Annotated in this window: 113 protein-coding genes and 11 pseudogenes (2 of these 124 cut by a window edge); 92 read left to right on the forward strand and 32 right to left on the reverse strand. The window is 67.3% G+C overall.

The genetic code is table 11. From position 1 onward, the window contains the following. Positions 1-1418, forward strand: partial view of an AMP-binding protein gene (locus BN4346_RS34565; RefSeq protein WP_078058608.1) — the 3' portion only. 241 nt of this gene lie to the left of the window's left edge; 1418 of the gene's 1659 nt are visible here — the last part of the coding sequence; the start codon falls outside the window, past its left edge; the stop codon is at positions 1416-1418. 25 nt (positions 1419-1443) lie between these two features. Then, the gene (locus BN4346_RS34570) at positions 1444-1950 is read left to right on the forward strand and encodes a MarR family winged helix-turn-helix transcriptional regulator (RefSeq protein WP_067971825.1); all 507 of its coding nucleotides are present in this window, start codon (positions 1444-1446) and stop codon (positions 1948-1950) included. A gap of 234 nt (positions 1951-2184) precedes the next feature. Here the strand turns inward: BN4346_RS34570 and BN4346_RS47695 are convergent, their stop codons facing one another. The 3 genes from BN4346_RS47695 to BN4346_RS48995 form a co-directional block, all read right to left on the reverse strand. Then, a complete protein-coding gene (locus tag BN4346_RS47695) occupies positions 2185-2352 on the reverse strand; it encodes a hypothetical protein (protein WP_154677589.1) in 168 nt (55 codons plus the stop codon). Positions 2353-2381: 29 nt separating this feature from the next. Further along, positions 2382-2774 (reverse strand): PIN domain-containing protein, encoded by a 393-nt coding sequence (locus BN4346_RS34580; RefSeq protein ID WP_167666219.1) that lies wholly within the window; start codon positions 2772-2774, stop codon positions 2382-2384. 118 nt (positions 2775-2892) lie between these two features. Beyond that, positions 2893-3018, reverse strand: coding sequence for an AbrB/MazE/SpoVT family DNA-binding domain-containing protein (locus BN4346_RS48995; RefSeq protein ID WP_235653625.1), 126 nt, complete (start codon positions 3016-3018; stop codon positions 2893-2895). Between the two features lie 443 nt (positions 3019-3461). Between BN4346_RS48995 and BN4346_RS34590 the strand changes: the two genes are divergently transcribed. The 13 genes and pseudogenes from BN4346_RS34590 to BN4346_RS34650 all read left to right on the forward strand — a co-directional run bounded on the left by BN4346_RS34590 (position 3462) and on the right by BN4346_RS34650 (position 11783). Further along, positions 3462-3713: a hypothetical protein gene (locus BN4346_RS34590; RefSeq protein ID WP_067971831.1), complete on the forward strand. Its 252-nt coding sequence runs from the start codon at positions 3462-3464 to the stop codon at positions 3711-3713. A 56-nt stretch (positions 3714-3769) separates the two neighbouring features. Next, positions 3770-4201: pseudogene (locus BN4346_RS34595) on the forward strand (helix-turn-helix transcriptional regulator); the annotation flags it as partial. A 185-nt stretch (positions 4202-4386) separates the two neighbouring features. Then, positions 4387-4755 (forward strand): YraN family protein, encoded by a 369-nt coding sequence (locus tag BN4346_RS34600; RefSeq protein ID WP_067971835.1) that lies wholly within the window; start codon positions 4387-4389, stop codon positions 4753-4755. 1 nt (position 4756) lies between these two features. Further along, complete coding sequence (locus BN4346_RS34605) at positions 4757-6268, forward strand: YifB family Mg chelatase-like AAA ATPase (RefSeq protein ID WP_067971838.1); 1512 nt, start codon at positions 4757-4759, stop codon at positions 6266-6268. Beyond that, positions 6265-7092, forward strand: a pseudogene (locus tag BN4346_RS34610) (DNA-processing protein DprA); the annotation flags it as partial. The gene BN4346_RS34605 and the pseudogene BN4346_RS34610, both read left to right, overlap by 4 nt. Continuing rightward, positions 6999-7631 (forward strand): annotated as a pseudogene (locus BN4346_RS34615) (alpha-hydroxy-acid oxidizing protein); the annotation flags it as partial. The pseudogenes BN4346_RS34610 and BN4346_RS34615, both read left to right, overlap by 94 nt. Before the next feature lie 32 nt (positions 7632-7663). Beyond that, complete coding sequence (locus tag BN4346_RS34620; RefSeq protein ID WP_067971840.1) at positions 7664-8563, forward strand: tyrosine recombinase XerC; 900 nt, start codon at positions 7664-7666, stop codon at positions 8561-8563. An 80-nt stretch (positions 8564-8643) separates the two neighbouring features. Beyond that, complete coding sequence (locus BN4346_RS34625; protein WP_235653739.1) at positions 8644-8928, forward strand: alpha/beta fold hydrolase; 285 nt, start codon at positions 8644-8646, stop codon at positions 8926-8928. Then, positions 8919-9290: pseudogene (locus tag BN4346_RS34630) on the forward strand (DprA-like winged helix domain-containing protein); the annotation flags it as partial. The gene BN4346_RS34625 and the pseudogene BN4346_RS34630, both read left to right, overlap by 10 nt. Then, entirely contained in the window at positions 9290-9778 is a 489-nt protein-coding gene (locus tag BN4346_RS34635) for a hypothetical protein (protein WP_154677590.1), read from the forward strand. The pseudogene BN4346_RS34630 and the gene BN4346_RS34635, both read left to right, overlap by 1 nt. A gap of 150 nt (positions 9779-9928) precedes the next feature. Further along, on the forward strand, positions 9929-10786 hold the full coding sequence (locus BN4346_RS34640) for a siderophore-interacting protein (RefSeq protein WP_067971844.1): 858 nt from the start codon (positions 9929-9931) through the stop codon (positions 10784-10786). 5 nt (positions 10787-10791) lie between these two features. Continuing rightward, positions 10792-11277: pseudogene (locus BN4346_RS34645) on the forward strand (alpha-hydroxy-acid oxidizing protein); the annotation flags it as partial. 32 nt (positions 11278-11309) lie between these two features. Beyond that, positions 11310-11783, forward strand: a complete 474-nt coding sequence (locus BN4346_RS34650; RefSeq protein ID WP_067971847.1) for an alpha/beta fold hydrolase — start codon at positions 11310-11312, stop codon at positions 11781-11783. On the opposite strand, the gene BN4346_RS34655 is transcribed toward BN4346_RS34650, so the two are convergent. Next, positions 11780-12379: a Uma2 family endonuclease gene (locus BN4346_RS34655; protein ID WP_067971850.1), complete on the reverse strand. Its 600-nt coding sequence runs from the start codon at positions 12377-12379 to the stop codon at positions 11780-11782. The genes BN4346_RS34650 and BN4346_RS34655 overlap by 4 nt on opposite strands. 78 nt (positions 12380-12457) lie before the next feature. After that, a pseudogene (locus BN4346_RS34660) lies at positions 12458-12913 on the reverse strand (M23 family metallopeptidase); the annotation flags it as partial. A gap of 314 nt (positions 12914-13227) precedes the next feature. Here BN4346_RS34660 and rpsB point away from each other — a divergent pair. From rpsB to BN4346_RS34675, 3 genes are all read left to right on the forward strand, one after another. Then, on the forward strand, positions 13228-14064 hold the full coding sequence (rpsB, locus tag BN4346_RS34665) for a 30S ribosomal protein S2 (protein ID WP_067971855.1): 837 nt from the start codon (positions 13228-13230) through the stop codon (positions 14062-14064). 15 nt (positions 14065-14079) lie between these two features. Further along, on the forward strand, positions 14080-14907 hold the full coding sequence (gene tsf / locus BN4346_RS34670; protein WP_067971860.1) for a translation elongation factor Ts: 828 nt from the start codon (positions 14080-14082) through the stop codon (positions 14905-14907). Positions 14908-15014: 107 nt separating this feature from the next. Then, positions 15015-16430 carry an amidase gene (locus BN4346_RS34675; RefSeq protein WP_067971863.1) on the forward strand — a complete coding sequence of 472 codons (1416 nt, stop codon included), beginning with the start codon at positions 15015-15017 and terminating at the stop codon, positions 16428-16430. A 3-nt stretch (positions 16431-16433) separates the two neighbouring features. On the opposite strand, the gene BN4346_RS34680 is transcribed toward BN4346_RS34675, so the two are convergent. From BN4346_RS34680 to BN4346_RS34715, 8 genes are read right to left on the reverse strand one after another with little or no spacing between them, the layout of a single operon-like run. Continuing rightward, entirely contained in the window at positions 16434-16853 is a 420-nt protein-coding gene (locus BN4346_RS34680) for a MarR family winged helix-turn-helix transcriptional regulator (protein ID WP_067971867.1), read from the reverse strand. 39 nt (positions 16854-16892) lie between these two features. Further along, positions 16893-18371 (reverse strand): hydrogenase large subunit, encoded by a 1479-nt coding sequence (locus tag BN4346_RS34685; RefSeq protein ID WP_067971870.1) that lies wholly within the window; start codon positions 18369-18371, stop codon positions 16893-16895. Further along, positions 18371-19837 carry a proton-conducting transporter transmembrane domain-containing protein gene (locus tag BN4346_RS34690; protein WP_067971873.1) on the reverse strand — a complete coding sequence of 489 codons (1467 nt, stop codon included), beginning with the start codon at positions 19835-19837 and terminating at the stop codon, positions 18371-18373. Before BN4346_RS34690 ends, BN4346_RS34685 begins: the two co-directional genes overlap by 1 nt. Further along, positions 19837-20493 carry a hypothetical protein gene (locus BN4346_RS34695; RefSeq protein ID WP_067971876.1) on the reverse strand — a complete coding sequence of 219 codons (657 nt, stop codon included), beginning with the start codon at positions 20491-20493 and terminating at the stop codon, positions 19837-19839. Before BN4346_RS34695 ends, BN4346_RS34690 begins: the two co-directional genes overlap by 1 nt. After that, positions 20490-21443, reverse strand: coding sequence for a respiratory chain complex I subunit 1 family protein (locus BN4346_RS34700; protein WP_096867681.1), 954 nt, complete (start codon positions 21441-21443; stop codon positions 20490-20492). The genes BN4346_RS34695 and BN4346_RS34700 overlap by 4 nt, the downstream gene beginning before the upstream one ends. A gap of 5 nt (positions 21444-21448) precedes the next feature. After that, positions 21449-23449: a proton-conducting transporter transmembrane domain-containing protein gene (locus tag BN4346_RS34705; RefSeq protein ID WP_067971882.1), complete on the reverse strand. Its 2001-nt coding sequence runs from the start codon at positions 23447-23449 to the stop codon at positions 21449-21451. Beyond that, the gene (locus BN4346_RS34710; protein ID WP_067971885.1) at positions 23392-23871 is read right to left on the reverse strand and encodes an NADH-quinone oxidoreductase subunit B family protein; all 480 of its coding nucleotides are present in this window, start codon (positions 23869-23871) and stop codon (positions 23392-23394) included. The genes BN4346_RS34705 and BN4346_RS34710 overlap by 58 nt, the downstream gene beginning before the upstream one ends. Further along, positions 23868-24197, reverse strand: coding sequence for an ArsR/SmtB family transcription factor (locus BN4346_RS34715; RefSeq protein WP_096867683.1), 330 nt, complete (start codon positions 24195-24197; stop codon positions 23868-23870). Before BN4346_RS34715 ends, BN4346_RS34710 begins: the two co-directional genes overlap by 4 nt. Positions 24198-24374: 177 nt before the next feature. On the opposite strand from BN4346_RS34715, the gene pyrH reads away from it, so the two are divergent. The 4 genes from pyrH (at position 24375) to rlmN (ending at position 27754) form a co-directional block, all read left to right on the forward strand. Continuing rightward, entirely contained in the window at positions 24375-25124 is a 750-nt protein-coding gene (pyrH, locus tag BN4346_RS34720; RefSeq protein WP_067971891.1) for a UMP kinase, read from the forward strand. Positions 25125-25187: 63 nt separating this feature from the next. Continuing rightward, the gene (gene frr / locus BN4346_RS34725) at positions 25188-25745 is read left to right on the forward strand and encodes a ribosome recycling factor (protein ID WP_067971894.1); all 558 of its coding nucleotides are present in this window, start codon (positions 25188-25190) and stop codon (positions 25743-25745) included. Positions 25746-25768: 23 nt separating this feature from the next. Then, positions 25769-26635: a phosphatidate cytidylyltransferase gene (locus BN4346_RS34730; RefSeq protein WP_067971896.1), complete on the forward strand. Its 867-nt coding sequence runs from the start codon at positions 25769-25771 to the stop codon at positions 26633-26635. Positions 26636-26659: 24 nt separating this feature from the next. Further along, complete coding sequence (gene rlmN, locus BN4346_RS34735) at positions 26660-27754, forward strand: 23S rRNA (adenine(2503)-C(2))-methyltransferase RlmN (RefSeq protein WP_067971899.1); 1095 nt, start codon at positions 26660-26662, stop codon at positions 27752-27754. A gap of 82 nt (positions 27755-27836) precedes the next feature. On the opposite strand, the gene BN4346_RS34740 is transcribed toward rlmN, so the two are convergent. Further along, positions 27837-28091, reverse strand: coding sequence for a DUF2631 domain-containing protein (locus BN4346_RS34740; RefSeq protein WP_067971902.1), 255 nt, complete (start codon positions 28089-28091; stop codon positions 27837-27839). Between the two features lie 163 nt (positions 28092-28254). Between BN4346_RS34740 and BN4346_RS34745 the strand changes: the two genes are divergently transcribed. The 15 genes from BN4346_RS34745 to BN4346_RS34815 all read left to right on the forward strand — a co-directional run bounded on the left by BN4346_RS34745 (position 28255) and on the right by BN4346_RS34815 (position 44153). After that, positions 28255-29091: a helix-turn-helix domain-containing protein gene (locus tag BN4346_RS34745; protein WP_067972438.1), complete on the forward strand. Its 837-nt coding sequence runs from the start codon at positions 28255-28257 to the stop codon at positions 29089-29091. Continuing rightward, entirely contained in the window at positions 29045-29440 is a 396-nt protein-coding gene (locus BN4346_RS34750; protein WP_067971905.1) for a VOC family protein, read from the forward strand. Before BN4346_RS34745 ends, BN4346_RS34750 begins: the two co-directional genes overlap by 47 nt. Positions 29441-29444: 4 nt before the next feature. Further along, positions 29445-30617, forward strand: coding sequence for a 1-deoxy-D-xylulose-5-phosphate reductoisomerase (dxr, locus tag BN4346_RS34755; protein WP_067971910.1), 1173 nt, complete (start codon positions 29445-29447; stop codon positions 30615-30617). Then, positions 30614-31831, forward strand: a complete 1218-nt coding sequence (locus BN4346_RS34760; protein WP_067971912.1) for a M50 family metallopeptidase — start codon at positions 30614-30616, stop codon at positions 31829-31831. The genes dxr and BN4346_RS34760 overlap by 4 nt, the downstream gene beginning before the upstream one ends. 13 nt (positions 31832-31844) lie before the next feature. Next, the gene (ispG, locus tag BN4346_RS34765; protein WP_067971915.1) at positions 31845-32996 is read left to right on the forward strand and encodes a flavodoxin-dependent (E)-4-hydroxy-3-methylbut-2-enyl-diphosphate synthase; all 1152 of its coding nucleotides are present in this window, start codon (positions 31845-31847) and stop codon (positions 32994-32996) included. Between the two features lie 55 nt (positions 32997-33051). Further along, a complete protein-coding gene (locus BN4346_RS34770; RefSeq protein WP_067971917.1) occupies positions 33052-33903 on the forward strand; it encodes a GNAT family N-acetyltransferase in 852 nt (283 codons plus the stop codon). Positions 33904-34098: 195 nt separating this feature from the next. Next, positions 34099-35919, forward strand: coding sequence for a penicillin-binding transpeptidase domain-containing protein (locus BN4346_RS34775; RefSeq protein WP_067971920.1), 1821 nt, complete (start codon positions 34099-34101; stop codon positions 35917-35919). 19 nt (positions 35920-35938) lie between these two features. Next, positions 35939-36523, forward strand: coding sequence for a DUF1707 SHOCT-like domain-containing protein (locus BN4346_RS34780; RefSeq protein WP_067971923.1), 585 nt, complete (start codon positions 35939-35941; stop codon positions 36521-36523). A 32-nt stretch (positions 36524-36555) separates the two neighbouring features. Further along, complete coding sequence (gene map / locus BN4346_RS34785) at positions 36556-37377, forward strand: type I methionyl aminopeptidase (protein ID WP_327344366.1); 822 nt, start codon at positions 36556-36558, stop codon at positions 37375-37377. 81 nt (positions 37378-37458) lie between these two features. After that, positions 37459-38022 (forward strand): alpha/beta fold hydrolase, encoded by a 564-nt coding sequence (locus BN4346_RS34790; protein ID WP_067971926.1) that lies wholly within the window; start codon positions 37459-37461, stop codon positions 38020-38022. 92 nt (positions 38023-38114) lie between these two features. Beyond that, positions 38115-39857 (forward strand): AMP-binding protein, encoded by a 1743-nt coding sequence (locus BN4346_RS34795; protein WP_067971928.1) that lies wholly within the window; start codon positions 38115-38117, stop codon positions 39855-39857. A 64-nt stretch (positions 39858-39921) separates the two neighbouring features. Continuing rightward, positions 39922-41286: a glutamine synthetase family protein gene (locus BN4346_RS34800; RefSeq protein ID WP_067971931.1), complete on the forward strand. Its 1365-nt coding sequence runs from the start codon at positions 39922-39924 to the stop codon at positions 41284-41286. Beyond that, the gene (locus tag BN4346_RS34805) at positions 41252-42019 is read left to right on the forward strand and encodes a gamma-glutamyl-gamma-aminobutyrate hydrolase family protein (RefSeq protein WP_067971934.1); all 768 of its coding nucleotides are present in this window, start codon (positions 41252-41254) and stop codon (positions 42017-42019) included. The genes BN4346_RS34800 and BN4346_RS34805 overlap by 35 nt, the downstream gene beginning before the upstream one ends. Next, positions 42016-43380 (forward strand): aldehyde dehydrogenase family protein, encoded by a 1365-nt coding sequence (locus BN4346_RS34810; protein ID WP_067971938.1) that lies wholly within the window; start codon positions 42016-42018, stop codon positions 43378-43380. Before BN4346_RS34805 ends, BN4346_RS34810 begins: the two co-directional genes overlap by 4 nt. Then, entirely contained in the window at positions 43377-44153 is a 777-nt protein-coding gene (locus tag BN4346_RS34815) for a 3-oxoacyl-ACP reductase (protein ID WP_067971940.1), read from the forward strand. Before BN4346_RS34810 ends, BN4346_RS34815 begins: the two co-directional genes overlap by 4 nt. Positions 44154-44263: 110 nt before the next feature. On the opposite strand, the gene BN4346_RS34820 is transcribed toward BN4346_RS34815, so the two are convergent. Further along, positions 44264-44992 (reverse strand): class I SAM-dependent methyltransferase, encoded by a 729-nt coding sequence (locus BN4346_RS34820; RefSeq protein WP_096867517.1) that lies wholly within the window; start codon positions 44990-44992, stop codon positions 44264-44266. Positions 44993-45047: 55 nt separating this feature from the next. Here BN4346_RS34820 and BN4346_RS34825 point away from each other — a divergent pair, with 55 nt between their 5' ends. Further along, a complete protein-coding gene (locus BN4346_RS34825) occupies positions 45048-45671 on the forward strand; it encodes a TetR/AcrR family transcriptional regulator C-terminal domain-containing protein (RefSeq protein ID WP_067971944.1) in 624 nt (207 codons plus the stop codon). Here the strand turns inward: BN4346_RS34825 and BN4346_RS34830 are convergent. After that, positions 45668-46168: a MarR family winged helix-turn-helix transcriptional regulator gene (locus BN4346_RS34830; RefSeq protein WP_067972447.1), complete on the reverse strand. Its 501-nt coding sequence runs from the start codon at positions 46166-46168 to the stop codon at positions 45668-45670. The two genes, BN4346_RS34825 and BN4346_RS34830, sit on opposite strands and share 4 nt — an antisense overlap. Positions 46169-46235: 67 nt before the next feature. On the opposite strand from BN4346_RS34830, the gene BN4346_RS34835 reads away from it, so the two are divergent. Continuing rightward, the gene (locus tag BN4346_RS34835; RefSeq protein WP_067971947.1) at positions 46236-47210 is read left to right on the forward strand and encodes a quinone oxidoreductase family protein; all 975 of its coding nucleotides are present in this window, start codon (positions 46236-46238) and stop codon (positions 47208-47210) included. A gap of 10 nt (positions 47211-47220) precedes the next feature. Here the strand turns inward: BN4346_RS34835 and BN4346_RS34840 are convergent, their stop codons facing one another. Both BN4346_RS34840 and mtr read right to left on the reverse strand, forming a co-directional pair. After that, the gene (locus BN4346_RS34840; RefSeq protein WP_067971950.1) at positions 47221-49017 is read right to left on the reverse strand and encodes an acyl-CoA dehydrogenase; all 1797 of its coding nucleotides are present in this window, start codon (positions 49015-49017) and stop codon (positions 47221-47223) included. Between the two features lie 11 nt (positions 49018-49028). Next, positions 49029-50408 (reverse strand): mycothione reductase, encoded by a 1380-nt coding sequence (gene mtr / locus BN4346_RS34845; RefSeq protein WP_067971953.1) that lies wholly within the window; start codon positions 50406-50408, stop codon positions 49029-49031. 63 nt (positions 50409-50471) lie between these two features. Between mtr and mqo the strand changes: the two genes are divergently transcribed. The 4 genes from mqo (at position 50472) to BN4346_RS34865 (ending at position 56636) form a co-directional block, all read left to right on the forward strand. Then, positions 50472-51917, forward strand: coding sequence for a malate dehydrogenase (quinone) (mqo, locus tag BN4346_RS34850; RefSeq protein WP_067971956.1), 1446 nt, complete (start codon positions 50472-50474; stop codon positions 51915-51917). Positions 51918-51935: 18 nt separating this feature from the next. Continuing rightward, positions 51936-53141 (forward strand): uroporphyrinogen-III C-methyltransferase, encoded by a 1206-nt coding sequence (cobA, locus tag BN4346_RS34855; RefSeq protein WP_067971959.1) that lies wholly within the window; start codon positions 51936-51938, stop codon positions 53139-53141. A 33-nt stretch (positions 53142-53174) separates the two neighbouring features. Next, complete coding sequence (locus BN4346_RS34860; RefSeq protein WP_067971964.1) at positions 53175-54755, forward strand: MFS transporter; 1581 nt, start codon at positions 53175-53177, stop codon at positions 54753-54755. 126 nt (positions 54756-54881) lie between these two features. Then, positions 54882-56636: a proline--tRNA ligase gene (locus BN4346_RS34865; RefSeq protein WP_067971967.1), complete on the forward strand. Its 1755-nt coding sequence runs from the start codon at positions 54882-54884 to the stop codon at positions 56634-56636. A gap of 1 nt (position 56637) precedes the next feature. Here BN4346_RS34865 and BN4346_RS34870 read toward each other — a convergent pair whose 3' ends face one another. Both BN4346_RS34870 and BN4346_RS34875 read right to left on the reverse strand, forming a co-directional pair. Beyond that, positions 56638-57096 (reverse strand): ferritin-like domain-containing protein, encoded by a 459-nt coding sequence (locus BN4346_RS34870; protein WP_067971969.1) that lies wholly within the window; start codon positions 57094-57096, stop codon positions 56638-56640. After that, a complete protein-coding gene (locus BN4346_RS34875; protein WP_096867687.1) occupies positions 57093-57548 on the reverse strand; it encodes a hypothetical protein in 456 nt (151 codons plus the stop codon). Before BN4346_RS34875 ends, BN4346_RS34870 begins: the two co-directional genes overlap by 4 nt. Before the next feature lie 247 nt (positions 57549-57795). Between BN4346_RS34875 and rimP the strand changes: the two genes are divergently transcribed. The 9 genes and pseudogenes from rimP to BN4346_RS34920 all read left to right on the forward strand — a co-directional run bounded on the left by rimP (position 57796) and on the right by BN4346_RS34920 (position 66186). Beyond that, entirely contained in the window at positions 57796-58329 is a 534-nt protein-coding gene (gene rimP / locus BN4346_RS34880; protein ID WP_067971974.1) for a ribosome maturation factor RimP, read from the forward strand. After that, on the forward strand, positions 58326-59369 hold the full coding sequence (gene nusA, locus BN4346_RS34885; protein WP_067971978.1) for a transcription termination factor NusA: 1044 nt from the start codon (positions 58326-58328) through the stop codon (positions 59367-59369). Before rimP ends, nusA begins: the two co-directional genes overlap by 4 nt. A 182-nt stretch (positions 59370-59551) precedes the next feature. Then, positions 59552-59842 (forward strand): YlxR family protein, encoded by a 291-nt coding sequence (locus BN4346_RS34890; RefSeq protein ID WP_327344375.1) that lies wholly within the window; start codon positions 59552-59554, stop codon positions 59840-59842. 66 nt (positions 59843-59908) lie between these two features. Continuing rightward, positions 59909-62430 (forward strand): annotated as a pseudogene (infB, locus tag BN4346_RS34895) (translation initiation factor IF-2). 2 nt (positions 62431-62432) lie between these two features. Beyond that, complete coding sequence (rbfA, locus tag BN4346_RS34900; RefSeq protein WP_067971989.1) at positions 62433-62912, forward strand: 30S ribosome-binding factor RbfA; 480 nt, start codon at positions 62433-62435, stop codon at positions 62910-62912. After that, on the forward strand, positions 62893-63885 hold the full coding sequence (locus BN4346_RS34905) for a DHH family phosphoesterase (protein WP_407695078.1): 993 nt from the start codon (positions 62893-62895) through the stop codon (positions 63883-63885). The genes rbfA and BN4346_RS34905 overlap by 20 nt, the downstream gene beginning before the upstream one ends. Continuing rightward, positions 63878-65194 carry an MATE family efflux transporter gene (locus tag BN4346_RS34910; protein WP_067971996.1) on the forward strand — a complete coding sequence of 439 codons (1317 nt, stop codon included), beginning with the start codon at positions 63878-63880 and terminating at the stop codon, positions 65192-65194. The genes BN4346_RS34905 and BN4346_RS34910 overlap by 8 nt, the downstream gene beginning before the upstream one ends. Positions 65195-65205: 11 nt before the next feature. After that, a complete protein-coding gene (locus BN4346_RS34915) occupies positions 65206-65766 on the forward strand; it encodes a sugar O-acetyltransferase (RefSeq protein WP_096867689.1) in 561 nt (186 codons plus the stop codon). 24 nt (positions 65767-65790) lie between these two features. Next, on the forward strand, positions 65791-66186 hold the full coding sequence (locus BN4346_RS34920; protein WP_067972001.1) for a hypothetical protein: 396 nt from the start codon (positions 65791-65793) through the stop codon (positions 66184-66186). Positions 66187-66245: 59 nt separating this feature from the next. Here BN4346_RS34920 and BN4346_RS34925 read toward each other — a convergent pair whose 3' ends face one another. After that, a complete protein-coding gene (locus tag BN4346_RS34925) occupies positions 66246-67001 on the reverse strand; it encodes an enoyl-CoA hydratase (RefSeq protein WP_067972004.1) in 756 nt (251 codons plus the stop codon). A gap of 32 nt (positions 67002-67033) precedes the next feature. Between BN4346_RS34925 and BN4346_RS34930 the strand changes: the two genes are divergently transcribed. Then, positions 67034-67585: a DUF1802 family protein gene (locus BN4346_RS34930; RefSeq protein ID WP_067972008.1), complete on the forward strand. Its 552-nt coding sequence runs from the start codon at positions 67034-67036 to the stop codon at positions 67583-67585. Between the two features lie 24 nt (positions 67586-67609). On the opposite strand, the gene BN4346_RS34935 is transcribed toward BN4346_RS34930, so the two are convergent. After that, on the reverse strand, positions 67610-67918 hold the full coding sequence (locus BN4346_RS34935) for a hypothetical protein (RefSeq protein WP_067972010.1): 309 nt from the start codon (positions 67916-67918) through the stop codon (positions 67610-67612). Positions 67919-68690: 772 nt separating this feature from the next. Here BN4346_RS34935 and BN4346_RS34945 point away from each other — a divergent pair. After that, on the forward strand, positions 68691-69485 hold the full coding sequence (locus BN4346_RS34945; RefSeq protein ID WP_235653626.1) for a DUF5642 family protein: 795 nt from the start codon (positions 68691-68693) through the stop codon (positions 69483-69485). Here BN4346_RS34945 and BN4346_RS34950 read toward each other — a convergent pair. Beyond that, positions 69432-71081, reverse strand: a complete 1650-nt coding sequence (locus BN4346_RS34950) for a CocE/NonD family hydrolase (RefSeq protein WP_067972016.1) — start codon at positions 71079-71081, stop codon at positions 69432-69434. The genes BN4346_RS34945 and BN4346_RS34950 overlap by 54 nt on opposite strands. 5 nt (positions 71082-71086) lie before the next feature. Beyond that, the gene (locus tag BN4346_RS34955) at positions 71087-71671 is read right to left on the reverse strand and encodes a DUF3558 domain-containing protein (RefSeq protein WP_067972019.1); all 585 of its coding nucleotides are present in this window, start codon (positions 71669-71671) and stop codon (positions 71087-71089) included. Positions 71672-71786: 115 nt separating this feature from the next. Here BN4346_RS34955 and BN4346_RS34960 point away from each other — a divergent pair, with 115 nt between their 5' ends. The 4 genes from BN4346_RS34960 to BN4346_RS34975 all read left to right on the forward strand — a co-directional run bounded on the left by BN4346_RS34960 (position 71787) and on the right by BN4346_RS34975 (position 75030). Beyond that, positions 71787-72752, forward strand: a complete 966-nt coding sequence (locus tag BN4346_RS34960) for a metallophosphoesterase family protein (RefSeq protein ID WP_067972022.1) — start codon at positions 71787-71789, stop codon at positions 72750-72752. Beyond that, the gene (pptT, locus tag BN4346_RS34965) at positions 72749-73408 is read left to right on the forward strand and encodes a 4'-phosphopantetheinyl transferase PptT (RefSeq protein ID WP_067972025.1); all 660 of its coding nucleotides are present in this window, start codon (positions 72749-72751) and stop codon (positions 73406-73408) included. Before BN4346_RS34960 ends, pptT begins: the two co-directional genes overlap by 4 nt. Next, positions 73405-74295, forward strand: coding sequence for a tRNA pseudouridine(55) synthase TruB (truB, locus tag BN4346_RS34970; RefSeq protein WP_067972028.1), 891 nt, complete (start codon positions 73405-73407; stop codon positions 74293-74295). The genes pptT and truB overlap by 4 nt, the downstream gene beginning before the upstream one ends. 90 nt (positions 74296-74385) lie before the next feature. Next, positions 74386-75030: a TetR/AcrR family transcriptional regulator gene (locus BN4346_RS34975; RefSeq protein WP_067972031.1), complete on the forward strand. Its 645-nt coding sequence runs from the start codon at positions 74386-74388 to the stop codon at positions 75028-75030. A gap of 31 nt (positions 75031-75061) precedes the next feature. On the opposite strand, the gene BN4346_RS34980 is transcribed toward BN4346_RS34975, so the two are convergent. Next, positions 75062-76573, reverse strand: a complete 1512-nt coding sequence (locus BN4346_RS34980) for a PE-PPE domain-containing protein (RefSeq protein ID WP_067972032.1) — start codon at positions 76571-76573, stop codon at positions 75062-75064. Positions 76574-76702: 129 nt separating this feature from the next. Between BN4346_RS34980 and BN4346_RS34985 the strand changes: the two genes are divergently transcribed. The 10 genes and pseudogenes from BN4346_RS34985 to BN4346_RS49915 form a co-directional block, all read left to right on the forward strand. Then, a complete protein-coding gene (locus tag BN4346_RS34985) occupies positions 76703-77908 on the forward strand; it encodes a lipid-transfer protein (RefSeq protein WP_067972035.1) in 1206 nt (401 codons plus the stop codon). 27 nt (positions 77909-77935) lie between these two features. Continuing rightward, positions 77936-78376 carry a type II toxin-antitoxin system Rv0910 family toxin gene (locus BN4346_RS34990; protein WP_067972039.1) on the forward strand — a complete coding sequence of 147 codons (441 nt, stop codon included), beginning with the start codon at positions 77936-77938 and terminating at the stop codon, positions 78374-78376. 1 nt (position 78377) lies between these two features. Further along, complete coding sequence (locus tag BN4346_RS34995; RefSeq protein ID WP_067972041.1) at positions 78378-79244, forward strand: MaoC/PaaZ C-terminal domain-containing protein; 867 nt, start codon at positions 78378-78380, stop codon at positions 79242-79244. Positions 79245-79262: 18 nt separating this feature from the next. Further along, complete coding sequence (locus BN4346_RS35000) at positions 79263-80129, forward strand: SDR family oxidoreductase (RefSeq protein WP_067972045.1); 867 nt, start codon at positions 79263-79265, stop codon at positions 80127-80129. Then, positions 80126-81379 carry an acyl-CoA dehydrogenase family protein gene (locus BN4346_RS35005; RefSeq protein WP_067972048.1) on the forward strand — a complete coding sequence of 418 codons (1254 nt, stop codon included), beginning with the start codon at positions 80126-80128 and terminating at the stop codon, positions 81377-81379. Before BN4346_RS35000 ends, BN4346_RS35005 begins: the two co-directional genes overlap by 4 nt. Positions 81380-81493: 114 nt before the next feature. Further along, complete coding sequence (locus tag BN4346_RS35010) at positions 81494-82345, forward strand: alpha/beta hydrolase (RefSeq protein ID WP_235653627.1); 852 nt, start codon at positions 81494-81496, stop codon at positions 82343-82345. Positions 82346-82352: 7 nt separating this feature from the next. Continuing rightward, a complete protein-coding gene (locus BN4346_RS35015; protein ID WP_067972055.1) occupies positions 82353-83963 on the forward strand; it encodes an acyl-CoA synthetase in 1611 nt (536 codons plus the stop codon). Beyond that, a pseudogene (locus BN4346_RS49905) lies at positions 83957-84034 on the forward strand (hypothetical protein); the annotation flags it as partial. The gene BN4346_RS35015 and the pseudogene BN4346_RS49905, both read left to right, overlap by 7 nt. Positions 84035-84140: 106 nt before the next feature. Then, positions 84141-84188 (forward strand): annotated as a pseudogene (locus BN4346_RS49910) (hypothetical protein); the annotation flags it as partial. 88 nt (positions 84189-84276) lie between these two features. Beyond that, positions 84277-84802, forward strand: a pseudogene (locus tag BN4346_RS49915) (CoA transferase); the annotation flags it as partial. A gap of 92 nt (positions 84803-84894) precedes the next feature. On the opposite strand, the gene BN4346_RS49010 reads toward BN4346_RS49915, so the two are convergent. Beyond that, positions 84895-85794 carry an SDR family NAD(P)-dependent oxidoreductase gene (locus BN4346_RS49010; protein ID WP_067972057.1) on the reverse strand — a complete coding sequence of 300 codons (900 nt, stop codon included), beginning with the start codon at positions 85792-85794 and terminating at the stop codon, positions 84895-84897. Positions 85795-85866: 72 nt separating this feature from the next. Between BN4346_RS49010 and BN4346_RS35035 the strand changes: the two genes are divergently transcribed. The 6 genes and pseudogenes from BN4346_RS35035 to BN4346_RS35060 all read left to right on the forward strand — a co-directional run bounded on the left by BN4346_RS35035 (position 85867) and on the right by BN4346_RS35060 (position 92512). Beyond that, positions 85867-86889 (forward strand): AraC family transcriptional regulator, encoded by a 1023-nt coding sequence (locus BN4346_RS35035; RefSeq protein WP_067972060.1) that lies wholly within the window; start codon positions 85867-85869, stop codon positions 86887-86889. Between the two features lie 84 nt (positions 86890-86973). Then, a complete protein-coding gene (locus tag BN4346_RS35040) occupies positions 86974-87831 on the forward strand; it encodes a short-chain dehydrogenase/reductase (protein WP_067972062.1) in 858 nt (285 codons plus the stop codon). Then, positions 87828-89317 (forward strand): annotated as a pseudogene (locus BN4346_RS35045) (flavin-containing monooxygenase). The gene BN4346_RS35040 and the pseudogene BN4346_RS35045 overlap by 4 nt, the downstream one beginning before the upstream one ends. Further along, positions 89317-90237 (forward strand): alpha/beta hydrolase, encoded by a 921-nt coding sequence (locus tag BN4346_RS35050; RefSeq protein ID WP_067972066.1) that lies wholly within the window; start codon positions 89317-89319, stop codon positions 90235-90237. The pseudogene BN4346_RS35045 and the gene BN4346_RS35050 overlap by 1 nt, the downstream one beginning before the upstream one ends. After that, positions 90234-91082 carry an SDR family oxidoreductase gene (locus BN4346_RS35055; protein ID WP_067972070.1) on the forward strand — a complete coding sequence of 283 codons (849 nt, stop codon included), beginning with the start codon at positions 90234-90236 and terminating at the stop codon, positions 91080-91082. The genes BN4346_RS35050 and BN4346_RS35055 overlap by 4 nt, the downstream gene beginning before the upstream one ends. Before the next feature lie 80 nt (positions 91083-91162). Further along, positions 91163-92512: a cytochrome P450 gene (locus tag BN4346_RS35060; protein ID WP_067972073.1), complete on the forward strand. Its 1350-nt coding sequence runs from the start codon at positions 91163-91165 to the stop codon at positions 92510-92512. On the opposite strand, the gene BN4346_RS35065 is transcribed toward BN4346_RS35060, so the two are convergent. After that, positions 92484-92915 carry a type II toxin-antitoxin system Rv0910 family toxin gene (locus BN4346_RS35065; RefSeq protein ID WP_067972076.1) on the reverse strand — a complete coding sequence of 144 codons (432 nt, stop codon included), beginning with the start codon at positions 92913-92915 and terminating at the stop codon, positions 92484-92486. The genes BN4346_RS35060 and BN4346_RS35065 overlap by 29 nt on opposite strands. Positions 92916-92949: 34 nt before the next feature. On the opposite strand from BN4346_RS35065, the gene BN4346_RS35070 reads away from it, so the two are divergent. Together BN4346_RS35070 and BN4346_RS35075 are read left to right on the forward strand one after the other, a co-directional pair. Continuing rightward, complete coding sequence (locus BN4346_RS35070; RefSeq protein WP_067972079.1) at positions 92950-93993, forward strand: AraC family transcriptional regulator; 1044 nt, start codon at positions 92950-92952, stop codon at positions 93991-93993. Between the two features lie 76 nt (positions 93994-94069). Further along, on the forward strand, positions 94070-94960 hold the full coding sequence (locus tag BN4346_RS35075; RefSeq protein ID WP_067972453.1) for a metal-dependent hydrolase: 891 nt from the start codon (positions 94070-94072) through the stop codon (positions 94958-94960). Between the two features lie 3 nt (positions 94961-94963). Here BN4346_RS35075 and mntR read toward each other — a convergent pair whose 3' ends face one another. Continuing rightward, entirely contained in the window at positions 94964-95662 is a 699-nt protein-coding gene (mntR, locus tag BN4346_RS35080; protein WP_067972083.1) for a manganese-binding transcriptional regulator MntR, read from the reverse strand. A 24-nt stretch (positions 95663-95686) separates the two neighbouring features. Here mntR and BN4346_RS35085 point away from each other — a divergent pair, with 24 nt between their 5' ends. From BN4346_RS35085 to BN4346_RS35140, 12 genes are all read left to right on the forward strand, one after another. Continuing rightward, a complete protein-coding gene (locus BN4346_RS35085; RefSeq protein ID WP_067972086.1) occupies positions 95687-96664 on the forward strand; it encodes a bifunctional riboflavin kinase/FAD synthetase in 978 nt (325 codons plus the stop codon). A gap of 116 nt (positions 96665-96780) precedes the next feature. Next, positions 96781-97050, forward strand: coding sequence for a 30S ribosomal protein S15 (gene rpsO / locus BN4346_RS35090; RefSeq protein WP_067972089.1), 270 nt, complete (start codon positions 96781-96783; stop codon positions 97048-97050). 305 nt (positions 97051-97355) lie between these two features. After that, positions 97356-99617, forward strand: a complete 2262-nt coding sequence (locus BN4346_RS35095) for a polyribonucleotide nucleotidyltransferase (RefSeq protein WP_067972092.1) — start codon at positions 97356-97358, stop codon at positions 99615-99617. Further along, on the forward strand, positions 99595-100917 hold the full coding sequence (locus tag BN4346_RS35100) for a M16 family metallopeptidase (RefSeq protein ID WP_067972095.1): 1323 nt from the start codon (positions 99595-99597) through the stop codon (positions 100915-100917). Before BN4346_RS35095 ends, BN4346_RS35100 begins: the two co-directional genes overlap by 23 nt. Before the next feature lie 15 nt (positions 100918-100932). Further along, positions 100933-101958: a nitronate monooxygenase gene (locus tag BN4346_RS35105; RefSeq protein ID WP_067972098.1), complete on the forward strand. Its 1026-nt coding sequence runs from the start codon at positions 100933-100935 to the stop codon at positions 101956-101958. Positions 101959-102098: 140 nt separating this feature from the next. Continuing rightward, positions 102099-103007 carry a metal-dependent hydrolase gene (locus tag BN4346_RS35110; RefSeq protein WP_067972101.1) on the forward strand — a complete coding sequence of 303 codons (909 nt, stop codon included), beginning with the start codon at positions 102099-102101 and terminating at the stop codon, positions 103005-103007. Between the two features lie 35 nt (positions 103008-103042). After that, positions 103043-103984, forward strand: a complete 942-nt coding sequence (locus tag BN4346_RS35115) for an alpha/beta fold hydrolase (protein WP_067972456.1) — start codon at positions 103043-103045, stop codon at positions 103982-103984. A gap of 1 nt (position 103985) precedes the next feature. Continuing rightward, positions 103986-105062, forward strand: coding sequence for a PDR/VanB family oxidoreductase (locus tag BN4346_RS35120; protein ID WP_067972457.1), 1077 nt, complete (start codon positions 103986-103988; stop codon positions 105060-105062). A 33-nt stretch (positions 105063-105095) separates the two neighbouring features. Further along, entirely contained in the window at positions 105096-106100 is a 1005-nt protein-coding gene (locus BN4346_RS35125; RefSeq protein ID WP_067972105.1) for an alpha/beta hydrolase, read from the forward strand. A 26-nt stretch (positions 106101-106126) separates the two neighbouring features. After that, a complete protein-coding gene (gene dapB / locus BN4346_RS35130; RefSeq protein WP_067972108.1) occupies positions 106127-106864 on the forward strand; it encodes a 4-hydroxy-tetrahydrodipicolinate reductase in 738 nt (245 codons plus the stop codon). A 50-nt stretch (positions 106865-106914) separates the two neighbouring features. Further along, a complete protein-coding gene (locus BN4346_RS35135) occupies positions 106915-107331 on the forward strand; it encodes a hypothetical protein (protein WP_407695136.1) in 417 nt (138 codons plus the stop codon). 50 nt (positions 107332-107381) lie between these two features. Further along, positions 107382-107783, forward strand: a complete 402-nt coding sequence (locus BN4346_RS35140; RefSeq protein ID WP_078058636.1) for a flavodoxin family protein — start codon at positions 107382-107384, stop codon at positions 107781-107783. 6 nt (positions 107784-107789) lie between these two features. Here the strand turns inward: BN4346_RS35140 and BN4346_RS35145 are convergent, their stop codons facing one another. Continuing rightward, positions 107790-108095 carry a CDGP domain-containing protein gene (locus tag BN4346_RS35145; protein ID WP_067972113.1) on the reverse strand — a complete coding sequence of 102 codons (306 nt, stop codon included), beginning with the start codon at positions 108093-108095 and terminating at the stop codon, positions 107790-107792. Positions 108096-108215: 120 nt separating this feature from the next. Here BN4346_RS35145 and BN4346_RS35150 point away from each other — a divergent pair, with 120 nt between their 5' ends. Then, positions 108216-108437, forward strand: coding sequence for a hypothetical protein (locus BN4346_RS35150; RefSeq protein WP_154677592.1), 222 nt, complete (start codon positions 108216-108218; stop codon positions 108435-108437). Here the strand turns inward: BN4346_RS35150 and BN4346_RS35155 are convergent. From BN4346_RS35155 to BN4346_RS35165, 3 genes are all read right to left on the reverse strand, one after another. Further along, positions 108434-109333 carry a hypothetical protein gene (locus tag BN4346_RS35155; protein WP_154677593.1) on the reverse strand — a complete coding sequence of 300 codons (900 nt, stop codon included), beginning with the start codon at positions 109331-109333 and terminating at the stop codon, positions 108434-108436. The two genes, BN4346_RS35150 and BN4346_RS35155, sit on opposite strands and share 4 nt — an antisense overlap. A 449-nt stretch (positions 109334-109782) precedes the next feature. Further along, on the reverse strand, positions 109783-110187 hold the full coding sequence (locus BN4346_RS35160) for a type II toxin-antitoxin system VapC family toxin (protein ID WP_067972121.1): 405 nt from the start codon (positions 110185-110187) through the stop codon (positions 109783-109785). Positions 110188-110197: 10 nt separating this feature from the next. Continuing rightward, the gene (locus BN4346_RS35165; RefSeq protein ID WP_067972124.1) at positions 110198-110428 is read right to left on the reverse strand and encodes a FitA-like ribbon-helix-helix domain-containing protein; all 231 of its coding nucleotides are present in this window, start codon (positions 110426-110428) and stop codon (positions 110198-110200) included. A gap of 118 nt (positions 110429-110546) precedes the next feature. Between BN4346_RS35165 and BN4346_RS35170 the strand changes: the two genes are divergently transcribed. The 3 genes in view from BN4346_RS35170 to BN4346_RS35180 are tightly spaced (at most 43 nt apart) and all read left to right on the forward strand, a layout consistent with a single transcriptional unit that may run on beyond the window. Continuing rightward, positions 110547-110975: a VOC family protein gene (locus BN4346_RS35170; protein ID WP_067972127.1), complete on the forward strand. Its 429-nt coding sequence runs from the start codon at positions 110547-110549 to the stop codon at positions 110973-110975. A 43-nt stretch (positions 110976-111018) separates the two neighbouring features. Next, positions 111019-111339: a hypothetical protein gene (locus BN4346_RS35175; protein ID WP_078058614.1), complete on the forward strand. Its 321-nt coding sequence runs from the start codon at positions 111019-111021 to the stop codon at positions 111337-111339. A gap of 10 nt (positions 111340-111349) precedes the next feature. After that, positions 111350-112456, forward strand: the 5' portion of a protein-coding gene (locus BN4346_RS35180; RefSeq protein WP_067972129.1) for a class I adenylate-forming enzyme family protein. It continues 420 nt past the right edge of the window; only the first 1107 of its 1527 coding nucleotides appear in the window; it begins with the start codon at positions 111350-111352; the stop codon falls past the right edge of the window.

The raw sequence follows: 112456 nt of genomic DNA on the forward strand, positions 1-112456 counted from the left end.
CCGGGGTTTTCGGGTGTTGGTATGCCGGAGCGGTCGCGGTGCCCGTCCCTGAACGGGTCGGCCCGCGGTTGGCGTCGGTGATCGCCGATGCGGGTGTGGGGTTCGCAGTCGGGTCCCCCCAGATGCCGGCCAGTGTGCGCGCAGCACTGGCCACCCTATCCCTGGTGTGGTGTGGCACTGATGATGGCGATACGGAGCAGTGGGTGGCGCCGGATGTGGACGCCGACAGTAGTGCGCTGATCCAGTATTCGGCGGACACGGCGGACTGCTCTAAGGGTGTGGTGGTGACCCATGAGAATGTGCTGGTCAATTTGGGGGCGATCGGTGCGGCGGGGCTGGGGGATTCGCGTGATGTGGTGGTGTCGTGGTTGCCGACGCATCACGAGCGGGGTCTGATCGGTGTGGTGTTGGCGGGGATCTGCGCCGGTGCGACCACCATGTTGATGTCGCCATCAGCCTTCATCGCGCGGCCGATGTGTTGGTTGGAGGCGATCTCCCGGTGGCGGGCTACCGTCACGATGGCCCCGGATTTCGCCTACCGCTTGTGCGTGCAGCGCAGCACCCGAGACCAGCGTGAGGCGTTGGATGTGTCGAGCTTGTCCACCGCGGTGATCACCGGGGGCGAGCCGGTGCGGGCAGCCACGATGCGGGCGTTTACCGAGGCGTTCGCCCCGGCAGGGTTTCGGGCCGAAGCATTCACGCCGGTGTACGGCCTAGTCGAGGCCACTCTGCTGGTGTCGGGTGGTTCAACCTCCGACACCACAGTGGTGTGCCACCTTGATCGGGGCGGGCTGGCCTCGGGTTGGGCGCTGGACACCGACTCGAATGATCCGGGTGCGGTCGCGGTGGTGGGGTGTGGGCGGGCGCGCCAACACGTGGTGATCGTTGACCCCGATACCCGGGTGGAGTGTGGGCCCGATGAAGTCGGGGAGATCTGGGTCAGCGGGCCCGCAGTACAGCTCGGACGGTGTGCAGATCTGGTGGTGCTCGGCGGGGTGCACTACTACCCGAACGAGCTCGAATCCACCGTGCAGGATTGTCATGCGGTGTTGTTGACTGGGCGTGGTGCGGTGTTCGCCGATGAATCCGAACGGCTGGTGGTGGTGCAGGAGGTCAGCTGCCCGGCCGGTGAGGACGACCTGGCGACCTTGGTGGCGCCCATCCAGTGCGCGCTGGCCGAATCTCATGGTATTGACGCGGATTCGATCATGCTGGTGGAGCCGATGCGGCTGCCCACCGGACCTGACGGGCAGATCCGGCGTGGTGCGTGCCGCTGGCAGTACCTGGACGGCGAGCTTGACGCGCTCGCGCACTGGCACGCACCCGCATCGGTCGGCTTGGCCGGTGAACCGCGGGAGACGAACGTCGTCAAGCTCGCCGAAACCGTGACCGCCCGACGGAAACGGGTATGCCACTGATGACTCGCGGAAAGCGTTGGGTGTGATGGCCGGTTTCCTTCCGGACCGTATCGCCGGCGGGGTACCGGACTTGGATGGGGCCGAACACAAGTCGTGGCAGAACTATCTGGTGACCGTGTTGCGGATGGCCGCCCTGCTCAATCGGGAATTGCTCGACGCCCACCAGCTCTCGCTGGCCGATGTGCAGCTGCTGGATCTGTTGGCCAACTCGCCGGGCGGAAGTGTCCAGCTGGCTGAATTGGCGGAGGCGTTGGCGGCACCGCCGAGCCGGCTGAACCGTCACATTCGGCGTCTCGAAGAACGCGACTTGGTGGCGCGGACCGTGGACCTACACGATCGCCGCCGCGTGGTCGCCGCCATCACCGGACCGGGGAAAACGTTGGTGGACGAGGCTTTGCTCACCTACGCCAACGCAGTCCGCATCCACTTCCTCGGGCCGCTGACCCGCCCGCAGATCGCCGCCATGGCCACCACCTGCCGCCACATCAGCGACGGTCTCAAACCCACCGGGCGACCTCGACGTCCTCAATGAGGGCCGACGCTCGCGAGCGGCGACCGCGACGTCAGAGTGTCGAAATCAGCGTCAAGCCGTCGACGCCCACGAAGATCGCGTCATGCGCAACGAGCGGGACGCCAAGGCGGATAGCAGTTGCGGCCTGCCCAGCGGTCTGCCTCGTAATCTCCGTCGTCAGTCGGTTATCGCGGCGACCGAGGCGCGCACTGAAGACGCCGGTATCGACGACAACCGGTCCACGATCAGATTCACTCATGCCCGCCGTATGGCTTCGAAGAACGTACGTTCCTCGTCCTCGGTGAGGTCGTCGATGATCATCTCGTCCCCGGCGGGGAGTGGGCGCGCCGCAGCCAGGGTTGAAGTGACCGACTTTTCGAGACTGGCACCGTGGCGCCGCCGTTGGGTCGATGGCTCATTCATTACCGGTACCCCTTCACCTTGCTGAAAGGCTATCGCGACTGCAGCCTGGCGCTGCGGGAAAGTCGGCTGCTACCCGGTTGCGGCGGATCGAGGCGGGGCGTCGGCGGTGAGGGTGAGCCGGGTGTGCAGGCCGAGCCTGGCGGCGATATTGACCAGGGTGTTGAGGGAGAACTTGCTGACAGCAGCGCAGGGTCGACGGAGTTCATGCAGTCGAAGGTGATCAGTGATCGGATGGCCTCGGCAACCTGCTCGCGCGGTGCACGGTAGAAGGATTTCAGGACGTATACCGTCTCGGCCACAATGACATCCGCTAGCAGCAACCGTTCTGCGCTCCTTAGGTATTCGGTCGCGCGTGCAGCCAAGTCGGGTGGGTCGCCGGTGAGATGCCGGACCAGGATGTTGGTGTCGACGAACGCGGTCAATGACGGTCCGCGGTCCGAGATTGCCGGGTGCGACGCAGTACTTCATCCCAGGTGACGTTGCGCTTCGCGGCGGGGACCGGGATGGTTCCGGCGAGGTCAAGGAAGTTCGGTGTTCGGGCTAGGACTGCCCGGTTACCTTCGACACGGAAGACGACGTGATCTCTTCTTTGAGGTCGAGCGCATCGCGCACCGCCTTCGGGACGGTCACTTGGCCCTTTGACGTCAGCTTGGCGGAAACATCCATCTGGCATTCCTTACTTCAGCTATGAGGTAAGGATACCTGCGAACGGCGGGAGACCAAGGTGGTCGCGCGCACGGGAACCGTCGCGGTGTATGACGGCCGATCTGGGGATAACTGACCGCACGGCAACGGTTTTCAATGCGATCCGGCTCGACGCTGTCAGAGCGGTGACGCAACCTGACCGGCATGACAACCATGGCTCGTGCCGGGCTGGGGACCATGGCCACGTACGCGAACGAGGTCCGCACCCTTTGTCGGGCTGCTGGCCCGTCCTGGGGTTACCGCCCTAGCCACGTCGATCGGCAACGCCCTGAAATGTTCCCAGGGTCTTGCCCGCAAGTTGCGCATCAGCGAGATGCCTGGGAGTGCTGCGGCGCCCCGGCAATCCTTGACATTGTCGCGCGTTTCAACTCAACGGTTGACACATCGCAAGAGAATCGGGGACGATGAACAGTGACATCAAAGATATCGCCAGATGGGCAGAGTCGCAGGGCTGGCGCGTCGAAGATGACCAAAAGGGCTATACGCGGTTCTACGCACCTGACGGCACCTATATCGTCAACTACCCGGCGACGCCGAGCAGGCCGTATCGGCGGATGCACGAGCTGTGCGTCAAGCTCAAGAAGGCAGGGCTGCCGGTCCCACCGCCCAGCAAGAAAGAACAACGGGCACAACGCAAGAAGGGAGGGCAGAGGTGAACATCGACGATTGGGTCATCTCGTTGACGTTCGACGCCGACCCTGACCCCGACACGATGATCAGCTGGGAAGAGCAGCTGGAGGGCTTCGACGCCTCGGTGTCCCGGACGCCTGGGTATGGCATCGAAGTCACGGTGTACGCGCCAGGCCAACTGACCATGCCCGAGGCGGTCGCGAAGATGATGGACGAGATCGGACATGTTCTTGAGCTGTCGGCGCCGATCGGCATGGAAGTGGTGACCGAGACCGAGTACGCGCGTCGGGCTCTGGCTCCGACCATGCCTGAGTTGATGTCGGCTGCAGAGATCGCTGAAGAGTTGGGGGTGTCGCGGCAGCGGGTGCATCAGCTGCGCGATAGTGCGGCGTTTCCAGCTCCGTTGGCGGATTTGCGGGGTGGTGCGGTCTGGGATGCTGCCGCGGTGCGGAAGTTCGATCAGGAGTGGGAGCGTAAGCCCGGGCGGCCCGCGGCGGCGCAGGCCGCTGCTGCGTGTATGCCGGGCTTGGGGGCCAAGTAGCCCGCAGCAGGATTCGTGGTTGAGCCTGCGCTATGCATCAGCGACACGGTGTCAGCGGCTGTGCACAACGTTTGATCTGGGGACAACTGACCGCGCGGCAGCGGTTTTCGATGCGATCCGGCTCGACGCTGTCGGTGCGGTGACGCAACCTGACCGGCATGACAACCATGACTCGTGCCGAGTTGGGGGCGCTGGGGGAACAGCTGGCCGTCGATCATCTGACCGGGCAGGGCTGGGCGATTCTGGCCCGCAACTGGCGCTGCCGCTACGGCGAACTGGACGTGATCGCTACGGATCCCGGCACGCGCACCGTGGTGTTCGTCGAGGTGAAAACCCGCAGCGGCGACGGCTTCGGCGGGCTGGCCTATGCGGTGCCCCCGGAGAAGGTACGCAGGTTGCGGCGGCTGGCCGGCGCGTGGCTCGTGGGCCAGCAGTCGCACTGGGACGAGGTCCGTCTCGATGTGATCGGGGTGCGGATCGGGCGGTGCCGAATCCCGGAGATCACCCACCTGCAGGGGGTGGGCTGACATGGCTCTGGGCCGGGCGTTTTCGGTCGCGGTGCGCGGCCTCGACGGTTTGATCGTGGAGATCGAGGCCGACATCACCTCGGGGCTGCCCGGGGTGCATCTGGTCGGACTGCCCGACGCCGCCCTGCAAGAGTCCCGCGACCGGGTGCGGGCCGCGATCACCAACAGTGGACAGCATTGGCCCCAAGCCCGGCTGACCCTGGCGCTGTCACCGGCGACGCTGCCGAAGATGGGCTCGGTCTACGACATCGCGCTGGCCGCCGCAGTGCTCTCCGCGGACCGCAAAACACCGTGGTCCCGGCTGGAGAAGACCGTGCTGCTCGGGGAACTGGCCCTCGACGGGCGCGTGCGGCCGGTGCACGGGGTGCTGCCCGCGGTGTTGGCCGCCAAGAACGACGGCTGGACCGCCGCGGTGGTCCCGGTGGACAACCTCGCCGAAGCCAGCCTGGTGGACGGCATCGACGTCTACGGCGTGGCGACACTGGGGCAGTTGTACCGCTGGCTGGAGGGGGCGGCACGGCTGCAGGACCGGATCACCACGGTGGCTCCGGTGGTGGAGCCAGCCGCGGACCTGGCCGAGGTGGTGGGCCAGGCCCAGGCCCGGTTCGCTGTGGAGGTGGCTGCCGCCGGCTCACATCATCTGATGCTGACCGGGCCGCCTGGGATCGGCAAAACCATGCTGGCCCAACGCCTTCCTGGGCTGCTGCCGGCGCTGACAGAAAGTGAGTCGATCGAGGTCACCGCCATCCACTCGGTCGCAGGTCTGCTCTCGGGAAGCGCACCGCTGATCACCCGGCCACCCTTCATCGCACCGCACCACAGTTCCAGTGTCGCGGCGCTGGTCGGCGGCGGCTCCGGAATGGCGCGCCCGGGCGCGGTGAGCCGCGCGCACCGCGGGGTGTTGTTCCTCGACGAGTGCGCCGAGATCCGGGTCAGCGCGTTGGAGGCGCTACGTACCCCGTTGGAAGACGGGGAGATCCGGTTGGCCCGCCGTGACGGGGTGGCCCGTTATCCGGCCCGCTTCCAGCTGGTCATGGCGGCCAACCCGTGCCCCTGCGCGCCGGCCGACCCGCGGGACTGCACGTGTAAGTCGATGGAGAAGCGGCGTTACCTCGGCCGATTGTCCGGGCCGTTGTTGGACCGGGTGGACCTGCGGGTGGAGATGCATCCGGTGCGGGCAGGCGCGTTTTCGGCCGCCGACGGCGAGTCGAGCGCAGTGGTGCGGTCCCGGGTCGCCAATGCGCGCGCCGCGGCGGCGAAACGCTGGGAGCCACACGGCTTTCACACCAATGCCGAGGTCAGCGGGGCGTTGTTGCGCCGCAAATTTCGGCTCGATACCGCTGCGATGGCGCCGCTACGCGCCGCGCTGGATCGTGGCCTGCTGTCGATCCGCGGCGCCAACCGCACACTGCGGGTCGCCTGGACACTGAGCGATCTGGCCGGGCGGAACTCTCCGGGCCTGGACGAGGTCGCTGCGGCGCTGAGTTTCCGGCAGCCCGGGACGTCCCGGTGAGCGCCGACCACGCGACGCTGCGAGCGTGGGCCTACCTATCCCGGGTCGCTGAGCCACCACGCCCGGAGCTGGCTGCGCTGGTGGATCGGGTCGGTCCGGTGGAGGCGGCGGAACGGATTCGGCGCGGTGCCGTTGGCCCGGCGCTGGCCAAGCACACCGAGGCCCGACGAGACATCGATCTAGCCGCCGACGATCTGGAGCTGCTGGCCCGCCGCGGTGGTCGCCTGATCACGCCCGACGACGACGAATGGCCGGTGCTGGCGTTCGCCGCATTCGGTGGCGCCGGCGCTGCGGACAAACCGGATTGCCGTCCACCGCTCGTGCTGTGGGCGCTGGGTCCAGCAGGCCTCGACGAAGTCGCGGAGCGGGCCACGGCGATTGTCGGAACCCGCGCCGCAACTGCCTACGGCGAGCTGGTGGCCGCGGACCTGGCCGCCGGGCTGGCCGAACGCGACGTGGCGGTGGGCTCCGGCGGCGCCTATGGCATCGATGGCGCGGCTCATCGCGCCGCGCTGGCCGCGGACGGCACCACCGTGGCGGTACTGGCCGGGGGCATCGACATCGCCTACCCGGCAGGCCATTCCGCGCTGCTGCATCGCGTGGGCGCCGGCGGCCTGCTCGTCACCGAGTACCCACCCGGGGTGCGCCCGGCCCGCTATCGATTCCTGATCCGCAACCGGCTGGTGGCGGCGCTGGCAGGAGTGACGGTGGTGGTGGAGGCGGGACTGCGCAGCGGCTCGACACCTGGGTCCCGGGCTGGCGTCCCCGCGATCTGGCCACCTCGAACTTCCCGCAGCTGCGCGGGCACTGCCTGTCCAACTACTGGTCTGACCCGGTGTTTCGGGCGGGGCTGGCCGAGCCGCCCGAGGAGAATCCGCAAGCCGCCATATTGTCCTGGATCCAGACCTTCGGCAACCCGCTGACCTGGGATGACCTGCCGTGGCTACGGTCGTTGACCGACCTGCCGCTGATCGTCAAGGGCATCTGCCACCCCGACGACGTCCGGCGGGCCCGGGACGGCGGTGTCGACGGCATCTACTGCTCCACGCACGGCGGTCGCCAGGCCAACGGCGGACTGCCGGCGCTGGACTGCCTGCCCGACGTGGTGGCGGCCGCCGACGGGATGCCGGTGCTGTTCGACTCGGGCATCCGCACCGGGGCCGACATCATCAAGGCTCTTGCGCTGGGCGCCACCGCGGTCGGTATCGGCCGGCCGTATGCCTACGGCCTGGCCCTGGGCGGAACCGCCGGGATCGTGCACGTGCTGCGCTCACTGCTGGCCGAAGCCGACCTCATCATGGCCGTCGACGGCTATCCGTCACGGCTTGATCTCACCCCGGAAACGGTGCGGCGCGTCACCTGAGCCCCCGGGCGCCGTCTGAGACGGTGGTCGGTGTGGACGCGATTCTCGACGAGTTCGACGACTACCTGGCTTTGGAGCGGGGCCGTTCCGACCACACCCGGCGCGCCTACTTCGGCGACCTGCGCTCGCTGTTCGGATTCCTTGCCGAGCAGGGGCATACCGGTATCGAAGGCCTGAGCCTTCCGCTGCTACGCAGCTGGCTGGCCACGCAGGCCGGCGCCGGCGCCGCGCGCAGCACCCTGGCGCGCCGCACCTCGACGGTCAAGACCTTCACCGCGTGGGCATGCCGGCGCGGGCTGCTGGCCTCGGATCCCGGCGCGCGCCTGCAACTGCCGAAGTCGCGCCGGACACTGCCGGCGGTACTGCGCCGAGACCAGGCACACGACGCGATGATTGCTGCCAAATCCGGTGCCCAGCAGAATGATCCGCTGGCCTTGCGGGACAGGCTGATCGCCGAGCTGCTGTACGCCACCGCGGTGCGGGTCAGCGAACTATGCGGTCTTGACATCGACGACATCGACAGCTCACGGCGGGTGTTGCGGGTGGTGGGCAAGGGCAATAAGCAACGCACGGTGCCGTTCGGAGAGCCGGCCGCCGACGCGCTGCAGGCCTGGCTCACCCGGGGGCGGCCGTCGCTGGCGACGCTGGAGTCCGGCCCGGCGCTGCTGCTGGGTGCTCGCGGCGGGCGCCTTGACCCGCGCCAGGCCCGCACCGTGGTGCACCAGACCGTCGCCGCGGTCGGGGGAGCACCGGATATGGGGCCGCACGGGCTGCGCCACACCGCCGCCACGCACCTGTTGGAGGGTGGGGCAGACCTGCGGATCGTGCAGGAGTTGCTCGGTCACTCCAGCCTGGCCACCACCCAGCTCTACACCCATGTCACCGTCGCCCGGCTGCGCGCCGTGCACGATCAGGCCCACCCGCGGGCGTGAGCGTGCGATCACAGCTCGAACTGCCGTCGGGACCGGTCTCCTACCTCGACTTTCGTCCCGACAACCCGGCCGGGACCGTGGTGCTGCTACACGGCGGCGGCACGGACAGCGCCGAGTTGTCCTGGGGCGAGGTCGGACCACGCCTGGCTGCCGGCGGCTTCCGGGTCATCGCCCCCGATCACCCCGGCTGCGGTAAAAGCCCGCTACCTCCCTGGCGGGTGACCCAGCAGCGGCTGGTCGCCTACGTGGGGGAGTTCATCGACGCGCTCGCACTGGACCACTACGCCATCGGCGGGTTGTCGCTGGGTGGGGCGCTGTCGATCGGACACGTGCTGGACCGGACCGATCGGGTCCACGGCTGCTAGGCCGGCCGGTGGCGGCGGTTCCCGGGCCGGTCACCAGTGCGGCCTCGGCCGGCTGTCACGTGCTGCTGCGCGGCGGCGCCGAAGTGGTGACCCGGGTCGACGAAGTGATCGAGCTGGCCGGTCGGGTCGGGGAACTGGCGGTGGATCCGCCGCGGCCGGCCACCCCGCTGGACGGACTCAGTCTCGCCGAACGTCAGGTCTACGAAGCGCTGCCCGGTCGCGGCGTGGTGACCGTCGATCAGATCGCGGTGGCCTCCGGGCTGGCCCCGGCGCAGGTGTTCGGGCCGCTGGCCATGTTGGAAGTCGCCGGCCTGGTGGCGCGGCGCGACGGCAGCTGGGGGATAGTCCGGGCGAAGCGGTAGTGCCTGAGCCGCCGGACGGGCCTACTCCAGTTGCGGCCGGCGGGGTTGGTGCCTCCGACTGGTTGCGGCTGCAGCGGCAAGCCCTGCTGGGCATCGAGACTCACGGTGAGGACCTGACGCTGCGGGAAGTCGAGTTTGTCGAGAGCTTTCTCGCCGCTGGGCATCGGCTGGAGTGGATACCGCGCGACACGGTGACGTGCAAACCGACTAACGATTTCATCTGGCTCGACAACGATCGGCTGCTTGTCGAGTTGAAGACGACCGGCGCACGGTACGGGTCGATTCAGCGTCTTGTCCACAGATCGATTGTCAAAGCTAAGGCGCACGGTGTTGCGAAGGAGAATTTCATGATTGACATCGGCGGGCGACCGTTAGCGGCGAAACTGCGCCGTCAACTTGAGCAGTACAACAGGCGCAATACGCTGCATCCGGTTGCTCGGTTGTGGTTGATGGCTGCAGGAAATCTCGAAGAGATTGAACTGCGATAAGGGAGCAGGGCGTTGGCCCCGCGTTTTCTGACGGCCTGTTATTCCAAGGCTGGCACGGGAGCGCCCTGCTCTCGAGCCAGCTTACCAGCGATAAGTCGGCCGAGCGCGCCTCGTATAGTCGGCTAGGGCAGGGCGAAGACGGGAGACAGCGTGGCGGGACGACCGGTTCATACCTTCGAAGTTGTCCGCACCGAGCAGGTGTCGGCACACATGATTCGAGTAGTGTTGGGCGGCAACGGTTTCGACACGTTCAAGGCCAGCGATTTCACCGACTCGTACGTCAAGGTCATCTTCGTGCGCTACGACGTCGATGTCGCGGCGTTGCCGCAGCCGTTGACCCTGGACAGCTTCGACGGGCTGCCCGAGGAGCAACGTCCGGTGGTCCGCACCCTGACGGTGCGGCGCGCCGATCCGCTTGCCCGAGAGATCGCCATCGACGTCTCCGTGCACGGTGACCACGGCGTTGTCGGACCGTGGGCCACCGGCGCCCAGCCCGGTCAGCCGGTCTATCTGATGGGTCCCGGCGGTGCGTATGCACCCGACCCTGATGCCGACTGGCACCTGCTGGCCGGTGACGAGAGCGCGCTGCCGGCGATCGCGGCCGCGCTGGAGGCCCTACCGGCCGAAGCCGTGGGCAAGGTGTTCCTCGAAGTCGCCGGGCCCGACGACGAGATCGCGCTGGAGGCGCCGGCCGGGGTCGAGCTGAACTGGCTGCACCGCGGGGGACGTGCCGACCTGGTGGGGCAGGAGCGCGCCGGCGACAACGCGCCTTTGATCGAGGCGGTCACCACCACCCTGTGGTTGCCGGGGCAGGTTCAGGTCTTCATCCACGGCGAGGCCCAGGCCGTCATGCACAACCTGCGGCCCTACATCCGCAAGGAGCGCGGCGTCGACGCCAAGTGGGCGTCGATCTCGGGTTACTGGCGGCGCGGCCGCACCGAAGAGACCTTCCGGCAGTGGAAAAAGGAACTCGCGGCCAAAGAAGCAGGCGAAGAGCAGGCAGGCTGAAGCCAATGGCATTCGGGGATTACCAGTTCGAGATCTACCTGCAGGGCCTGGCCGGGGTGGTGCCGTCGCTGCCGATGACCTACACCGAGTTGGAGGCCAAAGCCGCTGCGGCGCTGTCTCCCTCGGTGTGGTCCTATGTGGCCGGCGGCGCCGGTGACGAGCGCACTCAGCGGGCCAACGTCGCCGCCTTCGACGGCTGGGGTCTGATCCCGAGGATGTTCGTCGGCGCCGCCGAGCGCGACCTGTCGATCGAGATGTTCGGATTGCGGCTGCCCTCACCGGTCTTCATGGCGCCGATCGGCGTCATCGGGATCTGCGCCCAGGACGGACACGGCGACCTGGCCAGCGCTCGTGCCGCGGCGGCCACCGGAGTTCCGATGATGGTGTCCACCCTCACCGCCGACCCGCTGGAGAACGTCGCTGCCGAATTCGGTGACACACCAGGGTTTTTCCAGCTGTACACGCCCAAAGATCGGGAGCTGGCGGCCAGCCCGCGGCACTGCTGTTGGACAGTTACGGGCTGATGCCGCGACTGGCCGGCGGCCGACAGGTGCTGGCCTGGGCGATGCTGCGCACCGGCGTGCTGGATGCCGCCACCCGCTGGATGGCGACCAACCGCACCGCACTGACGTGGAGCCTCACATCGCTGATCCGCGATCCGGCGAGGCGCACCCCCGAACTGATCTCGGAGATCATCTCCGCCGCACGGCAACCCGGCCTGGCCGCCTTCGAGCAGTGGCAGCGCGACGAGATGTTGTGGAACCGGCTGAAAACCGACTACACGGCGCAGCTGGCGTCGTTTCCGCGGCCGGCGCTGATCATCCACGGCGACAAGGACACCGGCGTGCCCCTTGCGCGTGCCCGCGCCGCCGCCGCGCTGATCCCGCACGCCGAACTGAAAGTCGTTGCCGGTGCCGGCCATTGGGTCCAACGGGACCAGCCGGACGTCGTCGTCGCGGCCATGCTGGATTTCCTGCGCCGGCAGACCCGGGCTTAGCTCAACACGTTGCTGATCGCCGCGAGGTCGATGGTGAGCGGGAACGGCAGCTCGGCGGTGTAGGTAGTGGCCACCGCGCCGTCGTCGACGTAGCCGGTGGTGCCCTCGGCCTGATGGCAAGCCCGCAGACTCACCGCGCCGGCCGGTTCCAGGTCGACGATCCAGTAATAGGGGATTGCGGCGTCGGCGTATTCGGCCCGCTTGATCATGAAGTCGGTACGCCGCGACCCGGGCGAGACGATCTCGACGACCAGCAGGGTCTCCGCAGCCGCCAGCATGCCGCCTTCGGCATCCACGCGAATTACGGCAGACCGCTCGACCACCACGAGATCTGGACGGCGTGACGTCCCTGGCCGATCGCCCCGATCCAGCTGCAAGTCGATATCGATGTCCTGAATCACCACGAAAGACGCCGGAAGCTGAGTCTTGAGCTGGTCACGCAGCACACCCGAAGCGAGCATGTGACGTGGTGACGGCGACGGCGACATGACGAGGTTGCCCTCCTGCAACTCCCAGCGGCACTGATCGTCCTCGCCAAGTTCGGCATACTCGGCGACGGTCAATAACCGGCCGGGAGGTTCGACCAGGGCTGTCATCGCCAACTCGCTGTCCGGCGCATGCTGTCCAGTGTTGCACGGCAACTCCCAGCGCGTCTTCGTCAGAAGCTACCCGCCCAGCGGCTTGAGCCGGATCGGCGTCGAGGCCAGCAATCCCAACGGATCGACATAGTCGGCCCGCGACGCCGGTCCCCACATCGCGCCCCAGTGCAGACAAGCCGCGCAGCCCGGATGGCCGGGCTCCAAGGCGCCGATCACCGATCCCGCGGCCACCAACTGACCGATCCGGACCGCCGCGGACACCGGCTGGTAGCTGGTGCGCAACCCGCCGGGATGGGCCAGTGACACCACCGGCTGCCCACCGGAACGCCCGGCGAACACCACCGTGCCCGCACCGGCGGCGTACACCGGCTGGCCCGGCTCCCCGGCCAGGTCCACGCCCCGGTGGCCGCGCTGCCAATCCGGGCGCGGGGCATCGAATCGGCGCACCACCGCCGGGCGCGGCCGAAGCGGCCAATCCAGCCGAACCGTGTCGCCGTGCGCCGGCGCGGCCAGCAAAAGCGCTCCGACCAGCAACAACGTCGCGCACCGCATTGGCCCAGTTCACCTCGTGGCCCCGAATCGGGCCAGTCACCGCTGTGGACAAAGCACCTGGTTCATGGGGTGGTTCCAGCTTCGCCTCTCGTTCCTCGAGGCTTGCTAAACCACCCGCTCGAACCGTGTAAACTCATTTGCGCAGTTCGCTTATGCGGACTGACTTCGCGTGTCTGCACCACAACGCAGATGTCGGGTGGTCCCCACAGGGGTCCGGCATCTCAGCAGGCACCAGGGCCCGGCCTCACCCGACGCTGGGCGACAACCGACAAAAATTAAGGACATGGCTGACTATGGCCGTCGTTACCATGAAGCAGCTGCTGGACAGCGGCGCCCACTTCGGGCATCAGACCCGTCGTTGGAATCCCAAGATGAAGCGGTTCATCTTCACCGACCGCAACGGCATCTACATCATCGACTTGCAGCAGACGCTGACCTTCATCGACAAGGCGTACGAGTTCGTGAAGGAGACCGTCGCGCACGGCGGGTCCATCATGTTCGTCGGCACCAAGAAGCAGGCGCAGGAGTCGGTCGCGGCCGAGGCCACCCGGGTCGGGATGCCGTATGTCAACCAGCGCTGGCTGGGCGGCATGCTCACCAACTTCTCCACCGTGCACAAGCGTCTGCAGCGCCTCAAGGAACTCGAGGCCATGGAGCAGACCGGCGGCTTCGAGGGGCGCACCAAGAAGGAAATCTTGATGCTGACCCGCGAGAAGAACAAGCTGGAGCGCAGCCTCGGCGGTATCCGCGACATGGCCAAGGTGCCGTCGGCCGTCTGGGTCGTCGACACCAACAAGGAGCACATCGCCGTCGGCGAGGCCCGCAAGCTGGGCATCCCGGTCATCGCGATCCTGGACACCAACTGCGACCCCGACCTGGTCGACTACCCGATCCCGGGCAATGACGACGCGATCCGCTCGGCGGCTCTGCTGACCAAGGTCATCGCCTCCGCGGTGGCCGAGGGGCTGCAGGCCCGGGCAGGTCAGGGCAACGGCGAGGGCAAGGCTGCGGCCGAAGCGGTTGAGCCGCTGGCCGAGTGGGAGCAGGAGCTGCTGGCGGGCGCCACCACCTCTGCACCCGACGCCGAGGCCGCAGCTGCCGGCGCCGAAACCACCACCGACGCATCGTAGGAAAGGCACACAACAGTGGGGAACTACACCGCTGCCGACGTTAAGCGGCTTCGGGAGCTCACCGGCTCAGGCATGATGGACTGCAAGAATGCGCTGGCCGAGAGCGACGGCGACTTCGACAAGGCCGTCGAGGTGCTGCGCATCAAGGGCGCCAAGGACGTCGGCAAGCGCGCCGAGCGTGCCACCGCCGAAGGTCTGGTCGCTGCCAAGGGTGGCGCCCTGATCGAGCTGAACTCCGAGACCGACTTCGTCGCCAAGAACGACGAGTTCAAGACGCTCGCCGACGAGGTCGTCACCGCCGCCGCGGCGGCCAAGACCTCCGATGTCGAGGAGCTCAAGAGCGCCAAGATCGGTGACCGCACCGTCGGTGAGGCCATCGAGGCGCTGTCGGCCAAGATCGGCGAGAAGCTCGAACTGCGCCGGGTCGCCTACTTCGACGGCACCGTGGAGACCTACCTGCACAAGCGGGCCTCTGACCTGCCGCCGGCCGTGGGTGTGCTGGTCGAGTACGAGCCGGGTACCGGATCGGAAGGCACAGAGGCGGCCCACGCGGTGGCGCTGCAGATCGCCGCGCTCAAGGCCAAGTACCTGAGCCGCGACGACGTTCCCGCCGAACTGGTGGCCAACGAGCGCCGCATCGCCGAAGAGACGGCCAAGGAGGAGGGCAAGCCCGAGGCTGCCCTGCCCAAGATCGTCGAAGGCCGGGTCACCGGCTTCTTCAAGGACGTGGTGCTGCTGGAGCAGTCGTCGGTCTCCGACTCCAAGAAGAGCGTCAAGGCGCTGCTCGACGAGGCCGGCGTGACCGTGACCCGCTTCGTGCGGTTCGAGGTCGGACAGGCCTAGTCCCCTTCGCACGAAAATCACCGCCAGCGCCCGTTAATCGGGCCTGGCGGTGATTTTCGTTTGGGCGTCACGGACCCGCGCCTGATCCGTCGGATAAGGTCACCGGCATGCAACATGTGCACGCCTTCGGCGACGACGCGCTTGGTGACTCCGACACGGTCGGCCTGGTTGAACGTCTCCGATCGGGCGAGGTGTCAGCCGCCGAGCTGGTCGACGCGGCGATCGCGCGCACCGAAGCGGTCAACCCGCAGCTGAACGGCTTGGCCTACCGGGCTTTCGACCGTGCACGCGAAGCCGCCCGGCAAGGCGGGCAGTCGGGGTTCTTTCAAGGCGTCCCAACGTTTATCAAGGACAACGTCGACGTCGCCGGGATGCCGACCATGCAGGGCACCGACGCCTGGCAGCCGCACCCAGCCGCGGCCGACGGCGACTTCGCCAAGCTCTACCGCAGCACCGGGTTGATCCCGCTGGGCAAGACCCAGCTGAGCGAGTTCGGTTTCAGCGCTTCGGCAGAGCATCCGCGGATCGGCGCGGTACGCAACCCGTGGAACACCGACTACACCGCGGCGGCGTCGTCGTCGGGATCGGCGGCATTCGTTGCGGCCGGGGTGGTTCCGATCGCGCATGCCAACGACGGCGGCGGATCCATCCGCATTCCCGCGGCCTGCAACGGACTGGTCGGCCTCAAGCCGTCGCGGGGCCGGCTGCCGTTGGACAAGGACTTGCGTGCCATGCCGGTGCGGATCGTCTTCAACGGGGTGGTGACCCGCTCGGTGCGCGACACCGCCGCCTTTTACGCAGAGGCGGAACGGATCTCGCGCAACACCAAGCTGGCGCCGATCGGTGACATCCGGGCACCGGGCACTCAGCGCCTGCGGGTAGGGGTGATCACCCAGTCGATCGCGCGCGAGACGTCAGCCGAGATGCGCGAGCTGACACTGAAAACGGCGGCGCTGCTCGAAGAACTGGGACACCGCGTCGAGTATCTCGACGGGCCACCGGTACCGGCGCACTTCGCCGACGACTTCCTGCTCTACTGGGCGTTTTTGGCGACGGCATTGGTCAAGGGGGGACGGCGGATGTTCGGCCCCACCTTCGACCGCACCCGGCTGGACAACCTGACGCTGGGCCTGGATCGCCATGCCACCCGCCATCTCTACCGGCTGCCGTTGGCGGTAGCCCGGCTGGCTTCGGTGCGCCGGCGGCACACCTCACGGCTGTACAGCGACTACGACGTGGTGCTGACTCCGACGCTGGCCCACGAGACCCCGCGGGTGGGCCACCTGGACCCCACGGCCGGCTACGAGCAGATCATCGACCGGCTGATGGACTGGGTAGCGTTCACCCCGCTGCAGAATGCCACCGGTGAACCGGCGATCTCGCTGCCGCTGGCCGAATCCGCGGCCGGATTGCCGGTGGGCATGATGTTCAGCGCCCCCTTGGGGCAGGACGCCCGGCTGCTGGAGCTGGCTTACGAGCTGGAGGCCGCTAAGCCCTGGCCCACCATTGCCGCCCGGGCCTAGTAGTCACTCCGCGCCGATTCGCTCCAACATCTGCCGCAGCTGGTGCTGCTCGGCCGCACTCAGCGCAGCCAGCACGCGACCGTCGGCGACGCGTACGGCATCTTCGGCCTGTTTCAGCAGCTCCCGACCCGCCTCGGTCAAGTTCGCCGGCAGGGCACGCCCGGATGGCACCGACTCCGGGCGGCTGACCGCGCCACGATTCTCCAACCGGTGCAGCACGGTGTTCATGGCCTGCGGGGTGACGCCGGTGTGACGGGCTAGTTCGGCACTGGAGAGCCCGGGCCGCAGCGACAGCGCCCGCATGCAGACGAATTCGGGCACCGCCAGCCCCAGCGGTCCGAGTACCGCGGTCACGTGCGGGCGCAGCGCCGAGCTGACCCGGTACAGCAGATAGCCCAGCGGAGCAACGTCCACGTCATTCATGTCAAGTATCCTGACATACCAGGTCTTTGCGCTGAGCCGCTATAGATCGTTTCCCGCGTAGGACAGATTGAAGCTCTTATTGGTCAGCGGAAAGTCCGGGACGATGGTGTCGGTCATCGATACCGGCAGCGCGGGCCAGTTGAACCAGGACGGGTCTACGATTTTCGCGCGGCTGATGACGCCGTCGGCGCCGATCTCCACGCGGTGCACGATGCTGCCGCGCCAGCCTTCGACGATGCCGACCCCGCTGCGCGGGCGAGTCGGCGCCGGAACCGGCTGTTGGAGATCGATCGGACCGTGGTGATTGTTGATCAGGTTGCGGCACAGGGCCACCGACGCGGCGAACTCATCGCGGCGAACGGTGTAGCGAGCGAGTACATCGCCGGCGCTCGCCGTCACCTCGGTCACCGGAAGCTCGGTCGTCGGGTGGTCGAGGCGGGCGTCGGTGACCAGCCCACTGGCCCGAGCCACGTAGCCCAGGGCGCCCATTGCCACGGCGTCGTCGCGATGCAATACCGAGGTGCCGGCGAACCGGTCGTAGATCACCGAGTTGCCCAACGTCAGCTCGGCGATCTCGGCGATGTCATCGGCCAGGTCCTGCAGCCGGTCCGGGTCCGGAAGTGCTTGCAGCACGACACCTCCGGGGCTGATCGCCCCGCGCAACAGCCGGTGTCCGGTGACCTGCGCGTTGATGCGCAGCGCAAGTTCGCGGACGCGCTGGGCGTGTGCGTTGGCCAGGCCGAAGCCCACATCGTTGGCTAGGGCGCCCAGGTCGGCGGCGTGGTTGTAGAGGCGCTCGAGCTCGACCAGCAGTGCGCGCAGTCGGTGCACCGGATCGGGTAGCTCGACGCCGAGGGCGTCCTCGACGGCCAGGCTGTGGGCCAGCGCGTGGCCGGCCGAGGTGTCACCGCTGATCCGTTCGGCCAGATCGACCGCCGCGACGGCGGCCCGGCCTTGAAAGAGTCGCTCGATCCCGCGGTGCACAAACCACAGTCGCGCCTTGAGCCGCAACACCGATTCGCCGACGACCGAGAACCGGAAGTGGCCCGGCTCGATCAGACCGGCGTGTACCGGGCCGACCGGGATCTCATAGACCCCGGCGCCGTCCACGGTCAGGAAGGGAAAATGGTCCGTCGCAACGAAGTCGCCAGGGGGCCCGGCGTCATTGCGCATCGGATGCCAACCCTGCGGCCAATGCGCATGCCGTACCAGACGGCGCGGCTGCGGGTGATCGACCGGGGTGATCCCGTACAGATCGAGCATCTCGCGCTCGAATCGGCCGGCCTGAAAGGATAACCGGGCCAGCGACGGGATCGCCGGCTGGTCCGCCGGAACGGTCAGGGTCAGCTCGGTGCGGCGGTCCGGGCGGCCGGCCAGGAACAGGTACACCACCCGCAGGGTGTCGCCGTCATCGTGGGCGGCCACCAGGGCGAGCCGGAACCCCTCGGCGAGCAGGGCGATGGCCGCGCCGACGAGTTGACTGTCGGTGACCGGCTGTTCGCGGGTGATCGGGCTCATCAGCGGACTCCGAGTTGGCTTGCGGCGCTTGTGAACAAGTCGGTCAGCGGGCCGGCGGTGATCCCGAGGGCGAGCGAGAGCAGCACCCCGGCCACCAAAGCGCCCGCAACGGTCACCGGCACCCGGATCGCCGGACTGCCGGCGTCCGGGGTGCCCAGCAGCAGCCGGCCGGAGTTGCGCAGCAGGGCGGCGAACGCCACCACCAGTGCCACCAGTGCCAGACCCAGGGCCCACGCCAGTCGCGCATCGGCCAGCGAGATCGCGATCGCCACCTCGCTGGCGAACATCGCGAACGGCGGCAACCCGAGCAGAATCACCATCCCGGCCGCGAAGGCGCCGCCGACCAACCGGGACCTGCCGAGTACCGCGGTGATCTCGCCGATCGCCGTGGTGCCGTGTGCGGCCTGCAGCTGTCCGCCGGCCAGGAACAGCACCGTCTTGCCGACGCCGTGCGCCAGGACATGCAGCAGCAGTGCGGTGATCGCCAGCTGGGTGCCGGCAGCCGCGGCGACCGCGATCAGGCCCATCGTCTCCATCGATGAATAGGCCAGCATCCGTTTGAGATCGGTCGTGATGGTGAGCAGCAGCGCAGCGATCAGCAGCGTCACCAGACCGGCGGCCAGCAGTGCAGTCCGCAGAAACACCGGGCCTACCGCGGCATCGATGATCGGCTTGATCCGGATCAGCACCGAGAACGCGACGGACAGCAGCACCCCGCTCATCAACGCCGAAACCGGAGCGGGGGCCTGGCTGTGCGCATCGGCGAGCCAGGTGTGAAACGGCGCCAGTCCCATCTTGGCGCCGTAGCCGATCAGCAGCAGCGCGCCGGCCAACCGGGTGACCGCCGGGTCGAGGCCACCGGCATGGGCGGCGAGCACGTCGAGGTCCAGCGCGTCCGCACCGCCAGCCCCGGCATGCAGCGCGGCGAAATGCAGCAACACGGTGCCCAGGAACGCGATCGTGATGCCCACCGAACACACCATGACGTACTTCCAGGTGGCCTCCAGGGCGGCCCGGCTGCGGCGGTGCCCGACCAGAAACGCGGTGACCACCGTGGTGGCCTCCACCGCGATCCACACCACGCCGATGTTGTTGGCCGACACCGCAAGAGCCATCGCCGCCAAGAACGCCGGTGTCAAGATGCCGTACAACCGTGCGCCACCCTCATCGGTGTGCCCATCCGCCAATTCGGCATCCACGTAGCCGATGCTCGCCCAGGTGGCCAGGCTGCCGACCACACCGATGACGATCAGCATGGTCACCGACAATGCGTCGGCCCGCAACAGTCCGTCCAACGCCAGATGGGCCTGGTCGCCGATCTGAAAGGCCAGGGCGACACCGCATCCGAGGATGGTCAGCGCCGAGATCACCGTGACGGCGGCGCTGACCCGGCGCCAGCCGAGTATCACCGAGCACAGCGCGGCCAGCACCGGTGCCAGCAGCGGAAGCAGAATCAGCAGTGTCATCAGTCGCGTAGCTCCCGCAACAGGTCCAGGTCCACCCCGCCAAAGGCGTTGCGTAGCTGTCCGGTCAGCACACCGAGCACGATCAGCACGAACAGCACGTCGAGCGAGGCGCCGAGTTCCACGATCAGCGGAACACCGGCCGTCAGCAGGAACGCGGTCGCAGCGATTCCGTTGTCCAGCATCAGCAGCCCGACCGCCTGGGAGATGGCGTGACGGCGGGTCGCCATGATGAACAGCGCGATCAGCACCGTCGCGATGGCCGCCGGGGCGGCGTTGGTTGAGGTACTGGGCGCCAGCGCTACTACTGGTTGGGCGATGGTGAATGCCGCGACCACCAGCGCGGTGACCATCAGCAGCGAGGCGGTGGTGCTGACCAGGGGAGCGGACTCCCGGCGTTCTTGGCGTTCGGCGCCCAATGCCCGCTGCAGCAGCCATGGCAGCAAGACCGCGCGGACCGCGAGCACGCCGAGGCCCACGAGGAGCAGAGCTCGATCATGTTCGTGCACACCGCGAATCACCGGGATGGCGGCCAGCGCGACACCCTGGGCAACGAGCAGCCGGCGTACGACTACCGACAGATCCCGGTGCCAGACCGCCAGCACCGCAGCCAGCAGCACGCCACCGGCAGCCAGGTCCAGCATGTTGACGTAGGTCATCCGGCCGCTCCCGTGAAGAAGTTCGCCGCCGTCACGGCCAGTAGCGCCAGCACGAAGGACCCGGCGAGTAATTCCGGAACCCGAAACAGCCGCAGCTTGGCGAGGAAGACCTCCACGGCGGCCATGATTGTGGCCAGCACGGCCACTTTGAGCCCGATCGCGCCGGCGCCGACGATCACGTCGAGCGCGCTGGGGTCCGCGCCCGCGATACCCCAGGGAAAGAACAGGTTTGCCAGCAGCGCCAACAACACCGTCAGCCGCATGCCGCTCGCCCACTCGACCATGGCCAGCTTGGGGCCGGCATATTCGAGCACCATGGCCTCGTGCACCATGGTCAGCTCCAGGTGGGTGGATGGGTTGTCCACCGGCAGCCGGCCGGTCTCGGCGACGATCACGATGACCAGCGCGACGAACGCCAGCGCGCTCGCCAGTGAGATCACCTGGCCGGGATGGTCGCTGGTGTTGCCGACGATGGCCCCGAGGTTGGCTGAGTTCGCCGGGATGGACAGGGCGAACACCGCCACCAGGATGGTCGGTTCCACCAGGGCCGCGATGGTGATCTCGCGGCTGGCGCCCATTCCGCCGAAGGCGGTCGCGGTGTCGATGCCGGCCAAGGTCAGCGCCACCGTGCCCAGGAACAGCAGGCCCACCACGGTGATCAGGTCGGCGATCGGGTCCAGCGGCGAACCGGTGGCCACCAGGGGTGCGGCGGCGACGATGACCAGGGTGGTGGCAGCCAGCGCGGCCGGCGCAGCGGCGAACACCCAGGTGGTGCCGAGCGGCTTGAGGTTCTGTTTGCCCAGCAGTTTGCGGATGTCACGCCACGGTTGCCAGATCCCGGCCCCGGTGCGGCCCTCGGCGCGGGCTCGGACCTGGCGCATCAGGCCGATCACCAGTGGGGCGCCTGCGATGACGCCGGCGACCTGCACGAAGCCCGCCAGGCATGTCAGTGCGTTCATCGCGCCACCAACATGGCGATCAGCACTCCCACCGCACCGTAGGCCAGGTAGAGGTGCACGCTGCCGGTGTGGGCGCGGCGCACCAGCTGGGCGGCGGCGGCCACGCCCGTCAGCAGCGGGGCATACCAGCGGTCTTCCACGACATCGGCTACTCGAGCCCGGTAGGCGATCCGGTCCACGTAGTAGCTCGACGGAGCTTGGCGGGTCACTTCGACGGCGGTGTCGGCGTGCAGCACGTCGTCGAAAACCTGCTGTAGCGGCTGGGCGAATGACGTCGCGGTGTATTGCATGCGCGGGCTCAGATCGTCTGCGCCGCAGGCCCACAGCGGCACCGTGGCGGTGGCCGGCCGCTGCCGTGCCCGCCAGCGGGAACCGATCAACACCACCACGACGGCGGCGGCCAGAACGGCGGCCAGCAGGCCGGGGGACATGGAGGCGTCCAGCCCGGGAATGCGCAGGTAGGTTCCGAGCGCCGGGGCTGCCCCCGACACCGGCAGTGTGTCGAGCACCCGGTGCAACGTTGGGCCGACGGCGGCCGGTGCGACGGCCAGCACCAGGCAGGCCAGTGCGGCCAGCGTCATCCCGGCGAGCATCGTGGTGGGCGCTTCCCGGGCCGCCGCTGCGGCATCGCTGCGTGGCCGGGCCAGGAACCCGATGCCGAACGCCTTGACCATGGCCGCCACTCCCAAGCCGGCGGTCAGCGCGATCGCACCCACGGCCAGCGGTGTCACCAGGGTGATCGTGAGGTCGTGGTCGGCTCGGGCGTGCATCAGCGACTGGATCAGCAGCCATTCGCTGACGAAACCCGCTCCCAGCGGCAGGCCGGCGGCCCCGAGCGCAGCGATTCCGAACAGCGCTGTGGTGCCAGGCATTCGGCGGGCCAGCCCGCCGAGCCGATCCAGGTCGCGCAAGCCGGTGGCGGCCAGCACCGACCCGGCGGACAGGAAGCCGAGGCTCTTGAACGCACCGTGCGCGAGCAGGTGCAGCAGCGCCGCAACCGCGGCAACGGCTGCGGCATCGCGTGAACCCGCGCCCGACAACAACATCGCCGCACCCAGGGCCAGCGTGATCAGCCCGATGTTCTCCGTCGTCGAATACGCCAGCAGCCGTTTGAGATCGGTTGCCACCGACGCCTGCAGCACTCCGTAGAGCGCCGATGCGCCTCCGGCGATCAGCAGCGTCAGGCCCCACCACCGCGGTCCGGGCCCGAGCAGCTGGATGTCGATGCGGATGATCCCGTAGATGCCGAGGTTGACCATGGCGGCACTGAGCAACGCCGAGACCGGGCTGGGTGCCTCCGGGTGTGCCCTGGGCAGCCACGCGTGTAGGGGGAGCAGTCCGGCTTTGGAGCCGAAGCCGATCAGGGTCAACACGAACACCGTGTTGCGCACGGGATCGGGCAGCGCGCCGATACCGCCGAAGTCGTCGCCGGCGTGGGCGGCCAGCACCACTAGTCCCAACAGCAGCGAGACGAAGCCCAACTGGGTCATCACCGCATAGATCAGCGCGGCCGAACGCACCTCGCTGCGCTGTTGATCGGTGAGCACCAACACCAGCGACGTCAGCGCCATCAATTCCCAGGCAAGCAAGAACGTCGTCACCGATCCTGCCGCCGGAACCGCCAGCAGGGTGGCGACAAACACGGGCAGGGTCAGCAGCGGGACCGCGCCGTATCGCTCGTGGCGTGCGTAGCCGATCCAATACAGCCCAGCGGCCACGGCCACCGCACCGGTCAGCGCCATGAAGAATCCGCCGAGCGGATCGATGCGCAGCTGCACACCCAGCAGCGGCACCAGCCAGTCGATGCGAATCGCGGGAACGGTGCCGAACACGCCGGCCAGGCCGATGCCGACGCCGGCCGCGCCGATCCCGGCCGTGGCGGTACCGCTGAGGGCCGCCGGAAGCCCTTGGTGGTGGGGGGCCGAAGCCGTCAGCGTGCTCACCGGCCGGTCACCGACCGCAGCGCGGCGAGGATCTGCTCGGGCGTCGGCGGACATCCGGGAATTTCGACATCGACCGGAACCACCTCGCCGACCGCCCCCACGGTGGCGTACGACTGCGCGAACACCCCGCGGTTGAGGGCACAGTCCCCGCACGCGATGACTTTGCGGGGCTGCGGGGTGGCCGCCAGGGTGTTGCGCAGCGGCTCGGCCATATTGCGGGTGACCACCCCGGTGACCAGCAGGGCGTCGGCATGACGCGGCGAGGCCACGAGCCGGGCGCCGAATCGCTCGGCGTCATAGACCGGGCTGAAAGCCCCGCCGATCTCGATCTCGCAACCGTTGCACGATCCGGCGTCGACATGGCGGATCTGCAATGACCCCGTCACGCCTGCCGGTGGGTCGGTGGCGGCCGGTGGGCGGTCTTCAGCCGGTTCGGTGATGCGGCCCAGCGCACGGATTCTGGTGAGCCAGCTCATTGGCCGGCTCGCAGGTCATCAAGGAGGGCAACTTGTTCGTTGAGCATTCCGGTCAGCGCCTTGCGTGCCACGGCGAGCAGTTCGGTGATCACCGGCGACGCGATGGAGTAGACCACCGCGTTGCCGTCCTTGGTAGCCGTCACGACGCCCGCACGGCGCAGGACGCCCAGCTGCTGGGACAGATTCGATGCCTCGAGCCCGATCTCGGGAAGCAGTTCACCGACGGTGTGGTCGCGTTCGGCGAGCAATTCCAGGATCCGGATCCTGGCGGGGTGCCCGAGAGTCTTGAAGAACTCGGCTTTGACCTGATGGAGCGAGTTCGGCACAGCGCCGACGATAGCAGCGAAAGCATCAATTGAAAATTTCTTCATATGTTGTGACGGTTGAACCGGGTGTCGCCACCCCGGGCTCTGTTTGACCGTTCCGGTAGGGCAGGATGACAATGCCGTCGCGGACGATTCCCGCGATGGCGCTGTCATATGCGCGCAGCCCGGAGGAGCCTGATGACGGAGCCGACGAGTACCGACGGAAACCGGCCGGCCGGCCGTCCCCCTTATTCCCGGGTGTTGCTCAAACTCGGTGGGGAGATGTTCGGCGGCGGGCAGGTCGGACTCGACCCCGATGTGGTCGCCCAGGTGGCTCGCCAGATCGCCGAAGTGGTCCGCGACGGTGTGCAGGTGGCGGTGGTGATCGGCGGCGGCAACTTCTTCCGCGGCGCGCAGTTGCAGCAGCGCGGTATGGAACGCATGCGCTCGGACTACATGGGCATGCTCGGCACCGTCATGAACAGCCTTGCGCTGCAGGACTTCCTGGAAAAGGAAGGTATCGACACCCGGGTGCAGACCGCGATCACCATGGGACAGGTCGCCGAGCCCTACATCCCGCTGCGGGCGCAGCGGCACCTGGAAAAGGGCCGAGTGGTGATCTTCGGCGCCGGCATGGGGCTGCCGTACTTCTCCACCGACACCACTGCGGCTCAGCGCGCGCTGGAGATCGGTGCCCAGGTGGTGCTGATGGCCAAGGCCGTCGACGGCATCTTCACCGCGGACCCTCGCGTCGACCCGGACGCCGAACTGCTCACCTCGATCACCCATCGCCAGGTCATCGATCGGGGCCTGAAGGTGGCCGATGCCACCGCGTTCAGTCTGTGCATGGACAATGGCATGCCGATCCTGGTGTTCAACCTGTTGACCGATGGAAATATCGCCCGGGCGGTCGCGGGTGAGAAGATCGGAACACTGGTCACCAGCTGACGGGCGCGGGACAGATGACCACCGACGGCGCTAGCGCGAAGCGATAACTGAGGAGCGGGGCACATGATCGACGAGGCTCTCTTCGATGCCGAAGAGAAAATGGAGAAGGCCGTGTCGGTGGCCCGCGACGACCTCTCGACCATCCGCACCGGCCGGGCCAACCCGGGGATGTTCTCGCGGATCGTCATCGACTACTACGGGTCGATCACCCCGATCACCCAACTGTGCAGCATCAACGTGCCCGAGGCCCGGCTGGTGGTGATCAAGCCCTACGAGGCGTCGCAGCTGGGTCCGATCGAGAACGCGATCCGCAACTCCGATCTCGGCTTGAATCCCAGCAACGACGGTTCGCTGATCCGGGTGTCGGTGCCGCAGCTCACCGAGGAGCGGCGCAAAGAGCTGGTCAAGCAGGCCAAGTCCAAGGGGGAGGACGCCAAGGTCTCGGTGCGCAACATCCGTCGCAAGGCGATGGAAGAACTGCACCGCATCCGGAAAGACGGCGACGCCGGCGAGGACGAGGTCGGTCGGGCCGAAAAGGACCTGGACAAGTCCACCCAGCAGTACGTGACCCAGATAGACGAGCTGGTCAAGCACAAAGAAGGCGAGCTGCTGGAGGTCTAGCGGCCGTCTAGCAGGCACACCCCGTGGCAGACCAAGACACCGGCGTAGACGCCGCGGAATCGCAACCGAAACAGTCGCGAGCCGGACGCAACCTTCCCGCGGCGATCGCCGTCGGCGCCCTGCTGGGCGGGACGCTGGTCTACACCCTGCTGTTCGCGCCGCGCTTCTGGGTGCTGATCCTGGCGGTGGCCACCCCGATTGCCACCCATGAGATCACCCGGCGGCTGCGCGAAGTCGGCTACGACGTGCCGTTCATCCCGCTGGCCCTCGGCGGCCAGGCGATGCTGTGGCTGTCGCTGCCGTTCGGGGCCAGGGGAGTACTGGGTGCCTTCGGTGCCACCGTGGTGATCGCCATGATGTGGCGGCTGGTCGTCCAGGGGCTGCACAACGCTCCGGTGAACTACCTGCGGGACGTGTCGGCGACCATCCTGATCGCGGTCTGGGTGCCGCTGTGCATGAGTTTCGCGGCGCTACTGGTCTTTCGCGATGACGGCCCGGGCCGGGTGCTGTGCCTGCTGTTCCCGGTGGTCTTCTCCGACATCGGCGGCTACGCCGTCGGTGTGCTGTTCGGCAAACATCCGATGGCGCCGGCGATCAGCCCGAAGAAGTCCTGGGAGGGTCTGGCGGGTTCACTGGTGCTCGGTGTGGCCGCGGCGGTGTTCGCGGTGACGGTGTTCCTGGGCCGGCCGTGGTGGGTGGGTCTGCCGCTGGGGCTGCTGCTGGTGCTCACCGGGGTCTTCGGCGACCTGATCGAATCCCAGGTCAAACGTGATCTGGGTATCAAGGACATGGGGCGGCTGTTGCCCGGTCACGGCGGGATCATGGATCGGCTCGACGCGCTGCTGCCGTCGGCCGTGGTGACCTGGATCGTGCTGACCGTGCTGCCCTGAGTCACCGGCATACTGGAACCGATCATGACGCAACAGCTGGTGTTCACCGCACCGCGGCGAGCCCTGCCGCCGCGGCATCTGGCCGACCTCGACGCCGACGGTGTGGTGTCCGCGGTCGCCGAGCTGGGCCTGCCGGCATTTCGGGCCAAGCAGCTGGCGAACCAGTACTACGGCCGGCTGATCGCCGATCCGCAGCAGATGACCGATCTGCCCGCGGCGGTGCGCTCCTCGGTGGCCGACGCGCTGTTCCCCACGCTGCTGACCGCGTCCAGCGAGATCGAATGCGACGCCGGTGAGACCCGCAAAACGTTGTGGCGGGCCCACGGCAACACCAAGTTCGAATCGGTGCTGATGCGCTATCCGCGCCGCAACACCGTGTGTATCTCCTCGCAGGCCGGCTGCGGCATGGCGTGCCCCTTCTGTGCGACCGGCCAGGCCGGCCTCACCCGAAACCTGTCCACCGCCGAGATTCTCGAACAGGTGCGGGCGGCGTCCGTCGAACTGCGCGACCGGGACCACGGGCGGCTCTCCAACATCGTGTTCATGGGGATGGGGGAGCCGCTGGCCAACTACGCGCGGGTGGTGGCCGCGGTGCGTCGGATCACCGAGCCGGCGCCGAACGGCTTCGGCATCTCGGCGCGGTCGGTGACGGTTTCCACGGTGGGATTGGCCCCGGCGATCCGCAAGCTCGCCGACGAGCGCCTCGGCGTGACCCTCGCATTGTCGCTGCACACTCCCGATGACGAGCTGCGCGACACCCTGGTGCCGGTCAACAACCGGTGGAAGGTCTCCGAAGTCCTCGATGCCGCCCGCTACTACGCGGACGTCACCGGCCGGCGGGTGTCGGTGGAATACGCGTTGATCCGCGATGTCAACGACCAGCCGTGGCGGGCAGATCTGTTGGGCCGCAAGCTGCATAAGGCGCTGGGACCGTTGGTGCACGTGAACCTGATTCCGCTGAATCCGACGCCGGGCAGCGAATGGGACGCCAGCCCGAAGCCGGCGGAGCGGGAGTTCGTCCGCAGAGTTCGGGCCCAGGGCGTGGAGTGCACGGTCCGCGACACCCGCGGCCGCGAAATCGCGGCGGCATGTGGGCAGTTGGCGGCCGAAAACCAGTGAATCCGTCGCGAGATCGCAGCTACGCAGGAAAAGGTCGAGAAGACCCCTGCGTCAGCCCGATCTCGCGGAAACAGCGCGGCGGTTAGCGCAGCCAGCCGCGGTTGCGGCCGATGATGTCGCGGACCACGACGAACAGTGTCAGCGCGGCGAAACCCAGCAGGAAGTAGTCCTCGACGTGGCCGATGTGGTTGCCGCGCAGCATGAGCAGCAGGAAACCGACGATGCCGAAGCCGACGATGTGCCAGGTGCGGTAGTTGATCGCGCTCCAACCCCACGCCGCCGACGGCACCTCGACAGGGTCAACCCCGGTGTGGCGCTCCAGCTCGGTACCGGCCACTTCGACTCCTTCAGTTCGCCCGTGCAACTACTACTGCGCGACATTCTGACATATCCCCACTGAGCCACCTACCGTGGACGTCATGGCCGAGCACGTCGCAGAAGCGCCGCCGATCTGGGATTTCGCCGCTGCACCGCCGCACACGGCGCCGGGAGTGACGTCGATGGTGGGCTACCGCGCGCTCGATGTCCCCGAAGCCGTGCACCGGGGGATGCCGTCGTCGACATTGACCTTCATCGTCAGCCTCGACGACGGTGTGGAAGCTGCCGATACCGCCGCCGCGCTGCCGACGGCCCGGCCGACTCCGATCATTCTCGGTGGCCTGCACGTGCAGGCCAGCCATGTGCGGCAGCGTCGCGGCCAGGCGGGCGTGCAGCTGGCGCTGCACCCACTGGCCTCGCGCGCACTGTTCGGTGTGCCGGCGGCCGAGTTGAGCGTGACCGATTTCGACGCCGCACCGATGTTGGGCCGCCGTGCGGTGGACCTGCATGAGCAGCTCGCCGCCGCACGGTCCTGGCCGGACGCGTTCGCACTGGTGTCGTCCTATCTGGTGGCCCAGCAGCGTCGACGCGGCAGCACGGTGCGGCCCGAGGTGACCCACGCCTGGCAGCTGCTGCGGCGCAGCCGGGGGAGAGCGCCCGTCGCGGGCGTCGCCGAGCAGGTCGGATTGAGCCAGCGGCATCTGACCACGCTGTTCCGCCGCGAGGTGGGCCGCACACCCAAGACCGTGGCGACGCTGATGCGCTTCGAATACGCGACCAGTCGGATCGCCGAAGATGCGCGCCGAGGCCGCGTCGACCTCGCGGGAATCGCGGCCGAATCCGGCTACTGCGATCAGGCGCACCTGACCCGGGACTTCGTACGATTCGCCGGAACATCGCCGCGAGCCTGGCTGGCCGAGGAGTTCCAAAACATCCAAGACAACGGTCACACCCCGCGGTCACAGTGGAGTCATGACTCATCCGAATCCGACCGTCTGGCTGTGCCTGCAGGCGCATGACGCGCGCAAACTCATCGACTACTACGTCGACACCTTCGGTTTCGTCGTGACGGCCCGCCACGGCGACGACGGCGAGACCGTCAAGCACGCCGAGCTGCGCTGGCCCGAAGGCGTGGGCGGCATCATGATCGGCAGCTACAAGCCCGGTAACGACTGGTGCCGCGAACCTGGCACCGCGGGGGGCTTCGTCGTCACCAGCGATCCCGACGGCCTCTACCAGCGGGTCCTGGAACGCCAGGCGGAGGTGATCCGGCCGCTGACCGACACCGACTACGGGGCCCGCGAGTTCGCGGTCCGTGACCCGGAAGGCAACCTGTGGAGCTTCGGCAGTTACGCAGGAGCACAATAGCTGGGTGAAGACCGGCCGGATCAAAGTTCTGCTGTTGGGCTCCACCGGCTCGATCGGAACCCAGGCGCTGCAGGTCATCGCGGCGAACCCGGACCGCTTCGAGATCGTCGGGCTGGCCGCCGGAGGCGGTAACGCGGCGCTGCTGGCCGCCCAGCGCGCCGAGACCGGCGTCACCAACATCGCCGTCGCGGACGCGCAGGCCGGCGAAGCGCTCGAGGCCCCCTACTGCGGACCCGACGCCGTCACCCGCTTGGTGCAGGACACCGAGGCCGACGTGGTACTCAACGCCTTAGTTGGCGCGCTCGGGCTGCGACCCACGCTGGCCGCGCTGGAAACCGGGGCGCGGCTGGCCCTGGCCAATAAGGAATCACTGATCGCCGGCGGCCCGCTGGTCCTGGCGGCCGCCGAGCCTGGGCAGATCGTGCCGGTGGACTCCGAGCACTCCGCGCTGGCTCAGTGCCTGCGCGGCGGCACCCCCGACGAGGTCGCCAGGTTGGTGCTCACCGCGTCGGGTGGGCCGTTCCGCGGCTGGAGCGCAGCGGATCTTCAGCACGTCACACCCGAGCAGGCTGGGGCGCATCCGACCTGGTCGATGGGCCCGATGAACACGCTGAACTCGGCCTCGCTGGTGAACAAGGGCCTCGAGCTCATCGAAACCCACCTGCTGTTCGGTGTTCCCTACGAGCGCATCGACGTGGTCGTTCACCCGCAGTCGATCGTGCATTCCATGGTCACCTTCACCGACGGATCGACGATCGCCCAGGCCAGCCCGCCGGACATGCGCCTGCCGATCGCGCTGGCTCTGGGCTGGCCGGCGCGAGTGCCCGGTGCGGCGCCGGCCTGCGACTTTTCCACCGCCTCTACCTGGGAGTTTGAGCCGCTCGACGACGCGGTGTTCCCGGCGGTGCAGCTGGCCCGCCAGGCCGGTCAGGCCGGGGGCTGCATGACCGCGGTCTACAACGCCGCCAATGAAGAATCGGCGGAAGCCTTCCTGGCGGGCCGGATCAGCTTCCCCGCGATTGTGGCCACTATCGCCGAGGTGCTGGGCGCCGCCGACCAGTGGGCTGCGCAACCCGCTACCGTGGATGAGGTACTCGATGCGCAGCGCTGGGCCAAGGAGCGAGCGGCTCGCGCCGTCGAGGCGATTGCTACGAGAAAGGTCGGAAGCACCCGATGATGTTCGCGGTCGGCATCGCGCTGTTCGCGCTGGCCATCCTGGTTTCGGTGGCACTGCACGAATGCGGTCACATGTGGGTGGCGCGCGCCACCGGTATGAAGGTGCGCCGCTACTTCGTCGGCTTCGGCACCACGTTGTGGTCGACGAGGCGCGGCGAGACCGAATACGGCCTCAAGGCGATCCCGGCCGGCGGCTTCTGCGACATCGCCGGCATGACCTCGGTGGAGGAACTGGAGCCCGACGAGGTCGACCGAGCCATGTACAAGCAGAAGACGTGGAAGCGGGTGGCGGTACTGGCCGCCGGCCCCGCCATGAACTTCGTCATCGGTCTGGTGCTGGTCTACTCCATCGCGGTGATCTGGGGTCTGCCCAACCTGCACGCCCCGACCACCGCCGTCATCGGCGAAACGGCCTGTGTGGCACCCGAAGTCGTCAAGGGTGAGCTGGGCACCTGCTCGGGCCCCGGCCCGGCGGCGCTGGCCGGCATCGAGTCCGGTGACGTGGTGGTCAAGGTTGGTGACACGCCGGTGTCGACCTTCGAGGAAATGGCCGCCGCGGTACGCAAGCAGCACGGCACGACGCCGATCGTCGTCGAACGCGACGGCACCACGCTCACCAAGTACGTCGAGGTGACTCCCACCCAGCGCTGGATCGCCGACGGCTCCGACCGCGAGGCCGTCCCCAGTACCGTCGGCGCCATCGGAGTGGGCGCCGCCCAATTCGGGCCGACCAAGTACAACCCGGTCACCGCGGTGCCGGCCACCTTCGCCTTCAGCGGCGACCTGTCGGTGCTGCTGGGTAAGTCGCTGGCCAACATCCCCTCCAAGGTCGGCGCGTTGGTGCACGCCATCGGCAACCCGCACGGTCAGCGCGACCCCGAAACTCCGATCAGCGTGGTGGGTGCCTCGATCATCGGCGGCGACACCGTCGATCACGGGCTGTGGGTGGCGTTCTGGTTCTTCCTGGCCCAGCTGAACTTCATCCTGGGTGTGCTGAACCTGGTGCCGCTGCTGCCGTTCGACGGCGGGCACATCGCGATCGCGCTGTTCGAGAAGCTCCGCAACATGGTCAGGTCGGCCCGTGGGAAGGTCGCGGCGGCACCGGTGAACTACCTCAAGCTGATGCCGGCCACGTACGTAGTCTTGGTGGTGGTGGTCGGCTACATGCTGCTCACCGTGACCGCCGACTTGGTCAATCCGATCAGGCTGTTTTGATAGGAGCCCCCTCATGAGCGTCGGCCTAGGAATGCCGGCTGCCCCTCCTCCCACGCTGGCGCCACGTCGCAAGACCCGCCAGCTCATGGTTGGCGGGGTCGGGGTGGGCAGCGACCATCCGATCGCGGTGCAGTCGATGTGCACCACCAAGACCCACGACATCAACGCGACACTGCAGCAGATCGCGGAGTTGACCGCCTCGGGTTGCGACATCGTGCGGGTGGCCTGCCCCCGGCAGGAAGACGCCGACGCGCTGGCCGAGATCGCCCGGCACAGCCAGATCCCGGTGATCGCCGACATCCACTTCCAGCCCAAGTACATCTTCGCCGCGATCGATGCCGGCTGCGCCGCTGTGCGGGTGAACCCGGGCAACATCAAGGAGTTCGACGGTCGGGTCGGCGAGGTGGCCAAGGCGGCCGGCGCTGCCGGCATCCCGATCCGGATCGGCGTCAACGCCGGTTCGTTGGACCAGCGGTTCTTGGCCAAGTACGGCAAGGCCACCCCCGAAGCGCTGGTGGAGTCCGCGCTGTGGGAAGCGTCGTTGTTCGAGGAGCACGGCTTCGGCGACATCAAGATCAGCGTCAAGCACAACGACCCGGTCGTGATGGTGGCCGCCTATCAGCTGCTGGCCGAGCAGTGCGACTACCCGCTGCACCTGGGTGTCACCGAGGCCGGCCCGGCCTTCCAGGGCACCATCAAGTCCGCCGTGGCGTTCGGCGCGCTGTTGTCGCGCGGCATCGGTGACACCATCCGGGTGTCGCTGTCGGCGCCGCCGGTGGAAGAAGTCAAGGTCGGCAACCAGATTCTGGAGTCGCTCAATCTGCGGCCGCGCGGTCTGGAGATCGTCTCGTGCCCGTCGTGCGGGCGGGCCCAGGTGGACGTCTACCGGTTGGCCAACGAGGTCACCGCCGGGCTGGAGGGGATCGACGTCCCGCTGCGGGTCGCGGTGATGGGCTGTGTGGTCAACGGTCCCGGTGAGGCACGCGAGGCGGATCTGGGCGTGGCGTCCGGCAACGGCAAGGGTCAGATCTTCGTCAAGGGCGAGGTGATCAAGACCGTTCCCGAGGCGCAGATCGTCGAGACGCTGATCGAGGAGGCCATGCGCCTGGCGGCCGAGATGGAGGAGGGATCTCCCGGCGGTTCGCCCACCGTCGCCGTAAGCTGATCGCAACCGGCTCGCTGTACGCGCGCGGCAGGTCAGTTCGCCAGAAAGAGTCACTATGTCGGCTCCACCCGAGTTCCGTCTCGACCAGCGACGGGTGTCCGTAGCGCGGGACGCCGCGGCGGTCTGGCGGGTGCTCGACGAGGATCCGATCGGCTCCTGCATGGTCGCCGCTCGGGTCGCCGATCACGGTGTCGATCCGCGATCGATCGGCGGGGAATTGTGGACGCGCGGCGGCGTGGCCGAATCCTTGTGTTACGCAGGCGCGAACCTGATCCCGCTCCGTGGCGCCGCGGCCGATCTCACCGCGTTCGCTGATAAGGCGGTGGGTGCGATCAGGCGCTGCTCGTCGGTGGTGGGCCGGGCCGAACTGGTGTTGCCGATGTGGCACCGTCTCGCCGATTCCTGGGGCCCGGCTCGCGACGTGCGCGAGAGCCAACCGTTGATGGCACTGCACAACATGCCCGCGTATCCGATGGATGCGGAAGTGCGCCAGGTCCGTCCCGACGAGCTCGACGCGTACCTGGTGGCCGCCGTCGACATGTTCATCGGCGAGGTCGGGGTGGATCCGCGGGCCGGTGACGGCGGCCGTGCCTACCGCCGGCGGGTGGCCAACCTGATCGCGTCGGGCCGGGCCTGGGCGCGCTTCGAGCGGGGCGAGGTCGTGTTCAAGGCCGAGGTGGGTTCGCAGTCGCCGTCGGTGGGGCAGATCCAGGGCGTCTGGGTGCATCCGGACCGGCGCGGACGCGGGCTGGGCGCCGGCGGCACCGCGATGCTGGCCGCGGTGATCGTCGGCACCGGGCGGATCGCCAGCCTCTACGTCAACGATTTCAACGAGGTGGCGCGGTCCACCTATGAGCGGGTGGGCTTCACCCAGGTCGGTACTTTCGCGACGGTGTTGCTGGACTGAGTGTTCGGCGGCGATCACCCGATGCCGAACGTGTACTGAGACCGAAAAAATTCGAGCGATATTTTTCGTGCTCATTACACGTTCGTGAGGGTTGGGCTCGTGATCGGACCGGGTCGCCTTCGGTCGGCGACGTAACGATGCGATCTCGGTGCGCCTCCGCCGGCCCGCCGTTTCTATTTCGTAACATCAGCCCCAATGACAACTGCAAGCTCATTCGTCACACGAGTCACGGGTTTGGTCACCGTGCTGCTGACCGCGGCCGGCATGGCGGCCTGCACACCTCGCCCCGACGGCCCAGGGCCCGTCGCCGAGCGGTTCTTCGCCGCGCTGGCCACCGGCGACACCGCCGCCGCAGCCGAGCTCAGCGACGACCCGTCTGCGGCACGCAGCGCACTCAACGCCGCCTGGGCGGGCTTACAGGCCGAACACCTGGATGCCCAAGTGCTCAGCGCGCGCTACAACGACGACACCGGCAGCGTGGCCTACCGCTACACCTGGAAGCTGCCGAAGGACCGGACCTGGGCCTACGACGGCCAGCTCAAGATGGTCCGAAACGAAGGCCACTGGACGGTGCGCTGGACGGCCACCGGCCTGCATCCCAAACTGGGCGAGCACCAGACCTTTGCCCTGCGGGCCGACCCCCCGCGTCGCGCCGCGGTCAACGAGGTGGGCGGTACCGACGTGCTGGTGCCGGGTTACGTGTACCACTACAAGTTGGACGCCACCCGAGCCGGACAAAACCTGATGCGCACCGCGCGGGCGGTGGTCGAGACCTTGCGGCCCTTCGACGACGCACTGGGCGATCCGCAGCGGCTGGCTGAGCAGGCCAGTTCCTCGCGGTCTCCGCTCGACCTGATCACGCTGCGCAAGGCCGACCACGATCGTGTCGAACCCGCCATCGGCGCCCTCCCCGGAGTGGTGGTCACCCCCCGCCCCGATCTGTTGCCCACCGATGACCACTTCGCGCCGATGCTGATCAGCGAGGTCAAAAAGGCCGTCGCGAACCAACTCGAAGGTGCCGCGGGCTGGCGAGTCGTCAGCGAGAACCAGAACGGCGTCGACGTCGCGGTACTGCACGAGGTCGATCCAGCGCCGGCACCCTCGCTGACGATCAGCTTGGACCGAGAGGTGCAGCGCGCCGCGCAGAACGCGGTCAACACCCGCGGCGACAAGGCGATGATGGTGGTGATCAAGCCGTCGACCGGTGAACTGCTCGCCGTTGCGCAGAGCGCTGCTGCCGACGCCGACGGCCTGATTGCGACCAGCGGTCTGTATCCCCCCGGATCGACGTTCAAGATGGTCACCGCGGGTGCCGCGATCGAACGGGACCTGGCGACGCCGAACTCCATGGTGGGTTGTCCCGGTGAACTCGACATCGGCCAGCGCACCATCCCCAACTACGGCGGGTTCGATCTCGGCCTGGTGTCGATGTCGCGGGCCTTCGCCAATTCGTGCAACACCACCTTCGCCGAGCTGGCCAGCCGGATGCCGCCGCGGGCGCTGTCGCAGGCGGCCAGTCGCTACGGGATCGGAGTGGACTACTTGGTGGATGGGATCACCACGGTCACCGGTTCGGTTCCGCCGACCGTCGACCTGGCCGAACGCACCGAGGACGGCTTCGGTCAGGGCAAAGTGCTGGCCAGCCCATTCGGCCTCGCTCTGGCCGCGGCGACGGTGGCCGCCGGCCGAACCCCGGTACCCCGATTGATCGAGGGCCGGCCGACGGCGGTCAACGGTCCGCCGGCCGCGCCGGTGAGTGCGGAGATGCTCGACGGCCTACGCGAGATGATGCGACTGGTGGTCACCGACGGCACCGCACGTGACATCGCCGGCTGCGGCCCGATCTACGGCAAGACCGGGGAGGCCGAATTCGCCGGCGGCTCGCACTCCTGGTTCGCCGGATACCGGGGTGATATGGCCTTCGCGTCGCTGATCGTCGGCGGTGGCAGCTCGCAATACGCGGTCCGGATGACCAAGGTGATGTTCGACTCGCTGCCCGACAACTTCCTGCTGTAGCAGCGTAAATTGAGAAGCCATGACGGGTCTCAGCGACGACATGGCCGACGTGGCCTTGCGTATCTCGGATGCGGACCGCAACGGCACGTTGCGCCGCCTGCACAATGCCGTCTCCCTCGGATTGATCGACATCGGGGAGTTCGAGGAGCGCGCGGCCCAGGTGTCGCAGGCGCGGATGCGCTCGGAGCTCGACACCCTGATCGGTGACCTGCCCGGTCCGCGCGCCATCGTCACCTCGGCGGCCGACCGCGTCGAGCTGCGTGGTTGGGCCGGATCGCTCAAACGCCACGGGGAATGGATCGTGCCGACCCGGCTGGCATTGGTGCGGCGGCTGGGCTCGGTGGACCTCGATCTCACCAAGGCCCGGTTCGCCGGGCCGGTCGTCGTCATCGAACTCGACATGCGATTCGGCTCAGTCGACATCCGACTGCCCGACGGTGCCAGCGCCTCCATCGACGATGTCGAGGTCTACGGCGGCAGCGCCCGCGATCGCCGCACCGATCCGCCCGCCGAAGGAGCTCCGCACCTGGTCTTGACCGGCCGAGTGGTGTGCGGCTCGGTGGACATCAGGGGCCCGCGGCGCAAGCTGCGCTGGCGGCGCTGACCAGCTCCGTTAAGCTGGCGCAATGCCCGTTCGTGCCCCGCTTTCCCCCGGCGTGCTTGATCCAGCGTCCCGAATACGTCGGCCGCGCCACGGCCGCCGAGGGCTCTGAGCCGTGGGTGCAGACCCCCGAGGTGATCGAGAAGATGCGGGTGGCGAGTCGGATTGCGGCGGGTGCACTTGCCGAGGCGGGCAAGGCCGTCGCGCCCGGCGTGACCACCGATGAGCTGGATCGCATCGCCCACGAGTTCATGGTCGACCACGGCGCCTACCCTTCGACGTTGGGGTACAAGGGCTTTCCCAAGTCGTGCTGCACATCGCTCAACGAAGTGATCTGCCACGGCATCCCGGACTCGACGGTGATCGCCGACGGCGACATCGTCAACATCGACGTCACCGCCTATATCGACGGAGTGCACGGCGATACCAACGCCACCTTCCTGGCCGGGGACGTCTCCCAAGAACACCGGCTGCTGGTCGAGCGCACTCACGAGGCCACCATGCGCGCCATCAAGGCGGTCAAACCGGGCCGCGCGCTGTCGGTGATCGGCCGGGTCATCGAGGCCTATGCGAACCGGTTCGGCTACAACGTCGTCCGTGACTTCACCGGTCACGGCATCGGCCCGACCTTCCACAACGGTCTGGTGGTCCTGCACTACGACCAGCCCGAAGTCGACACCATGATCGAGCCGGGGATGACGTTCACCATCGAGCCGATGATCAACCTCGGCAGCCTGGACTACGACATCTGGGACGACGACTGGACGGTGGTCACCAGTGACGGACAGTGGAGCGCCCAGTTCGAACACACCCTGGTGGTAACCGATGACGGCGCCGAGATCCTGACCCTGCCGTGACTTGCAGCTGTTGTCTGATGAGCCGCTGAGGGGCCCGCCAAAATCGCCCCATGCCGTCCGAGGGGCTGTAGCGTGGCGGAGATGCCGGGCACGATGATGACCATCGACGGGTTCCCGATCCCGGTCGATGTGGCAGGCCCGCAGAACGGGCCCGTCGTCGTCGTGCTCGCCGCGGCGCAGCACCCGCTCACCGCCTACGACGCGGTCTGCCAGCGACTGCACACCGCCTCACTGCGCACCATCGTGATCGGCGCAGACCCCCGGCTGACACCCAAATCGGTGATCGGCATCCTCGATTCGCTGGGAGTACAGTGCGGCGTGCTGGTGGGCGACCGGACCGGAGCCGACAATGCCTGGGAACTCGCGGCGACGCGCCCGGACCGCTTCACCGGCCTGGTGGCCCTCGACCGGGGTCATCCGCGCGCGCCCGATCTGACCGGTGCGATCCGCGACGAGCGCTGCCCGCCGGTGGAGATCAACACCACCGTGCTGGTCAGTTCCCGGGCCACGGCGTCGGTGGCCAACGCCAGTCAACGATTCGTCTACGGCGAACACCGACTGGTGATGCTGCCCGGGCGGCGCAGCGCGGGTGAGTTCACCGCACAATTCGCGATGGAGATCGTGCTGCGGGCCAGTACCTGGTAATGCGCAGCGGGGGAGAGTAGTTTCCGGCATAGCCGGCGAGTCGGGGGCGCATCGGCTGAATAAATGAAAATGCGTATCTGGGGGGATACAGGATGTTGTCGTGGGGGCAATCAATACCGGCGTTGCTACGTGAACGCGCTCAGCAGGGGCCTGATCGGCCGGCGTTCACCTACATCGACTACGAGGTGGACCCGGCCGGGTACGCCGACACCGTGACCTGGTGGCAGGTCCTGCGGCGCACCGAGTCCGTCGCCGCGGAGGTGGCCGCAGTCGCCTCGCCCGGTGACCGCATTGCGTTGCTGGCGCCGCAAGGTCTTGAGTACATCGCCGGCTTCTTCGGTGCGATGGAAGCCGGTTGCATCGTGGTGCCGTTGCCGGTGCCTGCGTTCGGCAGCCACGACGAACGAGTCACCGCGGCGCTGAAGGACTGTGCACCGGCTGCGGTGCTCACCACATCGGCCGTCGCCGGCAACATCCAGGGGTGCGTCAGCGCGGTCGGCGGCAGTTCGCCGGCGATCATCGAGTTGGATCTGATCGATCTCGACGCCTCGGTGTCCTGGGAGGGATCCGGGGCGTTGCCGACGAAAACGGCACTGCTGCAATATACGTCGGGTTCGACCGGCTCGCCGAAAGGCGTCGTGGTGTCGCACCGCAACGTGTTCGCCAACGTCGAGCAGGTGATAGCGGACTATTTCGGCGAAGACGGGGGAGCGCCGCCGCCGGACACCACGCTGGTGTCTTGGCTGCCCTTCTACCACGACATGGGCCTGCTGCTGGGTGTGATGGGAGCGGTCTTGCTGGGCCGCCACTCGGTGGTGATGAGCCCGATCGCATTCTTGCAGAAGCCGTCTCGATGGATCCAGCAGCTGGCCATCAACTCCTGTGCGGTCACGGCCGGGCCGAACTTCGCCTTCGAACTGGCCGCGCGCCGGACCACCGATGAGGATATGGCCGGCCTCGACTTGGGGAGCGTGCACACCATCTTGAGCGGCAGCGAGCGCATCCACGCGGCGACCATCCGCCGATTCACCGACCGCTTCGCCCGCTTCAACCTGCCCGCCAATGCGCTGGCGCCCTCGTACGGGCTGGCCGAGGCAATGGTCTATGTCGCCTCGGCGCCGCGCGCGAACCGCCCGGTGATCGTTCGGCTCGACTACGAAAACCTGGTCGGTGGCACCGCGCAGGCTGGTCCGGGCGGAGCGGAGCTGGTCAGCATCGGCGGCGCCCGCGCGTGCACGGTGCGGATCGTCGACCCCGAGGCGCACACCGAGAGCCCGGACGGGCGCGTCGGGGAGATCTGGGTGCACGGTCCCAACGTCGCCAGCGGCTACTGGCACAACCCGCAGGCCACCGAGCGGACCTTCGGCGGGTACCTGGAGTCTCCGTCCGCGGGCACACCGGCGGGGCCATGGTTGCGCACCGGAGACCTCGGCGTCGTCTACGAGGGCGAGCTGCTGGTCGTCGGGCGGATCAAGGACCTGTTGATCGTCGACGGCCGAAATCACTATCCCGACGACATCGAGGCCACCGTGCAGGAGCTCACCGGGGGCCGCGTCGCCGCGGTACCGGTCAGCGGCGACGGGGGTGAGAAGTTAGTGGTCATCGCCGAGCTCAAGAACCGGGGCAACACCGTCGAAGAGCAAAGTGAACGGATAGCAGCCCTGAAAAAGGATGTGGCGGCATCGGTTTCCCGATGCCACGGAGTGCGGGTCGCCGACCTCGTGCTCGTCGCGCCCGGCGCGCTGCCGATCACCACCAGCGGCAAGATTCGCCGCTCCACATGCGCCGACTGCTACCGTTCGGCCCAATTTCGTCGGCTGGAGTCCGTCGACTGACCGCGGGCGGGTAGCCTGACAGCACTCAAATGTCAGGGAAGACCGTCGTCGGCGAAGGAGCACAATGACCCGGCCCGCGATGCTCTCCCCTACGGAGCTGCAACAACTGATCACCTCCGGCGAGATCGACACCGTGGTCGTGGCATTCGCCGACATGCAGGGCCGGCTGGTAGGTAAGAGAGTCGCGGCCGAGCACTTTCTTGCCGAGGTCGCCGGACACGGCGTGGAAGCCTGCAGCTACCTGCTGGCGGTCGACGTGGAGATGAACACGGTCCCCGGCTACTCGATTGCCGACTGGGGAACCGGCTACGGCGACCTGGTGCTTAAACCCGACTTCGCGACACTGCGGCGCATTCCGTGGCTGCCCGGAACCGCCCACGTGCTGGCCGACGCACACTGGCCGGACGGTAGCCCGGTCACGGTAGCGCCCCGCCAGATCCTGGCCGCCCAGATCGCCCGACTGACCGAGCGCGGATTGGTTGCCTACGCCGCAACGGAACTGGAGTTCTTGGTCTTCGAGGACAGCTACCGGCAGGCGTGGGCTAGCGGGTATCGCGGGCTGACACCGGGAACGGATTACAACGCCGACTACGGTCTGGTCGCCGGCACTCGGCTGGAGCCGCTGCTGCGCGACATCCGACTGGGGATGACCGGCGCGGGCCTGCGCTGCGAGGGCGTCAAGGGGGAGTGCAACACCGGCCAGCAGGAGATCACCTTCCGCTATGAGGATGCGCTGACCACTTGCGACAACCACAGCGTCTACAAGAGTGGCGCCAAGGAGATCGCCGACCAGCACGGCCAGAGCCTGACGTTCATGGCGAAGTTCGACCAACGTGAAGGCAACAGCTGCCACGTGCACTTGTCGCTGCGCAGCACCGAGGGATCCCCGGTCTTTGCCGATCCGGCCGCACCGCACGGCATGTCGGCGTTGTTCCGCGCCTTCCTGGCCGGAGTGCTGGGCACGCTGCCCGAGCTGACCCTGTGCTATGCACCGAACATCAACTCCTACAAGCGATTCGTCGGGGGAAGCTTCGCTCCTACGGCGATTGCGTGGGGCCTGGACAATCGCACCTGTGCGCTGCGGGTTCTCGGCCGTGGCGACTCGATGCGGATGGAGTGCCGGGTGCCCGGCGGCGATGTGAACCCCTATTTGGCGGTGGCGGCGCTGATCGCGGCGGGGCTGCACGGCATCGACAACGAGCTCTGTCTGCCGGAGCCGGTGGACGGCGACGCCTACCGGGCCGGGCTGCCGCACTTGCCCACCACGCTGGGCGGGGCCATGGACCTGTTCGCCGAATCGGCGGTCGCGCGCAAGGCGTTCGGCGACGAGGTCGTCGAGCATTACCTGCACAGCGCCCGAGTCGAGTTGGACGCATTCAACACCGCGGTGACCGATTGGGAGAGGGTCCGGGGCTTTGAACGCTTCTGAGCCCGCTCGCCCGGTCGTCGGACTGACGACGTATCTGGACCGAGCGAAGTTCGGCGTCTGGGATGTGCGGGCAGGCCTGCTGCCTGGCCAATACATCCAGGGCATCACCGGCGCCGGCGGAATCGCCGTGCTGCTGCCGCCGCAGCCGGTGACGCCCGACATCGCGGCGCGCGTGCTCGCCGGTGTGAGCGCCCTGGTGATCACCGGCGGCCGCGACCTCGACCCCCTCGAGTACGGTCAGCAGCCGCACGACGAGACGGATCGTCCCGACAACACCCGGGACGCATGGGAATTCGCTCTATTGGCCGAGGCGATGCGGCGCGGCATGCCGGTGCTGGGCATCTGCCGTGGCGCCCAAGTGCTCAACGTGGCCCTCGGCGGGACGCTGCACCAGCATCTTCCTGACGTCATCGGCAACTCCGGGCACCGCGCCGGTAATGGCGTCTTCACCCCGATGCCGGTGCGCACCGTGGCCGGCACCCGGGCGGCCGAACTCCTGGGCGACACCTGCCAGGTGCAGTGCTACCACCATCAGGCGATCGCCGAGGTGGGTGCGAAACTTGTGGTCAGTGCGCGCGATGACGACGGGGTCATCGAGGCGATCGAGCTTCCCGGGGAGGACTTCGTGCTCGCGGTTCAGTGGCATCCCGAGGAATCCCCGGACGATCAGCGGCTGTTCGCCGCGATCGTGGCCGAGGCGGGCAAGTACGCGCTGGCACGGGTGAGCGAATGATTCACGAACTGATCAACCCGGCCACCGGGGCGGTCTTCGGCACCGTCGACCACGTCGACGTTGCCGCCGTCGACGACGCGGTGCGCCGTGCACAGGCCGCCCAGAAGCGGTGGGCCAAACGCGCCCCGGCCGAGCGGGCCGCTGCGCTGCGGGACTTCGCCGCGGTGGTCGGCGCCCACATCGACGAGCTGGCCGCGCTCGAGGTCACCAACTCCGGTCATCCGGTGTCGGCCGCCGAATGGGAAGCCGGGCATGTCCGAGACGTGCTGCAGTACTATGCCGCCAGCCCGGAACGGCTGTCCGGCAAGCAGATACCGGTTGCCGGCGGGCTCGACGTCACTTTTCACGAGCCGCTCGGCGTCGTCGGGATCATCACCCCGTGGAATTTCCCGATGCCGATTGCCGCGTGGGGTTTCGCGCCGGCGCTGGCCGCCGGAAACGCGGTGTTGATCAAACCCGCCGAATGGACGCCGCTGACCACACTGCGTCTGGCGGAACTGGCCGCGGAGTCGGGTTTGGATGGCGACCTGCTGCAGGTGCTGCCCGGCCGCGGCGCGGAGGTGGGGGAGCGCCTGGTCACCCACCCGGACGTGGCCAAGATCGTGTTCACCGGTTCCACCACCACCGGCACCCGAGTGCTGCAGGCCGGGGCGGCCGGGGTCAAGCGGGTCACGCTGGAACTCGGCGGCAAGAGCGCCAACATCGTGTTCGCCGACTGTGACCTGGAGCAGGCGGCGGCGACGGCGCCCTACGGCGTGTTCGACAACGCCGGGCAGGACTGCTGCGCACGTAGCCGGATCCTCGTGCAGCGCAGCGTCTACGACCGCTTCATGGAGTTGCTGGAGCCCGCGGTGTCCGGCGTCGTGGTCGGCGACCCGACGTCCCGCGACACCGAGATGGGCCCGCTGGTCTCGCGCCCGCACTGGGAGAAGGTGGCCTCCTACGTGCCTGACGACGCGCCGGTCGCCTTCCGCGGTCAGGCGCCCACCGGCCCCGGTTTCTGGTTCCCGCCCACGGTCCTAACACCGGCGGCCACCGACCGATGCGTCACCGAGGAGATCTTCGGCCCGGTGGTGACGGTGCTGCCGTTCGAGGATGAGGCTGACGCCATCGCCATGGCCAACAACACCGTCTATGGGCTGTCGGGTTCGATCTGGACCAACGACCTGTCCCGGGCGCTGCGTGTCTCGCGGGCGGTGGAAGCCGGGAACCTGTCGGTGAATTCGCACTCCTCGGTGCGTTTCACCACTCCATTCGGGGGCTTCAAACAGTCGGGGCTGGGCCGGGAGTTGGGTGCGGATGCCCCGCTGTCGTTCACCGAGACCAAAAACGTATTCATCGCAGTGAAGGAGACGCAGTGACCGACCTGACCCAACGCCTGGCCGGACGGGTTGCCGTGGTGACCGGCGCCGGTGGCGGAATCGGCTTGGCATCCGCGCGGCGGATGCGGGCCGAAGGAGCCCAGATCGTGGTCGGCGACCTCGACCAGGCGGCGGGTACCGCGGTGGCCGATGAGCTGGATGGCCTGTTCGTTCAGGTCGACGTGTCCGATCAGGACCAAGTCGATGCGCTGTTCGACACCGCGACCCAGACCTTCGGTTCGGTGGACATCGCCTTCAACAACGCCGGCATCTCACCGCCCGACGATGACTTGATCGAAACCACCGAACTGCCGGCCTGGCAACGGGTTCAGGACGTCAATCTGAAGTCGGTGTACCTGTGCTGCCGGGCGGCGCTGCGGCACATGGCGCCCGCCGGGCGGGGCTCGATCATCAACACCGCATCGTTCGTGGCGGTGATGGGTTCGGCCACCTCCCAGATCTCCTACACCGCCTCCAAGGGCGGCGTGTTGGCCATGTCCCGTGAGCTCGGGGTCCAGTACGCCCGGCAGGGCATCCGGGTCAACGCGCTGTGCCCCGGGCCGGTGAATACCCCGCTGCTGCAGGAGCTGTTCGCCGCTGACCCGGAGCGCGCCGCGCGCCGGCTGGTGCACGTCCCGGTGGGCCGGTTCGCCGAGCCGGAGGAGATCGCGGCCGCGGTCGCCTTCCTGGCCAGCGATGACGCCTCGTTCATCACCGGCTCGACGTTCCTGGTCGACGGCGGGATCAGCTCGGCCTACGTGACGCCGCTGTAATCCGCTGACTACGGGCCATCGTCGTCCCCGGAGTCCTTGTCGCCCAGGAGTTTTTCTGGGTGGTGGTAACGGTTGGTGCGGGGTGAACCCAGTGGCATAAGGCGGTGGCATCAATCCCGGCGGCTGGCCACTACCGACCACACCGGCAGATGAACCCGATGGTTTTCCAGTAGCGGTTCCAACGCCGCCAGTTGCTCCGGCAGGGATTTCATCTGCGGCGCGACACCGTCGTCGGAATCCATCTGCGAAAGGAAGTCCAACGCCTGCGCGCCGAAATCGCCGACGTAGGTGGAAGTGCCCAGGTAATCCAGGCGCCAGCCGTTCGCGTCGAGGATCCGCTTGAAATTGTCGGCCGGCAGGCCGTCGAACTTCAGGCCGTTGAGATTGTGACGCCCGAGCTCGAACATGAACAGCCGCGCGCCAGGAGCCGTCGCCCGGTGCAGTGCCTGGATGTAACGCGCCTGCAACTGCTCGTCGTGGGCGAAGACGTGATAAAACGCGCTGTCGACGACGGTGTCGAACCTGCCCTCGAACTCCGCCAGCCGGGTTGCGTCGGCTACTCGGAAGTCCACCGTCACCCCCGCGCGCTGAGCATTGCGCCTGGCCTGGTCGATTGCCGCCGGCGATGCGTCAATACCGGTGGTCGAATATCCCTGCGAGGCAATATAGATTGCGTGGTGCCCGGGGCCGGTGCCCGGATCCAGCACTTCTCCGCGCAACGCGCCATGGGCGACGAGTTCTTGCACCACCGGCTGCGGTCCACCGATATCCCACGGAACCACCCCCGCGGTTGCCTGCTCGCTGCGGTACATCGTGTCAAAGGTCGGGTCGGCCTGCATGGATCTCTCCTCTCTATCACTGACCAAGAGTTTGATATCCCTGTATACTTGGTCAGTGAACAAGAAGCAAGGTATTGTCCGGGCGAAGGCGGGCCTCAGCATCGAGGACGTCGTCCGAGCTTCGTTCGAAGTGCTGAATGGACAGGGCATCGCGAAGCTCTCCACGCGAGCGATAGCAACGGAACTCAACGTCAGCATGAACACCGTGATGTGGCACATCGGCACTAAGGACCGGCTGCTTGAGCTGATGGCCGACGCCATCGTGGGCGAGGCCGCGCTGGATAAGTTGCGTGGCGACTGGCGCCAGCGGGCGGCCCAGCTGTTGGGCCGCCTGCGTGGGGCCATGCTGCGGCACCGCGACGGCGCACTGGTCGTCGCCGGCACTTTTCCGGCCCTGCCGTCGACGCTGGCCTTCGGTGACCGGCTGGTTGCCATTTTGTTGGCCGGCGGCGCGGAGTCCAGGGCAGTGGCTTGGACGGCGTGGAACCTCTTCTACTTCACCCTGGGCCTGGTTCAAGAGGAGCAGCGCGCCCCCGATGCATTGCCCGACGCCCTGCAGGATGTCGTGGGCGAGAGCGAATTGCCGAGTCTGCATGCGGTACTGGACGATTTCCTTTCGGCCGACTATGACGCCCGGTTCACATTCGGTATCGGCCAGATACTGGGGTCGCTCGGCTAAGGCGCCAGCCGCACGCCCACGCGCTCAGTGGCCAGCAGATCGCCGAGGATCTTCGCCACCGTCGCCAACTCGGCATGGGTGTAGCGGGAAAGAAAATCGCTCATGCCCAGGTTCATCTCATCGTGCAGGCGCCGGTGGGCGGTCGCGACGATGCGGCCGTCCGGGGTGAGGCGCAGGGCGATCTCCTTGCGGTTGCCCGGCACCGGCTGGCGTTCGACAAGTCCGGCCGCCTCCAGTCGTTGTACATGCTTGGACACGGTGCCCTTGAGCTGGCCCGAGCGGGCTGCGAGCGTGACGATGTTGACCGGATCGTCGCCGACGTGATCGAGCAGGTGCACGCTCAGGGTGGGTAGTTCGCGCACCACTGATTCCAGCCGCCGAGGACAGTGCTGAGCCATGAAGTCGCGCTCGGCGTCGCCGTCGGAGTCGTCGAACTTGTCGCCCACGGCCTGGACCAGTTCGCCGATTCGAGCGACCACGTCCGATTTGGTTTTCACCGAAACCATATTGCCACGCCGCCCCGTCCCAGGGTATGGTTTCCAAAGAAACCAAAGGGAGGCGTCGATGAAGGCAGCAGTGATCGAGGCATTGGGGCAGGCGCCGGTATACGCCGATTTCCCCGAGCCCGAAGCGCGGGATGATGCGGTGGTCGCGACGGTGGAGGCGGCGGCCCTGACCAACCTGACCCGTGGGCTGGTGTCCGGGAAACACTATGGCAGTTCGGGTCTGGTGCTGCCCGGGGTGGCCGGCGTGGACGGCGTGGCTCGTCTGGCCGACGGGCGCCGGGTTTACGGTACAGCCGTATCCCCGTACGGCATGATGGCCGAACGTACCCTGATGCCCCCGGGCCGGACCGTCGAGCTGCCCGACGGCATCGACTCGGTACTCGCCGCGGCCGCACCCAATCCCGGTGTGTCGGCGTGGGTGTCGCTACGGCATGCCGCGGGTGTCCGCCCCGAGCATCACGTGTTGGTGCTGGGCGCGACGGGCGTCACCGGGTCGCTGGCGGTTCAGTTGGCCAAAACCGAGTTCGGGGTGCAGCGGGTGGTTGCCGTGGGGCGCGACGCCGGCCGGCTCGACTGGCTGCGTAGCGTCGGCGCCGATGAGGTGATCCGCTTGGGACACGACGACTTGGCGGCCCGGGTAGCTGCGGCACACCGCGATCGGCCCTTCGATGCGGTCATCGATTATCTGTGGGGCGAGCCGGCCGAACAGGTGTTGGCCGCCTTGGGTAACCAGGGCCTGGGCGCCGTCGCCCACGCCACCCAATTCGTCCAGGTTGGCACCATGGCCGGCCCGACCATTAACCTCGCCGGTGGCATTCTGCGCAGCGCCGCGGTGACGCTGCGTGGCGTCGGCCTCGGCAGCGTGCCGATGGAGGTGCTGCGGCAGGCCAACCAGGAGTTCCTGCCGCGGCTGTTCGGCATGCTCGCCGGCGGCCACGTGCAGCTCACAACCCAGCGCCAGCCCTTGGCAGACGTCGAAAGGGTTTGGGCTCAGCGGGAACCGTCGGGTACTCGGGTGGTTTTTACGCCCTGAACATCGCGGGTCAGAACCAGTCGGGCTGCACCTCCAGGGTCGTGCGATCCAGGCTTTTCAGCAGGTCGAGTTGCGGACCGGTCTTCGGCAGCTCGTAGCGGAAGAAATATCGGGCCGCCTGGCGTTTGCCGTCGAAGAAGTCCCCGGTGCGACCCTCGGCGGCCAACAATTGCTCCAGCCAGATCCAGGCGATCACCACATGGCCGAAGGCTTCCAGGTAGATCGCACTGTTGGCCAGGGCGGCATCGATGTCACCAGCAGCGAACATGCCCGCGGTGACCGCCACCAGCCGCTGGATCACCGTGTCGAGTTGGGCGGCCATAGCGGCTAATTCGCCGCCGGCCCGATGAGCGGCGGCGGTGCTCTCGGTCATCGCCTGGTGTAGTGCGGCCAAGTTGGCCCCGTCGTGCTGTACTACCTTGCGGCCTAATAGGTCCAGACTCTGGATGCCGTGGGTGCCCTCGTGGATCGGGTTGAGCCGGTTGTCTCGGTAGTGCTGCTCCACGTCGTACTCGCGGGTGTAGCCGTAGCCGCCGTGCACCTGGATCGCCAGGTCGTTGGCGGCCAGGCACCACTGCGACGGCCAGCTCTTGGCAATCGGGGTGAGGATATCCAGCAGGGCGGTAGCGTGCTTGAGTTCCTGGTCGGATTCGGCGGTGTGCGCGATATCAACGAGCCGCGCGCAGTACAGCGCCAACGCGAGCGCCCCCTCGACATAGGACTTCTGGGCCAGCAGCATCCGCTTGACATCCGCGTGTTCGATGATCGCAACCTGCGGCGCCGCAGCGTCTTTCGCCGTCGCCGGTCGGCCTTGCGGCCGGCTGCGTGCGTACTCCAGCGACTTCAGGTAGCCGGTGTAACCCAGCGCGATCGCACCCATACCCACGCCCAGGCGGGCTTCGTTCATCATGTGGAACATGTAGGTCAAGCCACGGTGCTCCTCGCCGACCAGATAGCCGACTGCGCCCGGCTCGCCGCCGGGTTGGTGGCCGCCCTCGCCAAAGTTGAGCACGGTGTTAGTGATTCCGCGATAGCCCATCTTGTGGTTGAGCCCGGCCAGCACGACGTCGTTGCGCTCACCCAGCGTGCCGTCGGGATTCACCAGATACTTCGGCACGATGAACAGCGAGATTCCCTTGGTGCCGGCCGGACCGCCGGGGATCTTGGCCAGCACCAGGTGGACGATGTTTTCGGTCAGTTCGTGTTCACCGCCGGAGATCCACATCTTGGACCCGAACAGCCGGTAGGTGCCGTCGGCGCGCGGCTCCGCGCGGGTGGTGATGTCGGCCAGCGATGATCCGGCCTGGGTCTCCGACAGGCACATGGTCCCGAAGAAGCGGCCGGCGAGCATGGGTTTGACGAAGGCGGTGATCTGTTCTTCGCTGCCGAACTTGGCGAGCAGGTTTGCGTTGGCCATGGTCAGCATCGGGTAGCCGGCGGTGCTGACGTTGGCGGCGAATAGCCAGGCGAAGCCGGCCTGGGCCACCGTTGCCGGCAGCTGCGCACCGCCCAACGAGTAGTCCATGGCCATGCCGGTCAGCTCGGCCTCGGCGCAGGCCGCCAGTGCCTCCTTGACCTCACCGATGATGGTGACTGTCGTCCCGTCGAAGGTGGGTTCGTGGGCGTCGCTCTTCTTGTTGTGCGGGGCGAAATAGCGGGTCGCCAGCTGTTCGCACAGATCCAGCGTGTCGGAGAAGGTCTCTCGGGAGTGCTCGGAGAATCGGTCCCGACTGGTCAGTTCGTCGACGCGCAGCCAGTCGAACAGCAGGAAATCGAGGTCTTGCCGAGACAGCAGGGTGGACTTCATCTCCGATCCTTTCAGTGGAGCCCAAGTAGCGCGTTCTCAATGACCTCGGGCAGCGCTGGGTGGATCCAGTATTGACCGCGGGCCATCTCCGGCGCGGTGAGACCGAAGCTCATCGCCTGGATCAGCGGCTGGATGATCGACGACGCCTGGTAGCCCATGATGTGCGCTCCGAGCAGCCGTCCAGTGCCGCGTTCGGCGATCAGCTTGGCAAATCCGGTGCTGTCTTCCATGGCCCAGCCGTAGGCGACGTCCCCGTAATCCTGGATCTTCACCGAGATATCGAGACCCTTTGCCAAGGCCTCTGTTTCGGTCAATCCGACCGCCGCGATCTGCGGATCGGTGAAGACCGCGGCCGGCACATAACGGTGATCGGTGATCCGCATCGAGTCCACGTCGTCCCAGTCGCACAGCAGATTGTGTTGCACCACCCTGGCCTCGTGGTTGGCGACGTGCTTGAGCTCATACGGCGAGGACACATCGCCGAGCGCGAAAACTCCGCGCGCCGAGGTTCGTTGGTATTTGTCGACGCTTATCCGCCCGCCGGCGACCGTGACACCGGCCTGCTCGGCGTCCAGCAGGTCACCGTTGGGAACCCGTCCGGTGGCCACCAGCATCGCATCGGCCCGCAGGACCGAGCCGTCGTCAAGCTCCAGGACGACGCCAGCGCCATCGTTGCGCGCTGCGACCACATTGCGATGCGTGCGCAGCTCCCACTTGGCCGCGGCGATCCGGGTGAACCGTTCTGCCACGGTCTCGTCGCAGTGCCGCAGCAAAGTCGAGCCGCGGATCACCACGGTCACCCGGACACTTAAGGCGGAGAACACGTGGGCGAACTCGGCGGCGATGAAGCCGCCGCCGACGATCACCAAGTGCTCGGGCAGCTCGGCGATCCGCATCACGTCGTCGCTGGTGTAGTAGCGGACCCCGCTGTCGGCGATAACCGGCGGCACCACCGAGCGCGACCCGGCCGCGATCACCACCTGGTCGGCGCTGAACTGTTCACCGCCGGCGGTGAGCAGTAGGTACCGGCCGTCGGAGCCGACCGGACCGAACCGGGTGTGCTCGCCGTAGACGTCGACGCCTCGCAGGCTGCGGCGATACTGCTCGCCGCCGGCGGCGATCGGGTCGATCCGCCCGAACACCCGCGAGACGATGTCGTTCCAGCGCACGCCGTCGATGTGAGCATCAATCCCGTATCGCGACGCCTCGGTCACCGTCTTGGCCACCTCGGCGGCGTAGACGAACATCTTGGTCGGGATGCAGCCCACATTGAGGCAGGTGCCGCCGAAAGTGCCCTGTTCGCAGATCGCCACCCGCTTGTCGGCGTAGCGCTCGTCGAGAATGCTGTTGCCCGAACCGGTTCCGATGATCGCCAGGTCGTAGCTCTCCATTGCGTCAGCCTAAAGGGTGTGCGGGCTAATCTGAGGGGCGTGTCCCCATCGGCTGCGACCGAGATGACCGACGTTGTGCTGATCGGCGCGGGCATCATGAGCGCCACCTTGGGGGCGATGCTGCGCCGCCTGGAACCCGATGCCGCGATCACCGTCGTCGAGCGGTTGGATTCCGCCGCCGGCGAGAGCAGCGATCCGTGGAACAACGCCGGCACCGGCCACGCGGGGCTGTGCGAGCTGTTCTACACACCACAGCGGCCCGACGGCTCGATCGATATCGCCAAAGCGGTGCGCGTCAACGAGCAGTTCCAGGTGACCCGGCAGTTCTGGGCGTATGCCGTGGAGAACGGCCTGCTGGAGGATCCGCGTGACTTCGTGCAGCCGATCCCGCACGTCAGCTTCGTGCACGGCGCCGACGGCGTGGATTACCTGCGAAGGCGTCATCGTGCGCTGGCCGGCAACCCGTTGTTCGCCGGCACCGACTTCATCACCGACTTCGGTGAATTCGCCGCGCGCCTGCCCGCGATGGCCGCCGGGAGAGACCCCGACGTGCCGGTGGCCCTGGACTGGGCTCCGCACGGCACCGATGTCGACTTCGGTGCGCTGACCGGCCAGCTGATCGGCTACGGCGTGCGTCACGGCACCGCGGTGCTCTTCGGCCACGAGGTGCGTTCGCTGGGCCGGGAGTCCGACGGCAGCTGGACGCTGCGTCTGGCCAGCCGGCGAACCGGTGAAACCCGAAGGCTCAATGCCAAGTTCGTCTTTGTCGGCGCCGGGGGAGCGACCCTGGGCCTGCTGCAGCGCTCGGGAATCCCCGAAGTGCGGGGCTTCGGCGGCTTCCCGATCGGCGGGGTGTTCCTGCGCTGCGGGGACGCCGAGCTCACCGCCGCACACCGCGCCAAGGTGTACGGCGCCCCGGTCCCGGGCGCGCCGTCGACGACCGCTCCGCACCTGGACGCCCGGATGGTCGACGGAGCGTCCTGGCTGCTGTTCGGACCGTTTGCCGGCTGGTCGCCGAAGTTCCTCAAACACGGTCGGTCCACGGACCTGCCGAGGTCGGTCCGCTTCGACAACGTGCGGTCGCTGCTGGGCGCCGGGATCCGGGAGCGCGAACTGGTCGGGTACTTGCTCGGCCAACTGCGGCGAACGCACGCCACCCGTGTCGAGGCGCTGCGGGAATTTCTGCCGGATGCGGATGACGCGCACTGGCATGAGATCCGGGCGGGCCAGCGGGTGCAGGTGATCCGCGGCGAACAGCTCGATTTCGACACCACGATCGTCAGCGCCGGCGACGGCAGCATCGCGGGACTACTCGGCGCCTCGCCCGGGGCCTCGACCGCGGTGCCGGCCATGCTGGAGGTACTGGCGCGCTGTTTCGCCGGGACGTTCGCCGACTGGCTGCCGACGCTCAAAGAGATGGTGCCCTCGCTGGGCAGGCGACTCTCCGACGAACCTGCCTTGTTCGAGCAAGTGTGGGAGTGGGGCAGCCAACAGCTTCAGCTGTGTTGAGACCACTAGAGTTATCGGGTGACCGAGAACCCCTACCTGGCTGGTTTACGGCTGGCCGGCCGCAAGGTTGTTGTTGTGGGCGCGGGAAGCGTCGCGCAGCGACGACTTCCCCTGCTGGTGGACAGCGGCGCGCAGGTGCTGGTGATCGCACCCAGCGCCACCCCGGCGGTCGAAGCGCTGCCCGGCATCACGCTGGTCCCGCGCACCTACCGCGACGGGGATCTGGCTGATGCCTGGTACGCCATCGCGGCCACCAACGACCCGGAGGTCAACGCCGCGATTGTGGCGGAAGCCGACCGTCGCCAGATCTTCTGTGTGCGCGCCGATCTGGCCGTCGAGGGATCTGCGGTGACCCCGGCTACCTTCGGTTACTCCGGGCTGTCGGTGGGCGTCCTGGCCGGCGGCGAGCACAACCGGTCGGCAGCGATCCGCTCGGCGATCCGGGAGGCCCTGCAGAACGGCACAATCACTGCGGCGGCAGAGGCGACATCGGACGTGGTGCGCGGCGGTGTGGCGTTGGTCGGTGGCGGACCCGGCGATCCGGAACTGATCACGGTGCGCGGCCGTCGCATGCTCTCGCACGCCGACGTCGTGGTGGCCGACCGGCTCGCCCCACCCGAACTGCTCGCCGAACTGCCCCCGAACGTCGAAGTCATCGACGCCGCCAAGATCCCCTACGGGCGGGCAATGGCGCAGGACGCCATCAACGCGCTGATGATCGACCGCGCCCAGGCCGGCAAGTTCGTGGTGCGCCTCAAGGGCGGCGACCCGTTCGTGTTCGCGCGCGGCTACGAGGAGGTACTGGCCTGCGCCGACGCCGGCATCCCGGTGACGGTTGTGCCAGGTGTGACCAGTGCCATAGCGGTCCCGGCCTTGGCCGGGGTGCCGGTCACGCATCGGGCCGTGAACCACGAGTTTGTGGTGGTCAGCGGGCATGTTGCGCCCGACGATCCCGAATCGTTAGTGAATTGGGATGCCCTGGCCGCAATGCGCGGAACCATCGTGTTGCTGATGGCCATCGAACGCATCGAGCAGTTCAGTGCCGTGCTGCAAAAGGGCGGGCGACCTGCGGATACACCGGTTCTAGTGGTGCAGCACGGCACCACGCCGGCCCAGCACACGTTGCGAGCGACCCTGGCCGACGCGCCCGAGAAGATCCGCGCGGAGGGCATCCGGCCTCCCGCGATCGTGATTATCGGGGCCGTCGCCGGTTTCGGGGTTTAAACAGCTCTTAATATTACTGTAGGGTAGCCGCTTATGACTGCACTCGATGATGCAGGGCGGGCGACCGCGCAGTTGTCCGAAGGTGCGGGCGGGGCGGCTCCCCGAGGGCGCACCGGCTCCGAACTGGTGAGCCGGACCAGCAAGTATGTGTCGTCCTGGCTGCCTTCTCGTCGCTTTATCTACGCCGTGATCGCTATCGGTGGCATGCAGTTGCTGGCCACCATGGACAGCACTGTCGCGATCGTCGCGCTCCCTAAGATCCAAGACGATCTGGGCCTGTCCGACGCCGGCCGTGGCTGGGTGATCAGTGCCTACGTGCTGACCTTCGGCGGGCTGATGCTGCTCGGCGGCCGACTCGGCGACACCATCGGCCGCAAGCGCACCTTCATCAGCGGGGTTGCGCTGTTCACCATCGCGTCGGTCCTGTGCGCGGTGGCCTGGGATGCCCCCACGCTGGTCATCGCGCGACTGTTGCAGGGCGTCGGCTCGGCCATCGCCTCGCCGACCGCACTGGCGCTGATCGCCACTACCTTCCCGAAGGGGCCGGCCCGCAATGCCGCAACCGCGGTATTCGGTGCGATGACCGCCGTCGGGTCGGTGATGGGCCTGGTGGTCGGCGGTGCGCTGACCGAGTTGTCGTGGCGCCTGGCCTTTGGTGTCAACGTCCCGATCGGCCTGCTGATGATTTACCTGGCTCGCACCGCGCTGACCGAGACCCATCGAGAGCGGATGAAGCTCGACGCGGCCGGGGCGCTGCTGGCGACCCTGGGCTGCACCGCGGCGGTGTTCGCGTTCACGATCGGCCCGGAGAAGGGCTGGATCTCCGTCCTCACCATCGGCTCGGGCGCGGTCGCGATCGTGGCGATGCTGGCGTTCGCCGTTGTCGAGCGCACCGCCGAGAACCCGGTGGTGCCGTTCAGTCTGTTCAAGGACCGCAACCGGCTGGCGACCTTCGCGGCGATCTTCCTCGCCGGCGGGGTGTTGTTCACCGTGACCGTGACTATCGGCCTGTACGTGCAGGATCTGATGGGCTACTCCGCGCTGCGCGCCGGCGTCGGGTTCATTCCCTTCGTCATCGGGCTGGGCATCGGCCTGGCGGCGTCCTCCCAGTTGGTGCGCCGGTTCCCGCCCCGGGCGCTGGTGATCGCCGGTGGCGTCGTGGTGCTGGGGGCGATGATCTACGGCTCGACCGTCGACCGGAACCTCCCGTACTTCCCGAACTTCGTCACACTGATCGTGCTCGGCGGTCTCGGCATAGGCATGATCGTGGTGCCGCTGACCCTGTCGGCGATCACCGGTGTGGGCTTCGACCAGATTGGCCCCACCTCGGCGATCGCCCTGATGCTGCAGAACCTCGGCGGCCCGATTGTGCTGGCGATCATCCAGGCCGTCATCACCTCGCGCACCCTCTACCTCGGCGGCACCAATATGCCGGTCAAAACTATGAACCCCGCGCAGATCGCCGCGCTGGACGCCGGCTACACCTACGGCCTGCTGTGGGTGGCCGCGGTGGCGGTCCTGGTCGGCGCGATCTCCCTGCTGATCGGTTACACCGCCAAGCAGGTCGCGCATGCCCAGGACGTGCAGGACGCCTTCGGCGCCGGCAACCTGTAACTTCGGCCGGAGGCTGAATTGCCGCGCGGGGGAATCCCCGTCGGCGGGCCGGTCGTGGAGGCCGGGAGCTGTACGGGCGCCGGGCAAGTCCGCGGCTGCTCGCGGCTGAAGATAGGCTCTCCCGCTGTGATCACCCGGATGTCCGAACTGTTCCTGCGCACCCTGCGCGACGACCCCGCCGATGCCGAAGTCCCCAGCCACAAGCTGCTGATCCGGGCCGGCTACATCCGGCCGATCGCACCCGGTCTGTACAGCTGGCTGCCGCTGGGTCTGCGGGTGCTGCGCAACATCGAGCGAGTGGTCCGCGAGGAGATGAACGCCATCGGCGGCCAGGAGATCCTGTTCCCGGCGCTGCTGCCGCGCGCACCGTATGAGACCACCAACCGCTGGACCGAATACGGCGACGGCCTGTTCCGGCTCAAGGACCGTCGCGACAACGACTACCTGCTGGGCCCCACCCACGAGGAACTGTTCACCCTGACGGTCAAGGGGGAGTACAACTCCTACAAGGACTTCCCGGTGGTGCTGTACCAGATCCAGACCAAGTACCGCGATGAGGCGCGGCCGCGGGCCGGCATCCTGCGCGGCCGGGAATTCGTGATGAAGGACTCCTATTCCTTCGACGTCGACGACGCCGGTCTAGCCACTGCCTACGAGGCGCACCGGGCGGCCTATCAGAAGATCTTCGACCGGCTAGGGGTGCGGTATGTGATCGTCTCCGCGGTCTCGGGTGCCATGGGCGGATCAGCCTCCGAGGAATTCCTCGCCGAGAGCGCGGTCGGTGAAGACACCTTCGTGCGCTGCCACGAGTCCGGCTACGCCGCCAACGTCGAAGCGGTGACCACCGCCCGCCCCGAGCCGCGACCGGTCGATGGCTTGGCCGAGCCGCAGATTCACGACACCGGCGATACTCCGACGATCGCCACCCTGGTGGAGTGGGCCAACGGCGCGCTGGGTCGCAGTGTCACCGCCGCCGACACCCTCAAGAACGTCCTGCTCAAGGTCCGCCAGCCCGACGGCGACTGGGAGCTGCTGGGCATCGGGGTCCCGGGCGACCGCGAGATCGATGAGAAGCGGCTCGGCGCGGCGCTCGAACCCGCCGAGTACGCACTGCTCGGCGACGGCGATTTCGCCAAACACCCCTTCCTGGTGAAGGGCTACATCGGGCCGAAAGCGCTGCAGGACAACGGGGTACGTTACCTGGTCGATCCCCGTGTGGTGGACGGCACCAGCTGGATTACCGGCGCCGACGCACCCGGCAAGCACGTCGTAGGGCTGGTAGCCGGGCGCGATTTCCATGCCGACGGCACCATCGAGGCGGCCGAGGTCCGCGACGGGGACCCGTCACCGGACGGGGCCGGCCCGCTGGTCAGCGCCCGGGGCATCGAGATCGCGCACATCTTCCAGCTGGGCCGCAAGTACACCGACGCGTTCGCGGTCGACGTGCTCGGCGAGGATGGTCGGCCGGTGCGGCTCACCATGGGTTCCTACGGCGTCGGCGTCTCCCGGCTGGTGGCTGTCATCGCCGAACAGCAGCATGACGAGCTGGGCCTGCGTTGGCCGTCGCAGGTCGCTCCGTTCGACGTGCACGTGGTGATCGCCAACAAGGACGAGGCCGCGCGCGCGGGCGCGACCGACTTGGCCGCCGAACTGGACCGGCTTGGTCTGGAGGTGCTCTTCGACGACCGCACCGCGTCACCCGGAGTGAAGTTCAAGGACGCCGAACTGCTCGGCATGCCGTTGGTGGTGGTGGTCGGCCGCGGTTGGGCCGACGGGGTCGTCGAACTGCGGGATCGTTTCTCCGGGGAGAAGCGGGAACTTGCCGTCGGCGCCGAGTTGGCCGGGCAGATCTTGGCTGCGGTTCGCGGGAAGGTCGGCTAGCTCAGTCCGTCCCGCCCGGGAAAGCCTGGGTGATCGGCCAATTCCCCAGCGCGCGGTTCCAGTGCGCGGCGAGCACGGCGCTCTGGCCGAGTGCGGTCGCCGCGAACTCGCGGTCGGTGGCCTCGCTGGCCTGCTCGACGACCGCACGCCAGGCTGCCGCGGTGTCGTTTTCCATTCGGACCGCCAGCCGCAGGGCATCGTTAGACGTGGTCACCGGAATGGGCAACTGATATCCGGCGGCGGCCGGCGGGACGGCAACAGCGCGGCTGGTCAGGAGCGCGATGGTGCGGTCCCGGCGTTCGCGGTGCTGACGGATGGTGGTGACCACCAGATCGTTGAATTCGGGCAGCGAGTACGCCGACACCAGCCCGTAGCCGTAGACGACTCCGTATTCGGTAACCAGCGCATCGGTCAGGGCCGCCTCGGGGCCGGAGGCCGGGCGGGGTGCGGGAGATGTCATGCCTGTGCCACCAAGGCGACCGCATAGCTGGCCGTGCACGCCGCGGCGATGGAGGCCAGCAGCCCGGCCCGGTAACCCGACGAGTCGACCGCCAGCTTCTCGGCGCTGTCGGCGGCGCCCCGCAATGCGTTGATCACCTGCGAGACCGTCGGAGCGGGCGCATCCGGCGCGGCATTGGGCGTGGTGGTTTCGGTCTCGTCCGCCGGCGACTTGCCAACGGCGCGGGCGATCTCGGCCGCCAGCGCCCGGGCATGGTCAGTTCGCTCCTGCGACACCTGATCCAGTGCTGCGGCCAGCGCCTTGGAGTCCGGGTCGGTCAATGCTGCTGCCGCCGCCGCGGCCAGCTCACTGTCGCGCAGTGCGAGCTGTCGTTGTGCCTCCAGGTCGTCCACAACGGGAGCCTTGGGAGCCGAGCTGCAGGCCGGCGCCGCAACGGCCAGTAAGGCGAGCATCCCGGCGCCGGTGAGCACGCGCCGTCGGTCGATGGCGTACAAGGGGCCAGGCACCCTGACATCCTGCCATTGCGACCGCGCGGCAAGGACGCGACGTGGCCGGGAATGGGTCGCGGTACGCTGACGGGCGCTTTTGCCGGTTTGCTGTGGCTGTGTTTCCCACGGCGTATCGTTGATAACTGGTTCCCGGCCGCGCCTGGCGCGTGGGAACGCGCCGAGAAGGACAACTCAAGATGAGGAGCTCGCCGTGGCCACCGGGCTACCTTCCCAGACACAGGTGATCGAGCTGCTCGATGCTGAGTTCACCCGCGCCGGATTCGAGATCGAAGACGTCGTCGTCCACGATCAAGACCCGCTACCGCGAATCATCGTGGTCGCCGATGGTGACGCCCCACTGGATTTGGACACCGCCGCGGCATTGGCGCGCTCGGCGTCAGAATTGCTCGACACCCTGGAATTCGACGGCCAGTACGTGCTGGAGGTCAGCTCGCCCGGAGTGGGCCGCCCGCTGACCAGCGCGAAGCATTTTCGGCGCGCGCACGGTCGCAAAGTTGAGCTGACGCTGTCCGACGGGTCGGGTCTGACCGGTCGCGTGGGCGTCGTCGATGACGACGTCCTGACGCTGGTGGTGCGCGCCGGGCGGGACTGGAATCGTCGGCGGCTGCCACTGAGCGAAATCAGCCGAGCGGTGGTGCAAGTCGAATTCTCGCGGCCGAGCGAACGTGAGTTGGAATTGGCGGGCCTAGCGGCCCCCGAGGCGGGAAGGGAGGCCGGAGCATGAACATCGACATGGCCGCGCTGCACGCGATTGAGGCAGACAAGGGCATCTCGGTCGACGTGGTCGTGGACACGATCAAATCGGCGTTGCTCACCGCGTACCGCCACACCGAAGGTCATCAGGCCGACGCGGTGATCGACGTCGACCGCAAGACCGGCGTGGTGCGGGTGCTGGCACGCGAGATCGACGACGACGGCAACGTGATCAGCGAATACGACGACACGCCCGAGGGCTTCGGTCGAATCGCTGCAACGACGGCCCGCCAGGTGATCCTGCAGCGGCTGCGGGACGCCGAAAACGAGAAGGCCTACGGCGAATTCTCCGCCCGGGAGGGCGACATCGTTGCCGGAGTCGTCCAGCGCGACGCCCGGGAGAATGCCCGCGGTGTGATCGTGGTACGACTCGGTACCGAGGCCAAGGGCTTCGACGGCGTCATCCGCCCCGCAGAGCAGGCACCCGGCGAGGCCTACGAGCACGGCGACCGGCTGCGTTGCTACGTGATCGGCGTGACTCGGGGCCCGCGCGAACCGCGTATCGAGCTGTCGCGTACGCACCCGAATCTGGTCCGCAAGCTGTTCGCCTTGGAGGTCCCCGAGATCGCCGACGGGTCGGTGGAGATCGTCGCGGTCGCCCGCGAGGCCGGTCACCGATCCAAGATCGCGGTGGCCTCGCAGGTTCCCGGGCTGAACGCCAAGGGCGCCTGCATCGGTCCGATGGGTCAGCGGGTGCGCAATGTGATGAGCGAACTGGCCGGCGAGAAGATCGACATCATCGACTACGACGAGGACCCGGCGCGGTTCGTCGGCAATGCGCTGTCTCCCGCCAAGGTGATGTCGGTGACCGTGATCGACCAGGCTGCCCGGGCCGCGCGAGTGGTGGTTCCGGACTTCCAGCTGTCATTGGCCATCGGCAAGGAAGGTCAGAACGCCCGGCTGGCTGCCCGGCTGACCGGCTGGCGCATCGATATCCGCAGTGACATCCCGGAGCCCGGTGCCAATGGCGCTGAGCATGAGGCCGGCCAGGGCGTGGCGCACGAAGCCTGAGCGGGACGCGACTAGCGCACCCAGTGGCGCACTGTCGGGTTCGGATTCGGGTGGTTCGGGTGATCGCCGTTGTATGGGTAGACTGAGCCGTGATCCAGCGCGAGACTTCGACAGCCGCCTCGCGGACGCACCGTTCCCCAGATGGACCGGTGCGCACGTGTGTCGGATGCCGGAAACGTGCGTTGACCGTCGAATTGCTTCGGGTGGTCGCGGTGTCAACCGAGAACGGCAACGGTGCCGTGATCATTGACCGCGCGGGCAACCAACCGGGGCGGGGTGCGTGGTTGCATCCCGCATCGGAGTGCCTGCACGCGGCGATTCGGAGACGGGCATTCGTGCGCGCGCTGCGGATCAGCGGTTCTCCGGATGTATCCGGGGTGGAAGAGTACTTCGAGGGATTCGAAGATCGGCTCACCGCCCCGGTCAACAGAACAGGTAGCGAAGAACATGAGCACACCGTGAAGTCCCGATGACCATGCGTCATAGCTAAACCCGAGGCGCGGCCCACCACCGCTGTCGCCTCATAGACAGGAGATGTAGTGGCAAAGGCCCGCGTACACGAGTTGGCTAAGGAACTCGGTGTCACCAGTAAGGAAGTCCTCGCCCGCCTGAGCGAGCAGGGCGAATTCGTCAAGTCGGCGTCCTCAACCGTGGAAGCCCCCGTCGCGCGACGGCTGCGCGAGTCCTTCGGCGGCGGTAAGCCCGCACCGAAGGCCGAAGCGCCCGCGGCCTCGGCGCCCGCCAAGGCCGCTTCGGCCCCGACGGCGACTCCAGGACCGGCGAAGCCGGCACCGGCCCCCGCCGGTGACGGTGAGGCCGCCAAGCCCGCCGCTCCCGCCGCCAAGCCCGCGGCTCCGGCAGCTCCAGCGGCTCCGGCCGCTCCGGCCGCGCCCGCGGCCGTGGCCGAGACCCCGCCGCCGGCAGCTGCGGCACCGGCCCCGGCGGCGGGGTCGGCGGCGGTGGTCGACCCGGTGCCCCCGGTGGCCGTCCGGGCGGTCCCGGCGGCGGTCCGGGCGGTAATTACCGCGGTGGCGGTGCCGGCGGTCCCGGCGGCGGGGGTGCCCCCGCGGGCGCCGGCGCCGGAGGGTTTCGGGGGCGTCCCGGCGGCGGGGGCGGCGGTGGCCGTCCCGGCCAGCGCGGTGGCGCGGCCGGTGCCTTCGGCCGGCCCGGCGGCGCACCCAAGCGGGGACGCAAGTCGAAGCGGGCGAAACGCGCCGAGTACGAGAACATGCAGGCGCCGGTCGTCGGCGGTGTGCGGTTGCCGCACGGCAACGGCGAGACCATCCGGCTGGCCCGCGGCGCATCGCTGAGCGACTTCGCCGAGAAGATCGACGCGAACCCAGCTGCCCTGGTGCAGGCGCTGTTCAACCTCGGTGAGATGGTCACCGCCACCCAGTCGGTGGGTGACGAGACGCTGGAGCTGCTCGGCAGCGAGATGAACTTCGTGGTGCAGGTCGTCTCGCCCGAGGACGAGGACCGCGAACTGCTGGAGTCCTTCGACCTGACCTACGGCGAAGACGAGGGCGGCGAGGAGGACCTGCAGAGCCGGCCACCGGTGGTGACCGTCATGGGTCACGTCGACCACGGCAAGACCCGACTGCTGGACACCATCCGGAAGGCCAACGTCCGCGAGGGCGAGGCCGGTGGCATCACCCAGCACATCGGCGCCTACCAGGTGTCGGTCGACTTCGACGGTTCCGAGCGTCTGATCACGTTCATCGACACCCCCGGTCACGAGGCGTTCACCGCCATGCGTGCCCGTGGCGCCAAGGCCACTGACATCGCAATCCTGGTGGTGGCCGCCGACGACGGTGTGATGCCCCAGACGGTGGAGGCCATCAACCACGCCCAGGCTGCTGACGTGCCGATCGTGGTGGCGGTCAACAAGATCGACAAGGAAGGTGCCGACCCGGCCAAGATCCGGGGGCAGCTCACCGAGTACGGACTGGTTGCCGAGGACTTCGGCGGCGACACCATGTTCGTCGACATCTCCGCCAAGCAGGGCACCAACATCGCGGCCTTGGAAGAGGCGGTGCTGCTGACCGCTGACGCCGCCCTGGACCTGCGGGCCAACCCCGACATGGAGGCCCAGGGTGTGGCGATCGAGGCTCACCTGGACCGCGGCCGCGGTCCGGTGGCCACGGTGCTGATCCAGCGCGGCACGCTGCGGGTCGGCGACTCGATCGTCGCCGGCGATGCCTACGGCCGGGTGCGGCGCATGGTCGACGAGCACGGCGACGACGTGGAAGAGGCGCTGCCGTCGCGGCCCGTCCAGGTCATCGGGTTCACCTCGGTGCCCGGTGCCGGCGACAACCTGCTGGTGGTCGACGAGGACCGGATCGCTCGCCAGATCGCCGACAAGCGCAGCGCGCGTAAGCGCAATGCGCTGGCGGCGCGCTCGCGCAAGCGGATTTCGCTGGAGGACCTGGACTCGGCGCTGAAGGAAACCAGCCAGCTGAACCTGATCCTCAAGGGCGACAACGCCGGTACCGTCGAGGCGCTGGAAGAGGCCCTGATGGGAATCCAGATCGACGACGAGGTGCAGCTGCGGGTCATCGACCGTGGTGTCGGTGGCATCACCGAGACCAACGTCAACCTGGCCTCGGCGTCGGACGCGATCATCATCGGGTTCAACGTGCGTGCGGAGGGCAAGGCCACCGAGCTGGCCAACCGCGAGGGTGTGGAGATCCGGTACTACTCGGTTATCTACCAGGCCATCGACGAGATCGAGAGCGCGCTCAAGGGCATGCTCAAGCCGATCTACGAGGAGAAGGAACTGGGGCGCGCCGAGATTCGCGCGATGTTCCGCTCCTCCAAGGTGGGCAACATCGCCGGTTGTTTGGTCACCTCGGGCATCATGCGCCGCAACGCCAAGGCGCGGCTGCTGCGTGACAACGTGGTGGTGGCAGAGACCGTCACGATCTCCTCGCTGCGCCGGGAGAAGGACGATGTCACCGAGGTCCGCGACGGCTACGAATGTGGTTTGACGCTGACCTACAACGACATCAAGGAAGGCGACGTCATCCAGGCTTACGAGCTCGTCGAGAAGGCGCGGACCTAGTCGTGGTCGACGTAGGCCGAGCTCGCCGGCTTGCCAAGCGCATCGGGACCATCGTCGCTTCGGCCATCGAGTTCGAGATCAAGGATCCGCCGTTGGCCTTCGTGACCGTCACGGACACGAAGGTCACGGGGGACTTGCACGACGCCACCGTGTTTTACACGGTGCGCGGGCAAACTCTGCAGGACGAGCCCGACTATGCTGGCGCGGCCGCGGCACTGGAACGTGCGAAGGGAACCCTGCGGACCAAGGTGGGCGCAGGCACCGGTGTGCGGTTCACCCCCACGTTGTCTTTTGTCCTGGACAAGGTGCCGGACACCGCCGCTCACATGGAGGAACTGCTGGCCGCCGCCCGGGCCGCCGACGCCGACCTGGCCCGGATACGAGAGGGCAAGGTACCGGTCGGGGACCCCAATCCGTATCGCGAGGCACCCGGGCAAGAGGGTGCCGACCACAGCGGTGACGGTGAGCAGTCGGCCGACTGACCCGCTGCCCACGGGCCGGCGCGTCAACGCCGCCGAAGCTGTGGAACTGCTGGCGGGCGCGAGCACGCTGGCGGTGATCTGTCATGTGAATCCCGACGCCGACACCATCGGTGCGGGGCTGGCGCTGGCGTCGGTCCTGCGACGGCGCGGCAAGGCGGTCGAAGTCAGTTTCGCCCGGCCTGAGGCGTTGCCGCAGTCACTGCGGTCGTTGCCGGGCGGCGACCTGCTGGTCGGTGCCGATGTGATGCGTCGCGACGTCGATCTGGTGGTGACAGTCGACGTCTCGAGCGCGGATCGGCTGGGGGAGCTGGGGCAGTTGGCTGACGGACGCGAGCTGCTGGTGATCGACCATCACGCGTCGAATCAGTTGTTCGGCACCGCCAACTTCGTTGACGCGACAGCGGATTCGACCACGATGATGGTGGCGCAGCTGATCGACGCCTGGGGCGAACCGATCGATGCGGACGTGGCGCACTGTCTGTATGCGGGGCTGGCCACCGACACCGGGTCGTTTCGGTGGGCCAGTGCCCGCGCGCACCGGCTGGCAGCGCGGTTGGTGGACGCCGGAGTCGACAACGCAGCGGTCAGCCGGGCCGTGATGGACTCCCACCCGTTCGGCTGGCTGACCATGCTGTCGCGGGTGCTGGCGGGCGCGCGGTTGCTTCCCGACGCGGTGGGCGGGCGCGGGCTGGTCTATGCGGTGGTCGACCATGCCGAATGGACCGCGGCGCGGCCCGAGGAGGCGGAGAGCATCGTCGACATCGTGCGTACCACCGCGCAGGCCGAGGTGGCGACGGTGTTCAAGGAGACCGCTCCGGGATGTTGGGCGGTGTCGATGCGCGCCAAGTCGGCGGTGGACCTGAGCGCCGTGGCTGTGACATTCGGCGGCGGCGGGCACCGGCTGGCCGCCGGGTACACCGGAACCGGCACGGCGCAGGACGTGGTCGCCGCGCTGGTCGCCCGCCTTGGCTGACCAGCCCGGCGCCGGGGCAAAGCGAATCGCTGCGCTGGCTCTGCCGGCCTTGGTGGTATTGGCCGCCGAACCGCTGTATCTGCTGTTCGACACCGCGGTCGTGGGTCGGATCGGCGCCCTGGGCCTGGCCGGCCTGGCGATCGGCGGGCTGATCCTGAGTCTGGTCGCCTCGCAGGCCACCTTCTTGTCGTACGGAACGACGGCGCGATCGTCGCGGCACTTCGGTGCCGGCGATCGCTCCGCCGCGGTCGCCGAGGGGGTGCAGGCCACCTGGCTGGCCCTTGGCCTGGGCGTGCTGGTCGTGCTGGTGGTGCAGGCCGTGGCAGAGCCGCTGGTCTCGATCGTCGCCGGGCGTGACAGCATCGCGCAAGCTGCCCTGCCTTGGCTGCGGATCGCCATTTTTGGCGCTCCGGCGATCCTGGTGTCGCTGGCCGGAAACGGCTGGCTGCGCGGTGTGCAGGACACGTCGCGGCCCCCGCGCTATGTGGTTGCCGGCTTTGCGCTTTCGGCACTGCTGTGCCCGCTGCTGGTGTTCGGGGCGTTGGGCATGCCGCGCTGGGGCCTGGCTGGATCGGCGGTGGCCAACTGCGCGGGCCAGTGGCTTGCTGCGTTGTTGTTCCTGCGTGCCCTGCGCTCTGAACCGGTGTCATGCAGGCTCGACGGTGCCGTGCTGAGGGCGCAACTGGTCATGGGACGCGATCTCATCGCACGCTCGCTGGCATTTCAGGCCAGCTTCGTCTCGGCCGCCGCGGTCGCGGCACGATTCGGGGCCGCAGCGTTGGCCGCCCACCAGATCGTGTTGCAGCTGTTCAACTTCCTGGCGTTGGCCCTTGATTCGCTGGCGATCGCCGCGCAGGCGTTGGTGGGTGCGGCGTTGGGTGCATCCAACGTCCGACATGCCAAGTCGGTGGCCGTCCGGGTCACGGTGTTCTCGGTGGCCGCTGCCACCGTACTGGCCGGGGGACTGGCACTGGGTGCGCGCCAGCTGCCGGGGCTGTTCACCAACGATGGTGCGGTGCTGGCCGCTATCAGGGTGCCGTGGTGGTTTCTGGTGGCCCAATTACCCATCGCCGGAATTGTTTTCGCCCTCGATGGGGTGTTGCTGGGCGCCGGTGACACGGCCTTCATGCGTACCGCCACGGTGATCAGCGCGCTGGTCGGCTTCCTGCCGCTGGTGTGGTTGTCATTGGCCTTCGGCTGGGGGCTTGCCGGAATATGGTCGGGACTGACCGTGTCGCTGGTGTTGCGGTTGCTGTTCGTCGGGTGGCGGGCGCTTTCCGGGCGCTGGCTGCGGGCCGGACGGCCGTAGGATCGGCTGGCGTGAGCGGTCAACGAGAGCGGATGCTGCGCGGGTCGCCGTATCGGCCCGACGACCCGGACTTGGTCGCCGGCCGGCTGGCGTGCCAGCGCTTGGTCGCGGCGTTCAACGCCACCGGTCCGGACGAGGGGTCGCGCCGCCGCGAGCTGCTGGTCGAGATGCTCGGATCTTTCGGGGAAAACTCGGTGATCGAACCTCGATTCTGTTGTGACTACGGGATGTACACCCGGATCGGCGCCAACTGCTTCGTCAACTACGACGCGGTCTTTCTGGACTGTGCGCCCATCACCATCGGGGACGACGTGTCCATCGGACCTCGCGCCCAACTGCTGACGGCGTTGCACCCCGTCGATGACATCGAGGCACGGCGGGAGGGTTGGGAGTCGGCCGCTCCGATTACCCTGGGCGACAACGTGTGGCTGGCGGCGGGAGTCATCGTGTGCCCTGGCGTGTCGATCGGAGCGGACACGGTCGTGGGGGCCGGCAGCGTGGTGACCCGGGATCTGCCGGCCGGCGTGCTCGCGGCCGGAAATCCGTGCCGGATTCTTCGGCCGATCGGCTAACCGAAGCTGCCGACGTCGGCTTCGATGGGGCGGCAGGTCACCATCCCACGCGCCAGCCGTGCTCCAGCACACCGGTGGCCGTTCTATTTGTCCGAGCTGCTCGGCACCGCGCACGCTCAGGAGACCGTCACCCAGCTGTTGGGCCTGACCACCACGGAGTTCGTCATCGATAGCGTGACGCCCGGTGATGGCGACGCCGCGGACCTGCCGGCATTGGGTTCGGTGTACAGCGTGCTGAACCTCGGCGGTGGTTTCGCCAACGTCTACTCCGCCATCCCCGGTCTGGACGGCGCCGACAGCACCGTCACCGACACGCTCGTGACTCCGTTCGGCGAAGTCGACCTGAGCGGGTTGTTCGGTGGCTTCGATGCCTCGGCGTTGATGGACCCGGGCGCCGCGTTCCAGGGGCTCGACTTCTAGAAATTCGCCTCGACGGACCCGGCCTGGGCGGTGCGCAAGCGCCGTCCGGGCCGGGTTTGTCATTGCACCTGGGCGCGGCCTCGCTCCAGTACGGCCGCGCGGTTGGCGGCGACGTCGGCGCCGGTCACGGTGTTTAGCCATTGCTTGGCCGCCATCGCCTCCATCCACAGTCCGGTGGCGGTCTGCGACTCGTCGATGCGGTGATAGGAGGCCAGTAGCGCACGAACCGCAGCCTGATTGTTGCCGACGATCGAGGCAGCCACCCGGCGTGCCGCGGGCAGCAGCTCGGCGTGTTGCACCACTTCGGTGACCAGCCCGGCCCGCAGCGCGTCGACAGCCGACAGGTACTCGCCGGTCAGACTCATCCGGCGGGCCAAGCCCACTCCGACCTTCTGGGGGAGTCGGACACTGAGTCCCCAGGATGGCAGCAACCCGACGCGGGCGTGGGTGTCGGCAAAGCGGGCCTGCTCCGAGGCGATCAGGACGTCGCAGTACAGCGCCAACTCGAGCCCGCCGGTGACGGCCGCACCGTTGATGGCGCCGATCACCGGCTTGGTCATCGGTGGCCACTGCGGGCAAAGGTCTGTCAGGGCAGTGGATTCGCCGAACTCCTTGAGGTCCAGACCGGCGCAGAACACCGGATCGGCGCCGGTCAGGATCAGCACGTCGACGCCCGTGTCGGCGTCAGCTTCGGCCAGCGCACCGAAGATGGCCGCACGCAGCGCGCCGGACAGCGCATTGCGGGCCTGCGGGCGGTTGAGAGTCAGGGTGCGGATGCGGTCCTGCGTCTGGACCAGCAGAATGTCGTCGCTCACCGGTTCACCGTAGCCCGGCTACGCTGAGCGGAATGCACGGTATGGCGTTGAAGGAGTGGAGCGCTGTCATTGCCGCCTTGCTGGCCGGCCGGCAACGAATCCTGCTGCGTAAAGGCGGCATTCACGAGAAGCGCTTCGATGTCAGCGCTGAGGAGTTCCTGCTGTTTCCGACATCGGTACACAGCCATGCCGAGCGGGTCCGTCCCGAACACCGCGACCTGCTCGGGCCGGCGGCCGCCGATTCCACCGCTGAGCAGGTGCTGGTACGAGCAGCAGCGAAAGTTGTGGCAGCGCTGCCCGTGCAGCGGCCCGACGCACTGGAGGACATCGCGGACTTGCACATCTGGACCGCTGAATCAGTGCGCGCCGATCGGCTGGATTTCCGACCCAAGCATCGGCTGACGGCACTGGTGATCCAGGTGTTCCCGCTGTCGACGCCGGTGCAGCTGCCGCGCAGCCCCGGCTATGCCGGTTGTGCCAGCTGGGTGCAGCTACCGATCGCCAACCCGGAGCTGGGTGCCCCGGTGTTCACCCCGCAACAGCTCGAGACGGTGACCGCCCGGGTCCGCAACACCGTCGGCTGAAGGGCTCGTGGGGTCAGATCTGGGCTATCGACGGGACCGCAGGGTCCGAATGATCTGCGCCGAGAGCTCTGGGTCGGCGAGCAGTTGGTCGATCAGCGCCGTCATGACTTCCTGCCCGGTGATGCGAGCGCATCCCACGCGGTCGGCGGCGTCACGTTGCCAGAGGTCGAGCCCGCGATGTTGGGCCGGCGACAGATCGACGGTGCGACGGGTTCGGGTTTGACGCAGCGGAATCGGCTCAGTCGGCTTCATCCCCGTCTCGCGAGCCGGCGCCCAGCCGGTGGCCGGGGCGCCGAAACTGCGGTTATTGAGGGAATCGCTGGCAGCGCTCATTCTGTGGACCTTCGGTTGCGGTGGAACCTCACCCTGGTACTCACGCCAGCGTAGCCCGTCAACCCTCGCGACAGGCATCGGTCGTGGCCTGCCGTCCGGAGGTAACGAACTCGGTGGGCCTTTACTCCTACTTCGGCGATGGCGTCGCGGCGCTGGGTGATATCAATTATCGGAGCCAATATTTATATAGTATTAAAGAAATGTTAGATACGGTTGATCGGTCATTATTGCATTAAATACGGACGTCCGTGAGTCAGTGGATCAGTAGATCAGTAGATGGCATCTGAACTGCATATATATCCGACTTCGGCATGGTTGCGGCGCGCCAGAGATGAAATCTCGGAAACGCAAAAAAATTGTCAATCTGACCGTTGTCGGGCGGCCTTCGCCGGTGCTACTCTCCGAATATCAAGATAATTTCGGGAATCTTGACGAGGGAGGAAATCATGTTGATTTCACGCAATTCGTGCCGACGTGTAGCCGCCGGAGCGATCAGTGCTGGCACAGTGGCCGGCGCGCTGTTGGTCGGGACGGCCGGGCCGGCGCAGGCTTCCCCGGGGGAGATGGTTGCACAACCGCCCGCCACGGTCCAGGTGGCCGGGAACTTGGCCGGTGCCCCGGCCGCGTTCGGGAATCGCGTCGGTATCGATCGCGCACCGGCGGATACCGTGTTCGCCACCAACTGGCACTCCGCGCCCATGCCCCAGTGGTGGGGCCGGCATCATCACTGGGGTCGGCATCACCACTGGTGGCGTCATCACCATCACCGCCTGTGGCATCGCTGGTGGTGGTGGTGGTGATCGAGATGTCGGCCAAGCCACGTCTTGACCGCGGTCGGCGGCACGCCGCCAGGCACGGGCTGGTATTGCTGGCCGCACTCGGCGCTGGGGTAACCCTCGCCGGGTGCGGCACCAGCACCGAAGTCACCCCGGCGGGGCCGGCTGCGTCCCAGCCGCCCGCCGCCGAGCCGAGTCCGGCGTCGAGCCCGCCGCCGGCGCCGTACGACATCTCGCGAGTGGACGCCGTCTCCGGCGACTTTCCGCAGGGCTTCGCGCCGCAGGCGCACCCGGCGAAGACGCTGGGGCAGGCCGATATCGACGGCTCCGCGGTCGCCGCGTTCACGAGCGCCCAGGTTGACCCGCCGCAGTGCCGCTCGGTGGTCATCCCGCCCTATGCCGATCCAACCGTCGGCACCGAAGCGGCCGGCGTGATCGGGCAGGGGGATCAGGGCAACATGTACGTCGTCGCACTGAGATCGCCCAATCCCGTCGCGACTGTGCCGGATCCGGCGGGCTGTGATCGGATCTCGCTGTCCGGCTCGTCGGAGGCGACCGGAACGGTGGAACGCATTCCGGCACCTGCCATCGACGGTGTCACCACGACCGGGGTGAAGCTGAGCGTCTCGGACCCCGAGGAGGATCCCGACTATCTGTATACGGCGGCGCTCGACGACCGTACGTCGGTCGTCGTGATGGGCAGCGCGGACGAGCAGTTGGATCCGCAGCGGCTGATGTCAGACCTGCTGGTCAAGGCCGTCTCGGCGGTCCGCGGGCAGCAGCAGCCGTGAGCCGGAAAGCCGCACGGTGTGCGTAGCCGGGCGCTGAGCGACGCCGTTGATCGCGGGCTCGTCGGTGCCCAGGTTGCGTGCGTACCGGGGATGGCAGCCGCCGGCGATCAGCAGCCGGATACGTGACCCGGTCGCGAATCGGTGGGCGATCTCGTCCAGGTCGATCCGGACCTTCCCGGAGGCCTGTTTCAGCCGGCGGTAGCCGTCGCTGACGTTGCGTGAGCGTCCGCGGGCGTCGACCTCGCTGACCCTGACGAACACGTCGACGTGCGGGTTATCGCTGGAATGCGCCAGCTCGACCACCGGGCTGCCGAAGACATAGACATCCTCGGTTAGGGGCTCCCCGGTGAAAGTCAGCACGTCGGCGCGGCGAGCCAGCGCATCGTCGCGCTGATAGCCGCCGCCCGCGGCCAGCAGCCGTCCACCCACCGTCGGTGTCGGATCGGCAGGGTTGTAGCCGAAGCTGGCCGTGTCAGTGGCACCCGCGGGCACCGGGGTGTCGGCCAACCGCCCGTCGGGTTGGAGCCACCAGCTCTGGTCGGCCGCCTCAGGGGCCCAATCCGGAAACTCACGCCAGCCCCCGCCGCCGGTGACATACACCCGAACCGGGCTGGTTCGCGCCGGCTGGTCGCCGCCGGCCAGGTGCGTGTCGAGCCAAGCCAGGGATTCGGCCGTGACGGTGCGTAATCCTTTGGTCAACATCTGGGAGTGCGTCCAGGGTCCGACAGTCAGCGCCACCTCTGTTCCCCGGTCCCGCAAGGTCCTGAACTCGGTCAGCGTCTGGTCCAGGAACAGGTCTTGCCAGCCGCTGAGCAGCAGCACCGGAACCTGGGTTCGTTCCAGGGCCACCGGGTAGCGCAACCGGTCCCAGAACGGGTCATCGGGATCGGAGTGCTCGACCCAGGATTCGTACCACGGAGAGCCGCCGCCCAGCAGCGCCCGGCCAGCCGCCCCCAGCGGCAACGCGGCAGTGGCGCGCCTGACTTTGCGCAGGGCGGTCAGCTGCGCCCACCCGGCCCGGATCCGTGGACGAACCTCCTGGTGGGCCATCATGTGGCTCCAGCCCAAGAAGTCGCTCAGTGAAAACGCCCCGACACCCCACGTCGACTGATACAGATCGTGCATTCCGACGGTGATGACGGCGGCTTTCAATTCCGGCGGTGGGTCGGCCAGCAACGCCCACTGGGTGAAGCCCAGATACGACAAGCCGATGGTGCCGAAGGACCCGGTGAACCACGGCTGGATGCGAAGCCAGGCCACGGTGTCGGCGCCGTCGGCAGCCTCGTTGACCATTGGCTCGAACACGCCGCCGGAGCCGAAGGTGCCGCGAACGCTCTGCAGAATCACCCGGTACCCGCGGGCGGCGTACATCCGGGCGAACACCAGCGAGAACGGGAATTTGCGGCCGTAGGGGCAGCGCACCAGCAGAGTGCCGGCCACCTCGCCGGTCGGCTGATAGTGGTCGGCACGCAGCTGGACCCCGTCGCGCATCGGGATGTGCTCCCGGCGCACGGTGTAGCCGGTGGACGGCGGCGGCAGTCGCCGCAGCGTCCGGTTGACGATGACGTCGGTGAGACGAGGTGACGTGCTGGCCACGCAGTTCAGTACTTGTAGTGCGGAGACAGCTGCTGGGCACGCATCAGGTTCTCGGTGGGGCAGTCCACATCCGGGTTGGAATACACCGGCGAGTAGTACAGCGACTGCTGGATCACCCCGTAGCTGGTCTTGAACGCCACCATGCAGGAGAACCACCACCGGTTGTTCCACTCGGTGGGCTTCATCACCCAGTACTGCGCCGCCCGGTGCCCGTTGATGTCCATCTCGATCGCGTCGGCCGGAATGGATTCGTCGTAGCTGCGCCACACGAACGTCTCGACCGCCATCTGGTAGTTGCCGGCGTCGAATTCGCAGCGCACGCCCTCGACCGGCTTGGGCGGCGTGAACGCCAGCCCCAACTGCGCGATGACGTCGTAGGGGATGTCGTCGCAGGCGTCGAACGGACGCGGGTTGGTGATGTTGACCGCTTTGCTCGACGTAGTCGGCGGAGCCAGCGGAATGGCGGTGGAGCGCAGCTGCACCCCGGATCCGCTGGCGACGTCGTTACTCGGGGGTGTCTGTTGCCAGACCATCACGATGGCCATCGCCAGCGCCCCCAATGCGGTGACCAGTCGCAGTTTGGTGAGCATGACACTCCTCGCTTCCGCCCGGTGTTCTGCCGGGAGTGTACAAGTTGTGGCGTCGGCCACTGGCCGGAAGGCGAGAACACGTTCTAATTTTGTCCACCTACTAGGCTCGAACCTCGTGACCACCCACGATCGCAGGGCCGCTGACGGCCCCACCCTGTGGGCGATCTCTGATCTGCACACCGGCCACCTGGGCAATAAGCCGATCACCGAGGCGCTGCACCCGGTCACCGGTGACGACTGGTTGATCGTCGCCGGTGACGTCGCGGAGCGCACCGACGAGATCCGCTGGGCGCTGGATCTGCTGCGCAAGCGGTTCGCGAAGGTGATCTGGGTGCCCGGCAACCACGAGCTGTGGACCACCAACAAAGACCCGATGCAGATCTTCGGCCGCTCGCGCTACGACTACCTGGTCGACATGTGCGACCAGATGGGCGTGATCACCCCCGAGCACCCCTTCCCGGTCTGGACCGAGCAGGGTGGCCCGGCCACCATCGCGGGAATGTTCCTGCTCTACGACTACACGTTCTTGCCGGCCGGAGCGACGAGCAAAGCCGAAGGTCTGGCCATCGCGCGGCAGAACAACGTGGTGGCCACCGACGAGTTCCTGCTGTCACCGGAGCCCTACGGCACCCGCGACGCATGGTGCCGCGACCGGGTGGCGGTGACCCGCAAGCGTCTGGAAGATCTCGACTGGATGACCCCGACCGTGCTGGTCAACCATTTCCCGATGGTGCGCCAGCCCTGCGACGCACTGTTTTATCCGGAGTTCTCGCTGTGGTGCGGCACCGTCGAGACCGCAGACTGGCACACGCGCTACAACGCGACGTGTTCGGTCTACGGCCACCTGCACATCCCGCGCACCACGTACTACGACGGCGTGCGCTTCGAAGAGGTATCAGTGGGCTATCCGCGGGAATGGCGCCGACGCCAGCCACACCGGTGGCTGCGCCAGATACTGCCCGAGCCGCATTACCCGCCCGGTTACCTCAACGAGTTCGGCGGCCACTTCGCCATCACCGACGAGATGCGCGAGGCCAGTGCGAAGTTCGCCGAACGCCTGCGCCAACGGCAGGCGCGATGAGCAAGTTGCTGGACAGGGTGCTCGAAGGAGCACCTGCGGGTTCGATGGCTTGGGCTGAACGCTACGACGATCCGCCCGGGCTGGCTCCGCTACCTGAGGAAGAGCCGCTGGTTGCCCGTTCGGTTGCCAAGCGCCGCAACGAATTCGTCACCGCGCGCTACTGTGCCCGGCTGGCGTTAGAAGAGCTGGGCCAACCGCCGGTCCCGATCCTCAAGGGGGAGAAGGGCGAGCCTGCGTGGCCCGACGGCGTTGTCGGCAGCCTGACGCACTGCGCGGGCTTCCGCGGCGCGGTGGTAGGTCGCAGCACCGATGTGCGATCAGTGGGGATCGACGCCGAACCACACGACGTGCTGCCCGACGGCGTGCTGAAAGCGGTCACCCTGCCCGCCGAGCGCGTCGAGCTGGCGGCGCTGCCGCAAGACCGGCACTGGGACCGAATCCTGTTCTGCGCCAAAGAGGCCACCTACAAGGCGTGGTTCCCGCTGACCAGGCGGTGGCTGGGGTTCGAGGACGCCCACATCACTTTCGACCTAGACGGAAGCTTCCTCTCTCGCATCTTGATCGACCCCGCGGCGCTGTCCGGCCCTCCGCTAACGGAGCTGCGCGGACGGTGGTCGGTGGCCGGCGGCCTGGTGCTGACGGCGATCGTGCTGTGAGCACGCCCCCGCCGGCCGGTCTGGTGATCGTCGACAAGCCCGCCGGAATCACCAGCCACGATGTCGTTTCGCGGTGCCGCAGGTTCTTCGGGACTCGCAAGGTCGGCCACGCCGGCACCTTGGATCCGATGGCCACCGGGGTGCTGGTGGTCGGCATCGAACGGGCTACCAAGATTCTGGGATTGCTAACCACCTCGCAGAAGTCCTACGCCGCCACCATTCGGTTGGGGCAGACCACCTCGACCGAGGACGCCGAAGGCGAAGTGCTGACGACGACTTCGGCGGCGCACCTCACCGATGACCAGATCGCCGCGGCGATCGCCGGACTGCGCGGTGACATCGCGCAGGTGCCCTCGGCGGTCAGCGCCATCAAGGTCGCCGGCAAGCGGTCCTATCAGTTGGCCCGGGAGGGTCATGCGGTCGAGCTGCCCGCCCGGCCGGTGCGGATCGAGCGTTTCGAGCTGCTGGCGGTACGGCGCCAAGAGGCGTTCGTCGACCTGGACGTCGAGGTGGATTGTTCGGCAGGAACCTACATCCGGGCATTGGCCCGCGACGTGGGCAACGAGCTGGGGGTGGGCGGACACCTGACCGCGTTGCGGCGTACCCGAGCCGGCCACTTCGGGCTGGATCAGGCTCGCACCCTCGACCAGCTGGCGGAGAGTCCACAACTGAGCTACAGCCTGGACGATGCCTGCCTGCAGACCTTTCCACGGCGGGAGCTCACGGTCGACGAGGCACTCGACGTCAGCCACGGCCGGCCGTTAGCGCCGGCGGGCATCGACGGGATCTACGCGGCAACGGATGTCGACGGCCGGGTGATGGCGCTACTGGAAGATTCGGGGAAGCGGACCACGTCGGTGGTCGTCATCCGGCCGGCGACGCTATAAGTTGCATGCCAACAAGAACGTACGTAAACGCATCCCGGTGAAGTTATGCTGACGCGCGAGTTGCGGTTGGGAACTGGTGGAGGTGGCGGGATGGCTGCGAGCGGTAGTGCACCTGCGGTGCGGCGCACCCAGGCAGAGCGCAGTGCCGCGATGCGAACCCGCCTGCTCGACGCCACCATCGAATGCTTGGTGAGCTACGGCTACTCCGGCACCACGACACCGCGCATCGCCGAACTGGCCGGCGTCACCCGGGGCGCCCAGATCCATCATTTCCGGTCGAAAGAAGACCTCGTCGTCGCCGCTGTCGAGCACCTGGCCCAGCAGCGCACTCAGGCCGCCATTCGGGAACTCGGTCAGGTCCGGTCGATTCCGGACCCGGTGGCAACCGCCCTTGACTTCCTCTGGGAGGCCCACCAGGGACCGATGTTCATTGCGACCGTGGAACTCTGGGTCGCCGCCCGCACCGACCGGGTCCTCGCGCAGCACATCGAACGGGTGGAAGCCGTCGTCAACGGGACGTTGGTCGCTGCGATCGCGCAGCTGATGCCCGGGCATCCGGCGCAGAAGGAGATTCGCAACGTCGTCTACACCGCGATGGACGCGCTGCGCGGCATTCTGGTGTCGAACTTCGTCGACGACGATCCGCAGCGCGCCCGGCGGCGCTGGGATCGCGCCTGCGGGCATCTGCGCCAGATTGCGGCCGACACGATCCCCGAGGCGCTATCGGAGCATTGAGCCGAAGCGCCGGAAGCGTTGCCGGATTGAGTTACGGTGCCGTGAAGAGCCCCGTGAGGGCGTCAACGGTGAATGTGGTCGTATTCAAGATGTTTAAGCCAACAAGGCCGAGTCCCATCGAGATCAGCGCCGCGTCGGCAGCGAGTGGGTTACCGATCGCGTCGATAAGGTTGCCGGCTTCGAGGGCGTCCATGAACAGTTGAGCGTTGTAGAGCGGCACACTGGTCAACAACGTCAGTAGTAGATCTGCGGTGGGAAGCAGGGCTGCGTAGTTGGTCGCGATTACCGAGGTGACGGTATTGACGACATGAGTGAGCTCAGATACGAAATCGCTGGGGCCAGAGGGCATCGAAGGTAGATCTGCCGTAACCAGTGTCGCCGGGTCCGGCATGGACAGCGATCCGAGATCGCTCACAAACTGCTGGAATCCTTGCTCGGCTCCACGCGCCAGGTCATCGAGGACCGTGAGTAAGTCAACGTTCGGGAACAGTCCGACCGGGGTGGGCACGTCGGCGTAGGTGGTCGGAGCAAATGGATCGTCATAGCCCAAGTCGACAATGACTTTTAGGGCCGGCTGGACCAGATCCGCCAACGGGTCACCGAGAATGGGGATCGACCGCAGGGGTTCCAGCAGCGGCAGATTCTCCGTCGGGATCATGTAGTAGGTGGTGGCACCGTCGTATCCGGGCGATGTCGCCAATTGTGTGGCGTCAGCGATTTGTTCGGGCGTGAGAGAGGGATACATGCCGTGTCCGTACAAGACGCCCATGAGTGCGTTGAGGACCGCCGGCAGATTGAGCGGGTATTTCGGGAAGTCGGCGTAGCCGTCGTACTGGATCGTGTAGATATCGGTCGAGTAGGGGGTGTCGGACGGTGTAGCGCCGCTCAATGTCGCACCGATGCTCGGGGCGGTGAAACCGACGAGGCGCTCGAAGAACCCGCCGTTGGGATTGCTGGGGTCACCGATCAGCACGAAGTGCAGGTCGTCGGGCCTCGGTTGCTCCTCGGTCGGCAGTGCGGCAAGTTTTTGCATTTCCAGACTGGCGATCACGGCGCTCTGCGAGTAGCCCAGGACGACGAGGCGGTTCCCCTCGCCAACCTGCTGCATGATCGTGTCATGGAGGATCTGCACGCCTTGGTTTAGCGACTGGTCGAGAGTCAAGCTCTTGGTGCCGGTCAGCGGGTACAAATTCTCGGGAGTGAACAGGCCTTGTGCCTGGTCCGCGGTGAACTCCGGGAAGTTGGATGTGATGTATTTGGTGGTGACATCGGCGATGTAGTCGGGGCTTGGGTTTGGTACCTGAATTCCGGTGCCGCCCATGACTAATGCGGTGTCGTCGGCAAGCAGCCATGCTGGCGCCGTTGAACTTTTCATCCCGGGCGCGGGGGAGTAAGCGATCGCCGAGGCCGTCGCCATCAGAGCAGCTGCGGCGATCGGCCAGGGCGCAGCGCTCCACGAGCCGAAGTTGCGACCTGCCATGGCGACCTCCGCGGAGTCGACGTAAGCGCGTTCAGCGATGAACGATGAGGCGATGCTCAGCATGCCCTTAGCTATCCCTCAAGTCCATACGGTCCGCCATCTGCCAGGATTAGTCAAGATACAATCCAGCCTGTATGTTTTTGGGTGACGGAACTGGGCGCGGCCCAGGGGTAGTAACACGACAGGAGCGTGATGGCGAACAAGGTGTATGTGATCGGCGTCGGGATGACGAAGTTCGAGAAGCCGGGCCGGCGACTGAACGACGACGGATCGGCGTGGGACTACCCGGACATGGCCCGGGAATCCGGTACCAAGGCGCTGGCCGATGCCGGGATCGACTACCGCGAGGTGCAGCAGGGCTACGTCGGCTACGTCTATGGCGAGTCCACCTCCGGGCAGCGGGCACTGTACGAATTGGGACTGACCGGGATCCCGGTCGTCAACGTCAACAACAACTGTTCGACGGGCTCGACCGCGCTATACCTTGCCGCCCAGGCGATTCGGGGCGGGCTGGCCGACTGTACCATCGCGCTGGGCTTCGAGAAGATGAAGCCCGGCTCGCTGGAGTCCACCTACGATGACCGCGCCCAGCCGATGGAAAAGCATGTGCTCGCCCTCGCCGAGATCTCTGAGGTGCTGTTCCCGGTGGCGCCGTGGATGTTCGGCGCTGCCGGCCGCGAACACATCAAGCAACACGGCTCCACCGCCGAGCATTTCGCCAAGATCGGCTACAAGAACCACAAGCATTCGGTCAACAACCCCTACGCCCAGTTCCAGGACGAATACACCCTCGAGGACATCCTCGGCTCGCGAATGATCTACGACCCGCTGACCAAGCTGCAGTGCTCGCCGACCTCGGACGGCTCCGGGGCGGCGATCCTGGCCAGCGAGGCGTTCGTCGACAGGCACGGGCTGGCCGGGCGGGCCGTCGAAATCGTTGGACAAGCGATGACCACCGACTTCGGCTCGACCTTCGACGGCTCCGCCAAGAACCTGATCGGCTACGACATGAATGTGCAAGCCGCGCAACGTGTCTACCAGCAGTCCGGCCTGGGTCCGGAAGACTTCCAGGTGATCGAGCTGCACGACTGCTTCTCGGCCAACGAGCTGCTGCTCTACGAAGCCCTGGGACTGTGCGCCGAGGGCGACGCGCCCAGGCTGATCGACGACGGCGACACCACCTACGGCGGGCGCTGGGTGGTCAACCCGTCCGGCGGCCTGATCTCCAAGGGACATCCGCTGGGGGCCACCGGGTTGGCGCAGTGCTCCGAACTGACCTGGCAGCTCCGCGGTGACGCCGACAAGCGTCAGGTGCCGGGTGTCACCGCCGCTCTGCAACACAACATCGGGCTCGGCGGCGCCGCCGTGGTCACCGCCTACCAGCGCGCCGAGCGCTAAACCACCGCTAACCAAGGAGAACACATCATGGGACACATCGAAGCCACCAAAAGCCTTGCCGTCAGCCCGAATGCACTGTGGGACACCATCAGCGATCTGTCCAGCTGGGACAAGTGGTTCACCATCCACGAGAAGTGGCTCACCGAGCCGCCGGCCGCGCTGGCGCCGGGGTCGACGTTGACGGCCAAGATCGTCATGCTCGGGATGGCGAACAAGATCGAATGGACCGTCGAGAAGGTCGATGCCCCCACCAGCCTGACGCTCTCGGGTACCGGCATGGCGGGCGTGAAGTGCCGCTTCGACTTCACAGTCACGCCCGACGGTGACGGCTCCCAATTCAGCGTGGCCGGCGACTTCGAGGGCGCGCTGATCAAGGGCGCGCTGGGCAAGGCGGTGGAGAAGGACGGCGCCAAGCAACTCGACAAGACCCTCGCCCAGCTCGAGGCGCTGGCCTCCACGGCGGCCTGAGGTGAGCGACAATCTGGCATTCGACGATGCCGGGCTGGACAAGTGGAGCGACGAGGACCGCTTCGAAGTCACCCGCGAGCGAATCGTCGAGTACGCCGAAGCGACCAACGACCCGATCGCCGCGCACCGCAGCGGCGACCTCGCACCGCCGGTATTTGCCATCGTGCCGGTGTTCGAGTCACTGCTGGTTCCCGCTGTCGAGGTGGCACCGGTCGAACTGATCCCGCGCGTCGTGCACGGCGAGCAGGACTTCTGGTTCCACCGGCCGATCCGCCCGGGGGACAAGCTGGTGTCCCGCGGCAAGATGATCGGCTACGAGGGGCTGGAGAAGGGCACCCGGGCAGCGATTCTGCTCGAATGTCGTACCGAGGAAGGCGAGCTCGTCAACGAGCAATACGTGACGTGTTTCTTCCGCGGACACAACGCCGGCAAGAAGATCGGGGAGTTGAGCCCCGAGCACAAGTTCGATGACGTGCTGCGCGAGCAGGCGTCGGTGGCCAAGGTCATCCAGCACATCGACCACGACCAGACGTTCCGCTACGGGCCGGCCGCGGGTGACCCGATGCCGATCCACCTGGACGAGGAGGTCGCCCGTGACGCCGGACTGCCAGGGATCATCGCCCACGGCCTGTGCACCATGGCTTTCGCCTCGTGGGCGGTGCTGACCGAAGTCGGCGGTTCGGATGTGAACCGGCTCAAGCGACTTGCGGTGCGGTTCTCCAAGATGGTGTTGCCCGGCGATGACCTGGAGACCCGGATCTGGACCAGCGGTCGCGGCGACGGGGCCACGACGTACGCATTCGAGACCGCGCGCGTAGGCGCCGGCGAAATGGCGATCACCGACGGCTTGGCCGTCATCGCCGACTGAGACAACAAGGAGTCATACATGGGTGCATTGGAAGGCCGGGTCGCGGTGATCACCGGCGCCGGACGCGGTATTGGGCGCGAACACGCCCTACTCTTCGCGGCCGAAGGTGCCGCCGTGGTGGTCAACGACCTGGGTGGAAGCAACGCCGGCGAGGGCTCCGACACCACCACCGCGCAGCAGGTGGTCGACGAGATCGTGGCGGCCGGCGGGCGTGCGGTGGCCAACACCGACAGCGTCTCCGACTGGAACGCCGCGAAAAATCTTGTCCAGCAGGCTATCGACGAGTTCGGCCGGCTGGACGTGCTGGTCAACAACGCCGGAATCCTGCGGGACGCGTTCATCCCCGGCATGGAGGAGTCGCAGTGGGACGCGGTGATCAACGTGCACCTCAAGGGACACTTCGCGATGCTGCACCATGCCGCGGCCTACTGGAAGGCACAGAGCAAGGGCGGGGATCAGCCCAACGCGGCGGTGATCAACACTGCGTCGGGTTCCGGGGTGACGCTGCCCAATGCGGGTCAGGCGAACTACGGAGCGGCTAAGGCCGGGATCGCCGCACTGACCCTGATCGCCGCCGAGGAGTTGGACCGCTACGGAGTACGGGTCAACGCGATCGCCCCGATCGCCCGCACTCGACTCACCCTGGCGACCCCCGGCATGGGCGCACTGATGGCCGAACCGGAGGACGGGGAGGTCGACCTGTTCAGCCCGGCCAACATCTCGCCGCTGGTGGCCTACCTGGCCAGCGAAAAATGCACGGTCACCGGCACCGTCTACGCGGTGCAGGGCGGCGCCATCTCCCGACTGGCCGGCTGGCATGACACCGAGACCATCGAGACCGACGGTCTTTGGTACATCGACGACATCGCTGCGAGGTTGCCATGATCGAATGGTCCGACACCGACGAACTCATCCGGCAAAGCGTTCGGGAATTCATCGATCGGGAGGTTCGGCCGAACCTCGACGCATTGGAGAGCGGTGAACTGCCGCCGTACCCGATCCTGCGGAAGCTGTTCGCGGACTTCGGCATCGACGTGCTGGCCGCAGAAGCCATCAAGAGTCGACTGGAAAAGGCGCACGCGAAGCAGAACGCCGAAACCGGGGCCGTGCCGGCCGCATCATCGTCGGGCGGCGGCCTGGGCGATTTGGGTGCACAGGCCTCGATGGGGCTGATCCTGGTCAGCGAACTCGCCGGGGTCAGCTTGGGATTGGTCGCCGCGGTCGGTGTCAGTCTCGGACTGGGAGCCGCCACGATCATGTCGCGCGGCACCCTGGCGCAGCAGGAGCGCTGGTTGCCGGAGCTGGTCACCCTGGAAAAGATCGCCGCGTGGGCCATCACCGAGCCGGATGCGGGCTCCGATGCGTTCGGCGGGATGAAGACGTATGTCCGGCGTGACGGCGACGACTACATCCTCAACGGACAGAAGACGTTCATCACCAACGGTCCCTACGCCGACACCCTCATCGTGTACGCCAAGCTGGATGAACAGGACGGCGCGGATCCGCGCACCCGCAAGGTGCTCACCTTCGTCCTCGACGCCGGCATGCCCGGCCTGACCCAGGGCAAGCCGTTCAAGAAGATGGGCATGCACTCCTCGCCGACCGGTGAGTTGTTCTTCGACGACGTGCGACTGGGGCGCGACCGGCTACTGGGCGAAACCGAAGAGCACACCGGCGGCGACGGGCGCGACAGTGCCCGAGCCAACTTCGTCGCCGAACGTGTCGGGGTTGCCGCGCTGGCGCTCGGGATCATCAACGAGTGCCATCGCCTCTGCGTCGACTACGCCAAGAACCGCACCCTGTGGGGCCAGAACATCGGCCAGTTCCAGCTGATCCAACTCAAGCTGGCCAAGATGGAGGTGGCCCGAATCAACGTGCAGAACATGGTGTTCCAGACGCTGGAGAAAGCCAAGCACGGCAAGATCCCGACGCTGGCCGAGGCGTCGGCGATCAAGCTGTACTCCTCGGAGGCGGCCACCGACGTCGCGATGGAGGCGGTGCAACTGTTCGGCGGCAACGGCTACATGACCGAGTACCGGGTCGAACAGCTGGCCCGGGATGCCAAATCGCTGATGATTTACGCCGGCAGCAACGAGGTTCAGGTCACCCACATCGCCAAGGGCCTGCTGGCTTAGATGAGAGTTACTACCCCACTCACGGCGACCGCGATAGTCGATCGACTAACCGCTAACTCGCCCGCACGGGTTACCATCGGTGCCGCCATCCGGCTGGTAGTAGCCAACCCGCGGTTGATCACGCTGATGCGGCCGATCATCAACAAAGCGATCGTCCGCTTCGCCCCGGTTGTGGCCGGCGCCACGGTCGAACCCGTCGAGGCACCGCTGGAAGGTGAGTGGGTCCGTGCGCCTGCGGTCCGGGACAGCTCGGGCATCGTGCTGGTCCTACACGGCAGCGGGTATCTGATCTGCTCACCGCGCACGCATCGCGGGTTTGCGTCGTACCTGTCCCAGTTCTCCGGGTTGCCGGCTCTGGTCATCGGCTACCCACTGGCGCCCGAGCGGACGTTTCCCGCCGCCGAAGATGCGGCGCTGGCCGCCTATCGGTGGCTGCTGGCTCGGGGCTACGACCCGCGGAAGGTGGTGATTGCCGGTGATTCGGCCGGTGGACACCTCGCGGTTGCGGTGGCCCTGCGGGCGAAGGCCGAGGGATTGCCGATGCCGGCTGCTCTGGCTTTGTGGGGACCGCTGATCGATCCGTCCTACCGGGCGCCAATCGCCGATCGTCGGGTGCGTCGTCAGCCCTTCGACCCCCGGGCCGCCGCCCGCGCCCTGGCGCTTTATGTGGGCGATTCGGATATCGAGGATCCGCGGCTGTGTCTGCTGAACGCAGGACTAGCTGGCCTACCGCCTATTCAACTGCACTACGGCACAAGGGAAGTCATGCGTGCCGATGCGGAAATGTTCGCGGCGCGGGTGACCGCATCGGGAGGCCACTGCGAGCAGCTGGTGTGGCCCGGACTCGCGCACGCCTATTGGATGGATCCGCGAAACCGGGACGGCAGCTCAGACAGCTTGAGGATCGCCGGTGAATTTCTTCGTGCCGCAGTGGCCCAACCCTACCGACCCATGGTGAAGGAGTGAAAACGTCATGACCCAGCTCTTGCGGCGAATCCGCGACGCCGCGGCAGCGGCCATCGTCCTGCAACGTCGAGGTCTGGTCGACGTGCGCCGGCCCGATGAAGCTGTCCGCGCGTCGTTGGGGATCCGTAGATACGGGTCATTCGGTGGTCTGGTTGGGCATGCCGCGGCCCGATTCGGCAGAGCACCCGCCCTCACCGACGAGGCCGGCACCGTGAGCTTCCGTGACCTCGAACGTACGTCGAATTCTCTGGCTCGAGGTCTGGCTGCCAACGGAATTGGTGCGGGCTCGGTGGTCGGCGTCCTCGAGCGCAACCACCGCGGACTGCTGTTGGCGTTGGCGGCCGCGGGCAAAGTAGGCGCCCGAGTAGTCCTGCTCAACACCGGATTTGCCGCTCCGCAGCTGGCCGAGGTGTGCGCCCGGGAGAACGTCTCGGCGGTCGTCGCCGATGACGAGTTCAGCGCACTACTCGATGCGCTGCCGACGGATATTCAACGCATCGTCGGCTGGACAGACGCCCCAACACCGCATCGGACGCTCGAGTCGCTCGCCGACGGTCACTCTACGGGGCCGTTGCCTGCGCCGCATAGCGTCGGCGGCATGGTGTTGTTGACCAGCGGCACCACCGGGACTCCGAAGGGAGCGCCGCGAAACAAGGTGAATCCACTGCAATCCGCTCAGCTGCTCGACCGCATCCCGTGGCCGGCTGGTGGCACCTACTGCGTGGCGGCGCCGATGTTCCACGCCACTGGTCTGGCAACCTGCTCGCTGGGTCTCGTCCTAGGCAACCGCGTTGTGTTGGCGCGCCGATTCAAGCCCGAGGCCGTGCTGGTGTCGATCGAGCGCTACCGGGCCACCACGCTGATTCTGGTACCCACCATGCTGCAACGCATCCTGGACTTGGGCCCAGATGTGCTGGCTCGCTATGACACTTCGTCACTACGGGTGGTGTTCGCGGCGGGATCGGCGCTTTCTTCAGATTTGTGTCGTCGCACCGCCGACGCCTTCGGTGATGTGTTGTACAACCTGTACGGGTCCACCGAAGTGGCGGTCGCGGCCGTGGCGACGCCGAGCGAATTGCGCCGGGCGCCGGGCACTGTAGGTCGTCCGCCGGTCGGTTGTACCCTGGCAGCCTATGACGATCAGCGCCGAAAGATCACCGAACCTGGTTGCACCGGAACCTTTTTCGTCTCTAGCGGGCTGAGTTTCTCCGGCTACACCGACGGCGGGCACAAAGAGTCCGTGGATGGACTGCTGTCGTCGGGCGACATCGGTCACTTCAACGAGGAAGGTCTGTGGTTTGTCGACGGCCGCGACGACGACATGATCGTCTCGGGCGGGGAGAATGTCTTTCCGCTGGAGGTCGAGAACCTGCTGGCCGACCGCGCCGATGTGCGGCAGGCAGCCGTCATCGGCGTCGACGATTCCGAATTCGGAAAACGTCTGCGTGCCTTCGTCGTACCGGGTCCGGCGAGCAAGCGGGATGCCGATGAGATCAGGGCTTACGTGAAAGCCAATCTGGCCCGCCACAAGGTGCCTCGTGACGTGGTGTTCGTCGAGGAGTTGCCCCACAACGCGACCGGCAAGCTCCTGCGTAAGCAGTTGGAGGACAAATGCTGAAGCAAGGCCCGCTGACGGGCGTCCGGGTCATCGAACTCGCCGGGCTGGCGCCGGTGCCGTTTGTCGGGATGATGCTAGCCGACCCGGGCGCCGATGTGGTGCGGATCGACAGCAGCACCCGCTATTCGGCTCCGGCGGGGCCGTTAGACCGCGGGAAATCCTGCGTCGATGTGAACTTTGAAGGAGCCCGCCGGACGCCAGCTTCTGCTCGAGCTGGTAGCCAAAGCCGATGTCTTCGTTGAAGGTTCCCGCCCCGGGGTGACCCGAGCGTCTCGGGATCGGGCCGGACGAACTTCTCGGTCTCAACCCGAGGGTGATCTACGGCCGGCTGACCGGCTGGGGCCAGGACGGCCCGTTGGCGCCCCGGGTCGGCCACGATATCAACTACATCGGCCTGGCCGGGGTACTCGACATCGTCGGACGGGAAGGTGGGAGCCCGGTACCGCCGGCCAACCTGGTTGGCGATTTCGCCGGTGGGGGAATGCGGAATTCTGGCCGCACTGTTCGAGCGGGAACACTCGGGTGCTGGTCAGGTAATCGACGCGGCGATGATCGACGGCGCCAGCCTGCTGATGACCTTCATTCACGGCCTTTACGACGCGCAAGTCTGGAATCCAGAGCGTGGCACCAACATGGTCGACGGTGGCGCCGCCTACTACGACACCTACCAGACCGCGGACGGCAAGTATCTGGCAGTCGGCGCGGTGGAGCCGGAGTTCTTTGCGGCACTGACCACGGTATTGGAACTCGACGACGTCGATATCGACTTTCAGTTGGATCGTGCCTCGTGGCCGCAGTGGCGGAAAGTCCTCGGCGAGAAGTTTCGGGAGAAGACCCGCGACGAATGGGAGGCGATCTTCGCCGATGCGGACGCCTGCGTATCGCCGGTGCTGACACCGTGGGAGGGTCCGACCATGACACCCATTTTCAATCAGATCGGCCCGGTTGCAACTTCCTGCGAGCGGGATTCCTGGCGTCCCACCCGGTTCGCCTGCCGGATCGCCGCGCGCAACCCGGCGCTGCGGGCCAGCAGCGGCTCGGCGAGTGCGATGGTCGTTCGCAAGGCCAGCAGCACCGGGAGATAGCGGGGCGCGGAAACCCACCGGGCGCGGGCCTTGATGCCGGCCACGATGGCCCGGGCGGCCTCTTCGACCGGCGCGGGTTCCCGAAACCACTTGGGCAGGGGCGCGAGAACCGCTTCCAGTCCACTTCCACCGAGCAGGTCGTTTCGCACCATCCCGGTATCGATCAGGCCGAAGTAGGCGACGCCGGCGGTGGCACCGGTATCGGTGAGTTCCATGCGCAGGGAGCGGCCCAGCGCCTCGGCGCCCGCTTTGCTCACGCCATAGGCCGCGATGGTCGGAGTGGGAATGGCTGCCGCCGCCGAGGCGATCACGAGCACGTAGCCGTGTCGTTGGACCACCGATGGCAGCGCGGCGCGGACCGTGCGCGCCGCCCCCAGGACGTTCACCTCGATCACCTGCTCGAACGCGTCAGCGCCCATGGCAGCGAATGTCGCTACCGGCCCGACGATTCCGGCGTTGGCCACCACCACGTCGATGCCGCCGAAATGGTTGAGGATGAGCGACATCGTACGGTCCACGGCAGCGGCGTCACAGACATCGGCGACGAACGCGGCTGCCGGCTCGCCCAGCGATGCCGCAACGCGCTGAACCGACACGTCGTCGCGGTCGATGAGTGCCACTCGGGCGCCCTCGGCGACCAGCTGCCGGGCGGTGGCCTCACCGATACCTGCTGCAGCGCCGGTGATCACGACCACCTTGCCGGTGAGATTCCCGCGGCGCGTGAGGCTCAGACGTCCACATTTCATCGCTCAATCCTATGAACCGGCTACGCTGCCCGGAATGCGTGAACCGGACATGGATTTGATAGCTTCGGACGCATGACCAGTGCTACGGCGAACTGGGATTTTCCGCGGTCCGGGGTCGCGAGTCGTCAACTGCTCGACACCGCCGAAGCCCACGGCATCGAGGCCGCAACGATTCTGGCGGGGACGGGTCTTACTGTGGCGCAGCTGGCCGACCCTGCTGCCGAGGTTCAGGCCCACCAAGAGCTGGCGATCGTGCGCAACCTGCTTCGCCACGTCGACGATCCGACGGGCCTGGGGATCGAAACCGGACAGCGATACAGCCTGGCCAGCACCGGAATTCTCGGGTACGCGTTTCTCACCAGCCCCACTGTCCGGGACGCCGTCACTATCGCGCGCCGATTCGCTACCTTGAGCTCGATTTTCCTGGACGTCTCCATATCGGAATCCGAAGCGGAACTGGCCATAGTGTTTGATGCCAGCCAGATCCCGCCTGACGTACGCCGGTTTCTGTTGGAGCGCGACCTGGCGGCCATCGCACGTGTCGCTCCGTTTCTGGTCGGTGTGAAGAACTCTGCTGCGCAGGTGAAGCTCGAACTGCAGGAAGCTGATTTCCCGGTCGAACTGCTGGCGGCCACCGGACTCTCGTTTGTCGCCGAGGATGGCGCCCCGCGCACCGCGATCACCATCCCTCGTGAGCTGCTGAACCAGCCGATGGCTGCGGCGGACCGGGAAACTGCGGCGATCTGCGTCGCCCAATGCGAGGAGCTACTCGAACGACGCCGTCACCGTAGCGGATTTTCCGCACAGCTACGGGCCCGCCTGCTCCAGGATCCGGCGCAGATCCCGTCGATGGCCGCTATTGCCCGCGAGTTTGCGGTGACCGAAAGGACGGTGCATCGGCGGCTCGCTGCGGAGGGCAGCACCTTTCGTGCGTTGGTGGACGAGGTCCGCGAAGCCCTTGCCGTCGAATTGTTAGGCAATGGACTCACAGTCGAAGAGGTAGCCCGTCGACTGGGTTACTCCGAGACCGCGGCGTTCAGCCATGCGTTCACGCGGTGGCGGGGGCATCCGCCGAGTCGACTGCACCGCCGATAGCTCGCGTGAGGACGTCCGGTTCTATCAAATGTGCGACCGGTTTGCGCATTCCGCCGGGACCCTGCCCCGAATAGCGTTCGGGGCATGACAGCGAAGTCGCATCAGGGACTGCGCGGCAAGGTCGTCGCTATCACCGGTGCAGCCAACGGGATTGGTGCCGCGACCGCCCGGCAATTGACCCTCGCGGGAGCGCGGGTGGCGCTGCTCGACTGCGACGAGGTCGCGCTGATGCGGCTGGCTGCGGAGTTGGGCGACGCCGCCGCCGGCTTCGTCGCTGACGTGACCGACCCCGATTCCATCGATTCCGCGGTACGGGCCACCGCCGCGTGCTTCGGGGGAATCGACGCGGTGGTCGCCAATGCCGGCATAGCTGGGCCGGTTGCCACGGTATCGAGCGTCGAGCCAGCCGATCTCGAACAGATCGTGCAGGTCAATCTGCTCGGCGTGTTTCGCACGGTTCGGGCCGCGCTGCCCTATGTCACCGAACGCCGCGGGTACGTCCTGCTGGTCTCCTCGATCATGGCACTGATTCCCAGCCCGACCGTGGCGGGCTACGCCGCGACCAAAGCGGGCGTCGAGGCATTCGGGCGGGCGTTGCGGGTCGAGCTTGCCGAACAGGGCGTAAGGGTCGGCGTCGCCTACTTCGGGTTGATCGATACCGGTATGGTGCGCGACATCGTGTCGAGTACGGGCTTCGGCGGTGTGCTGGCCACGTTGCCCCGATTCCTCAGCAGACCCGCACCGGTGACCGCCGCTGCCGCGGTGCTGGTCTCCGGTATTGCGCGCCGTGCCAACCGGGTATTCGCGCCCGGCTACGTACGCCTGCTACTGGACCTGCGCACCATGCTGGCGCTGGGCGATCCGCTGATCGCACGACATCGCTTCCTGGCCAACGTTATTCGGGCCGCAAACGGAGGAATTGATACCGAGGTGTCGTCATGACCGGCCGTGATCGGATGCCGTCGGTGGCGATCATCGGTGCCGGCATGTCCGGATGTGTATGGCGATCAAGCTGCGCCAGGCGGGAATCACCGACGTCACGCTCTACGAGAAGGGATCCGAGGTCGGTGGCACCTGGCGTGACAATACCTATCCGGGGCTGAACTGCGACGTCGCGTCCCGGTTCTACCAGTACACCTTTGCCCCCAATCCGACGTGGAGCCATTTCTTCTCCCCGGGAGCCGAGATTCAGGCCTATTTCACCAAGGTCGCCGACGATTACGGCTTGCGTCAACACATCCGGTTTGAGTCCGAGGTCGTCGAAGCCACCTTTTCCGCGCACAGGTGGCGGATCCGGACCGCTGCCGGCGAACAGCAGGAGGTCGACTTCCTGATCTCGGCGGCCGGGGTACTGCGCGAACCGCGGTACCCGGGCATCAAAGGGCTCGACGACTTCGGCGGTACAGTAATGCATTCGGCGCGTTGGGACCACTCCGTGGAGACGACCGGCAAACGCGTTGCGGTGATCGGCACCGGCTCGACCGGCGTGCAGATCGTGTGCGGGCTCGCGCCGACAGTCCAGCGGTTGGAACTGTTCCAGCGCAGCGCGCAGTGGGTGGTGCCGTTCCCGAACCGGCCCTACTCGAAGGCGGCGAACCCGCTTCGGAGGCGGCTGCCGGTGTTGGGGCGCCTCGCCTACCTCACCTATCGATGGATCTACGAACTGCTGTTGCATGCCATGGTGCGTCCGGGGTGGCAGCGCTCTCTGTTGAGCGGCCTCTGCTGGGCCAATCTGGGCACAGTGGGTGACGCGGAACTGCGGCGCAAGCTCACTCCCGACTATCAACCGATGTGTCGACGGCTGGTCCTCTCGGCCGGCTTCTACCGGGCGATGCAACGCGACAACGTGGACCTGGTGATCGACGCCATCGATCATGTCGAACCGCGTGGGATCGTCACCGCTGACGGTGTGCTGCACGAGGTGGACATGATCGCGCTGGCTACCGGCTTCGACGCGCACGCCTACATGCGGCCGATGCGGTTGATCGGGCGCGACGGCATCACCATTGACGAGGCGTGGAGCGACGGCCCGCGGGCCCACCTGACGGTGGCAATACCGGGTTTTCCGAACATGTTCATGCTGATGGGCCCGCACAGCCCGGTAGGCAACTACTCGCTGATCGCGGTCGCCGAGACGCAGGCCGACCACATTCTCGCTTGGATCGACCAATGGCGATACGGGCAGTTCGATTCGGTCGCACCCACCCAAGCCGCGACCGACGAATTCTATGCCCGGATGCGTGAGGCGATGCCGGGAACCGTGTGGACGACCGGTTGTACCAGTTGGTATTTGGGTGCCGATGGCTTGCCCGAACTGTGGCCGTGGACCCCTGCCCACTACCGCGCTCGACTGAGCGAATCACCCGTGCTGGCCGACTTCGACCTGTGGTCGGTGGAGGCCGCTCACGTGAAAGGGACGAGACGCTGATGTCGATGTATCTTCCGCCACCGATCCTGCGGGCGGCGGCACGCGCGTTGGCGCGTACCACGTTCCTGCCGTTAGCGCCCTGGCGATTCCAGCGTCGGATGCTGGACCTGACGTTCGCCTGGCCGGGCGCACCGCGCGGGCTGGCCGTCCATGCAACCGAACTCGTTGGCGTGCCGGCTGAGATGCTTTCCCCGGAACACCCCGATGCCCGAGTGCTGCTGTACCTGCACGGCGGCGGCTACACCGTCGGGTCTCCCCGCAGCCATCGCGCGCTGGCCGGACGGCTCGCCCTCGCCCTGAACGCCGCCACCTACGTTCCCGACTACCGGCTGGCCCCGGAGCACCGGTTCCCGGCGGCGTTCGACGATTCGTTCGCGGCCTACCAGGCGCTGCTGAACGGGGGTTGGCAAGGGGAGCAGATCTTCGTCGCCGGAGACTCGGCAGGCGGGGGATTGTCGCTGGCCCTCGGGGTTGCCGCGGTACAGCGTGGATTGCCAACACCGGCCTCGATCGGTTTGCTTTGCCCAGGAATCGATATGACACCGGACGCGAGGGCACGTTTGCCGCGGGGCCGCCGCGATCCGGTATTGACCCATCGCTTGCTGGAACGGTTCTGCGACGCCTATGTGGATCCCGAGGATCGGGCGCGCCCGGCGGTGTCGCCGCTGCTGGCCGATCTGGCTGGGTTACCGCCACTGGTGGTGGACGCCGCCGGCAACGACATGCTCAGCGGCCAGGCTCGGCGGCTCGCGGACAAGGCTCGGCAGGCCGGTGTCGCGGTGCACCACCGCGAGCATTCGGGCATGCCGCACGGCTTCCACTCCGGCGCCGGGCTTCTCACGCAGGCGGATCGTGCGCTCGACGACGTGGCGGCGGCCTTGCTGGCGCTATCCGCAAACAGCCGAAGGAGAACAGGATGAAACGCACACCAGCGCCGAAAGTTGTCGCTGTCACCGGCGCCGCCCGCGGCATCGGTCTCGCCACGGCGCAGGCATTTGCTGCTCGGGGCGCCAGCGTCGCAATCGGCGACCTCGATCTCGACCTCGCAAAGCAGTCAGCGGCCAGGTTGCCCGGTGCCGCGATCGCGCTGCCGCTCGACGTGACGGATCCGGACTCGTTCGCCGCGTTCCTCGGCGACGCCGACGCTCAACTCGGACCGATCGACGTGCTGGTGAACAACGCCGGCGTGATGCTCACCGGCGATTTCCTCGACGAGAAACACACCACCGCCGAAAAGATGATCGCGATCAACCTGGGCGGTGTCATCACCGGCGCGCAACTGGCGGCCAGGATGTTCATGAAGCGGGGCGGCGGCCACATCGTCAACGTCGCGTCGATGGCGGGCGCCGCGGGATTCCCCGGTGTCGCAACGTATTGCGGCACCAAGTTCGGCGTCGTTGGGTTTACCCTGGCGCTGCGGGAAGAACTGGCGCCCAACGGTGTCCGGGTTTCAGCGGTGCTACCCGGGATTGTGCACACCGAACTGTCGGCGGGATTGCGGCTCTCGCCGATCATCGAGAGATTCGGGTCGGTGGAGCCGGAGGACATCGCGCATGCCGTCGTGCGTACCGTGCAGCGCGACAGGGCGCTGACGTACGCGCCCGGGAGGCTCGGGCTTGCGCTGCGCACCGCCAACGCGATTCCGGAACGGTCACGCCGGGCGCTGCACAGATGGCTGCACACCGAACGGCTCTACTTGAATGTCGACCAGGCCACCCGCGATGCCTATCATGCCCGGGCCAACGGCGCCGACGACGCAGGCTGACCCCAAGCTGTCTGTAAGTGTCAAATCATTGTCTGGTTGGTGCATTCCGGCCGGGCGCTACCGGCCTTAGCGTCGAATACATGCCTACTGACCTGCTGCATCCTGGCCCCAAGGCGATCGCCGGTGCCGCCCGCACTGCGATTTCCGACTTGGGACGGCCCATCGCCGTCGGTGTCTACCGCGACCTACGGCGTCCGCGCGCGCGATCCGCGCCGCGTTCGGTGCCGCGCACCACGTTCGACCCGACCTTGCCGGACAGCATCGCCAATCCCTATCCGGATTTCGAGCGCATTCGCGATCACCCGGTGGTGGTCAACGAAAGGCTCGGGGTGTGGATGCTCGGGCGCTATCGCGACGTTCACGCCGCAGCCCGCGACAACGAGATCTTCTCGTCTTCGCACGGGATCGTGCTGCGCTCCACGCCAGGCCCCTCGATCATCACCACTGATCCGCCGGACCACGAGCGGCTGCGGCGGATCACCCAGCCCATGTTCAGCAAGAAGTCAATCGCGTCCTTCACCGACGACATCAGGGAACTGGCCGCGGACGGTGTGAACCAACTCAACTGCGGCGAGGTAGTTGACATGGTTCCGGCGTTGACCATTCCGTTGCCGGTCAATGTGATCGCCCGGATTCTCGGGGTGCCCCGCGATGAGTGGGCGCAGTTTCGGGCCGTCTCCGATCGGTGGGCGCAGATATTCAGCCCCAGAACGGTTCCCGAGGTTGTACGCCTCGCCTCTACCGGTTTCACGGCCTACGCTCAATACCGAAGTTTCGTCGCGGCCGAACTCAGACGCCGTGCCGGAAGCGTGGGCACCGAGTTGCTGGATCGGCTGCGGTCGGCGGTCGATGCCGGAGAGATCTCTGATCAAGAAGCGTTCTACTACGCCTTGGTCGTGCTCGTCGCCGGCAATGAGACCACCACCAACCTGTTGGGCATGCTGTTGATCCGGCTCGCACAAGACGCCGAACTCTTCGCCGAGTTGCGCGCGGACCGCAGCTTGTTGGCCGCGGCGGTGGAGGAAACAGCCCGCTGGGGCTCGCCGGTGCAGTGGGTGACCAGGACGACGACCTCGGGCTGCGAGATCGGCGGAACCGTCATACCAGGCGGTGCCAGGGTGGTCCTGTTCTACGCATCGGCCAACCGCGACCCCCGCAAGTTCACCGACCCGAACCGATTCGACATCCATCGCGCGACCGGGGCCCACCTCGGTTTCGGGCACGGCATCCACTTCTGTCTCGGAGCGCACCTTGCCCGGTTGGAAGTGGTGACCGCCATCGACTACCTGCTCGATGAGGTCGATGCGCTGGAGCTGGCCGGACCGGTGCGGTGGGGGACAACGCCATCGCTGCAGGGGCCGGTGTCGGTGCCGCTGCGGGTCCGGCCGGTCCAGGTGGGGCTCAGGCGTACAGCGTCTCGAACTGCTTGATAGAGCGCTCGATGTCGCCTTTGACTGCGCGGGCGGCGGTGGCCCCGATCGGGCCAAACAGCGGTCGGCCTCCCAGATCCATCCGCAGGGTGAACTTCGAGCCAGAGGGGGCCGGGGCGATGGCCAGGGTCAGCGCGTATTTCGTGCCGCCCACACCGTCGCCGGTGAGCTCCAGCAGTGCGGGCGGGTCGAATTTGCGGACCGTCCAGGTGACGCGGTTGCGCAAACCCTTGGCGCCTGCCACGCCGACCACCGTCGTCCCGACCGTGAGTTCGTCGGGCAGCTCGGAGCGCCAACCCTGGTGCAGGGACAACCAGTCGCCAAGTTCGGCAAGACTCGAGGCGTGGGCCCACGCCTGGTCCGGAGGGAGCGACAAGTTGCGGGAGAGCTCGAGTTTGGCCATCTCCAGATCCTAGCGATTTGATACCTTCGGACACGTGGTGGCCGATGCTGCTCATGTCGACGTAGCCGAGTGGGACATCCCGAGGCCGGTGGCGACCAGCGGCCACCTGATCGATGCGGCCCGCCAGCACGGCCTGGTGGTCGCTGACTGCCTTGCCGGTACCGATCTGTCGTTGGCCGACCTCGAGAATGCGTCCACCGAGGTGCAAGCCGGCCAGGAGCTGGCGATTCTCCGCAACATTCTTGCGCGCGTTGACGACCCGCATGAGTTCGCCCGTGACGTCGGTACCCGGTACAACTTCGTCAACATGGGAATCCTCGGCTATGCGCTGCTGGCCAGCCCGACGCTGGGTGATGCGGTGAACATTGCCTGTCGGTACGCGGCGCTGTCGTCGACATTTCATCGCCTGACCCGCAACGACACCGCCGACGGGGCAGTCGTCGAATTCGACAGCAGCGCTGTTCCCGCCGACGTGCGGGTGTTCATGCTGGAACGCGACATGTTCGCGGTGACCAACTTGGCGCCGCTGCTGATCGGGCAATTGGAGTCCACGATCGCGCTGAAAGTCGAGCTGCCCGGCATCGACTTCCCGGTCGATCGGCTGGAGTTCCCCTGGCTGACAGTCGAGTTCGATCTTGCAGCGACACGCAGTGCGATCACCATCCCGGCGAACGTGCTGGCGCTCGCGATGCCGGCCGCCGATGCCGCCACTGCCGAAGCGTGTGCTCAACAGTGCGAAGACCTGCTCCAGACCCGTCGGCAACGCCGTGGCGTCTCCGCATTGGTGCGTGTCCGCCTCATACGCGACCCGGGTCAGTTACCGTCTATGGCCGATATCGCCGACGAGCTCTGCATCACCGAACGCACATTGCATCGTCGGCTGGCCGCCGAACGCACCAGCTACCGCGCGCTGGTGGACGAGGTTCGAGTGACGCTGGCGGCAGCTCTGCTCGAGTCTGGACTTACTGTCGAGGAGACCGCCCGTCAACTCGGCTATTCCGAGACGGCCGCCTTCACGCGGGCCTACATTCGCTGGACCGGCGTGCCGCCGAGCAAACACCGCCGCTGCGGAGCCTGATCGAGTGTCTGAATAGGTCAAATTCGTGTCCGCTTAGCCCATTACGGTCATGATCGTGCTCGGTCAGAGTGAATCCATGACCGCATCTCACGACCTGGCGTACCCGGCCGTCCGACGATTGAACTTCGGGTTCGGTGAACAACCCGCCGGCGACCGGTATTTCGCCGACGGCAGCATCGTGTTCAGCCATCTGGTGGCCATCTTGTCGGCGATCTTCCCGCCCGGCGAGGACATCTTCGTGCGGTCGGTGCGCCGCTACTCCGGCCAGCTCGCCGACCCCGATCTGGCCAAGCGCGTGGCCGGCTTCATCGGGCAGGAGAAGACGCACGGCCTGCAGCACCGTGAGCTCAATGAGCAACTCGCAGCCATGGGCTATCCGACCGCGTGGTTCGAGTACCTGCTGGGCAGCACCGAGCGCATGGAGAAGTTCCTCGACAAGCAGTACCCCAACCCCGACCGGCTGCCCCGCCTGCGCCACTTCTTCCTCGGATTCACCGTGGCCGCAGAACATTTCACCGCGGTGTGGGCGGAGAACATCCTCAAGCGCCCAGCGGTCCAGGCGATGATGTATGACCCCGAGATCCGCAATCTGCTGAATTGGCATGCGCTGGAAGAGCTGGAGCACAAGTCGGTCGCCTTCGACGTGTACCGGGCTGTGGGCGTTCCGGAGTCGACGCGCATCCGGTGGATGCGCTTCGCGCAGAACTGTGGAATTCCGATCCTGGTGCTGTTCGCCTGGCTGTCGATCGCCACCACCGACGTTGAGGGGCGCCGTCAACCGTTCCGGATCCTCAAGGAGACGGTGCAGATGCTGCGCAACCCGATGTGGAAGGGCTTCTACTCCGACATGCGACCCTTCAAGAAGCGCGATTTTCACCCCGACCAAATCGACACCGCCGAACTCATCGCGTACTGGCAGCAGGAACTCTTCGGGGCCGAAGGTCAGCTGGCCGGCCACGTGAAGTAGGGGTCAGACCACCCAGATCGCTTGGGCTGCAGGGCTTCCCAGATCAATCCTGGCGTGCTCGCCGTCGGATCCCTCGGGCGAATCCAGGCCTACCGAGATGATCCCGGCGAAGTCGCGGCGCGCCAGCACCCGCAAACGGGCGTCCAGGCTGATGCCCACCTGGGCGAAGTAGCGCAGCATCTCCGGATCGTTGTCGGAGATGCGGGCCACCGTCCCGGTCTCGCCGTCGGCGCACGCCCACAATTGGCGGGCCGGGGGAGTGGGCACCTGCCCGTCCGATGCCGGGATCGGGTCGCCGTGCGGGTCACGCTGCGGGAAGCCCAGCTTGGCGTCGATGCGGGCGATCAACCGGTCCGATACCGCGTGCTCGAGGACCTCGGCTTCGTCGTGCACCTCGTCCCAGCCATAGCCGAGCTCGCGCACCAGAAACGTCTCGATCAGCCGGTGCCGGCGCACCATCGCCAGTGCTGCCCGGCGGCCCTGCTCGGTCAAGGTCACCGCGCCGTACTTCTCGTGGTCCACCAAGCCCGCATCGGCGAGCTTGCGGATCGACTCCGAGGCGGTGCTGGCGGACACGCCGATCTTCTCCGCCAGCATCTTGGTGCTGACCTTGTCGGGTGACCATTCCTGGGCGGTCCAGATGACTTTCAGATAGTCCTGGGCGACGCTACTCAGCCCATCCGACTGCTCCCAAGGGCTCACAACCGGACAGTTTAGGCTGTCCTCGTGCAGCGGTGGCGGGGGCAGGATGAGATCCCCACAGACTGGGGCAGGTGCGTGCTCACCATCGGCGTGTTCGACGGTGTGCATCGCGGCCATGCGGAACTGATCACCCATGCGGTGAAGGCCGGCCAGGCGCGCGGCGTACCGACGGTGCTGATGACCTTCGATCCGCATCCGATGGAGGTCGTCTATCCCGGCAACCATCCGGCGCAGCTCACCACGCTGGCGCGCCGCGCCGAGCTGGTCGAGCAGTTCGGCATCGACGTGTTCCTGGTGATTCCGTTCACGCCCGAGTTCATGAAGCTCACCCCGGACCGCTACATCCACCAGCTGCTCGTCGAGCACCTGCACGTGGTGGAAGTGGTGGTGGGGGAGAACTTCACCTTCGGCCGTAAGGCGGCCGGCAACGTCGAGACCCTGCGCCGCGCCGGTGAGCAGTTCGGGTTCGGGGTCGAATCGGTGTCCCTGGTGGCCGAACGCGCCGACGCCGCCCAATCGGTCACCTTCTCCTCGACCTACATCCGGTCCTGCGTGGACGCCGGCGATGTCTCGGCGGCGGCCGAGGCGCTGGGCCGGCCGCACCGGGTCGAAGGACTGGTGGTGCGCGGTGACGGCCGCGGGCGCGGCCTGGGCTTCCCGACCGCCAACGTGGCGCCGTCGGCCTTTGCGGCGATTCCGGCCGACGGCGTGTACGCGGCATGGTTCACCGTGTTGGGACACGGCCAAGTGCCCGGCACCGTCGTCGCCGGTCAACGCTGCCGGGCCGCGGTATCGGTGGGCACCAATCCGACGTTCTCCGGGCGGGCCCGCACCGTGGAGGCATTCGTGATCGACGAAACCGCCGACCTGTACGGACAGCGAGTCGCCGTCGACTTCGTCAGCCGGATCCGGGGCCAGGAGAAGTTCGACTCGGTGGCCGACCTGGTGGCGGTGATGAACACCGACGTCGAGAAGACCCGCGGCCTGCTCTGCGACGACTGACCGCCGGCACGATTGGGACGGCTACCCAAGGCGCTGCTAGACTCGCCCCTCGGTGTGCTGCAGTCCGCGGCGGCCACCGACTTGATATTCGCGGGACCGATTGATGGAGATTTGTCGTGGCGCTGACCGTCGAGCAGAAAAAAGAGATCCTGGCCAACTACGGCCTGCACGAGACGGACACCGGCTCGCCCGAAGCTCAGGTCGCCCTGCTGACCAAGCGGATCGTCGACCTCACCGAGCACCTCAAGCAGCACAAGCACGACCACCACTCGCGGCGCGGACTGCTGCTGCTGGTCGGTCGGCGCCGTCGTCTGCTCAAGTACCTGACCGCGACCGATGTGGCGCGCTACCGCTCGCTCATCGAGCGCCTCGGCCTGCGTCGCTGACGACGAATCGGGCCGGCGGAAGCCGCTGCCTGTTAGAGTGAGACCGTTCCGGGCCTGCCAGGCCCGGACATCGGTGTGGCCCCCGCATCCGCGTGCGCCACTCCGGCACGTCACGACGGGACACGTCCCTACGAACGGCCAGACCTGCATCGGGCGGTCTTCGGTAGTGGCAGCCGGGTCTGAAAGCACGTCTTACAAGATCCGGCCGCTTCGATCGACGACCGTAGCCGCATCCAGGTCGTTGGCTGGCGCATGTCTGACGTTGCGAAACAGCTGAACGAACCAGGAAAGGCCGTACGGCTTTTATGTCTGCAACTGAAATTGAAGAAGGCGTATTCGAGACCACCGCTGTCATCGACAACGGCAGCTTCGGCAAGCGCACCATCCGCTTCGAGACCGGCCGGCTGGCCCAGCAGGCCGCCGGCAGCGTCGTCGCCTACCTCGACGACGAAACCATGCTGCTGTCGGCGACCACCGCCAGCAAGGCTCCCAAGGACCACTTCGACTTCTTCCCGCTCACGGTCGACGTCGAGGAGCGGATGTACGCGGCCGGTCGTATCCCCGGCTCGTTCTTCCGCCGCGAAGGCCGGCCGTCCACCGACGCGATCCTGACCTGCCGCCTCACCGACCGCCCGCTGCGCCCGTCGTTCGTCGACGGCCTGCGCAACGAGGTCCAGGTCGTGGTGACCGTGCTGAGCCTGAACCCCAACGACCTGTACGACGTGGTGGCGATCAACGCCGCGTCGGCCTCCACCCAGCTCGCCGGCCTGCCGTTCTCCGGCCCGGTCGGTGCGGCGCGGGTGGCCCTGATCGACGGCACCTGGGTGGCGTTCCCCACCGTCGAACAGCTCCAGCGCGCGGCGTTCGACATGGTGCTGGCCGGACGCACCCTCGACGATGGTGACGTCGCGATCATGATGGTCGAGGCCGAGGCCACCGAGAACGTCATCGAGCTCATCGAAGCCGGCGCGCAGGCGCCGACCGAGACCGTGGTGGCCGAGGGCCTGGAGGCGGCCAAGCCGTTCATCGCGGCGCTGTGCAAGGCCCAGCAGGAGCTGGCCGACGCCGCGGCAAAGCCGACCAGCGACTACCCGCTGTTCCCGCCTTACGGTGACGACGTCTACTACTCGGTGGCCTCCATCGCGACCGACGAGCTGGCGAAGGCGCTGACCATCGCCGGCAAGGCCGAGCGTGACGAGCGCACCGAGGAGATCAAGGCCGAGGTCATCGAGCGTCTCGCCGAGACTTACGCGGGTCGCGAGAAGGAGATCAGCGCGGCCTACCGAAGCCTGACCAAGAAGCTGGTGCGTCAGCGCATCCTGACCGACCACTTCCGTATCGACGGCCGTGGCATCACCGACATCCGGGCGCTGTCCGCTGAGGTCGCGATCGTGCCGAGGGCGCACGGCAGCGCGCTGTTCGAGCGTGGCGAGACCCAGATCATGGGCGTGACCACGCTGGACATGATGAAGATGGCGCAGCAGATCGACTCGCTGGGGCCGGAGAAGTCCAAGCGCTACATGCACCACTACAACTTCCCGCCGTACTCGACCGGTGAGACCGGCCGGGTCGGTTCGCCCAAGCGCCGCGAAATCGGCCACGGCGCCCTGGCCGAGCGGGCCCTGGTTCCGGTGCTGCCCAGCGTCGAGGAGTTCCCCTACGCCATCCGGCAGGTGTCGGAAGCCCTGAGCTCCAACGGCTCCACCTCGATGGGTTCGGTCTGCGCGTCCACGCTGGCGCTGCTCAACGCCGGTGTGCCGCTGAAGGCTCCGGTCGCCGGTATCGCGATGGGCCTGGTCTCCGACGACGTAGACGTTGACGGCAAGACCGAGCGTCGCTTCGTCGCGCTCACCGACATCCTGGGCGCCGAGGACGCGTTCGGCGACATGGACTTCAAGGTCGCCGGCACCAAGGACTTCGTCACCGCGCTGCAGCTCGACACCAAGCTCGACGGCATTCCTTCAACGGTCCTGGCAGGTGCTCTCGCCCAGGCCAAGGACGCGCGGATGACCATCCTGGAGGTGATGGCCGAGGCCATCGACGCCCCCGACGAGATGAGCCCCTACGCGCCGCGGGTCACCACCATCAAGGTTCCGGTGGACAAGATCGGCGAGGTGATCGGGCCCAAGGGCAAGATGATCAACTCGATCACCGAGGAGACCGGCGCCCAGATCTCCATCGAGGACGACGGCACCGTGTTCGTCGGCGCCACCGACGGGCCGTCGGCGCAGGCCGCGATCGACAAGATCAACGCGATCGCCAACCCGCAGCTGCCGAAGATCGGCGAGCGGTTCCTGGGCACCGTGGTCAAGACCACCGACTTCGGCGCCTTCGTGTCGCTGCTGCCGGGCCGGGACGGTCTGGTGCACATCTCCAAGCTCGGCAAGGGCAAGCGGGTCGCCAAGGTCGAGGACGTGGCTAAGGTCGGCGACAAGCTGCGCGTGGAGATCGCCGACATCGACAACCGCGGCAAGATCTCGCTGGTGCCCGTCGACGACACGGCGGACGCTGCGGACTCGTCCTCTGGGTCCGCTGAGCCTGCCGATGCCGCGGCTGCCGAAAGCTGACACCGGGGCGCCACCGCGCGCCACACTGCGACGCACCACCTTGCCGGGCGGGCTGAGGGTAGTCACTGAGTACCTGCCCGCGGTTCGTTCGGCGTCGGTGGGCGTTTGGGTCGGCGTCGGATCGCGCGACGAGGGCGCCACGGTGGCCGGCGCTGCGCACTTCCTGGAGCACCTGCTGTTCAAAGCGACCCCGACCCGCACGGCGGCCGGCATAGCCCAGGCGATGGACGCGGTCGGGGGTGAGCTCAACGCCTTCACCGGCAAAGAGCACACCTGCTACTACGCCCATGTGCTGGACACCGATCTGGAGCTGGCCGTCGCCCTGGTGAGCGATGTGGTGCTCAATGGGTCCTGCGCCGCCGCCGACGTCGACCTCGAACGCGACGTGGTTCTTGAGGAACTCGCGATGCGCGATGACGATCCCGAGGACGCGCTGGGCGATGTGTTTTTGTCCACGCTGTTCGGGGACCATCCGATCGGCCGGCCGGTGATCGGCAATGTCGAGTCGGTGTCGTCGATGACTCGTGCACAGTTGCGGTCGTTCCACCAGCGTCGCTACACACCGGAGCGCATGGTGGTCGCCGTTGCCGGCAACATCGACCACGACACGGTGGTGGCGCTGGTGCGAGAACACTTCGGGCATCGGCTGATTCGAGGCGAGAAGCCCGCCGAACCGCGCCGCGGCACTGCCCGGGTACCGGGCTCGCCCGGGTTGACCGTGGTCAACCGCGACGCCGACCAGACGCACATGTCTCTGGGAGTGCGTGCGCCGGGACGCTATTGGCAGCACCGTCAGGCGCTGGCGGTGCTCAACACCGCTCTGGGCGGGGGACTCAGTTCCCGGCTTTTCCAACAGGTTCGGGAAACCCGCGGCCTGGCGTACTCGATCTACTCGTCGGTGGACACCTTCGCCGACGCCGGCGCGCTATCGGTGTACACCGCATGCCAGCCGGACCGGTTCGCCGAGGTGGCGGCCGTGACCGCCGAGGTGCTCGAATCGGTGGCGCGTGATGGAATCACCGCCGACGAGTGCCGGATCGCCAAGGGATCGTTGCGCGGGGGATTGGTTCTGGGCCTGGAGGATTCCGGTTCCCGGATGAACCGGTTGGGCCGTACCGAGTTGAACTACGGCCGGCATCGGCCCATCGCGCGCACCCTGCGGGAATTGTCCGCGGTCACCGTCGAGGAGGTCAACGCGGTGGCCCGTCAGCTGTTGTGCCAGCCCTTCGGCGTCGCGGTTCTGGGTCCCTACCGCTCGAAAGGGGCGCTGCCAACCCGTCTGCGGGCGCTTGCCGGTTGATGGCAGGCTAGGGCAATGGCGTTCAGCTTCTCCGAGCTCACTGTCCCACTGGTCGGCGCGCCGATGGCCGGCGGTCCCAGCACGCCGGCGCTGGCGGCCGCGGTGTCGGAGGCCGGCGGACTGGGGTTCGTCGCCGGAGGCTATCGCACCGCCGGGCAGCTGGCCGACGAGATCATCGCCGCGCGTGCCGCCACCAGCGGTCCGATCGGTGTCAATCTGTTTGTGCCCCAACCCAGCGGCGCTGACGTGGTGTTGCTCGACGAATACGCCGACCTCCTGGATCCGCTGGCCGAGCACTACGGCGTAGAGCTGGGCCGGCCCCGCTTCGGTGACGACGACTGCTGGCCGGAGAAGCTCGAGGTGATCGCCGACCTGCAGCCCACGGTGGTGTCGTTCACGTTCGGGACGCCGTCCCCCGACGACATAGAGAGGCTTCGGGCGTTGCGCATCCTGACGATGGTCACGGTCACATCGGCCTACGAGGCCGGTGTCGCTCTGGGGCATGGCGCCGAGGTGCTGGTGGTGCAGGGTCCCAAGGCGGGCGGACATCGGGGCACCTTCGCACCGGACGTGCACCCGGGCACTGAGTCGCTGGAGCATGTGCTGGCCGAGATCGCCCACGCCCACGCCCATGTCCCGTTGGTGGCGGCGGGCGGGCTCGGTACCGCGGCCGACGTGGCCGGGGTGCTGGGCGGCGGCGTGGTCGCAGCCCAGGTCGGTACCGCGCTGCTGCTGGCTCACGAAGCCGGGACCAATCCGACGCACCGTGCGGCACTGACCAACCCGGAATTCACCAATACCACGGTGACGTGTGCGTTCTCCGGCCGCTACGCGCGTGGCCTGGAGAACGACTTCACCCGCGCCTTCGATGATGTGGCCCCGGTGGGATACCCGGAGATCAACCACATGACCACCCCGATCCGGGCGGCGGCGGTAGCCGTGGACGACCCGCATGGGACGAGCCTGTGGGCCGGGACCGCCTACCGGACCGCCCGGTCGGCTCCGGCCGCCGACATCATCGCCGACTTGGCGTCGGGTTGAGCCCTGCGGGCATCGTCAGGGAGTGGCGACGGTCACAATCTAAACTAGGCGGTACCGGTGGTATCGTTGTACCCTATCGGGCAATCTGTCCATTGCGAAGACAATTGATGGGGTTTTGTAAACCCGGTGGGAGGTTCGTCATGCTCAAGGTCGATGACAGCGCCGCCGGCCCGCATGACGGGTCACTTGATCACGAGCGCATCGTCCTGCAGGCCCGCGACGTCGGGTTCGACTGGTCGGACCTGCCGGTGCACTACGTGCCCGGCGAGCCCTTCGTCACCCACTTCTGCAATGTGCTGCACCTCTTGCTGCCGGCCGGCGAGGAGTTCTTCGTCGAGGTGTTCAAGCAGGCGCTACCGCTGATCAAGGACGACCAGCTGCGGCTCGACGTCCAGGGATTCATCGGCCAGGAGGCCACCCACTCCCAGGCGCACACCGCAGTTGTCGACCACTTGGCCGCCCGGGGCGTCGACATGTCGCCGTTCACCGGCCAGATCAAATGGCTCTTCGACAAACTGCTCGGCGACCGGCCGGCCTGGAATGAGCGCCGTCAGCAGCGCTGGCTCCTGGAACGGGTGGCTCTGGTGGCCGCCGTTGAGCACTACACCGCGATTCTCGGGGAGTGGGTCCTGGAGAGCCCCGGGCTGGACGAGGTCGGCACCCATCCGGCGATGCTGGACATGTTGCGCTGGCACGGTGCCGAAGAGGTCGAGCACAAGGCTGTCGCGTTCGACGTCATGAAGCACCTGCGGGCCGGCTTCTTCCGGCAGGTCCGTACCCAGTTGGCCGTCACCCCCCTGATGCTGCTGTTGTGGGTGCGCGGCCTGCGGTTCATGTACAAGGTGGACCCGCAATTGCCGGCCGGAACCATGCCGCGCTGGCGGGACTGGTTCATCGCCGCGCGCCGGGGGCTGGTGCCCTCGCCGTTCGAATTCCTGCCGGCGATCGCCTCTTACTACCGTCCGGGCTTCCACCCAGCGCAACTCGGCGGGGTGGAGAAGGCGGTCAACTACCTGGCCGTATCGCCCGCTGCCCGCGCCACGCACTGACCCGAACCGCGGGCGAACAACGAGGAGTGCAGTCGATGACTACCCCGACCACCACCACTGTGACGTCAGCCGACGGTGTGACCCTTGCGGTGCACGCCTACACCGATCTGGACCCGCAACGGGCGACCATCCTGGCGATCCACGGCTACCCGGACAACCACCACGTCTGGGACGGCGTGGCCCGCGAGCTCATCGAGCAGCACCCCGGCCGCTACAACGTCGTCGCCTACGACGTACGCGGAGCGGGGACGTCCTCGGCGCCGGCGGAGAAGTCGGGCTACCGATTCCCGCACCTGATCGCCGACGTTGCCGCGGTGCTCGAGCACCTGGGCCGGCTCGGTGTGGACCAGGTTCACCTCCTGGGCCACGACTGGGGTTCGATCCAGGGCTGGGCCGCCATCACCGACCCGGCCGTGGCAGCCAAAATCGTTTCCTACACCTCGATTTCGGGTCCGCACCTGGACTATGCCGGCCGCTTCCTGCGCTCGGCGCGCAACCTGCGGACGCTCGGCGACGTCATCCGGCAACTGCTGGAGTCGAGCTACATCTGGCTGTTCTTGACCCCGCGGGTTCCCGAGGCGGCTTTCCGGTCCGGTCTGGGCGTCCGGGTCCTTGGCTGGCTTGACCGGATCGGTCGCTCGGGCAACCCGCAGCCGGCCATGCCCCGGGGCGAGAACGACTACGTCAACGGGCTCAACCTCTACCGCGCGAACATGCCGGGGCCCTTTCTGAAGCCGTCACGGCCGCTGCCCGCCACCGATGTCGCCGTGCAGGTGCTCGCGCCGCGCCTGGACCTGTTCGTCAGCCCGGCCCTGCAGCGGTACACCGGATCGATCCCGGCCAACCACCGGGTGCTCGACATCGACGGCGGCCACTGGGTGGTGACCGATCGCCCCGACGTGATCGCCCGGCTGACCGACGAGTGGGTGCAGCACAGCGTGGCCGGTGCAGCCGGCGATGACGTACGGCACGCCTGATATGACTCAGGAGATCTGGCAATCGCGCCCCGCCGACCTTTACGGCAGGCGAACGCATGACCGGCTGTTCAACGCGCTGTGGGGCGCGATCACCGTATTCGGTGGAATGGCCGCGTTGTCGCGGTGGACGCCGTCCCGGGTAGCCCCGGTGTCACGGACGATCGCGGCCGTGATCACCAAGCGGGAGATGGTGACCAGCGACGTGGTGGCCCTCACTCTCGCGGACCCCGATGGCGGATTGTTGCCGTCCTGGACGCCGGGTGGTCACATCGACGTGCAGTTGCCCTCGGGTCGCCGCCGGCAGTACTCACTGTGCGGTGTGCCGGGACGTCGTACCGAGTACCGCATCGCGGTACGCCGGCTCGACGACGGGGGCGGCGGCTCGGTTGAGATGCACGAGTCCTACGCCGAGGGCGACACGTTGCTGTTCGAAGGTCCGCGCAACGCGTTCTATCTGGGCACCGGTGAGAACGAGGCGCTGTTCGTCATCGGAGGGATCGGCGTGACCCCGATGCTGCCGATGCTCCGCGAGGCCGCGCAGCGCGGAATCGATTGGCGCGCGGTGTATGCCGGCCGCAGTCGTGCCGACATGCCGTTGCTCGATGAGGTGCTGGCCGTGGATCCCGACCGGGTCACGGTATGGGCCGACGACGAGCACGGGCGCTTCGCCGGCACCGAGGAGCTGCTGGCCGGCGCCGGACCGCAGACCGCGGTCTACGTATGCGGCCCGAGCGCGATGCTCGAAGCGGTGCGTGTCACCCGCGACGAACATGCTGACGCCCCGCTGCACTACGAGCGGTTCAGTCCGCCGCCGGTGGTCGACGGGGAGCCGTTCGAGGTGGAGCTGGCCCGGTCTGGGCGCGTACTGGAAATTCCCGCGGACCGCTCGGCGCTGGACGTGATGCTCGACGCCGATCCCACGACCGCATACTCGTGCCGGCAGGGATTCTGTGGCACCTGCAAGGTCACGGTGGTCTCCGGCGACGTCGACCGGCGCGGACGCACCGCAGAGGGCGACGAAGAGATGCTGGTCTGTGTCTCGCGGGCCAACGGGAGACGGATCGTCATCGACGCCTGAGTCGAGACGTATCGGTGCAGATAGGATGCCCGGATGTCCGGTGTTGCTGAGATCCATCGCGGGAGTTTGCGGGCCAGAATCATCTACGCCGTCTTTGCGGCGGTAATGCCGCGGTTGGTGCGGTGGATCAGCCGCCGTGGCGGTCCCGAGGCCATGCCCGGCATGTTGGCGCAGCTGGGCCGCCGTACCAACACCGTGGCCCGCCTGCAACGGCTGCGACCGTATTTCCGGATCCGCTTCACCCGCGAGTCCGCTGCCGGGGTTCCCGTCGAGATCGTTCGCAGAGCAGATTGCGTCGCCCCGCTGGGCGACGGCGTCATCTTGTACTTTCACGGCGGCGGGTTCTTCACCGGCGGTCTGGACACCCACCTACATGTCGTGGCGGCCCTGGCCCGGCGCACCCGGCTGCCGGTCGTGCACGTGGACTACCGGCAATTTCCCGACGTGAGCGTGGACGGCTCGGTGGAGGACTGCGTCGGCGCCTACCGCTGGCTGCTGGAACAGGGGGCCGACCCGGCCAAGACGGTGATCGCCGGAGACTCCGCAGGGGGCTTTCTCACGTTTACCACCGCACTGCGAGCCCAGCAGGAAGGGCTGCCGGCCCCGGCCGGAGTCATCGGGATCTCGGCACTGCTGGAGCTCGACGGAACGGCCCGCAGCACTCACCCGAACATGGGCACCGATGCATTCGGCATAGCGGACACGCTGCCGGACCTCGTCGAGCATGTGTGCCCGTCGCCGCCGATGCGTCGCGAGCTGTCTCCGATCAACGGCCGGCTGGAGACCATGCCGCCGGCGCTGCTGATCGCGGCCGAGTCGGAGATCCTGCGCTGCGACAACGAACGGCTGCACGCCGCGCTGCTGGCGCAGGGCCGGTCCAGCCGGCTCGAACTGTGGACACATCAGGTGCACGCGTTCCCGGCGCTGTTCCCCTTCCTGCCGGACAGTCGGGCGGCGTTTGACCTGATGGTTCGTTTCGTCGCCGAACGCCTTGCCGACCCTGGTGCGTCCGGCGAGACCCGCCGAGAGGTGTCCTAAAAGCCCCTGCCAGTAGGGTGGCGGTCATGCGGGTAGCAGTGCTGGGCGCCAAGGGCAAAGTCGGCGCCACGATGGTGGCGGCGGTGCAGGCCGCCGAGGATCTGACCCTGTCCGCCGAGGTCGACGCCGGTGACGAACTGAGCTTGTTGACCGACAGCGGCACCGAGGTGGTGATCGACTTCACCCACCCCGCCGTCGTCATGGACAACCTGAAGTTCTTGATCGACAACGGGATCCATGCGGTCGTGGGCACCACCGGCTTCACGCAGGAGCGGCTCGCCCAGGTGCGTTCCTGGATCGAGGCCACGCCCGGTTCGGCGGTGCTGATCGCACCCAACTTCGCGATCGGCGCGGTGCTGTCGATGCATTTCGCGACCCAGGCCGCAAAGTACTTCGAATCGGTAGAGGTCATCGAGCTGCACCACCCCCAGAAGGCCGACGCGCCGTCGGGTACCGCCGCTCGCACCGCCGCGCTGATCGCCGAAGCGCGAAAGGGACTGCCGCCCAACCCCGACGCCACCAGCACCGGTCTGCCCGGAGCACGCGGGGCGGACGTGGATGGTGTGCCGGTGCATTCGATCCGGCTGGCGGGGCTGGTCGCCCACCAAGAGGTGCTGTTCGGCACCATGGGGGAGACGCTGACCATCCGCCACGACAGCATCGACCGGACCTCCTTCGTTCCCGGGGTGCTGCTGGCGGTGCGCCGGGTCGCCGAATTCCCCGGGCTCACGATCGGCATCGAACCCCTCCTCGATCTGAAGTAGTCGTGAACAAGGTGTCGCCGGCCACGCGGGTGAAGGTGCTCATCGCCTTCATGTGCCTGGCGCTGCTGATGTATCTGGCGTTTCTGGGCCGGATCGCGGTACTGCTGATCGCCTCCGGTTCGGTGGCGGCGATCGGGATGGGGCTGGCGCTGCTGATCATGCCGTTCCTGGGGCTGTGGGCGATGATCGCCACCCTGCGGGACGGATTCGCCCACCAGCGGCTGTCGCGGCTGATCGCCGAGGACGGCATGGAACTCGACGCCGGTGCCTTGCCGCGGCGGCCGTCCGGACGCATCGAACGGGACGCCGCCGATGCCCTGTTCCACACGGTTCAAGCCGAACTCGATGTCGACCCCGACAACTGGCGGCGCTGGTACCGGCTGGCTCGCGCCTATGAGTTCGCCGGGGATCGTCGTCGGGCGCGAGAGGCGATGAAGACCGCGGTCGCGCTGCAGGCGCAGCAGTGAGCAAGACGCTGCTGGTGGTGCACCACACGCCCTCGCCGTTCTGCCAGGCGATGTTCGAGGCGGTGCTGGCTGGGGCGACCGATCCCGAGATCGAGGGTGTCGAGGTGGTGCGCCGCGCCGCGTTAGAGGTGTCACCGGCCGACATGTTGGCCGCCGACGGCTACCTGCTGGGCAGCCCGGCCAACCTCGGCTATGTCAGCGGAGCGCTCAAGCACGCCTTCGACGTCTGTTACTATCCGATCCTGGACTCGACCCGCGGCAGGCCGTTCGGCCTCTACCTGCACGGCAACGAAGGCACCGAGGGCGCCGAACGGGCCGTCGACTCCATTACGACGGGCCTGGGATGGGTCAAAGTGGCCGACTACGTGGTGGTGTCGGGCAAGCCGGACAAGCCCGACCTGGAAGCCTGCTGGGAGCTTGGCGCGGCGGTGGCCGCGCAGCTGATGGACTGACCCTCGTTAGGGGTCGATGTGGTTCTCCGGCATGTAGAACGAGTGCAGCGGGTAATCCCGGCCGGGCCCCATAAAGTGGCAGTCCTGCTGTGACGGCGGCGATTTCGGCGGCTCGTAGTAGTAGATGACGCAGCGCTGCCAGCTGCCATCGGGCTGAACCGGGCCGTCGCACTTCTGGGCGGTGGAGAAGAACAGCAGCGGGTTGTCCTCACAGCCCGCCTGGGCCGCCGGCGCCGAGGCGATCAGCCACCCGGCCGCCAGCCCGGTGACCGCCAGGGCGCTGGCCAGGCCCCCGGTGAGGTAGCGCTTCACGGTCGACCCCTTCTCGTCCTGTCGTTTGTCGAGAGACTACGCCGGATGTCGCCGGTGTTTGCCCGGTTGAGTCGGCCGTTCCCGTGCAGTTCTTATCGTGAGGCGATAGGCTGCGATGCCGTGACCCAAGCAAACGACACTGCGTCCACGACGGAGTCCACCACGGACCTGCTTGCGCGCACGCTGGAGTCTGTGCGCGTCGCCTACGAGAACATCGCGGAGCTGGCAGAGCATCAGAACGGCATTTACGCCGTGGCCCAGTCCGCGAGGGGCACCGCGCTGATCCACGACCTGCGCAAGCAACTCGACCAGCTCAACAAGATCCTGCCCTTCAAGAGCTAGTGCGATCTACAGCGCCGCGGCAGCAGCTTCGGCGACAGCTTGAGTGCCGAACAGGTTTCGCAGGTCAGTTCCTTGGTAGGCGTTGCAGTCGACGGTGTGTCCGGCGATGAGGGCTTGGTCGGTGAACTGCCAGGCGGCTGGGGTGGCGCCGCCGTAGGGTGCCCAGCCTGTTCCGGTGTTGCTGCCGGAGTGGGCGTAGATGGTGGAGGAATATCCGCCGCCGTCGGGGTAGCCCGAGGAGACCAGGTAGGTGGCCAGTCCCGCCAGCGTGCCCCCTCCCTGCTGTTGCCAATACCAGTGCGGGTAGTAGCCCAGTTGTACGGTGATGCCGGCGGTGTTGAACGCGTCGACGACGGCGGGAGACCCGAGGTGGCAGCGGCATCACCAGCCCCGCCGTCCCCCATGAGGTCCGCGATGACCATGAACGGTATCGATTCGAACTCGGCGGGGAGAACATTGGCTTCGGCTCCGACTAGCTGTTGCAGGGCAGTCGTGATGCCAGATTCCGAACCGCTGCTGACCGCGGTGGCGAGTCCTTGATCGGCGGCGAGCAAGGCCTGAGCATCGTTGGCCCAGCTCTGGTTGACCGGCTCGAAAAACCATTGGTCGATCACGCTCGACAGCGGGCCGGTGTCCGCCAACACGGTGGACTCGACCGGCCCAACGGAACTATTCAAGAGCTGGATTTCGGTGTTCGCTATGGCTACGTTGTCGCTGATGTTCTGAGTAAGTGAGGACTGAAGGTCGCTCGGAGCGTCGGAGACGTCGATGCCGGCGAGCACGGACTTTTCTTCGGTGAAATCCGTGACGGCGGTGCTCAACAAATCAGTCGGGCTGGCGGTGTCGCTGGCGGTCGCCGACCCGCTGGTGGACGGGTCGCCGAGCAGACTCTCCACATCGGCCCATAGCCAGCCCAGGCCCGAACTGCTTGTGGCACTGGTGATATCGACAACGTCACTACCCGGGGCAGCGTGAGCGGCACCCGACCCGAGCGCCACCGCCGTGGCGATGGCCCCGCCGATAAGAGTCGCACCGGTGCCGAACCGGCGCACGCCCTGAGCGGACATTTCACAACCCCCATGCAAATCATCGCTTCTCATCAGCGATATGGCGCCCGACGATATCACGCCGCAGCGGGTCGTGCCAGAGCGAAATTGTTTCGTGCTGAAGCAATTTCGCCGCCGATACAGTGGGAGATGACTGGTGGTTGCCTGCAAAATCTCTGTGCAATCGGGACCTCAGAGCGGTGCGCGCCCAACCGACATCGGGCCGGAACCGCGTGGCGCTCGGCGACCTCGGCCGCGTACCTCCGTGCGAGTTGTCTCTCCCGGTATCTCCGGCGGACCTAGAGCACAGTGATCGCGACGGGTATACCGAGCTGATCAGTGGCACTGGCCAAGCGGCTGTCGAGGGTGATCACGGTGGCGGAGTGTTCGGCGGCGACAGCGACATACAAGCCGTCGTAGATCGAGATGTTGTGCCGCCAGGTCCAGGCGGTGCGCAGGAGTAGTGCATCAGGAAGAACGTATTCGATGGCGAGTGCGGTGACGGCGTCGGCGGCGGCGTCGGCGTCCTCAGGTTCCAATTGCCTGCGCAATACGGCCTTGTGCAGGGTGCGTAGCACCTCGCCCGGCATGTGGGCCGGCGCGAGCCAGCCGTCGTCGCCGTTGATGGCCGCGCGTGCCGCGTCGCCTTGGGGAGTGCCGCTGGTGAGAGCCAACACCAGAACGCCCGCGTCCACCACGATCACCGGAGGAAACTCACCCGTCGCGGTCGGCGCGGATGACGGTCGCTACTTCCTGGGCCGTCATGGTGAGGCTGCGATGACCAGCCAACGTCTCCAACAGTTGCCGGTTGCGCCCCGCCCGGTACTCCCGTTCCAACAGTGAGCGCAGATACGTTTGGGTGGACTGGCCGCGCGCCTCGGCGCGGGCCGCCAGCGCGTCGCGAACTTCTTCGGGGACGTCCTTGATCTGAATCGCAACTGCCATGGCCACAAACTATCACATGCGCATGACATGCGCATGTCACGCGTAGGTCATGCGCATGTTCCCGTTGGCATGCCGAGTAACTCTGGCTGACACGGCGGCGAGCCTTAGGCTCGGCCGCATGGAACAACAGGTGCACTTCGTCACCATTGCGGCAACCGACCTGGACGCGACCAGGAATTTCTACGGCGCGCTGGGCTGGCGGCCCCTGCTGGACGTCGAGGGCGAGATCATCTTCTACCAGGTAGCCGCCGGTCAGGTGCTGGGCTTTTTTCTGGCCGACAAGTTCAATCAGGACCTGGCGCTGCCCGGCGATCATTCCCGGGTCTCCGGGGTCACCGTGGCGCACAACGTCGAGAGTCCCGACGCCGTCATCGCGCTGGCCGACGCAATGGCCGTCGCGGGTGGCGTCGTGATCAAGGCGCCGCAACTGGGCCAATTCGGTGGGGTGTTCCACGCCCACGTCCAAGACCCCAACGGACTGATCTGGGAGATCGCCCACAACCCCGGCTGGCGGATCGCGCCCGATGGCACGGTAAGCCTGGGCTGACGTCGTAGGGTGGCCGGAAGTAGCGGGAAAGGACCCCACGACGATGCCCTCACTGCTGAGTGCGGCGCTGGGTGCGGCGGACCTGCAACGCACCATCGACGAGCGCATCGACGACTTGGTCGCGGCCTCCGATCGCACACGAGCGCTGCGGTCGGCGGCACTGTCCTATCAGGGCAACTGGCGTGACGTGGTCTTTTTCATGTCCTCGGTGCTGTTCACCTATGTCTGGTGGCACATCGACCATGACCGCGGCAATTGGCTGCCGATGTTCATCGTGCTGACCCTGGCCTGCATCGTGTCCGCGGTCTACGCCCTGCGTGGGACGTTCCGGGTGGTGACGCACGGCTGGCGACGCCGGCGATGACGGGCCGCTCATGACACAAGTCGTCGAAATCACCCGGCACCGCAACCCGTTTCCGGTGACCGGGGTGATCCGCGACCACAACGGTGTCGCGCATTACGAGCAGCTGCCCGCCACGCTGCTCGACCTGTTGGCCGAACAGGCGGAGCAGCGGCCCGACAGTGAAGCCGTGGTGGAACTCGGGGGCGACCGGCTGACCTACCGGCAGCTGTGGCAGCGGGCCGCGCGGGTGGCCGGCGGACTGCGTAGCGAGGGTCTGGCGCGCGGTGACCGGGTCGCGTTGCGCTACCCGGCGGGACTGGACTGGGTGCTGGGGTTCTGGGGAACGTTGATGGCCGGCGGCATACCGGTGGCCGTCAATACCCGTTCGGCCGCACCGGAAGTCGACTTCGTGCTCACCGATGCCGGAGCTCGGGTGGACCTGGCACCCGGCGCCACACTGCCCGATGGCCAACCGTATGTGGTGGACGGGCTCGAAGCGGGCGACACCGCGGCGCTGTTCTACACCTCCGGCACCACCGGCAGCCCCAAGGGAGTGCCCACCACCCACGAGGCGTTTGCGACTAACGCCGAGAACATGGTGCGCACCTTGGGCCGGTCCCGAGCATTGGGCGAGGAGTATCGCACGCTGATCTCGGTTCCACTGTTCCACGTGACCGGCTGCAACTCCCAACTGCTGGTCGCGGCCTACACCGGCGGCACGGCGGTCATCATGCCGTCGCTGAACCTTCCCGGGTTGATCGCGACGCTTCCGGCGCAACGGATTTCATCGATGGTGGCGGTGCCCGCCATATACTCCCTGCTGCTGCGGCACCCCGACTTCGCCCGGTCCGACGTGAGCGGGGTGCGCTGGGTCGGCTACGGCGGCGCCCCAACCGCGCCCGCGCTGGTGTCCTCGCTGCGCGAGGCGTTCGGCGCAGCAACGGTGTTCAACGGCTACGGCATGACCGAGACGGCCTCGCTGATGACGGTGCTGCCGGACTCCGACGCGGTCGCACACGCGGACTCGGTCGGCTACGTTGTGCCCTCGGGAGACATCGGTGTCGTTCCGCTCGGTGACGATCCCACCACCGGTGAACTGGTGGTGCGCGGCGCGAATGTGATGCGGGGCTACTGGAAC

The organism is Mycolicibacter icosiumassiliensis (genome assembly GCF_900078685.2).
Lineage (GTDB): Bacteria > Actinomycetota > Actinomycetes > Mycobacteriales > Mycobacteriaceae > Mycobacterium > Mycobacterium icosiumassiliensis.

What these genes read in the sequence shown, in the direction of transcription:
- BN4346_RS34570 (WP_067971825.1), top strand. Translation starts at nt 1,444, where the DNA reads ATGGCCGGTTTCCTTCCGGACCGTATCGCCGGCGGGGTACCGGACTTG.
- BN4346_RS47695 (WP_154677589.1), bottom strand. Translation starts at nt 2,352, where the DNA reads ATGAATGAGCCATCGACCCAACGGCGGCGCCACGGTGCCAGTCTCGAA.
- BN4346_RS48995 (WP_235653625.1), bottom strand. Translation starts at nt 3,018, where the DNA reads ATGGATGTTTCCGCCAAGCTGACGTCAAAGGGCCAAGTGACCGTCCCG.
- BN4346_RS34590 (WP_067971831.1), top strand. Translation starts at nt 3,462, where the DNA reads ATGAACAGTGACATCAAAGATATCGCCAGATGGGCAGAGTCGCAGGGC.
- BN4346_RS34600 (WP_067971835.1), top strand. Translation starts at nt 4,387, where the DNA reads ATGACAACCATGACTCGTGCCGAGTTGGGGGCGCTGGGGGAACAGCTG.
- BN4346_RS34605 (WP_067971838.1), top strand. Translation starts at nt 4,757, where the DNA reads ATGGCTCTGGGCCGGGCGTTTTCGGTCGCGGTGCGCGGCCTCGACGGT.
- BN4346_RS34650 (WP_067971847.1), top strand. Translation starts at nt 11,310, where the DNA reads ATGCCGCGACTGGCCGGCGGCCGACAGGTGCTGGCCTGGGCGATGCTG.
- BN4346_RS34655 (WP_067971850.1), bottom strand. Translation starts at nt 12,379, where the DNA reads ATGACAGCCCTGGTCGAACCTCCCGGCCGGTTATTGACCGTCGCCGAG.
- rpsB (WP_067971855.1), top strand. Translation starts at nt 13,228, where the DNA reads ATGGCCGTCGTTACCATGAAGCAGCTGCTGGACAGCGGCGCCCACTTC.
- BN4346_RS34675 (WP_067971863.1), top strand. Translation starts at nt 15,015, where the DNA reads ATGCAACATGTGCACGCCTTCGGCGACGACGCGCTTGGTGACTCCGAC.
- BN4346_RS34680 (WP_067971867.1), bottom strand. Translation starts at nt 16,853, where the DNA reads ATGAATGACGTGGACGTTGCTCCGCTGGGCTATCTGCTGTACCGGGTC.
- BN4346_RS34685 (WP_067971870.1), bottom strand. Translation starts at nt 18,371, where the DNA reads ATGAGCCCGATCACCCGCGAACAGCCGGTCACCGACAGTCAACTCGTC.
- BN4346_RS34690 (WP_067971873.1), bottom strand. Translation starts at nt 19,837, where the DNA reads ATGACACTGCTGATTCTGCTTCCGCTGCTGGCACCGGTGCTGGCCGCG.
- BN4346_RS34695 (WP_067971876.1), bottom strand. Translation starts at nt 20,493, where the DNA reads ATGACCTACGTCAACATGCTGGACCTGGCTGCCGGTGGCGTGCTGCTG.
- BN4346_RS34705 (WP_067971882.1), bottom strand. Translation starts at nt 23,449, where the DNA reads ATGTCCGCCGACGCCCGAGCAGATCCTCGCCGCGCTGCGGTCGGTGAC.
- BN4346_RS34710 (WP_067971885.1), bottom strand. Translation starts at nt 23,871, where the DNA reads ATGAGCTGGCTCACCAGAATCCGTGCGCTGGGCCGCATCACCGAACCG.
- pyrH (WP_067971891.1), top strand. Translation starts at nt 24,375, where the DNA reads ATGACGGAGCCGACGAGTACCGACGGAAACCGGCCGGCCGGCCGTCCC.
- frr (WP_067971894.1), top strand. Translation starts at nt 25,188, where the DNA reads ATGATCGACGAGGCTCTCTTCGATGCCGAAGAGAAAATGGAGAAGGCC.
- rlmN (WP_067971899.1), top strand. Translation starts at nt 26,660, where the DNA reads ATGACGCAACAGCTGGTGTTCACCGCACCGCGGCGAGCCCTGCCGCCG.
- BN4346_RS34745 (WP_067972438.1), top strand. Translation starts at nt 28,255, where the DNA reads ATGGTGGGCTACCGCGCGCTCGATGTCCCCGAAGCCGTGCACCGGGGG.
- BN4346_RS34750 (WP_067971905.1), top strand. Translation starts at nt 29,045, where the DNA reads ATGACTCATCCGAATCCGACCGTCTGGCTGTGCCTGCAGGCGCATGAC.
- BN4346_RS34760 (WP_067971912.1), top strand. Translation starts at nt 30,614, where the DNA reads ATGATGTTCGCGGTCGGCATCGCGCTGTTCGCGCTGGCCATCCTGGTT.
- ispG (WP_067971915.1), top strand. Translation starts at nt 31,845, where the DNA reads ATGAGCGTCGGCCTAGGAATGCCGGCTGCCCCTCCTCCCACGCTGGCG.
- BN4346_RS34770 (WP_067971917.1), top strand. Translation starts at nt 33,052, where the DNA reads ATGTCGGCTCCACCCGAGTTCCGTCTCGACCAGCGACGGGTGTCCGTA.
- BN4346_RS34775 (WP_067971920.1), top strand. Translation starts at nt 34,099, where the DNA reads ATGACAACTGCAAGCTCATTCGTCACACGAGTCACGGGTTTGGTCACC.
- BN4346_RS34780 (WP_067971923.1), top strand. Translation starts at nt 35,939, where the DNA reads ATGACGGGTCTCAGCGACGACATGGCCGACGTGGCCTTGCGTATCTCG.
- BN4346_RS34790 (WP_067971926.1), top strand. Translation starts at nt 37,459, where the DNA reads ATGCCGGGCACGATGATGACCATCGACGGGTTCCCGATCCCGGTCGAT.
- BN4346_RS34795 (WP_067971928.1), top strand. Translation starts at nt 38,115, where the DNA reads ATGTTGTCGTGGGGGCAATCAATACCGGCGTTGCTACGTGAACGCGCT.
- BN4346_RS34800 (WP_067971931.1), top strand. Translation starts at nt 39,922, where the DNA reads ATGACCCGGCCCGCGATGCTCTCCCCTACGGAGCTGCAACAACTGATC.
- BN4346_RS34810 (WP_067971938.1), top strand. Translation starts at nt 42,016, where the DNA reads ATGATTCACGAACTGATCAACCCGGCCACCGGGGCGGTCTTCGGCACC.
- BN4346_RS34820 (WP_096867517.1), bottom strand. Translation starts at nt 44,992, where the DNA reads ATGCAGGCCGACCCGACCTTTGACACGATGTACCGCAGCGAGCAGGCA.
- BN4346_RS34835 (WP_067971947.1), top strand. Translation starts at nt 46,236, where the DNA reads ATGAAGGCAGCAGTGATCGAGGCATTGGGGCAGGCGCCGGTATACGCC.
- BN4346_RS34840 (WP_067971950.1), bottom strand. Translation starts at nt 49,017, where the DNA reads ATGAAGTCCACCCTGCTGTCTCGGCAAGACCTCGATTTCCTGCTGTTC.
- mtr (WP_067971953.1), bottom strand. Translation starts at nt 50,408, where the DNA reads ATGGAGAGCTACGACCTGGCGATCATCGGAACCGGTTCGGGCAACAGC.
- mqo (WP_067971956.1), top strand. Translation starts at nt 50,472, where the DNA reads ATGACCGACGTTGTGCTGATCGGCGCGGGCATCATGAGCGCCACCTTG.
- BN4346_RS34860 (WP_067971964.1), top strand. Translation starts at nt 53,175, where the DNA reads ATGACTGCACTCGATGATGCAGGGCGGGCGACCGCGCAGTTGTCCGAA.
- BN4346_RS34870 (WP_067971969.1), bottom strand. Translation starts at nt 57,096, where the DNA reads ATGACATCTCCCGCACCCCGCCCGGCCTCCGGCCCCGAGGCGGCCCTG.
- BN4346_RS34875 (WP_096867687.1), bottom strand. Translation starts at nt 57,548, where the DNA reads ATGCTCGCCTTACTGGCCGTTGCGGCGCCGGCCTGCAGCTCGGCTCCC.
- nusA (WP_067971978.1), top strand. Translation starts at nt 58,326, where the DNA reads ATGAACATCGACATGGCCGCGCTGCACGCGATTGAGGCAGACAAGGGC.
- BN4346_RS34920 (WP_067972001.1), top strand. Translation starts at nt 65,791, where the DNA reads ATGGGGCGGCAGGTCACCATCCCACGCGCCAGCCGTGCTCCAGCACAC.
- BN4346_RS34930 (WP_067972008.1), top strand. Translation starts at nt 67,034, where the DNA reads ATGCACGGTATGGCGTTGAAGGAGTGGAGCGCTGTCATTGCCGCCTTG.
- BN4346_RS34935 (WP_067972010.1), bottom strand. Translation starts at nt 67,918, where the DNA reads ATGAGCGCTGCCAGCGATTCCCTCAATAACCGCAGTTTCGGCGCCCCG.
- BN4346_RS34955 (WP_067972019.1), bottom strand. Translation starts at nt 71,671, where the DNA reads ATGCTCACCAAACTGCGACTGGTCACCGCATTGGGGGCGCTGGCGATG.
- pptT (WP_067972025.1), top strand. Translation starts at nt 72,749, where the DNA reads ATGAGCAAGTTGCTGGACAGGGTGCTCGAAGGAGCACCTGCGGGTTCG.
- BN4346_RS34975 (WP_067972031.1), top strand. Translation starts at nt 74,386, where the DNA reads ATGGCTGCGAGCGGTAGTGCACCTGCGGTGCGGCGCACCCAGGCAGAG.
- BN4346_RS34980 (WP_067972032.1), bottom strand. Translation starts at nt 76,573, where the DNA reads ATGCTGAGCATCGCCTCATCGTTCATCGCTGAACGCGCTTACGTCGAC.
- BN4346_RS34985 (WP_067972035.1), top strand. Translation starts at nt 76,703, where the DNA reads ATGGCGAACAAGGTGTATGTGATCGGCGTCGGGATGACGAAGTTCGAG.
- BN4346_RS34990 (WP_067972039.1), top strand. Translation starts at nt 77,936, where the DNA reads ATGGGACACATCGAAGCCACCAAAAGCCTTGCCGTCAGCCCGAATGCA.
- BN4346_RS35000 (WP_067972045.1), top strand. Translation starts at nt 79,263, where the DNA reads ATGGGTGCATTGGAAGGCCGGGTCGCGGTGATCACCGGCGCCGGACGC.
- BN4346_RS35005 (WP_067972048.1), top strand. Translation starts at nt 80,126, where the DNA reads ATGATCGAATGGTCCGACACCGACGAACTCATCCGGCAAAGCGTTCGG.
- BN4346_RS35015 (WP_067972055.1), top strand. Translation starts at nt 82,353, where the DNA reads ATGACCCAGCTCTTGCGGCGAATCCGCGACGCCGCGGCAGCGGCCATC.
- BN4346_RS49010 (WP_067972057.1), bottom strand. Translation starts at nt 85,794, where the DNA reads ATGAAATGTGGACGTCTGAGCCTCACGCGCCGCGGGAATCTCACCGGC.
- BN4346_RS35035 (WP_067972060.1), top strand. Translation starts at nt 85,867, where the DNA reads ATGACCAGTGCTACGGCGAACTGGGATTTTCCGCGGTCCGGGGTCGCG.
- BN4346_RS35040 (WP_067972062.1), top strand. Translation starts at nt 86,974, where the DNA reads ATGACAGCGAAGTCGCATCAGGGACTGCGCGGCAAGGTCGTCGCTATC.
- BN4346_RS35050 (WP_067972066.1), top strand. Translation starts at nt 89,317, where the DNA reads ATGTCGATGTATCTTCCGCCACCGATCCTGCGGGCGGCGGCACGCGCG.
- BN4346_RS35055 (WP_067972070.1), top strand. Translation starts at nt 90,234, where the DNA reads ATGAAACGCACACCAGCGCCGAAAGTTGTCGCTGTCACCGGCGCCGCC.
- BN4346_RS35060 (WP_067972073.1), top strand. Translation starts at nt 91,163, where the DNA reads ATGCCTACTGACCTGCTGCATCCTGGCCCCAAGGCGATCGCCGGTGCC.
- BN4346_RS35065 (WP_067972076.1), bottom strand. Translation starts at nt 92,915, where the DNA reads ATGGCCAAACTCGAGCTCTCCCGCAACTTGTCGCTCCCTCCGGACCAG.
- BN4346_RS35075 (WP_067972453.1), top strand. Translation starts at nt 94,070, where the DNA reads ATGACCGCATCTCACGACCTGGCGTACCCGGCCGTCCGACGATTGAAC.
- BN4346_RS35095 (WP_067972092.1), top strand. Translation starts at nt 97,356, where the DNA reads ATGTCTGCAACTGAAATTGAAGAAGGCGTATTCGAGACCACCGCTGTC.
- BN4346_RS35100 (WP_067972095.1), top strand. Translation starts at nt 99,595, where the DNA reads ATGCCGCGGCTGCCGAAAGCTGACACCGGGGCGCCACCGCGCGCCACA.
- BN4346_RS35105 (WP_067972098.1), top strand. Translation starts at nt 100,933, where the DNA reads ATGGCGTTCAGCTTCTCCGAGCTCACTGTCCCACTGGTCGGCGCGCCG.
- BN4346_RS35110 (WP_067972101.1), top strand. Translation starts at nt 102,099, where the DNA reads ATGCTCAAGGTCGATGACAGCGCCGCCGGCCCGCATGACGGGTCACTT.
- BN4346_RS35115 (WP_067972456.1), top strand. Translation starts at nt 103,043, where the DNA reads ATGACTACCCCGACCACCACCACTGTGACGTCAGCCGACGGTGTGACC.
- BN4346_RS35120 (WP_067972457.1), top strand. Translation starts at nt 103,986, where the DNA reads ATGACTCAGGAGATCTGGCAATCGCGCCCCGCCGACCTTTACGGCAGG.
- BN4346_RS35125 (WP_067972105.1), top strand. Translation starts at nt 105,096, where the DNA reads ATGTCCGGTGTTGCTGAGATCCATCGCGGGAGTTTGCGGGCCAGAATC.
- dapB (WP_067972108.1), top strand. Translation starts at nt 106,127, where the DNA reads ATGCGGGTAGCAGTGCTGGGCGCCAAGGGCAAAGTCGGCGCCACGATG.
- BN4346_RS35135 (WP_407695136.1), top strand. Translation starts at nt 106,915, where the DNA reads ATGTGCCTGGCGCTGCTGATGTATCTGGCGTTTCTGGGCCGGATCGCG.
- BN4346_RS35140 (WP_078058636.1), top strand. Translation starts at nt 107,382, where the DNA reads ATGTTCGAGGCGGTGCTGGCTGGGGCGACCGATCCCGAGATCGAGGGT.
- BN4346_RS35165 (WP_067972124.1), bottom strand. Translation starts at nt 110,428, where the DNA reads ATGGCAGTTGCGATTCAGATCAAGGACGTCCCCGAAGAAGTTCGCGAC.
- BN4346_RS35170 (WP_067972127.1), top strand. Translation starts at nt 110,547, where the DNA reads ATGGAACAACAGGTGCACTTCGTCACCATTGCGGCAACCGACCTGGAC.
- BN4346_RS35175 (WP_078058614.1), top strand. Translation starts at nt 111,019, where the DNA reads ATGCCCTCACTGCTGAGTGCGGCGCTGGGTGCGGCGGACCTGCAACGC.